This window comes from Streptosporangium sp. NPDC049046 (assembly GCF_040649155.1).
In the GTDB taxonomy this organism is placed as follows: Bacteria; Actinomycetota; Actinomycetes; order Streptosporangiales; family Streptosporangiaceae; genus Streptosporangium.
The window spans coordinates 1-113,425 of sequence record NZ_JBEZEZ010000028.1 but is presented as its reverse complement, the minus strand read 5'-3'; the positions used below and the strand labels follow the sequence as shown (position 1 = coordinate 113,425).

95 protein-coding genes, 1 tRNA gene, 3 pseudogenes and 2 riboswitches are annotated in these 113,425 nt (G+C 69.4%); of the genes and pseudogenes, 48 read left to right on the top strand and 51 right to left on the bottom strand.

All coding sequences use genetic code 11. The annotated features are described in order from the left end of the window. Positions 1–89: 89 nt before the first annotated feature. Positions 90–1,271 carry a hypothetical protein gene (locus tag AB0B96_RS32090; protein WP_362904763.1) on the bottom strand — a complete coding sequence of 394 codons (1,182 nt, stop codon included), beginning with the start codon at positions 1,269–1,271 and terminating at the stop codon, positions 90–92. A 50-nt stretch (positions 1,272–1,321) separates the two neighbouring features. Here AB0B96_RS32090 and AB0B96_RS32085 point away from each other — a divergent pair, with 50 nt between their 5' ends. The 3 genes from AB0B96_RS32085 (at position 1,322) to AB0B96_RS32075 (ending at position 2,516) form a co-directional block, all read left to right on the top strand. Further along, positions 1,322–1,483, top strand: a complete 162-nt coding sequence (locus AB0B96_RS32085) for a hypothetical protein (RefSeq protein ID WP_362904761.1) — start codon at positions 1,322–1,324, stop codon at positions 1,481–1,483. A gap of 12 nt (positions 1,484–1,495) precedes the next feature. Next, entirely contained in the window at positions 1,496–2,002 is a 507-nt protein-coding gene (locus AB0B96_RS32080) for an ABC transporter ATP-binding protein (protein WP_362904759.1), read from the top strand. Positions 2,003–2,312: 310 nt separating this feature from the next. Continuing rightward, the gene (locus tag AB0B96_RS32075) at positions 2,313–2,516 is read left to right on the top strand and encodes a heavy-metal-associated domain-containing protein (RefSeq protein WP_362904757.1); all 204 of its coding nucleotides are present in this window, start codon (positions 2,313–2,315) and stop codon (positions 2,514–2,516) included. A gap of 467 nt (positions 2,517–2,983) precedes the next feature. Here the strand turns inward: AB0B96_RS32075 and AB0B96_RS32070 are convergent, their stop codons facing one another. Continuing rightward, positions 2,984–4,111, bottom strand: coding sequence for an acyl-CoA dehydrogenase family protein (locus AB0B96_RS32070; protein WP_362904755.1), 1,128 nt, complete (start codon positions 4,109–4,111; stop codon positions 2,984–2,986). 219 nt (positions 4,112–4,330) lie between these two features. Here AB0B96_RS32070 and AB0B96_RS32065 point away from each other — a divergent pair, with 219 nt between their 5' ends. From AB0B96_RS32065 to AB0B96_RS32050, 4 genes are all read left to right on the top strand, one after another. Beyond that, on the top strand, positions 4,331–6,124 hold the full coding sequence (locus AB0B96_RS32065) for a CoA transferase (RefSeq protein ID WP_362904752.1): 1,794 nt from the start codon (positions 4,331–4,333) through the stop codon (positions 6,122–6,124). After that, positions 6,121–7,734: a class I adenylate-forming enzyme family protein gene (locus AB0B96_RS32060; RefSeq protein WP_362904751.1), complete on the top strand. Its 1,614-nt coding sequence runs from the start codon at positions 6,121–6,123 to the stop codon at positions 7,732–7,734. The genes AB0B96_RS32065 and AB0B96_RS32060 overlap by 4 nt, the downstream gene beginning before the upstream one ends. A gap of 545 nt (positions 7,735–8,279) precedes the next feature. After that, entirely contained in the window at positions 8,280–9,197 is a 918-nt protein-coding gene (locus AB0B96_RS32055; RefSeq protein ID WP_362904748.1) for a hypothetical protein, read from the top strand. Continuing rightward, positions 9,197–9,781 carry a hypothetical protein gene (locus AB0B96_RS32050; RefSeq protein ID WP_362904746.1) on the top strand — a complete coding sequence of 195 codons (585 nt, stop codon included), beginning with the start codon at positions 9,197–9,199 and terminating at the stop codon, positions 9,779–9,781. Before AB0B96_RS32055 ends, AB0B96_RS32050 begins: the two co-directional genes overlap by 1 nt. Positions 9,782–9,850: 69 nt before the next feature. On the opposite strand, the gene AB0B96_RS32045 is transcribed toward AB0B96_RS32050, so the two are convergent. Beyond that, complete coding sequence (locus AB0B96_RS32045; RefSeq protein ID WP_362904744.1) at positions 9,851–10,450, bottom strand: sigma-70 family RNA polymerase sigma factor; 600 nt, start codon at positions 10,448–10,450, stop codon at positions 9,851–9,853. A gap of 272 nt (positions 10,451–10,722) precedes the next feature. On the opposite strand from AB0B96_RS32045, the gene AB0B96_RS32040 reads away from it, so the two are divergent. Both AB0B96_RS32040 and AB0B96_RS32035 read left to right on the top strand, forming a co-directional pair. Continuing rightward, a complete protein-coding gene (locus tag AB0B96_RS32040) occupies positions 10,723–11,913 on the top strand; it encodes an MFS transporter (protein ID WP_362904742.1) in 1,191 nt (396 codons plus the stop codon). 59 nt (positions 11,914–11,972) lie between these two features. Next, on the top strand, positions 11,973–12,935 hold the full coding sequence (locus tag AB0B96_RS32035) for a hypothetical protein (protein WP_362904740.1): 963 nt from the start codon (positions 11,973–11,975) through the stop codon (positions 12,933–12,935). Here AB0B96_RS32035 and AB0B96_RS32030 read toward each other — a convergent pair. The 7 genes from AB0B96_RS32030 to AB0B96_RS32000 all read right to left on the bottom strand — a co-directional run bounded on the left by AB0B96_RS32030 (position 12,916) and on the right by AB0B96_RS32000 (position 18,837). After that, on the bottom strand, positions 12,916–14,493 hold the full coding sequence (locus AB0B96_RS32030; RefSeq protein ID WP_362904738.1) for an FAD-dependent monooxygenase: 1,578 nt from the start codon (positions 14,491–14,493) through the stop codon (positions 12,916–12,918). The genes AB0B96_RS32035 and AB0B96_RS32030 overlap by 20 nt on opposite strands. 63 nt (positions 14,494–14,556) lie before the next feature. Continuing rightward, positions 14,557–15,351 carry a zinc ABC transporter substrate-binding protein gene (locus AB0B96_RS32025; RefSeq protein ID WP_362904736.1) on the bottom strand — a complete coding sequence of 265 codons (795 nt, stop codon included), beginning with the start codon at positions 15,349–15,351 and terminating at the stop codon, positions 14,557–14,559. Continuing rightward, positions 15,348–16,163 carry a metal ABC transporter permease gene (locus tag AB0B96_RS32020; RefSeq protein ID WP_362904734.1) on the bottom strand — a complete coding sequence of 272 codons (816 nt, stop codon included), beginning with the start codon at positions 16,161–16,163 and terminating at the stop codon, positions 15,348–15,350. Before AB0B96_RS32020 ends, AB0B96_RS32025 begins: the two co-directional genes overlap by 4 nt. Continuing rightward, positions 16,160–16,765 (bottom strand): ATP-binding cassette domain-containing protein, encoded by a 606-nt coding sequence (locus AB0B96_RS32015; protein WP_362904732.1) that lies wholly within the window; start codon positions 16,763–16,765, stop codon positions 16,160–16,162. The genes AB0B96_RS32020 and AB0B96_RS32015 overlap by 4 nt, the downstream gene beginning before the upstream one ends. A gap of 187 nt (positions 16,766–16,952) precedes the next feature. Next, positions 16,953–17,516: an MFS transporter gene (locus AB0B96_RS32010; protein WP_362904730.1), complete on the bottom strand. Its 564-nt coding sequence runs from the start codon at positions 17,514–17,516 to the stop codon at positions 16,953–16,955. A 10-nt stretch (positions 17,517–17,526) separates the two neighbouring features. Further along, entirely contained in the window at positions 17,527–18,147 is a 621-nt protein-coding gene (locus AB0B96_RS32005) for a copper resistance protein CopC (RefSeq protein WP_362904728.1), read from the bottom strand. 132 nt (positions 18,148–18,279) lie between these two features. Further along, positions 18,280–18,837, bottom strand: coding sequence for a hypothetical protein (locus AB0B96_RS32000; protein ID WP_362904726.1), 558 nt, complete (start codon positions 18,835–18,837; stop codon positions 18,280–18,282). Positions 18,838–19,085: 248 nt separating this feature from the next. Beyond that, positions 19,086–19,267, top strand: a riboswitch (cobalamin riboswitch). Positions 19,268–19,433: 166 nt separating this feature from the next. On the opposite strand from AB0B96_RS32000, the gene AB0B96_RS31995 reads away from it, so the two are divergent. The 12 genes from AB0B96_RS31995 (at position 19,434) to AB0B96_RS31940 (ending at position 32,412) form a co-directional block, all read left to right on the top strand. Continuing rightward, positions 19,434–20,645, top strand: coding sequence for an ABC transporter substrate-binding protein (locus tag AB0B96_RS31995; RefSeq protein WP_362904724.1), 1,212 nt, complete (start codon positions 19,434–19,436; stop codon positions 20,643–20,645). Further along, positions 20,642–21,721 (top strand): iron ABC transporter permease, encoded by a 1,080-nt coding sequence (locus AB0B96_RS31990; protein WP_362904722.1) that lies wholly within the window; start codon positions 20,642–20,644, stop codon positions 21,719–21,721. The genes AB0B96_RS31995 and AB0B96_RS31990 overlap by 4 nt, the downstream gene beginning before the upstream one ends. Positions 21,722–21,723: 2 nt before the next feature. Next, complete coding sequence (locus AB0B96_RS31985; RefSeq protein WP_362904720.1) at positions 21,724–23,523, top strand: ATP-binding cassette domain-containing protein; 1,800 nt, start codon at positions 21,724–21,726, stop codon at positions 23,521–23,523. After that, positions 23,520–24,068 carry a hypothetical protein gene (locus AB0B96_RS31980; RefSeq protein ID WP_362904718.1) on the top strand — a complete coding sequence of 183 codons (549 nt, stop codon included), beginning with the start codon at positions 23,520–23,522 and terminating at the stop codon, positions 24,066–24,068. Before AB0B96_RS31985 ends, AB0B96_RS31980 begins: the two co-directional genes overlap by 4 nt. A 130-nt stretch (positions 24,069–24,198) precedes the next feature. Further along, the gene (locus AB0B96_RS31975) at positions 24,199–24,582 is read left to right on the top strand and encodes a (2Fe-2S) ferredoxin domain-containing protein (RefSeq protein ID WP_362904716.1); all 384 of its coding nucleotides are present in this window, start codon (positions 24,199–24,201) and stop codon (positions 24,580–24,582) included. A gap of 108 nt (positions 24,583–24,690) precedes the next feature. Further along, positions 24,691–24,887, top strand: a riboswitch (cobalamin riboswitch). Between the two features lie 130 nt (positions 24,888–25,017). Continuing rightward, positions 25,018–26,013: an ABC transporter substrate-binding protein gene (locus tag AB0B96_RS31970; protein WP_362904714.1), complete on the top strand. Its 996-nt coding sequence runs from the start codon at positions 25,018–25,020 to the stop codon at positions 26,011–26,013. Positions 26,014–26,024: 11 nt separating this feature from the next. After that, entirely contained in the window at positions 26,025–27,086 is a 1,062-nt protein-coding gene (locus AB0B96_RS31965; RefSeq protein WP_362904712.1) for an iron ABC transporter permease, read from the top strand. Beyond that, positions 27,083–27,865 carry an ABC transporter ATP-binding protein gene (locus AB0B96_RS31960; protein ID WP_362904710.1) on the top strand — a complete coding sequence of 261 codons (783 nt, stop codon included), beginning with the start codon at positions 27,083–27,085 and terminating at the stop codon, positions 27,863–27,865. Before AB0B96_RS31965 ends, AB0B96_RS31960 begins: the two co-directional genes overlap by 4 nt. Before the next feature lie 76 nt (positions 27,866–27,941). Beyond that, positions 27,942–28,613, top strand: a complete 672-nt coding sequence (locus AB0B96_RS31955) for a (2Fe-2S)-binding protein (RefSeq protein WP_362904708.1) — start codon at positions 27,942–27,944, stop codon at positions 28,611–28,613. Positions 28,614–28,869: 256 nt separating this feature from the next. Continuing rightward, the gene (locus AB0B96_RS31950; protein ID WP_362904706.1) at positions 28,870–30,069 is read left to right on the top strand and encodes a YcaO-like family protein; all 1,200 of its coding nucleotides are present in this window, start codon (positions 28,870–28,872) and stop codon (positions 30,067–30,069) included. A 31-nt stretch (positions 30,070–30,100) separates the two neighbouring features. After that, positions 30,101–31,114, top strand: a complete 1,014-nt coding sequence (locus AB0B96_RS31945) for an LLM class flavin-dependent oxidoreductase (RefSeq protein WP_362904703.1) — start codon at positions 30,101–30,103, stop codon at positions 31,112–31,114. 5 nt (positions 31,115–31,119) lie between these two features. Continuing rightward, complete coding sequence (locus AB0B96_RS31940; RefSeq protein ID WP_362904701.1) at positions 31,120–32,412, top strand: MATE family efflux transporter; 1,293 nt, start codon at positions 31,120–31,122, stop codon at positions 32,410–32,412. A 29-nt stretch (positions 32,413–32,441) separates the two neighbouring features. Here the strand turns inward: AB0B96_RS31940 and AB0B96_RS31935 are convergent, their stop codons facing one another. The 4 genes from AB0B96_RS31935 to AB0B96_RS31920 all read right to left on the bottom strand — a co-directional run bounded on the left by AB0B96_RS31935 (position 32,442) and on the right by AB0B96_RS31920 (position 35,263). Beyond that, a complete protein-coding gene (locus tag AB0B96_RS31935) occupies positions 32,442–33,191 on the bottom strand; it encodes a helical backbone metal receptor (protein WP_362904699.1) in 750 nt (249 codons plus the stop codon). 132 nt (positions 33,192–33,323) lie between these two features. Further along, the gene (locus AB0B96_RS31930) at positions 33,324–33,746 is read right to left on the bottom strand and encodes a rhodanese-like domain-containing protein (protein ID WP_362904697.1); all 423 of its coding nucleotides are present in this window, start codon (positions 33,744–33,746) and stop codon (positions 33,324–33,326) included. Positions 33,747–33,775: 29 nt separating this feature from the next. Continuing rightward, a tRNA-OTHER gene (locus AB0B96_RS31925) sits at positions 33,776–33,867 on the bottom strand. Between the two features lie 160 nt (positions 33,868–34,027). Further along, on the bottom strand, positions 34,028–35,263 hold the full coding sequence (locus AB0B96_RS31920; protein ID WP_362904695.1) for a hypothetical protein: 1,236 nt from the start codon (positions 35,261–35,263) through the stop codon (positions 34,028–34,030). A gap of 128 nt (positions 35,264–35,391) precedes the next feature. Here AB0B96_RS31920 and AB0B96_RS31915 point away from each other — a divergent pair, with 128 nt between their 5' ends. After that, positions 35,392–35,901: a hypothetical protein gene (locus AB0B96_RS31915; RefSeq protein ID WP_362904693.1), complete on the top strand. Its 510-nt coding sequence runs from the start codon at positions 35,392–35,394 to the stop codon at positions 35,899–35,901. Positions 35,902–35,978: 77 nt separating this feature from the next. Here AB0B96_RS31915 and AB0B96_RS31910 read toward each other — a convergent pair whose 3' ends face one another. The 3 genes from AB0B96_RS31910 to AB0B96_RS31900 all read right to left on the bottom strand — a co-directional run bounded on the left by AB0B96_RS31910 (position 35,979) and on the right by AB0B96_RS31900 (position 37,676). Next, positions 35,979–36,422, bottom strand: coding sequence for a GNAT family N-acetyltransferase (locus AB0B96_RS31910; RefSeq protein WP_362904691.1), 444 nt, complete (start codon positions 36,420–36,422; stop codon positions 35,979–35,981). A gap of 118 nt (positions 36,423–36,540) precedes the next feature. After that, positions 36,541–37,143: a superoxide dismutase gene (locus tag AB0B96_RS31905; RefSeq protein WP_362904689.1), complete on the bottom strand. Its 603-nt coding sequence runs from the start codon at positions 37,141–37,143 to the stop codon at positions 36,541–36,543. Between the two features lie 95 nt (positions 37,144–37,238). After that, the gene (locus AB0B96_RS31900; protein ID WP_362904687.1) at positions 37,239–37,676 is read right to left on the bottom strand and encodes a Fur family transcriptional regulator; all 438 of its coding nucleotides are present in this window, start codon (positions 37,674–37,676) and stop codon (positions 37,239–37,241) included. A 456-nt stretch (positions 37,677–38,132) separates the two neighbouring features. Here AB0B96_RS31900 and AB0B96_RS31895 point away from each other — a divergent pair, with 456 nt between their 5' ends. The 5 genes from AB0B96_RS31895 (at position 38,133) to AB0B96_RS31875 (ending at position 44,080) form a co-directional block, all read left to right on the top strand. Further along, the gene (locus AB0B96_RS31895) at positions 38,133–39,233 is read left to right on the top strand and encodes an ABC transporter substrate-binding protein (RefSeq protein ID WP_362904685.1); all 1,101 of its coding nucleotides are present in this window, start codon (positions 38,133–38,135) and stop codon (positions 39,231–39,233) included. Positions 39,234–39,447: 214 nt separating this feature from the next. Beyond that, a complete protein-coding gene (locus tag AB0B96_RS31890) occupies positions 39,448–39,672 on the top strand; it encodes a hypothetical protein (protein ID WP_362904683.1) in 225 nt (74 codons plus the stop codon). Continuing rightward, entirely contained in the window at positions 39,669–41,387 is a 1,719-nt protein-coding gene (locus AB0B96_RS31885; protein ID WP_362904681.1) for an ABC transporter ATP-binding protein, read from the top strand. Before AB0B96_RS31890 ends, AB0B96_RS31885 begins: the two co-directional genes overlap by 4 nt. Next, positions 41,384–43,168 (top strand): thiol reductant ABC exporter subunit CydC, encoded by a 1,785-nt coding sequence (gene cydC, locus AB0B96_RS31880; protein ID WP_362904678.1) that lies wholly within the window; start codon positions 41,384–41,386, stop codon positions 43,166–43,168. Before AB0B96_RS31885 ends, cydC begins: the two co-directional genes overlap by 4 nt. Positions 43,169–43,381: 213 nt before the next feature. Then, positions 43,382–44,080 carry a DJ-1/PfpI family protein gene (locus tag AB0B96_RS31875; protein ID WP_362904675.1) on the top strand — a complete coding sequence of 233 codons (699 nt, stop codon included), beginning with the start codon at positions 43,382–43,384 and terminating at the stop codon, positions 44,078–44,080. A gap of 287 nt (positions 44,081–44,367) precedes the next feature. Here AB0B96_RS31875 and AB0B96_RS31870 read toward each other — a convergent pair whose 3' ends face one another. The 7 genes and pseudogenes from AB0B96_RS31870 to AB0B96_RS31840 all read right to left on the bottom strand — a co-directional run bounded on the left by AB0B96_RS31870 (position 44,368) and on the right by AB0B96_RS31840 (position 50,779). Then, positions 44,368–45,138, bottom strand: coding sequence for an enoyl-CoA hydratase-related protein (locus AB0B96_RS31870; protein ID WP_362904673.1), 771 nt, complete (start codon positions 45,136–45,138; stop codon positions 44,368–44,370). A 172-nt stretch (positions 45,139–45,310) separates the two neighbouring features. Continuing rightward, positions 45,311–45,607, bottom strand: a pseudogene (locus AB0B96_RS31865) (peptide deformylase); the annotation flags it as partial. After that, positions 45,604–45,918 (bottom strand): annotated as a pseudogene (locus AB0B96_RS31860) (tRNA (adenosine(37)-N6)-threonylcarbamoyltransferase complex transferase subunit TsaD); the annotation flags it as partial. The pseudogenes AB0B96_RS31865 and AB0B96_RS31860, both read right to left, overlap by 4 nt. Positions 45,919–46,677: 759 nt before the next feature. Beyond that, positions 46,678–48,036: a hypothetical protein gene (locus AB0B96_RS31855; RefSeq protein ID WP_362904671.1), complete on the bottom strand. Its 1,359-nt coding sequence runs from the start codon at positions 48,034–48,036 to the stop codon at positions 46,678–46,680. A gap of 209 nt (positions 48,037–48,245) precedes the next feature. Then, positions 48,246–48,584: a hypothetical protein gene (locus AB0B96_RS31850; RefSeq protein ID WP_362904669.1), complete on the bottom strand. Its 339-nt coding sequence runs from the start codon at positions 48,582–48,584 to the stop codon at positions 48,246–48,248. 70 nt (positions 48,585–48,654) lie between these two features. Further along, positions 48,655–49,827 (bottom strand): nucleotidyltransferase, encoded by a 1,173-nt coding sequence (locus tag AB0B96_RS31845; protein WP_362904667.1) that lies wholly within the window; start codon positions 49,825–49,827, stop codon positions 48,655–48,657. A 1-nt stretch (position 49,828) separates the two neighbouring features. Next, a complete protein-coding gene (locus AB0B96_RS31840) occupies positions 49,829–50,779 on the bottom strand; it encodes a CBASS cGAMP-activated phospholipase (RefSeq protein WP_362904665.1) in 951 nt (316 codons plus the stop codon). A gap of 204 nt (positions 50,780–50,983) precedes the next feature. Between AB0B96_RS31840 and AB0B96_RS31835 the strand changes: the two genes are divergently transcribed. Beyond that, positions 50,984–52,009, top strand: coding sequence for an ImmA/IrrE family metallo-endopeptidase (locus AB0B96_RS31835; RefSeq protein ID WP_362904663.1), 1,026 nt, complete (start codon positions 50,984–50,986; stop codon positions 52,007–52,009). 94 nt (positions 52,010–52,103) lie between these two features. On the opposite strand, the gene AB0B96_RS31830 is transcribed toward AB0B96_RS31835, so the two are convergent. Both AB0B96_RS31830 and AB0B96_RS31825 read right to left on the bottom strand, forming a co-directional pair. Further along, a complete protein-coding gene (locus AB0B96_RS31830) occupies positions 52,104–55,691 on the bottom strand; it encodes an AAA family ATPase (RefSeq protein WP_362904661.1) in 3,588 nt (1,195 codons plus the stop codon). Beyond that, positions 55,688–56,920 (bottom strand): DNA repair exonuclease, encoded by a 1,233-nt coding sequence (locus tag AB0B96_RS31825; RefSeq protein WP_362904659.1) that lies wholly within the window; start codon positions 56,918–56,920, stop codon positions 55,688–55,690. The genes AB0B96_RS31830 and AB0B96_RS31825 overlap by 4 nt, the downstream gene beginning before the upstream one ends. A gap of 383 nt (positions 56,921–57,303) precedes the next feature. Between AB0B96_RS31825 and AB0B96_RS31820 the strand changes: the two genes are divergently transcribed. From AB0B96_RS31820 to AB0B96_RS31810, 3 genes are read left to right on the top strand one after another with little or no spacing between them, the layout of a single operon-like run. After that, positions 57,304–59,532, top strand: coding sequence for a TerB N-terminal domain-containing protein (locus AB0B96_RS31820; protein WP_362904657.1), 2,229 nt, complete (start codon positions 57,304–57,306; stop codon positions 59,530–59,532). Next, positions 59,529–60,878 (top strand): ATP-binding protein, encoded by a 1,350-nt coding sequence (locus tag AB0B96_RS31815; protein WP_362904655.1) that lies wholly within the window; start codon positions 59,529–59,531, stop codon positions 60,876–60,878. Before AB0B96_RS31820 ends, AB0B96_RS31815 begins: the two co-directional genes overlap by 4 nt. Continuing rightward, positions 60,850–63,876, top strand: coding sequence for a DEAD/DEAH box helicase (locus AB0B96_RS31810; protein ID WP_362904653.1), 3,027 nt, complete (start codon positions 60,850–60,852; stop codon positions 63,874–63,876). The genes AB0B96_RS31815 and AB0B96_RS31810 overlap by 29 nt, the downstream gene beginning before the upstream one ends. Before the next feature lie 486 nt (positions 63,877–64,362). On the opposite strand, the gene AB0B96_RS31805 is transcribed toward AB0B96_RS31810, so the two are convergent. The 4 genes from AB0B96_RS31805 to AB0B96_RS31790 all read right to left on the bottom strand — a co-directional run bounded on the left by AB0B96_RS31805 (position 64,363) and on the right by AB0B96_RS31790 (position 68,821). After that, positions 64,363–64,824, bottom strand: coding sequence for a DUF6262 family protein (locus tag AB0B96_RS31805; RefSeq protein WP_362904764.1), 462 nt, complete (start codon positions 64,822–64,824; stop codon positions 64,363–64,365). A gap of 226 nt (positions 64,825–65,050) precedes the next feature. Then, positions 65,051–67,204, bottom strand: a complete 2,154-nt coding sequence (locus tag AB0B96_RS31800) for a tyrosine-type recombinase/integrase (RefSeq protein WP_362904651.1) — start codon at positions 67,202–67,204, stop codon at positions 65,051–65,053. After that, positions 67,194–68,387 carry a tyrosine-type recombinase/integrase gene (locus AB0B96_RS31795; protein ID WP_362904649.1) on the bottom strand — a complete coding sequence of 398 codons (1,194 nt, stop codon included), beginning with the start codon at positions 68,385–68,387 and terminating at the stop codon, positions 67,194–67,196. The genes AB0B96_RS31800 and AB0B96_RS31795 overlap by 11 nt, the downstream gene beginning before the upstream one ends. An 80-nt stretch (positions 68,388–68,467) precedes the next feature. Continuing rightward, the gene (locus AB0B96_RS31790; RefSeq protein ID WP_362904647.1) at positions 68,468–68,821 is read right to left on the bottom strand and encodes a hypothetical protein; all 354 of its coding nucleotides are present in this window, start codon (positions 68,819–68,821) and stop codon (positions 68,468–68,470) included. A 759-nt stretch (positions 68,822–69,580) separates the two neighbouring features. On the opposite strand from AB0B96_RS31790, the gene AB0B96_RS31785 reads away from it, so the two are divergent. After that, positions 69,581–70,012 carry an HIT family protein gene (locus AB0B96_RS31785; RefSeq protein WP_362904645.1) on the top strand — a complete coding sequence of 144 codons (432 nt, stop codon included), beginning with the start codon at positions 69,581–69,583 and terminating at the stop codon, positions 70,010–70,012. 26 nt (positions 70,013–70,038) lie between these two features. Here the strand turns inward: AB0B96_RS31785 and AB0B96_RS31780 are convergent, their stop codons facing one another. Further along, complete coding sequence (locus AB0B96_RS31780; RefSeq protein WP_362904643.1) at positions 70,039–70,314, bottom strand: isoamylase early set domain-containing protein; 276 nt, start codon at positions 70,312–70,314, stop codon at positions 70,039–70,041. Positions 70,315–70,924: 610 nt separating this feature from the next. Between AB0B96_RS31780 and AB0B96_RS31775 the strand changes: the two genes are divergently transcribed. Then, positions 70,925–71,983 carry a tyrosine-type recombinase/integrase gene (locus tag AB0B96_RS31775; protein WP_362904641.1) on the top strand — a complete coding sequence of 353 codons (1,059 nt, stop codon included), beginning with the start codon at positions 70,925–70,927 and terminating at the stop codon, positions 71,981–71,983. A gap of 105 nt (positions 71,984–72,088) precedes the next feature. On the opposite strand, the pseudogene tnpA reads toward AB0B96_RS31775, so the two are convergent. Further along, positions 72,089–72,324 (bottom strand): annotated as a pseudogene (tnpA, locus tag AB0B96_RS31770) (IS200/IS605 family transposase); the annotation flags it as partial. A 58-nt stretch (positions 72,325–72,382) separates the two neighbouring features. Between tnpA and AB0B96_RS31765 the strand changes: the two are divergent. Beyond that, the gene (locus tag AB0B96_RS31765) at positions 72,383–73,546 is read left to right on the top strand and encodes a transposase (protein ID WP_362904639.1); all 1,164 of its coding nucleotides are present in this window, start codon (positions 72,383–72,385) and stop codon (positions 73,544–73,546) included. 220 nt (positions 73,547–73,766) lie between these two features. Here AB0B96_RS31765 and AB0B96_RS31760 read toward each other — a convergent pair whose 3' ends face one another. Together AB0B96_RS31760 and AB0B96_RS31755 are read right to left on the bottom strand one after the other, a co-directional pair. After that, a complete protein-coding gene (locus tag AB0B96_RS31760) occupies positions 73,767–74,072 on the bottom strand; it encodes a TetR family transcriptional regulator (protein WP_362904637.1) in 306 nt (101 codons plus the stop codon). 99 nt (positions 74,073–74,171) lie between these two features. Then, the gene (locus AB0B96_RS31755) at positions 74,172–76,058 is read right to left on the bottom strand and encodes an ABC transporter ATP-binding protein (protein WP_362904635.1); all 1,887 of its coding nucleotides are present in this window, start codon (positions 76,056–76,058) and stop codon (positions 74,172–74,174) included. 308 nt (positions 76,059–76,366) lie between these two features. Here AB0B96_RS31755 and AB0B96_RS31750 point away from each other — a divergent pair, with 308 nt between their 5' ends. Beyond that, positions 76,367–76,672 carry a DUF3817 domain-containing protein gene (locus tag AB0B96_RS31750; protein WP_362904633.1) on the top strand — a complete coding sequence of 102 codons (306 nt, stop codon included), beginning with the start codon at positions 76,367–76,369 and terminating at the stop codon, positions 76,670–76,672. Between the two features lie 30 nt (positions 76,673–76,702). Here AB0B96_RS31750 and AB0B96_RS31745 read toward each other — a convergent pair whose 3' ends face one another. From AB0B96_RS31745 to AB0B96_RS31730, 4 genes are all read right to left on the bottom strand, one after another. Next, positions 76,703–77,722 carry a DUF4037 domain-containing protein gene (locus AB0B96_RS31745; protein WP_362904631.1) on the bottom strand — a complete coding sequence of 340 codons (1,020 nt, stop codon included), beginning with the start codon at positions 77,720–77,722 and terminating at the stop codon, positions 76,703–76,705. 128 nt (positions 77,723–77,850) lie between these two features. Beyond that, positions 77,851–78,597: a GNAT family N-acetyltransferase gene (locus AB0B96_RS31740; RefSeq protein WP_362904628.1), complete on the bottom strand. Its 747-nt coding sequence runs from the start codon at positions 78,595–78,597 to the stop codon at positions 77,851–77,853. A gap of 5 nt (positions 78,598–78,602) precedes the next feature. Then, positions 78,603–80,033 carry an adenylosuccinate lyase gene (gene purB, locus AB0B96_RS31735; RefSeq protein WP_350949732.1) on the bottom strand — a complete coding sequence of 477 codons (1,431 nt, stop codon included), beginning with the start codon at positions 80,031–80,033 and terminating at the stop codon, positions 78,603–78,605. A 136-nt stretch (positions 80,034–80,169) separates the two neighbouring features. Beyond that, entirely contained in the window at positions 80,170–83,406 is a 3,237-nt protein-coding gene (locus tag AB0B96_RS31730) for an efflux RND transporter permease subunit (protein WP_362904625.1), read from the bottom strand. Positions 83,407–83,524: 118 nt separating this feature from the next. Here AB0B96_RS31730 and AB0B96_RS31725 point away from each other — a divergent pair, with 118 nt between their 5' ends. The 6 genes from AB0B96_RS31725 (at position 83,525) to AB0B96_RS31700 (ending at position 89,944) form a co-directional block, all read left to right on the top strand. Next, positions 83,525–83,977, top strand: coding sequence for a MarR family transcriptional regulator (locus AB0B96_RS31725; RefSeq protein WP_362904623.1), 453 nt, complete (start codon positions 83,525–83,527; stop codon positions 83,975–83,977). A gap of 64 nt (positions 83,978–84,041) precedes the next feature. Next, positions 84,042–84,815, top strand: coding sequence for an SDR family oxidoreductase (locus AB0B96_RS31720; protein ID WP_362904621.1), 774 nt, complete (start codon positions 84,042–84,044; stop codon positions 84,813–84,815). Positions 84,816–84,893: 78 nt separating this feature from the next. Continuing rightward, complete coding sequence (locus AB0B96_RS31715; RefSeq protein ID WP_362904619.1) at positions 84,894–86,060, top strand: MFS transporter; 1,167 nt, start codon at positions 84,894–84,896, stop codon at positions 86,058–86,060. A 317-nt stretch (positions 86,061–86,377) separates the two neighbouring features. Further along, positions 86,378–88,048 carry an ABC-F family ATP-binding cassette domain-containing protein gene (locus AB0B96_RS31710; RefSeq protein ID WP_362904617.1) on the top strand — a complete coding sequence of 557 codons (1,671 nt, stop codon included), beginning with the start codon at positions 86,378–86,380 and terminating at the stop codon, positions 88,046–88,048. 142 nt (positions 88,049–88,190) lie between these two features. Continuing rightward, positions 88,191–89,204: a nitronate monooxygenase gene (locus AB0B96_RS31705; RefSeq protein ID WP_362904615.1), complete on the top strand. Its 1,014-nt coding sequence runs from the start codon at positions 88,191–88,193 to the stop codon at positions 89,202–89,204. A 332-nt stretch (positions 89,205–89,536) separates the two neighbouring features. Continuing rightward, the gene (locus AB0B96_RS31700; protein ID WP_362904613.1) at positions 89,537–89,944 is read left to right on the top strand and encodes an ATP-binding protein; all 408 of its coding nucleotides are present in this window, start codon (positions 89,537–89,539) and stop codon (positions 89,942–89,944) included. Positions 89,945–90,119: 175 nt separating this feature from the next. On the opposite strand, the gene AB0B96_RS31695 is transcribed toward AB0B96_RS31700, so the two are convergent. Both AB0B96_RS31695 and AB0B96_RS31690 read right to left on the bottom strand, forming a co-directional pair. After that, a complete protein-coding gene (locus AB0B96_RS31695; protein WP_362904611.1) occupies positions 90,120–90,938 on the bottom strand; it encodes a hypothetical protein in 819 nt (272 codons plus the stop codon). A gap of 15 nt (positions 90,939–90,953) precedes the next feature. Beyond that, positions 90,954–91,514 (bottom strand): hypothetical protein, encoded by a 561-nt coding sequence (locus tag AB0B96_RS31690; RefSeq protein WP_350949907.1) that lies wholly within the window; start codon positions 91,512–91,514, stop codon positions 90,954–90,956. Between the two features lie 471 nt (positions 91,515–91,985). Here AB0B96_RS31690 and AB0B96_RS31685 point away from each other — a divergent pair, with 471 nt between their 5' ends. Beyond that, positions 91,986–92,987, top strand: coding sequence for an FAD-dependent monooxygenase (locus AB0B96_RS31685; protein WP_362904609.1), 1,002 nt, complete (start codon positions 91,986–91,988; stop codon positions 92,985–92,987). 125 nt (positions 92,988–93,112) lie between these two features. Here the strand turns inward: AB0B96_RS31685 and AB0B96_RS31680 are convergent, their stop codons facing one another. The 4 genes from AB0B96_RS31680 to AB0B96_RS31665 all read right to left on the bottom strand — a co-directional run bounded on the left by AB0B96_RS31680 (position 93,113) and on the right by AB0B96_RS31665 (position 96,235). Continuing rightward, positions 93,113–93,562 carry an SRPBCC family protein gene (locus AB0B96_RS31680; RefSeq protein WP_362904607.1) on the bottom strand — a complete coding sequence of 150 codons (450 nt, stop codon included), beginning with the start codon at positions 93,560–93,562 and terminating at the stop codon, positions 93,113–93,115. Beyond that, positions 93,559–94,119 carry a MarR family transcriptional regulator gene (locus AB0B96_RS31675; protein WP_362904605.1) on the bottom strand — a complete coding sequence of 187 codons (561 nt, stop codon included), beginning with the start codon at positions 94,117–94,119 and terminating at the stop codon, positions 93,559–93,561. Before AB0B96_RS31675 ends, AB0B96_RS31680 begins: the two co-directional genes overlap by 4 nt. A gap of 248 nt (positions 94,120–94,367) precedes the next feature. Then, entirely contained in the window at positions 94,368–95,045 is a 678-nt protein-coding gene (locus tag AB0B96_RS31670) for a response regulator transcription factor (RefSeq protein WP_362904603.1), read from the bottom strand. After that, on the bottom strand, positions 95,042–96,235 hold the full coding sequence (locus AB0B96_RS31665; RefSeq protein WP_362904601.1) for a HAMP domain-containing sensor histidine kinase: 1,194 nt from the start codon (positions 96,233–96,235) through the stop codon (positions 95,042–95,044). Before AB0B96_RS31665 ends, AB0B96_RS31670 begins: the two co-directional genes overlap by 4 nt. Before the next feature lie 87 nt (positions 96,236–96,322). On the opposite strand from AB0B96_RS31665, the gene AB0B96_RS31660 reads away from it, so the two are divergent. From AB0B96_RS31660 to AB0B96_RS31650, 3 genes are read left to right on the top strand one after another with little or no spacing between them, the layout of a single operon-like run. Continuing rightward, the gene (locus AB0B96_RS31660) at positions 96,323–97,240 is read left to right on the top strand and encodes an ATP-binding cassette domain-containing protein (protein ID WP_362904599.1); all 918 of its coding nucleotides are present in this window, start codon (positions 96,323–96,325) and stop codon (positions 97,238–97,240) included. Beyond that, positions 97,237–98,793: a hypothetical protein gene (locus tag AB0B96_RS31655; RefSeq protein ID WP_362904597.1), complete on the top strand. Its 1,557-nt coding sequence runs from the start codon at positions 97,237–97,239 to the stop codon at positions 98,791–98,793. Before AB0B96_RS31660 ends, AB0B96_RS31655 begins: the two co-directional genes overlap by 4 nt. A 43-nt stretch (positions 98,794–98,836) precedes the next feature. Next, a complete protein-coding gene (locus AB0B96_RS31650) occupies positions 98,837–99,601 on the top strand; it encodes an ABC transporter permease (protein ID WP_362904596.1) in 765 nt (254 codons plus the stop codon). 54 nt (positions 99,602–99,655) lie between these two features. Here AB0B96_RS31650 and AB0B96_RS31645 read toward each other — a convergent pair whose 3' ends face one another. The 3 genes from AB0B96_RS31645 to AB0B96_RS31635 all read right to left on the bottom strand — a co-directional run bounded on the left by AB0B96_RS31645 (position 99,656) and on the right by AB0B96_RS31635 (position 102,775). Beyond that, the gene (locus tag AB0B96_RS31645) at positions 99,656–100,675 is read right to left on the bottom strand and encodes an LLM class flavin-dependent oxidoreductase (protein WP_362904594.1); all 1,020 of its coding nucleotides are present in this window, start codon (positions 100,673–100,675) and stop codon (positions 99,656–99,658) included. Between the two features lie 82 nt (positions 100,676–100,757). After that, positions 100,758–101,513: an alpha/beta hydrolase gene (locus AB0B96_RS31640; protein ID WP_362904592.1), complete on the bottom strand. Its 756-nt coding sequence runs from the start codon at positions 101,511–101,513 to the stop codon at positions 100,758–100,760. Positions 101,514–101,791: 278 nt separating this feature from the next. Continuing rightward, the gene (locus tag AB0B96_RS31635) at positions 101,792–102,775 is read right to left on the bottom strand and encodes a YafY family protein (RefSeq protein ID WP_362904590.1); all 984 of its coding nucleotides are present in this window, start codon (positions 102,773–102,775) and stop codon (positions 101,792–101,794) included. A 57-nt stretch (positions 102,776–102,832) separates the two neighbouring features. Between AB0B96_RS31635 and AB0B96_RS31630 the strand changes: the two genes are divergently transcribed. Both AB0B96_RS31630 and AB0B96_RS31625 read left to right on the top strand, forming a co-directional pair. After that, the gene (locus AB0B96_RS31630) at positions 102,833–103,591 is read left to right on the top strand and encodes a DeoR/GlpR family DNA-binding transcription regulator (protein WP_350949898.1); all 759 of its coding nucleotides are present in this window, start codon (positions 102,833–102,835) and stop codon (positions 103,589–103,591) included. Positions 103,592–103,818: 227 nt separating this feature from the next. Beyond that, the gene (locus AB0B96_RS31625; protein WP_362904588.1) at positions 103,819–104,997 is read left to right on the top strand and encodes an MFS transporter; all 1,179 of its coding nucleotides are present in this window, start codon (positions 103,819–103,821) and stop codon (positions 104,995–104,997) included. Positions 104,998–105,024: 27 nt separating this feature from the next. On the opposite strand, the gene AB0B96_RS31620 is transcribed toward AB0B96_RS31625, so the two are convergent. Then, a complete protein-coding gene (locus AB0B96_RS31620) occupies positions 105,025–108,615 on the bottom strand; it encodes an AAA family ATPase (RefSeq protein WP_362904586.1) in 3,591 nt (1,196 codons plus the stop codon). Between the two features lie 138 nt (positions 108,616–108,753). Here AB0B96_RS31620 and AB0B96_RS31615 point away from each other — a divergent pair, with 138 nt between their 5' ends. After that, positions 108,754–109,776 (top strand): GTPase, encoded by a 1,023-nt coding sequence (locus AB0B96_RS31615; protein ID WP_362904584.1) that lies wholly within the window; start codon positions 108,754–108,756, stop codon positions 109,774–109,776. A 39-nt stretch (positions 109,777–109,815) separates the two neighbouring features. Here the strand turns inward: AB0B96_RS31615 and AB0B96_RS31610 are convergent, their stop codons facing one another. From AB0B96_RS31610 to AB0B96_RS31600, 3 genes are read right to left on the bottom strand one after another with little or no spacing between them, the layout of a single operon-like run. After that, complete coding sequence (locus tag AB0B96_RS31610) at positions 109,816–111,381, bottom strand: glycoside hydrolase family 13 protein (protein WP_362904582.1); 1,566 nt, start codon at positions 111,379–111,381, stop codon at positions 109,816–109,818. A gap of 40 nt (positions 111,382–111,421) precedes the next feature. Next, positions 111,422–112,402, bottom strand: coding sequence for a carbohydrate ABC transporter permease (locus AB0B96_RS31605; protein ID WP_362904580.1), 981 nt, complete (start codon positions 112,400–112,402; stop codon positions 111,422–111,424). Between the two features lie 14 nt (positions 112,403–112,416). Further along, positions 112,417–113,274: a sugar ABC transporter permease gene (locus AB0B96_RS31600; RefSeq protein ID WP_362904578.1), complete on the bottom strand. Its 858-nt coding sequence runs from the start codon at positions 113,272–113,274 to the stop codon at positions 112,417–112,419. Positions 113,275–113,425 lie beyond the last annotated feature (151 nt).

Sequence of the window (113,425 nt, the reverse complement as noted above, 5' to 3'; positions counted from 1 at the left end):
GCATCGCGATCCATCCCGGTTCATGTCAGCGGGCGCCGCTTTGAAGGCATCGAATCACAACCGCCCTTATTGATCTTGGTGAGATCACCTCACTGCCGGGCGGCGATCAAACGATTGGTGAGTTCCACCGTGGCCAGGTACCACCAGAAAATCCAGTCCAAGAACGCGGCGTCATAGTCGCCTCGCTGGTCGGCTCTGCGGTGACGCAGGGCATAGCGGTTGGCGATCTCGAACAGCGCGCCTTCGTCTGGTTTGCCGATGTCGTCGCGGATCAACTGACGACGCTCCTCAAGGATTCCGGCCAGCGCGATGATCGCCGAACGCTTGTTTTCGGGCGAGGTGGAGCGGCTACGGAAAAGAGCGATCGCGTGCTCGACCTGGTCCTTGGTATTGGGCGTTGAGGCGTGCAAGACCTGCTGGATGAGATGGCTGCGGGCATCATCGGTGACCGCCACCAACCGCCCGAGGTCTTCCCCTTCGGCGGCGAGCTTGTACTCAATGCCAGCCGAGTGCAGCATGTGGTTGATCTTCCATCGATATAAGGTCTGTCCAGGGACGGCGTGGAACTCCGAGTAGTGCCAGCCGCACTCGTTCCATGAGTGAAATCGGCGTTGACGGGGACGGCTGACCAGGTCATGGAATACCTCTACGAGTCCGTAAAAGGTGTCGTCGTCCCACGCGGTGGGGGTCAGTGGCCACAGTCCGGCGATGCCAAGACGACGATCGATGACCTCCGCAGGGTCTGGGAGTTCTCGATGATCGTCGACGCACTCCTCACCGAACGCCTCCACCAGATAGCCGTTGTCCTCGAACTCGGTGACGGTCCGGGCGAACTCGCGGCGTACATCCCTGAGACCACTGTGTAAGGAAGGGAAGGTGTCGGTGCGGCGCTGCGGCCAGTACGCTCGGGGAGCGGTCGCGTGCCGCAGTTCGCTGGCTCGATCGATCAGCTCGGTGAACCATTCCCGCTGGGGATCACCGTTTGCCGCCTGTGGTGACGCCGACGCCCACGGGTCCGCCGGAGGCCAGGGATCTGCTTGTCCAAAGCCCTTCAGGTTCGCGACATCCTCGAAGTCGGCCACCGCTGTTGTCCCTGACAGCGCCTCGGTCAGTAGCCAGATGACGCGATCGCTCCACATTCCCCCGCTGGAGCGCGCTACCCGCTGTCCCTCGGTGACGAACAATGCCGTGGGCCAAAGGAGTTCGTAGGAGTCCAAGTCCACCATCACAGCGTTCATCCTGGCGCATCGGCCCACCAAAGACTTCAGCATTTACCAAGCGGGGCATTGTTGCGATGGCATGACGACGGCAGTTCCCCGATGTGCATGCCAACCAATGCTGGGACGACTCGATCTGGCCCCTCATGCGGGGAGACGTCATCGTCGATGGCGAGGACCTGTGGCGGCTCACCTCGCGTCGCGCCGCTCAGCTGATCGCCGCGCTTCGCCCGGAGACCTACTTCGATTTCGATGTCACGGTCTGAGAGATAGCCGCGGTGGGACGCATCCAGCACAAGCGTCCCTCTGCTCTGGACACCGCCGAGGACACCGCCATCGTCGCCGACGCCCTCACCCATGCCAGGGTCGTTCATCTCACCGACCGCCGCTACACCGCTCCTTCCGGCGGTGAGAAACAGCATGTACTGCTCGCCCGTGCCCTCGCCCAGCAATCCTCGATCCTGGTGCTCGACGAACCCACCAACCACCTCGACGTCCGCCACCAGTTCGAACTGTTCGACCTGATCACCTCGACCGGTGTCATCGTCGTCGCCGCCCTGCACGACCTCAACCTAGCCGCCACCTACTGCGACCACCTCTACGTTCTCGCCGGGGAACGCATCGTCGCGTGGCCCCCCGCACGACTTCTCACCCCGTCCCTCGGTCAGGGAGGTGTTCGACGTCGACGCCCATGTCACCAGCGTCCCCGGGGCCGAACGCGCCCATCTCATTCTCCGCCCCCCGGGGCGGCATCGGCTCGTGAGGCACAGCGGCGGAGCCGTTAATCGGCCGCTCCGTTCGTGACGCGGCGGGGTACGCGTCGGCGATGGTCTCGTTTACCGAGCCCGTCGGATCACCTCCACAGCTCGCGGGAACTTTTCCGGGTTCGTGTCCGACTCAGGAGGTGGGAGGGACGGGTGGCGACGAGCATGCGGTCCCTCTGCGGTTTCGAGCTTGGTGCCGTCATCGCGGAGCGGGAAGAGGATCGAACCTGGCCGCCTGATTGGCCGTACCTCACGGTGGTGCCCGTTCGACGGGTTATGGATATGTGCCTGAATGTCGATATCGTCATACTTCCGATCGATTGAGAGAATCGTGGACACGAACACGTACGTGGTGCGGGGCATGAACTGTGAGAACTGTGTCGCCTCGCTGACCAAGAAGGCGCACGACGTGCCGGGAGTGACCAGGGTCGCGATCGATCTGCCCACAGGCAGAATGGACGTGACCTGGAGGGGGGTCGCCGACGACCCCGCGATGCGCGGGGTCGTCGAACAGGCCGGATTCCAGGTCGCCTGACGCCGACCCACGGCATCCCACCGACTACAGGGACATCGGTGACAGCGGCACACTTCGTGACGACGGAACTCTCCATCGGCTGCATGACCTGCGCGGGGCCAGCGCGGGCCGGACCGAGTGCAAGCTGAACAGGCTCGACGGGGTCGAGCGTGGCGGTCAACTACTCTCGCCGGCTTCGATTCGACCGATCTGGTGGCCGAGGTGGTGCGCGCCGGATCCACCACCGAGGTGGCTAGGCCGGTCGACGAGTGTTGAGCGCTGTGACCGCTGAAGGAGCGGCTGTAATCTCCGCGGTCCCGGGGTCGGGGTGATTGCCCTGGCCACAGATCCTGTGGACACCGGGCCCGGGGCTCGCCGGCCTTCACTGTGCCGATCGTTTTCTACGGCGGCTGCCCCTTCCACCGGGTCGCGCCTCCGCGCATGTTTGATGATGAGGCACACCACACGGCGGTGCCTGTCTGGTGAACTCAGCTGAGAACCCTGCGGGCCACCGTGGTGATGTGCAGTTCGTCGGGGCCGTCGAGGAGGCGGGCCATCCGGCCGGTGCGAAACAGTGCGGGCAGCGGGGTGTCGGGGCCCAGTCCGGCCGCGCCGTGGACCTGGATGGCCGCGTCGGTGACCTGTTGCAGCGTTCGGGCGGCGGCCACCTTTGCCAGGCCGGTCTCGACCCTGGCGTCCAGTTCCGCCTCCACCAGGGCCACGGCTTCGAACACCAGCGGGCGGGTGGTCCTGATCGCGAGCAGGGCGTCGAAGACGAGCGCCTGGACGAGTTGCAGGTCGGCGAGCCGTCCCGAGGCCGTCGGCCGTGAGCGGGCTCGCTCGCGCATGAGGGTGAAGGCGCGTTCGGCCTGGCCGAGCCAGCGCAGGCAGCGCAGCAGGCGGCCAAGCCTCACCCGTTCGGCGACCACGTGCAGCCCCCGCCCGGCCTCCCCGAGGAGGTGGCCGGGCGGGACGGTGACCGCGTCCAGGGCGATCTCCCACTGGCCGCCCACGCCGAGGACCGGCAGCTCGCGGACCACGCGGAAGCCGGGCGCGCGGGTGGGGACGAGCAGCAGGGACAGGCCGGTCGTGGAGGGTGGGGTGCCGCAGGTGCGGGCGAGTACGGCGGCCAGGTCCGCGTCGCCCGCGCCGGTGACGAACCACTTTCGTCCATGGACCGTCCAGGAGCCGTCGGACTCCTGGACGGCCCGGGTGGTGGTGAGGCCGGGTTCCGAGCCGGGCGCCTCCGGTTCGGTCATCGCGTTGCACATGGTCAGCCGCCCGCTCGCCACCCGGGGCAGGTAGAGGTCTCGTATGGCGGGGTCGGCGTGTTTGACCAGGGTCGTCACGTCCAGCAGCGCCGTGGACCCGAGCACGCCCGGACCATGATCGCTCGCGCCTTCGGCCTCGGCCACGTGCGCGTACTCCGTCAGCGACAGGCCCGCGCCGCCCAGCTCCGCCGGCAGAGGCAGTCCCCAGAGCCCTTCGGCGCGCGCTCGGTGCCTGAGCCGGGCGAGGAGTTCGCGCGCGGGCGCGCCGCCCGCGTCCAGTTCCGCCTCGTGCGGCATGACCTGCTCGCGGACGAATCCGGCCACCCGCTTACGCAGTGCAAGCACCTGCGGTGGGCAGGGGGGTGCGCCCCAAGTCTCCCCGTCGGATAGTCCGGTATCGGTCGTGATGGCGGCCTGCTGTGACATTCCAACTCCAGACATGTCGGGAACTGATTGAAAATTTCATCCGACTTCCTGCTGTGGAACAGGTCGCGTAGACGCGCGGCGGAGTTCCCGTTCGCGGTCAGGCACGACTCGCGGTCACCGCCGCGGGAGAGGAGAGCCATGGCACACCCCGTCACCGTCACGGCGGCGCACCCGCTCGACGGCCTCGGCCTGCGGGCGGTGGGGCCACCCGCCCTCACCGCCGTCGCCGCCCGGCACCTGGTCCTGCTGGGCGCCGCCGACCTCGGATCGGCCGCGTCGGAAGGCCCCGGGATCGTGTCACTCAGTGGTACGGACGGGCGCCCGCTCAGCGCCGAGATCGTCTGGGCCGCTCTCGCCCCGCGGGAGGAGGTGAGCGACGAGGCCACCGCGCAGGCCGCGACCGGGGTCGCCCACGTGCACGGCCGCCGCGACGGCGAGCCGCGTGGCCTGGCCGCGGACTACCTGACGACCGCGTGCTCGGTACTGGCCGTCCAGGGACTCCTGGCCGCCCTGGTCGGGCGGGCCCGCGGTTGTGCGGTCGAGACCGTGCGGACCGGGGTGGACCTGGCCGGGCTGCTCGCCGTCGGCCAGTATCTGGCGGCCGCCACGGCCGGGGACGAGGAGGCGGTGCCGTTCTCGCCCGGCGGGCCGCCCTTCACCACGGCCGATGGTGTGTGTTTCGAGGTCGAGACCCTCGACCCGGCCGCGTGGGTGACGTTCTGGCGAGCCTTGGGGGTGGCCGAGCGTCTCGCCGGATCGGCGTGGAAGTCCTTCCAGTTCCGCTACGCCACCGCCTGCTGTCCACTTCCCGAGGAGTTGCACGCGCAGGCTCGCGCGGCGACCTGGGAGGGCGTGCGGCACGCCGCGACGGAGTCGGGCGCCTCGGTGTGCGCGCTGCGCTCCCTCACCGACCGTCTGGCCGAACCCCGCCCGGCGGCGCCCTGGCGGCTGTCGCCGCTTGTTCCGATGTGCGGACCGCCCGCGCGGGGCACGGAGGCCGAGACCGCCCGCCCCCTGGCCGGGCTCACGGTCCTGGAGGCCGGGCGGCGGATCCAGGCGCCGCTGACCGCCCACCTGCTGGGCCTGCTGGGCGCGGACGTGGTACGGATCGAGCCGCCTGGCGGGGATCCGCTGCGCGGCATGCCGCCCATGTGCGGTGATCTGTCGGCCCGGTGGCTGGCGCTCAACCGGGGCAAACGCGCGGTGGAGATCGACATCAAGTCGGCCGCCGGCCGGGCCGGGCTGCGCGACCTGGTCGCGGACGCGGACGTCTTTGTGCACAACTGGGCGCCGGGCACGGCCGAGCGCCTCGGCCTGGACGACCGCGACCTGTCGGCGGTCAACCCCGCCCTGGTCTACGTCTACACCAGCGGCTGGGCCGGGCGGTTGGCCGACGTGCCGCTGGGAACCGACTTCATGGTTCAGGCCCGCACCGGTGTGGGCGAGGCCGTGCGGCCCGCCGGTGAGCCGGCCGCGCCGTCGCTGATGACCCTGCTGGACGTTCTCGGCGGCCTGCTCGGTGCCGAGGCGGTGCTCGCCGGACTCCTGCTGCGCGAGCGCGACGGCCGCGCCGTGCGGGTGGACTCCTCGCTGCTGGGCGCGGCCGAGCTGCTCACCGGGCCCGCGCTGCGCCGGGCCGCCGACGGTGGGAGGGCCCGCGCTCCGGAGGGTTTCCGCCGTCCCCTGCGGACGACGGACGGTTGGGTGAGCGTCGCCGACGACTCCACCGGACAGGTGGGCGCGACCTCTCTCAACGAGATCACCGCGATGACCTCGGCCGAGGCCCTGGCCTCGCTTCGGCGCCGGGGGCTGCGGGCCACCGCCGTGACGACCTCGCTGGAGGCCCTGCCCGCCGACCCGCGTTTCGCAGCCGCCCTCGCCCGTGACGAGCACGGGGCCCTGGCCGTACCCGCTCCCTGGAGGTTCGCATGACCCTGCACCTGGACGACCTGGTACCCACCACCTTGAGGCGCCGGTGGGCCGCCGAGGGCACCTGCCCGGACCTCGACCTGTACGTCCTGTTTCGCACCCGCCGCCTGGCCGCCCCGGACCGAATCGCGGTGATCGACACGGCGGGCGAGCTCAGCTACGCCGAACTGGACCGCCTGGCCCGGGCGGCCGCGGCAGGGCTGCGCGGGCTCGGCGTCTGCGAGGGCGACGTCGTCGGCGTCCAGCTGCCCAACGGCCGGGACGCGGTCGTGGCGGACCTGGCCGTGGCGGCACTCGGCGCGGTGGCACTGCCGTTCCCCGCAGGTCGGGGGGTGGCCGAAGCGACCTCCCTGCTGAGCCGCTCCGGCGCACGGGCCGTCATCGCCGCCATCGACCACCGGGGCGCCGCCCATGCCCGCGACCTGGTGGCCGCGGCCGGCGATCTGCCGGGCCTGCGGGCGGTGATCGCCGCCGGTCCGCAGGAACCTCCGCCGGGCAGCGTCGCCTGGAGTGAGGTGCTGTCGGCCGACGGCGGCGCCTTCGTCCCGGCCAGGCCTGACCCCGACAGTGCGGCCCGCATCCTGGTCTCCTCCGGGTCGGAGTCGGAACCCAAGATGGTCGCCTACTCCCACAACGCGCTCGCCGGTGGGCGGGGCAACTTCATGGCCACCCTCATCCCCGACGAAAGCACGCCACGCTGCCTGTTCCTGGTCCCGCTCGCCTCGGCCTTCGGTAGCAACGGCACCGCCGTCACCTTGGCCCGGCACGGCGGCTGCCTGGTGCTCCTCGACCATTTCTCCCCCCGGTCCGCGCTGGCCGCGATCCGTGAGCATCGGCCCACCCACGTGCTGGCCGTACCGACCATGATCCGCATGATGCTCGACCACCCGGACTTCGGGACGACCCCACCCCTGACCGCATTGGTACTGGGCGGCGCGGAGCTGGACGCGGCCACGGCCACTGAGGCTGGTGAGGCCTTCGGCTGCCCGGTGATCAACCTGTACGGCTCCGCCGACGGGGTGAACTGCCACAGCGGGTTCCGCCCGGTCCCGATGAACGATCCCGGCCCCGGCGTGGTGGTGGGCCTGCCGGACCCTCGGGTGGCGGAGATCCGCATCGCCGCCGCGCCGGACGGAGAGCAGTTCGGCGAGATCATCGCACGGGGCCCGATGACCCCGATGTGCTACGTCGGCGCACCGGAGCTGAACCAGCGCTACCGCACCGCCGAAGGCTGGGTCCGCACCGGTGACCTGGGTCTGATCGACGCCGACGGGCGGCTGCGCTTGATCGGCAGGCTCAAGCAGGTCGTCATCCGCGGCGGTGCGAACATCAGCCTGGCCGAGGTGGAGCACGCGCTGGCGACCCATCCCGAGGTGCGCGAGGTGGTGTGCCTGGGAGTGTCCGACCAGGTGATGGGGGAGCGGCTGGCGGCCTGCGTGGTGCCGCGCCCCGGCCACGTTCCTGACCTCGCCGGCCTCACCTCCCACCTGCTTCAGCAGGGACTCGATCGGGGCAAGCACCCCGAACACCTGCTGGTGGTGGAGGAACTGCCGCTGACCCCGGCGGGCAAGCCCGACCGGAACGCGCTACGCGATCTACTGCTTCGCGGGTAGCACGGATCAGTGCGATCTTCCCAGGCCGGTGGCAACTCCGGCCCGGTGAGAAACCCCGCAAAACCCAGTCAGCAATTCAGCGCTCAGGGTCGCCTTACCCCTGAGACGCAACTACGCTGGATGCTCGTGGTCATATCAACGGCAGCCGATGGCGGCTCGCTCTCGCTGTACTCCCTGCTGTCCGAACCGGCAGTTGCGCGACCCGATGAGGATCCGCCTGACACTCTGAACACCAAGGCAATCGAAACTGTCGACGAAGATCGCTCGTTCGCTCTGTTTTACGTGCCGGGACTACCTGCGAACTGATCCTTGATGGCGTAGCCTTACGCGATGGTTACGGAAGATTCCGGCGAAGCCTGGCCGACTCCCGAACGGCGCCGAGGGTTATATCGGCGACTTGGCCAGGCCTCGCCATCAGCGATGAGTGAACCACCACCTGACACGATAATCACCGAAGCGATCGAAACTGTCGACAACGACCGAGCGGTCGGTGCGTTTCCGGGCACCGGCCTTCCTATGCCGTGAGCCAATCATCCGCCTCGATCGTGATCGGCGACCTGGATGACCCGCATGCCATGGCGGTCCTCGATCAGATTAAATCTTCGCCTCCGCCGTATGTTATGAACGCTGCCACGTTGGCAGATAGCGTTTATTGCATGCAGGACGCCCGGCTGACTCTTACCGGCAATGATGCGAATATCGAGCTGGCTTCGGACCGAGGCATCCGCGGATGGATCCGTCGGCTGGCTCCCGCCGACTGGAACCGAGGGGTAGCGGTCGAGTCTCTCGAGGCCGCAGAGAAGACGGCCTGGCTGACACTTCTCACAGCTGCGCTACGCACCTGTGGCGTCGAATGGCTTACGGACATCGATGCACTCATCACCTCAGAAAACAAACTCGTTCAATATGCTGCGGCCATGCGGATCGGGGTTCGCACTCCACCCACTGTTGTCACTAACGATCCCGTAGCGGTGCGGGATGCAGTGGGTTTCGATCTCGTTCTCAAGCCGCTTGGTCCGGGGCATTTTTTCGACGGCGATCAGCCCTTCACGGTGTTCGCAACCGCCGTAAACGCCGACTCTCCCGAGTTGCAGGCGCTCGCGGCGGCACCCTTTTTGATTCAGGAACGGATCGCGGCCCGTTCTCACCTACGTGTTGTGACGGTCTGCGGCGATGCTTGGGGGGCTGAGCTTGACGCATCAGGTCAGCCGATGGACTGGCGCGCCGCCCCGATTGCGCATCGATCGTTCACTCCTGTTGATCTACCAGAGGAGGTTGCAGGCGGAGCCCTTTCCATTGCGGCCGAACTGAGCTTGGGCTACACCAGCCAGGATTGGGTGATCGGCGATGACGGCGCCTACTTGTTGGACGTTAACCCGGCGGGCCAATGGCTTTTCCTTCCCTCTAGCGTCGCAGATCCGGTCACATCGGCTATCGCCTCCTGGCTGGGGCGGAATTCATAGTGGCAGAAAAAGATGCGCTGCCATCTGAAGTCACGGTTTATCTTCGGCATCTATCCGGGCTATGGCCTGGTCGCAAGGTGCCCGTTTTCGCTCTTCACCGTGTTGAACCCGGTGAAATGCGCGATTGGGACTCGGTAGAGTTAACTCTTCTCGTCGAAGAAGGGCGCCGACAGCTCGATCGGCAGTTGAGTGACCTGGAGCAGATTCGCGGACGCGCCCAATTTCTGTTTCCGACCGCTCTCGCGCTTCTCCTGGTCGTCCTTGCTAGCGTTCAAACCATAACTGCGGCTCCGACTCCATGGTCGTTTGTCGTCTGGTGCGTAAGCATCACCAGCACGATGCTTGGGCTTTTGGGGTCAGCTGCCGTCACCGTGGTTCGCAAAGAGATCGGTACTATCGACAGCACACGGCTTTCGAGACAGTCGCCACCGATTCTCCCGATTCTCGCGCTTTCCTATGCGCGTACGGTACGCATTGGAGAAAACACCGTCGCCACACACATCACTGTGTTCCGAGACGCGGTACTGCTTGTTCTTTTAGGTGTGATCACCCAAGGATTCGCATGGCTCCTCGCCGTTTTCTAATATGCCTCGCTGCTGTGCAGGGTGCGCCTCCCGGACCGGGGTGACTCCGGCCCGGGAAAGGGTCTTCGATCAGGCGGCCCGGTCGGCGGCTTGCAGCGATTCGATGAGCTGGGTGCGGGCTCGCGCGACCCGGGAGCGCACCGTGCCGATCGGACAGCCGATCAACAAGGCGGCTTCGGCGTAGGGCAGGCCGACGATCTGGGTGAGCACGAAGGCCTCACGCCGCTCGCGGGGCACCTTGGCCAGCAGGTCCGCCAGGACCACTCCGTCCTCACGCCCCGGTAGCCCACGGGGCTGACATCGTTCGGCGGCGGCCTGCCAGTCGGCGAGATCGGCGATCTTTGGACGGCAGGACGCCGATCGGAACCGGTCGACGACGACTCTCCGGGCGATGGACAAAAGCCAGGTCCGGGCCGACGAGCGGCCGGCGAAGCAGGGCAGACTCCGCAGGACGCGCACGAACGTCTCCTGGGTCAGGTCCTCCGCCGACGGGGTCCCGGCCAGGTAGGCGATGAATCTGCTTACATCGGTGTAGACCGCACGGGTGAAGGCCTCGACGTCCGCGGGCGCTCCTCCGCGCGCGGCCAGTGCGAGCACCGTCAGCTGCTCGTCAGAGCATGCGGGGGTGTCATGGTCGGGGGCGCGGTGGTCGCGCGTGACAGAACTCATGATGGTCGTTCCTTGGGTCGCGGTGCAGAACGGATACACGGTCCGGAGATGGGTGGCCCCTGACGGGCTGGTGGAGGAGACAGGGGCACAGGGGCGGGGCGGCCACTGGGGCCGGGCAGGTGGGCCACGAGGGCGTGGTGCGCGAGGTGGCCGGACGGCTTCTCGTGCGGGTCGCGTCATCGCGCCCGCTCTCGTGGGAACCTCGGCGGGCCCGCGAGCGACTGTCTGGAGCGCGGTCGTCACCAGGACTCCGCCAGGGGAAGGAGGCCGCGATGCGGCTGGAACGACCGGCAGGCCCCGCTCCCGGCATGGCCGGGGAACGGTGGGTGACCGTTCTGCTCACCGCGGCCATGGGTGTGTCGATGCTTCAGCTCTTCCTGATCGGTGCGCTCGGCCCGCGCCTGGTCGGGGAGGCGGGTATCTCCCGTGCGGCGATCGGCCTGACCACGACCGCCGGGTTCGGGGTCGCCGCGCTGTTGTCGCTCACCGCCGGTCGCTGGGTGGACCGGCTGGGCGCCCGTCGCAGCCTGGTCGCCCTGCTGCTGCTGGCCGCGGTGGCGCTGGCCCTGATCGGCGCCGCCTCGAACACGTTCGTCCTGCTGGCGGCGGTGGCCCTGGGCGGGCTGCCGCAGGCGCTGGCCAACCCCGCGACCAACAAGATCATTTTGGCTGTGGTCGAACCGGCCAGGCGCGGCGCGGTCACCGGCTGGAAGCAGTCCGGGGTGCAGCTCGGCGCCTTCGCGGCGGGACTGCCGCTGGCGGCGCTCGCCGCCTGGACGGGATGGCGTGGTTCGGTGTGGACGGCCGCCGCGCTCGCCGCCCTCGTCGCCTACTGGGCCCTTCGCGCGCTGCCGCCCGACCCCGGCCTCGCGCAGGCGCCGCCTCCTTTGGACATGCCGCGCGCCCGCGTCGGCCAGCTGGCGCTGTTCTCCTTCCTGCTGGGGTGCGGGATCGCCGCGGTGAACACCTACCTCGCGCTGTTCGGGGTGGAGCGGCTGGGATTGGGGCCGGTCGTGGCGGCATGGTTGATCGCCGCGCTGGGCGTCACCGGGGTGGCGGGCCGGGTCGGCTGGTCGCGGCGGGCCGGCCGTCTGGGCCGGCCCGAAGTGCTTTTGGCCCCCCTCGCGGCGGGAGCGTGCGGGGCCGCCCTGCTGCTCGTGGCGGCCTCGTCGGTTCCCTTTCTGGTCTGGGCCGGGGCGGCGGCCGTCGGCGCCTTCGCCGTCGCGGGCAACGCGGTCACGATGGTCGCGGTGATCAAGCGTGCCGACCCTCGTAGTGCCGGTCGTGCCTCCGGGCTCGTCTCGGCGGGTTTCTTCACCGGCTTCGCCGCCGGGCCGCCACTGTTCGCGATCCTCGTCGAGCTCATGGGGTACGGGCCGGGCTGGGTGCTGGTGGCCGCCGAGTTCGCCGCCGCTGCCGCCGTCGCGGCACCACTGCGGTTCCGGGCCGGAGCGCGCCGATGATCTGGGCGCAGAAAGCGCTGGTGGAGCTTTTGGTTCGGGCAGGGACAACCGAAACCGAAGTGGCCGGGCGATGGCCGCTACACGCAGACCCCGGCTCCGGCCGTTGGACGACCACCGCCCGCGGGTCATGGACCGGTGGTTTCTGGGCGGGCCTGCTCTGGCTGCGGGCGATCATGAGCGGTGATCTCGCCGACCGAGCCGCCGCGACCGGCCGCACCGCGCTGCTCGGCCCCTGGATCGAGGCCGACACCGCGACCCGGGGTCTGATCTTCTGGTACGGCACCGCGTTCGGCGTGGCGGGTGGGGACGCCGCGGCGGCGGCGCTTCGCGACCGCGCGGCCCGCGCCTGCCTGAACGCCTACGACCCCGGGCTCGGGCTGGTGCCCTGGGGGGAGGCGTTCGGCGGTCCCCGCGAGGTGGCTCGGGTCGACGGGCTGCCCGGCCTCCTGCAACTCCTGCGCCTGTCGGGGCCCGCCGGGATCACGGCCGCCCGTACCCAGCTCGATCTGCAGCTCGGGCTGACGACGGGTGAGCGGGAACTGCGCCCGGCCTGGCGGGCACTGCCGGACGGCGCCTGGGCGCACCATTCCGATCCGGCGCCCGGCTGGAGTCGTACGGTGGCGTGGCTGTCGCTGGCGGTCGCCGACGCAGGTGACGAGGGTGAGCGGCAAAGGCTGCTGGGCCATTCCCAGGTGACGGCCCGCTTCGCGGCAGCCTCGCCCGCCATCCCCCTGGCATGTCCCGGCGGGCCGCCGGACACCTCGGCCGCCGCGATCGAGGCCGTCGCCGCTCTCAAGCTGGCCGCGCGGGCCTCTGGGGACGAGGCGGCCCGGCTGCGGGATCGGGCCGCCGCCGTGCTCCGCGAACTGGTCACAGAGCACCTGCACGACGGCCGCCTCCTGAACGGGTGCTACGACGTCGGCCATGGGGTGGCCACTCGCCACGAACTGGTATGGGGCGATTTCTTCCTGGCCGTGGGGCTGGCGATCCTCACCGGAGTGATCAGCCCCTTCGCCTGCTGAGCGTCGTGGTAAGCGCCTGGGCGACGGCCTGCTCCGGATGATCCGGCAGCCGGGGACACCGCCAGGCGACGTGGTCGTCAGGACGTATGAGGACGGCCCCGTCGGTCTCGATGCCGTAGGCAGCGGCGATATCTGTGTCTCCCGCGTGCACCAGCAGCGGCACACCCTCCGGCGCCGACTCTCGCCAGGCTGCTCCGTCCGGTCCGGTGAGCAGGGTGAAGCCGGTGCCGACGAGGTCAAGCGTGGAGATCTCGTGCCCGTCATGGCGCATCCACAGGTGGGGAGCGCGATGTCCTGGGCGGGCTGAGGGCTGGTAGGCGGAGACCGGATCCGGTAGGTCGGGTGACGGTGTGCCGTCGGAGACCACCGCCGCGCCGGGGCCGTCGTAGGCATAGCCCAAGACGAGCCCGTCACTGGGGCGCGAGCGGGGCAGGGGCCCGTCCACGCCCGGAATGACGGCGGTGGATTCCAGCGTCGCGAGCAGGCTGCGACGGCTCTGGGTGACGGTGTCGGCCCCGACGGGGCGCCGCTCGGCCTCATAGGAGTCGAGCAGCTCGGGCCCCGCCCAGCCCTGCAGGACGGCGGCGAGTTTCCAGACAAGGTTGTCGGCGTCCTGGATGCCGCAGTTCATCCCGAATCCGCCGTAGGGAGTCATGGCATGTGCCGCGTCTCCGGCCAGGAACACCCGGCCTGCCCGGTAACGGTCGGCCAGCAACGCGGCGGCGGTCCACTCCTGGGTCGCGATCACGTCGATGTCGAGATCCGGTACGGCCGCCGCCGCGCGGATCAGATCGGCGCAGTCGCGGGGGGTCAGGTCGTCGACCGCGCGGCGCGCGGGGTCGTGGACGAGGTTGAACAGCCACCGGCGCCGGTTGTCCACCGTCATGAACGTGCCGGTCAGTGCGGGATTGGCGATGGTGTAGATCAGGCTGAGCCGGTCGGCGAGGTGTGGGCGCAGGTCGGCTTCGAACAGGATGTTGAGATTGCGGCTGAGGGCGGCTTCGCCCGACATGGCGATGCCGAGCTCACGCCGTACGAAACTGTCGGCGCCGTCTGCGGCGACGACATAGGTGGTACGGATCGTCGAGGTCTGTCCGTCGGTGTCGCGCAGCCGCGCGGTCATCCCCTGCTCGTCCTGTTCCAACGCGATCAGTTCCTGGCCGAAGTGCACCCAGCCGGGGCCGAGCGACTCGGCGTGCTCGCGCAGCAGCGGCTCCAGCACGTCTTGGGAGCAGACCGCGGTGAAGGCAGGGCTGAAGGCCGCCCGCGCCGGGTCGGGCAGGTTGCTGTTACGGATGTGGTCGGCGCAGGTCAGGGAGGTGCCGAAGAAGAAGTGCAGGCTCTCCTCGCGGGGAACTCCGGCGGCCAGCACGGCCTCCTCCAGGCCGTAGCGGCGCAGCACCTCCATGGTGCGGATGCTGAGCGCCCGCCCCTTAGGGAAGGCCGAGGTGGCCGCATGCCGTTCGACGAGCAGCGAGGGCACCCCGAACCCGGACAGCGCGATCGACGCGCACAGGCCGACCGGTCCTCCGCCGACGATGAGCACGGGAACGTCCACGTGCCTCCTTCCAGAAAAAAAGGGGGGCGGGGCGGCTCGTACGGAACCGCCCCGCACAATCGGTCAGCCCAGGGCCTCGGTCAGCGCGTCGGCGCCTGCCCGGTACACGGCGAGCAGATCCAGCCCCTGGTCGGGGAAGTTGTTGATGACCACACGCTTGGCCTCGACACCCGCGAGGGCGTCCCCACCGGGCATGGCGGAGTTGTCGAGCACCAGCCGGGGCTTCTTGGCGGCCAGCTCGGAGATCTGGCCGGCGGTGGGCGGCTGCGGGCCGAACACCCCGGCGGGCTGAGCGCCGGCCAGATCGGAGGCCCAGGCCACGAACGCCTGCGAGACGATCACCGGCGCGGTGCCCTTGGTGGCGGTGGTGACCTTCTCCCTCAACGCGGTGTACTCGGTGTCGAAGGCCGCGGTCCACGCCTCGGCAGCCTGGGCGGTGCCGAACTCACCGCCCAGGCGCCGCACCTCGGCCTTGACCTTGTCGGGGGCGTTGTCCAGGGAGACCTCGATCAGCTTGGCCTTGGACCCGGCGGCCTCCTTGAGCTTGCCGGCGAAACCCTCGAAGGCGGCGTACAGCACCACGTCGGCCTCGGCCACTTTCGCCAGATCCGACGGCTTGGGGTCGTAGTCGGCGGCGTGGTGCACGCCGGGTGGGACGATCACCGTGATGTCGGTCGCGCCCGCGGCCTTGGCGAACCCCGCCTCCCAGGTGGAGGCGGCGACCACCTTCAAACCGCCTCCCGTGGATGAAGTGGGAGAAGCGGAGGGGGAAGCCTCCTCGGTGCTCCCGCAGGCGGCCATGGCCAGCGCGGCGACAGCGGCCAAGGCAGCGAGACGGAATCGGCGCAAGATGATCATTTCGTGAGGATCCTTTCCGGAATCGAGTAGAGAAGGACGGTGCAGACCCCGCCGACCAGCACCAGCACCGGACCGGGCGGGAAGTCGAAGAGCAGGGCGAGGAAGAAGCCGCCCAGGTTGAAGACCAGCCCGAAGGCGACCGACCAGCCGACCATGGCCGACAGTGACCGGCCGACCCGGCGCGCGGCCAGGGCGGGCAGCAGGGTGAGCGCGTCGACCAGCAACGCCCCGGTCAGCCGGATGGCCGAGGCGATCGCCACCGCGATCACCACCAGCAGGACGAGCGTGAGCCGCTCCACGGCCACGCCCGAGCAGATGGCCAGCTCACGGTCGTGCAGCAGCAGGGCCAGGTCCTTCCTGCGCAGCCCGTACAGCACCGGGACGAGCGCGGCCAGGACGGCGAGCGCGGCCACGTCCCCGGGGCGGGTGGCCAGGATCGACCCCCACAGCAGCTCGAACGCCCCGTTGGCGTTCACCCCGGAGATCGACAACACCAGCAGCGCCGCCGCGATGGCCAGCGTCATCAGCAGGCCCATCGCCCCCGACAACCCCGCGCTGCTGCGGGCCAGCGGCGTGAGCGCACCACCGGTCAGCCCGCACAGCACCAGCGCGCACAGCAGCGGATCCAGCCCGGTCAGCAGGCCGATCGCGATGCCCAGCAGCGCCACGTGCATCATCGCGAAACGGACCGGCATGATGTCCAGCCCCACGATGAACACCCCGACGATCGGCAGCGCCACCGAACCGAGCAGCAGCGCCACCAGGGCCAGCCGGACCGAGGGAATCTCCAGCAGCGTCCAGATCGAGTTCACCGGACCTCCCGCAGCCGCCCGGCGGCCATCTCAGCCACCCGCCCGCACGCCTGGGCGACCACCCGGTCATGGGTGACCACCACCACGCTCACCGCCAGCCCGGCCAGCACGCCGGCGACCTGCTCCTGACCGGCGAAGTCCAGCGCCGCGGTCGGCTCGTCGGCCAGCACCAGCCCCGCCCCGGCCGCGACCTGTCCCAGCGCCCGCGCCAGATAGGCGCGCTGCAACTGGCCACCCGACAGGGTGGCCAGCGGGCGTTCCAGCAGTGCGCCCACTCCCAGGTCTTCGGCCGCGGCGAACGCCCGCTCGGCGTGTCCGCCGCTGGCCAGTAGCTCGCGCACCAGCAGCGGAAAGCGGCCAGCCGCTTGGCGCTGCGGGATCCAGGCGACCTCGGAGCGGCGGCGGGCCCAGTCGGCCGGCGTGCGCGCCCGCCGTCCCGAGACCTCGATCACCCCGGAGACCTCGCGATGCAGTCCAAGAAGCGCGCGCAGCAGCGTGCTCTTGCCCGAGCCGTTGGTGCCGGTGATGGCCAGATGCTCGCCAGGGGCGAGCGCCAGGTCGACGGCGTCCACCGCGAGGAGCCGGCCGTGCCGACAGCTCACGGCGGACAGGCGTAGACCGGCGGCGGACGCCGGGGAACCGGACAAGGGGACGGGGACGGGGACGGGCATGGGCGTACTCCGGTTGGGGGGAGGGGCACGGCGGCAGCAGGGCGGACCGGGTCCGCCCGGGAGGGCATCGTGAAGAGACGGGACCGCCTGTGGGGGCAGCCCGTGAAGAGGGAGCGGTTCAGCCGCGGATCGGCAGTGGCGGGGCCCGCCCGCTGAGCGCGTACCGCAATAGCGCGGACCGCAGGAGCGGCGGTGCGAGGGAAGTCGTACGCCATAGGCGGGCAGGCGCGGCCGTCTGGCTACACCGGACCCTCAGCAACCGGAACAGCCGGACGGCGAGGCGGCGCAGCACCGCCCAGAGCGCGGCCTCGCCGCGCGCCAGCCACAAAGCGGCCAGCGCTCCCGCCCAGCCGTGCGCCACCACCATGCCCAGCCCGGGGACCAGCCCGGAACCGGAATGCGCGTGCCCGCCGACCTCGGCCAGCGGCGCGATGAGGTGAACCGTGGAAAAAAGCAGGTGCAACGCCACCTGCGTGCCTGCCAGTAACGGCCAGATCACGCCCAGGCCGCGTTCACCGCCGGTCGCGGGCAGCGCCACCAGGAACGCCAGCGCCAAGGCGCACGCCGCCGCCGGTGCGGAGACGACGCCCCCGCCGGACACGTGGGCGAGCACACCGAGCCCCAGGCACACCACGGCGAAGGCCGCGGCGCGGGCGAGACGTAACGTCAGGTGCGCGGGCATGGCCGGCGGATCACTCCGCGCCGCCGGAACGGCCTCGGCGAGAGGCCTGCAACCAGATGCCCGCGCCGATGGCCACGATCGCGGCGAGTGCGACCCAGATCCAGCCCGGCAGGCTCCCGGCGTTCTCCTGCTCGCCGGTGGCGGAAGCGGGGCCAGGCGAAACGGGCTGCGCGACCACCGGTGCGGACGCTGAAGCCGTCGGCTCCGGCACCGGTGTGGTCGCGACGGTCGGCGCGGCCTTCGCGGACGGTGTCGCCGGGGCGGTCACGATGAAGGGAGTCTCCCCCTCGATCGGGTGACCGTCGGAGGAGACCACCCGCCAAGCGATCACATAGTCACCCGGGTCCAGAGGCGCCGAAACGTCGGAGGTGACCGTGTCACCTGCGACCTTCGCTTTGCCGATGTCGATGATCGTGTCGCTCGCCGTGCGCAGCGCGACCGCTGGGAAGCGGACCTGAGAGCTGAACTCCAGCCTGATCCGTTCGACGGCGGAGACCTTGGCATCCTTGGCGGGAGAGCTGCTCTTGAGACGGTCGTGGGCGAGCGCGGCGGGTGCGCCGAGCAGGACGAATATGGCGCAACACAGGGCGGTGACAACGGTCGTGCGGACGGATCGTGGCAGGGACGCCATCGTGGACTCCAGAAGGGACCTCCGGCCGTGCCCTTGGCACAGACCGGCGAAACGGAAGGAACGCCTCCAGCGAAAAAGGAGGGCGTCTGGTCACGGGGGCACGCCGCCCTCCGGACCCTTCCTCCAGGTCCTTCAGCCGGCGTGTCGCGGCGCGGGTGGGCCGCGCCGCCGCAGCACCGGCAGGATTTCCCAGCCGCCGTACGGCCGGACATCGGCGGCCGGAACGGCCCGCCACACCGGCGACGCCACCTCGGCGGGGACGGCGAACAACAGCCGGATCAGCGGCCTCGGCCCGCCGTACAGGCGGATCATCAGCCACAGGGCGCTCTCGCCTCTGTGCAGCCACCAGCCGGTGCCCAACGCCACCGCGAGATGGATCATCGTCATGCCCAGGCCGGAATGGCCGTGCTCGGCGGAGGACATCGCCTGCGGCGCGGGCGCGGCGCGATTGAACAGCTCATGCAGCAGGATCTGCGCGCCGATGGTCGCGCCGAGCACGACCTCCACACCGCGCTCGCGCCCGTTGAGCGCGTACGCCACGCAGAAGGCGATCAGTGCGCCCAGAACGGCCACGTGCGGCGGGATCAGGCCGCCCCCGGCCAGCGCGTGGCCGCCCGCGGAGACCACAAGGCACATCGTCGCGAAGACGACGGCTCGTGGCACGCGCAGCGCCGACACCGTAGGGGTCACAAAGGACATCCTGTCAGCCGGGTGGCTCGCCGAGAAGACCGGGACAGCGGATCATGCCTCAGGCCGTCGCGGCCGGGTGCGTGAATCTCATACCCGGACATACGTGGGAACGGCTCCCGCCGTTCACCCGAAACGCGGGACGGTCATGCGAAGAGCGCCTCGTTTCCCATGGCGGCCGTGCGTGCGGTCCCGGACGCCGTTGCAACGATCACTGAACGAACCGGTCGGGGGCTTGTCGTTAATGGTGGTTGTGCGAACATGGTCGGCGTAGGCGACGGCGGAACGAGGAAGCCGGTGTGAATCCGGTGCGGTCCCGCCACTGTGATCGGCGAGTGAATCCCGAACAGGCCACTGCCCGCGTGCGGGTGGGAAGGCCGGGAGGAGCATCGACCCGAGAGCCAGGAGACTCACGCTGTCGCCTCCTCACGAAATGGGGCGGATCTCCCCAAGAGAGGACGGTGGCCGTCATGCGGTTCTCCCGCTATAGGGCCCTTCAGCCTGCCCGTCGTGCAGGACTCTCCTGGTGATCCGGCCTCTCGCCCGTCGCGGCAGCCGTCGAGGAACGGTGGCCGCGGCCAGTTTCCAGGAGACCACCTATGGGCATCCCCCGCCCGATCACCGGCGTGCTGCTCGCCATCCTGCTCACCGCCACCGCCTGCGGCGCCCCCGCGCCGCAGGGCTCACCGAGCGCTTCGGCGGCACCGCCTTCGGCCGAGGGCCGTTGCGTCACGAGCTTCGACGCCGCTGAGGACTACTTCCCGGTCAAGCAGAAGGTGGAGCACGCGACGAACTTCACGCTGACCTACGCCAAGAACTATCAGGTCCTCACCGTCAAGCAGCCCGCCCCCGGCGCCAAACCGGAGACCTACGTGCTGGTGCGGTGCGGCACCCCTGCTCCCGCGCTCACCGGCGAACTGGCCGCGGCGGTCACCGTCGAGACCCCGATCGAGCGGCTGTTCTCCGCTTCGACCACCCACCTGCCGTTCATCACCGACCTGGGCGTGCTGGAGCGGCTCACCGGTGTTTCGTCGGCCGGGTACATCGCCTCCCCCCAGGTACTGGCCCAGGTGAAGGCCGGGAAGATCACCGAGTACGCCAAAGGTCAGGAAGTCGACACCGAGAAGGTGATCGCCGCCAAGCCGGACGTGCTGATGAGCGGCGGCACCGAGGACAAGGCCTACGGCCCGTTGCGCCAGGCCGGGATCACGGTGGTGGCCAACGCGGAATGGCTGGAGTCCACCGCGCTGGGCCGCGCCGAGTGGATCAAGGTGATGGCCGCGCTGACCGGTACCGAGGCCAAGGCCGGTGAGGTGTTCGGCAAGGTCGAGACCGACTACACCGCCCTGGCCGCCAAGGCCAAGGCCGCCGCACCGGTCACCGTGCTGCCGGGCCAGATGTACGAGGGGCAGTGGTCGGTGCCCAACGGCGGCAGCTACGTCGCGGGGCTGATCAAGGACGCGGGCGGCACCTACCCGTGGGCGGACACGCCGGGCCCCGGCAGCACCACCCTGGACCTGGAGGCTGTGCTGTCCAAGGCCAAGGACGCCGAGGTGTGGCTGGCCGCCGTGAACGAGTGGAAGAGCCTGGCCGATGTGGAGAAGGCCGACCCGCGCTACGCCAAGTTCGGCGCGTTCGAGTCCGGAAGCCTCTGGTCGGCGAACAGGACGCTCGGCCCCGGGGGCGGCAACGACTTCTACGAGCGCGGCGTCGGCCACCCGGACCTGATCCTGGCCGACCTGGTAGCGATCTTGCATCCCGACCTCGCGCCGGGGCACGCCTTCACCTTCTACCAGCAGCTGGCCAAGTGACGGCTCTGGCCCTCGCGGGTGTTCCGGCGGCGGCCCGGCGCCGCCGGAGCGTCGTTCTGGCCGTCATCGGGGTCGCGGTGCCGCTGGCGTTCGCGCTGGCGGTCCTGCTCGGCTCGACCTCGATCCCGCTGAACCAGGCACTGCTCGCCTTGGTGCGTGACACCGGCGCGGACCCGGGGGTTCAGGAGATCATCTGGACGGTACGGTTGCCGCGCGCCATCACCGCGGCCCTGGCCGGAGCGGCCCTGTCGGTCTCGGGAGTACAGCTGCAGACTCTGTTTCGCAACCCGCTGGCCGAGCCGTACATCCTGGGGGTGAGCTCGGGGGCGAGCCTGGGCGTGGCGCTGGTGATCATCGGGTGGGGCGGCGCGGCCGGCGCGTTCACCGCGGGCATCGCGGGCCTGGGCCGCGCGGGCGTGGTGGTGGCCGCCTCGGCAGGTGCGGCCACGGTGCTGGGGCTGGTGCTGGTGCTGTCGCGGCGGGTCAGGTCGGTGGTGACGTTGCTGATCATCGGCGTGATGGTGGGGTCGGCCGCCACCTCGCTCATCACGCTGCTGCTGGTCTACACCGACCCGCAGCGGGCCCAGCAGTTCATCATGTGGGGTCTGGGCAGCTTCGCCGGGACCACCTGGGGAGATCTCGGGGTGTTCGTGCCGGTCTGCGTGGCCGCGCTGGCGGGTGCGCTGGCCGGGGTCAAAGCGCTCAACGCGCTGCTGCTGGGCGAGAACTACGCGCGCACTATGGGTGTGCGGGTCCGGGTGGTGCGCACGCTCACCCTGTTGACCTCCTCGGTGCTGGCCGGGGCGGTGACCGCCTACTGCGGGCCGATCGCCTTCCTCGGTCTGGCGGTGCCGCACGTGGCCAGGCTGCTGCTGGGCACCGCCGACCATCGGGTGCTAATGCCCGCGGTCGTCCTGCTGGGGGCCGCCGTGGCGCTGGCGTGCTGTGTGGCCACCCAGGCGCCGGGCAGTGGGGTCGTGCTGCCGTTGAACGCGGTGACCACCATCGTGGGCGCGCCCGTGGTGATCGCCGTACTGCTGCGCAGCCGCGCGGCCCGCACTGGACTGGCGGTGTGAGCATGAGCCTGGAACTACGCGGACTGCACGCCGGATACCCCGCCAGGCGGGGGCAACCGGAGCGTCGCGTGCTCGACGACCTGGACGCCGAAGCCCTGTCGGGTGAGCTGACCGTGCTGATCGGCCCGAACGGCACCGGCAAATCCACGCTGCTGCGCACCATGGCCGCACTCCAGTCCGCGCTGGGCGGCCAGGTGCTCCTCGGCGGCGTCGACGTCGACACCCTGCCCGCCGCCGACCTGGCCAGGAGCCTGGCCGTCGTGCTCACCGAACGCGACCTGCCGCCGCTGCTGAGCGCCCGCGAGCTGGCCGGGCTGGGCCGCCACCCGCACACCGGATTCACCGGACGCCTCTGGCCCGGCGACCACGAGATCGTCACCTGGGCGCTGACCGCCGTGAACGCGGGCCATCTGGCCGACCGGGCGGTGACCGAGCTGTCCGACGGCGAGCGCCAGCGGGTCCTCGTCGCCCGCGCTTTGGCCCAGGAACCGGCGGCGATCTTGTTGGACGAGCCGACCGCCTTTCTCGACGTCACCTCCCGGGTGGCGCTCATGGGCCTGCTGCGCCGTCTGGCTCGCGAGAAGAACCTGGTCATCGTGGTCTCCACGCACGATCTGGAGCTGGCGCTGCGGGTCGCCGACCGGATGTGGCTGATCGACCCGGCGGGCCGCCTGCACACCGGCACCCCGGAGGAGCTGACCTCGCGGGAGGTGATCGGCGCCGCCTTCGACGGCGGTGAACTGGCCTTCGACGCGACCTCCGGCATGTTCGTGCTCCAGAGCGGGGCCAGCGGTACCGTCCGCGTCCTCGCCGAAGGTCTGCACGCCGCCCTGCTGGAGCGGGCGCTGGCCAGGGAGGACTGGCGTACGGCCGGCGCCGGGCCCGCCGAGCTGGCGGTGGAGTGGACGGGCGACGGCTACCAGGCGGCCTACGACGGCACCATCCACCGGTTCGCCACCTTGCCCGACCTGGCCGCCTGGACGCGTACGGCGCGCTCCGGGCTCGCCGTCGCCCGGCCCGGGCTGCTGCCCGCCGCACCGCCGATGGTGTCGGTGGCGGTCGCCGACGTCTCCACGATCAGCGGTTACTTCGAAGTCGGGATCGGCCCGATCGACACCGAAGCGGGCTGGCGACCGCTCACCGACCTGCTGGCCGACCTCGAATCCCTGCGGCGGCGGATCACCGACGTCGCCGAACGCTTAGGGACCGACGAGACCCGAGTGGCGGCCTCCATCCTGTTCCAGGGGTTGGCCGCCCGGCTGTGGTCACCGGTCATCGGCGCGGCGGTGGCCCACGACCTGCTCCTGGACCTGGGCCCTTCCCGCCTCCACTGGCGGGAGGCGCCCAGCGGGCCGCTGCCGCTGCGCGCCGAGCGCCCGAACGGCTGGCAGGTCCTCGCCCCCGCCAGGGTCGCCGGAGCGCTGCACCACACCGTGGTGACCGAGCTGCTGGAGCCGCTGGCGCAGGCCGTAGGGGAGATCGTGAAGATCGCCCCCGGGCTGCTGTGGGGCAACGCCGCCTCCGCCCTGGCCGGAACCATCCGGACCATCGCCCGACAGCGCCCCGAACTCGCCGCGCGAACCATCGTGCTCGGCCGCGAACTGCTCGCCCTGGGAGTGCTTCAGGGCGGCGGCGACCTGGTCGAACCCGCTCCCGGACAGCCGTTCTTCGTTCGGCGCAGTTGCTGCCTGTACTACCGCCTGCCTAACGGCGGCAAATGCGGCGACTGCGCCCTCATCGACCCCGACACGCGCCGCGAGCAGTGGGCGCTGACCCTGCGACAGGCCGGAGGACCCGCATGAGCCACACCGTCGTCGAGGAACACGGCACCGGCACCCTGCACGTGTGGGCGCTGCCCACCGACGAGCGCACCTTGCTGTCGCTGGTCACCGACATCTTCGAGCACCACTGGGAGCACATCTGGTTCGGGGTCATCGTCCAGGGCGCGGCCTGGGAGGTCGCCGCCCCCAACGCGCCCGAACGCATCAGCCTGTACGACGGATATGTCACCGTCGACTTCGGCCGCTGGCACTTTCACCTGTGCATCGGCGAGCACACCGCCAGCGGCCCCGAACTCGGGCGGATCCGCCGCTGCGCCCGCGCCGAGCTCTACCGCTCGATCAGCGCCGACGGCCACCCCGTCTCCTGGGGGATGCGGATGTTCAACGGCCAGGGCGACCAGCTGATGACCGTGCTGCTGCCCAACCCGTTCCTCACCGACCGCCAGCAGATCCTCGACCCGCCCGACTACGACCGGCTGATCGCCTGGGACGAGCTTCGAGCCGCCTATCTCGGAATCGGCCCCGATCCATTGGACCGCGCCGGAAAGGGCTTCAAGCACGGATAAGAGGGGGGCTCCGCCGCCGTGTGGCGTCGTGTGCTGGAAGCGTGACGGTGCGGGAGAGCTACCGGGTGCCCGGAGTCAGCACGTATGGCGGTCGCGTATCGCGCCGCCAGCCCGCCTGAGGAAGGAACGCATGAAAAGGATCACCGTGTGCCGGGACTGCTGCTGCGGGAGCGTGCGGAAGGTACCCGCCCTCGACCACGACGAGCAGATCCGCCGGTTGGCCGAGGTCGCCGACGTCCGCGTGACCGAGTGCCTTGACGTGTGCGACCAGGCCAATGTTCTCATCGTGCAGCCGACCCCGGAGGGGCGGGCGGCCGGTGGCCGTCCGGTGTGGCTCGCCCTCGTCAACGACGAGGATGCCACGGCCGATGTCGCCGAGTGGGTTCGCGCTGGTGGTCCCGGCCTGGTTCCGTTGCCGCCGATCCTTGAGCTGTACCGTTTCACCCCGCCGCGCCGCTTGCCGCCCCGCGAGGTCGACCCTCCGATGACGAACACCTCAACCGCGCGCCGGTGACATCGGTCCGGCGAAAAGACCAGCGTGTGGTGCTGAAGCCACTCCGCGCCAGGATTGCCGAGCCTTTGTCTCCACCCGCACTTCCCAGGACAAGGGTGCCCTGCTTGTGCGCATCGACCCGCTTCGTGTGATGATGATGCCGAAGGCGAGCGCGGACTGAGGAAGCCGGTGTGAATCCGGCGCGGTCCCGCCACTGTGATCGGCGAGCGAATCCCCACCATGCCACTGCCCCTCTCCGGGGTGGGAAGGCGGGGACGAGCCTCGACCCGAGAGCCAGGAGACTCACGCGGTCGCCTCCTCGATGAACTGGGGCGGATTTCCCCGGAGAGGAGTGGGCTCTCGTGCCCGTCGAGCCGGTGGCCGCGCCGAGAAGCCCTGAAGTGTTCCCTCTTTCAGATCCGCCCCGTTGCGCAGATTCCGTGAGAGGAACACGTCATGACGGGCAGACGCCCCATTCCCCTGCTGCTCGCCCTCCTGGTGTCCGGAGTGCTGGCCGCCTGCGGCGGCATCCCGGCTGAGAATGTCCCGGCCGCCGCTCCGGCGGCCTCCGCGCCTGCGGGCTTCCCGGTCACCCTTGACAACTGCGGGGTGAAGAGCACGTACGAGCAGCCGCCGCGGCGGGCGATATCCATGAACCAGCACGCCACTGAGGTGATGCTGGCGCTCGGCCTGGAGAGGTCGATGATCGGCACCGCCTACCTCGACGACAAGGTGCTGCCGGAGTATCAGGCGGCCTACGACGCCATCAAGGTCGTCTCGAAGGAGTACCCGGCGTATGAGGCCCTGCTGGCCGAGGAGCCCGACTTCGTCTACGGCGGCTTCGGCAGCACCTTCGACGAGAAGGAGGGCCGCAGCCGGGACGCCCTGCACAAGGCCGGCATCAAGACATACCTGAATATCGAGGGGTGCGCCGAAGGTGCGGTGTCCCTGGACCTGATGAACACCGAGATCCGCAATGTCGCGAAGATCTTCGGCGTCTCCGACCGGGCCGAACCGTTGATCACCACACTGCGGGCGACCCTCGACGGTGTGAAGGCCAAGCTCGGCGACACCGCCCCGGTCAAGCTGTTCGTCTACGACAGTGGCGACAAGACCGCCTTCACCGCCGGCGGCAAGGGCGTCGGCAACGAGATCATCAAGCTGGCCGGGGCACAGAACGTGTTCGCCGACGTCGACAAGATGTGGGGCGACGTCTCATTCGAGCAGGTCGCCGAGCGCGCGCCCGACTGGATCGTCATCTACGACTACGGCGACCAGCCGGTGGCCGACAAGGAGAGGTTCTTGCTGGCCAACCCGGCGCTGAGGGACGTACCGGCCATCAGGAACAAGCGGTTCGCGGTGCTGCCTTTGTCGTCGGTGGTCCTCGGCGTACGGGCGCCCGGAGCCGTCGAGGCGCTGGCCCGCCAGTTGCACGCCGACCGCTTCAAGTGAGACCAGTTCAAGTGAGCGAACCGGTCGCAGGCGCCGTGCCGTTGGCGCAGCGCCCGGGGGTGCCGTATCCGATCGTGCTCGGCCTGCTCGTGCTCCTGGTCGGTGGGGCGCTCACCGCGGCCGTCGCGGCCGGGTCGGTGGCCCTGCCCGCAGGGCAGGTGTGGGGCATCCTGCTCCACAACCTGCATCCCGCCCTGGCCGAACCGGCCTGGACACCGGTGCGGGAGACCATCGTGATGGACGTACGGCTGCCGCGGGTCGTCCTGGCGGGGGTGATCGGCGCGGGCCTGTCGGTCTGCGGCATGGCCCTCCAAGCGCTGGTGCGCAACCCGCTGGCCGACCCGATGCTGCTGGGAGTCTCTTCTGGCGCGAGTGTCGGGGCGGTCACTGTGGTGGTGTTCGGCTTGAGCGTGTTCGGCGCGTTCAGCCTGCCGATCGCGGCCTTCCTCGGCGCGCTGGCCGCGCTGGTGGCGGTCTACTTCCTGGCCCGCTCGGGCGGGCGTATGACGACGGTGCGGCTGGTGCTGGCCGGGGTGGCCATGGCCGAGGTGCTCTCGGCCGTGGCCGGCTTCCTGATCGTGACCTCCAACGACCCGCACAAGACGCAGGCGGCGGTGCGCTGGATGCTGGGCGGCCTGGCCGGCACCACCTGGACGGTGGTGTGGATCCCGGCGATAGCCGTCCTGGCCGGGACCCTCGCGCTAGTCGGGGTGTCGCGGCCGCTGAACCTGCTGCTGGCAGGGGAGGAGGCCGCGGCCTCGCTCGGGCTGGATGTGCACCGTTTCCGGGCGGCGCTGTTCGTGCTGGTCGCCATGATGATCGGCACGATCGTCGCGGTCAGCGGGGCCATCGGCTTCGTAGGGCTGATCATGCCGCATGTCGTCCGGCTGCTGATCGGCGCCGATCACCGCCGGGCGCTCCCGGCCACCGCGCTGCTGGGCGCGGCCTTCCTCATCGTGGCCGACCTGGCCGCCCGCACCCTGATCGCGCCGGAGGAGATCCCGGTGGGCATCATCACCGCGCTGGTCGGCGGGCCGTTCTTCCTGTGGTTGATGCGGAGGCGCTCCAAGTGACACTGACCGTGGAGAACGTGTCGGTCCGCGTCGGCGACCGCGACCTGGTCCGCCAGGTCTCGTTCGAGGTCGCCGAGGGGGAGATGCTCGGCTTGGCCGGCCCGAACGGGGCGGGTAAGTCGACGCTGCTGCGCACCCTCTATCGGGCGCGTAGGCCGACCGGCGGCCGGGTGCTGCTGGACGGTGAGGACGTGTGGCGCATGCCCGCGGGGCGGCTGGCCCGTCAGCTGGCCGCGGTCCTGCAGGAGAGCGGCGGCGACTTCGAGCTGTCGGTGTACGACGTCGTCGCCATGGGCCGCACCCCGCACAAACGGGCCTTCGACGGCGACAACGTGGCCGACAAGGCGATCATCGCCGACGCGCTGGGGCGGCTGGATGTGGCCGATCTGGCGCACGCGCCCTTCGACCGGCTCTCGGGCGGGGAGAAGCAGCGGGTGCTGATCGCGCGGGCGCTGGCCCAGCGGCCGACCACGATGGTGCTGGACGAGCCGACCAACCACCTGGACCTGCGCCACCAGTTGGACGCGCTGAACCTGGTACGCGGCCTCGGCGTCACCGCGGTGGTCGCCCTGCACGACCTCAACATGGCCGCCGCCTTCTGCGACCGCGTCTGCGTCATGGACGCCGGTCGCGTCGTCGCTCTCGGCACCCCCGCCGACGTGCTGACCCCCGCCCTGCTCGCCGAGGTCTACCGGGTGGACGCCGAGGTGGCGATCCACTCGGTGACAGGGGTGCCGCAGGTGAGTCTCCGAACCGCAGGGAGCCGCGCCACGAAATAAAACCTTTTTGCGCAAAAGCCGGATCCGCCATCCGGCTTGTTAGCCGTGCGATTTTAAAGAACGGAGCTTCGGCACAATGGAATCGGCATCGACTGAATCGATTCTGACGGCCCTCGAAGAGGTCGCCGGGTTCGGCTCGTTCTTTTCTCTGCGCATCGGCGGCGACGCGGCCGGGTGGCACGACGTGAAATGCGACTACGAACGCGGTTTCACCGACCTGGTGGAGGCGACGGCCACCAGGTACGGCACCCGTGAGCTGCGCATCGGCGCCTCGATCGCCCAGCTCGGCCACGCCGCGCGGCTCTGGTCTCCACTCCTGGCCACCGTGCTCACCCACGCGGTGGTGCCCGACCTGACCCGTCTGGACCGCGCCGACGAGGGCCCGGATCTCCGCCTGCCTACTCCTACGGGATGGCATTACGAATCACCGGCCCAACTCTATGACCTGGTGATTCGCCGCCACCTGGAACCGCTGGCGGCCGGCCTGCGGGTTAAGGTCGCCCCCGGCCTGCTGTACGGCAACGCCGCCTCCGCCCTGGCCGAGGCAGGTCGCGCGATAGCCGCCATGCGCCCGGACCTGGCCGGACCCGCCACCGGCCTGGTCACCGACCTGCTGGCCCGCGGCCATCTGGCGGGAAAGGGAGCGCTCATCTCCCCTGAGCTGGCTTTCCGGCGCACCACGTGCTGCCTTTATTACCGGGTGCCCGGCGGTTCCAAATGCGATGACTGCTCATTGGCGAAGAAATGAATTCTTGAATTCACCGCGACCGTATGCCTATGGTGTTGCGTGTAGTTCGCACCTGCAAATCACCTGCAGAAGGAGGAGGCGCATGGCACACCACGGATTCGCCGAGCCCGAGGGCCCGCAGGACTGCCTGAAGTCCCACACTCCGGCGGTGGACTCGCCGTTCGAGTGGCGCCAGGACGACGACGAGTAGATCGCCCCGAGCCGGGGCCCCTCACCGGGCCCCGGCCTCTCCCCGGCCCCTTCAGGAGGAGCGTTCGTGATCGCACAGGTCCGCCGCGACGCGCCCGGCGACCCCGTCGTGCCCAGCCTGGTCTCCTACTCCGCCTTCCCCATCGAGGGCACGGAGGTGACCGGCGGTGCGGCCCTCGGCGACGAGGAGGCGGCGCGGGCGGCCGCGATCGGAGAGGCGATCGAACGCCACTGCGCCAACCAGGTGCCCGCCGGGCTGCGCCGGGCCGCCTACCACGACCTGACCGAACCCGCCGCCGACCCACGCGCGTTCGCCCTCTACTCGCAGGGCCAGTACCGGGCGCGCGGGTTCCCGTTCGTCGCGATGACCCCCGATCTGGAGATCGCCTGGGCGCCCGCCACCGACCTGGTCTCCGGCGAGCGGGTCCTGGTGCCCGCCTCGCTGGTGTACGTGAACTACTTCACCGGCCCCCGCCGCGCCGAGCCGCTCACCAACTACCCCGTCCTCGCCGGGACCGCCGCCGGCACGACCCCGGAGCAGGCCCGGCAGGCGGCGCTGCGCGAGGTCCTCGAACGCGACGCCGTGACCACGTGGTGGGCCAGCACCACGGCGGCCTCACCACTGCCCAGGCCCGCGGGCGGCCCGCTGGTCACGGCGCTGGCCCAGGCCGAGGAGGCGGGGTTGACGGTGTCCCTGTTGCGGGTGCCCTCGACGTTCGACGCGACCGTGGCGGCGGTGTTCGTCGAGGACCGCGCGCACCGGGTCGTGGGGTTCGGCAGCGCCTGCCGGGCAGATGAGCAACAGGCCGCGGCCAAGGCGTTCACCGAGGCCGTCGGCACCTACGAGACCGGCCGCGTCCTGCTGCGCCGCGACATCGGTCGGCGCCCCTACCTGCGGCGGCGCGCCGACCGGCGCTACCTCGACGCCTTGGCGCGCGGCTGGCGCGACGTCAACGACGTCCGCCTGCACGTCCAGGTCTACCTCGACGAACGCCTCCAGGGCGAGGTGCTGGACCGGCTGCGCCTCCCCGGCGGCCCACCGCTGCCGCCGGAGACCACCGGGCCGCTGCGCTCGCTCACCGAGCGGGGTTTTCGCGCCTACGCCGTCGACCTGACCACCCCGGACGCCGGGGACGCCGGGTTGCACGTGGCCCGGGTGCTGGCGCCCGGCCTGTACTGCGACGCCCCGGCGGCCTTCCCGTTCCTCGGCGGGACCCGGCTGCCCGCCTCACCTGACCTTGTACGGCAACCCCTGCCGTTCGCCTGACCTCTCGCCTGACCCCGAAGAAGGAGAACGCATGCGGCTCGGACTGGCCATGGGCTACGGCGGCGAACCCATGCACGAGGTGCTCCCGGTGATCAAACGCGCCGAGAGCATCGGCGTCGACTCGGTGTGGAGCGTCGAGGAGTACGGCCCCGACGCCGTCAGCGTGCTCGGATACCTCGCCGCCGTGACCGACCGCATCGAGCTGGGCACCGCGATCATGCAGATCCCGGCCCGCACCCCCGCCGCCACCGCGATGACCCTCGACGTGCTGTCCGGCGGCCGTTTCCAGCTCGGGCTGGGCCTGTCGGTGCCGTGGATCGTGGAGGGCTGGCACGGCCTGCCGTACGAGCGCCCGCTGCGCCGCACTCGCGAGTACGTCGAGATCGTGCGCCGGGCCATCGCCCGCGAGGATCGGGTGCACTACGAGGGCGAGCTGTACACGCTGCCTTACACCGGACCCGGCTCGACCGGCCGGGCCCGCGCGATCCGCTCGGAGATGACGCCGCTGCGGCCCCGCATCCCCGTCTACCTGGCCGCCATCGGCCCCGGCAACCTCGCGCTCACCGGCGAACTGGCCGACGGCTGGCTGTCGGGCATGTACGCCCCCGAACACGAGAGCGCCATCCTGGCCCCGCTCGACGAAGGGCTGACGCGCGCAGGAAGGCAACCCGAAGACGTGCGGATCTGCCCCATCCTCTACGTCGCCCACGCCCCCACGATCGCTGAGGGCCGCGAAAAGCTGCGCCCCCTGTACGCCCATCTCATCGGCGCCTCCTCCCCGGGCGTGCGCAACACCTACGCCGACGTGGTCGTCCAGATGGGCTACGAGGGCCCCGCCCGCGACATCCGCAAGCACTTCACCGACGGCGACCGGGCCGCCGCCGTCAAAGCCGTCCCCGACCGGCTGCTGGACGAGGTGGCCCTGATCGGCCCCATCGAGGCGATGACCGAACGGCTGGCCGTGTGGCGCGCCTCCAGGGTGGACACCGTCATCCTGCTCGACCGCGACACCGCCTTGCTGGAAGCGGCGCGGGCCGTCTTGTGAGACGCGTGTGGGCGCTGACCGTGCCCCTGCTCGTGGCCGGGCTCACCCAGATCATCGTCAACATCGTCGACACGATCATGCTGGCCCGCCACTCCACCACGGCTCTGGGCGCCTTCGCGCTGGCCGCCCCCGTCTACCTGATCGCCCTGGTCGTCGTGCGCGGCTGGGCGACCGCCGTACAGATCAAGGTCGCCCAGGCCCACGGCGCGGGTGACGCGGGCGCGGTGGTCCAGGTGGTGCGGGTGGGCCTGGCCACCTCGGCCCTGGCGGGCCTCGCCATCGGGGCCGTGCTGTACGCCGTCGCCGAGCCGGTGCTCGCCCTGCTGGGCGCGCCGGCCGAGCTGATCGGCCCCGGCGGCGCCTACCTGCGAATCCTGGCCTTCGCGGTGCCGTTCGCCGCCGCGTCGTTCACCCTGCAGAGCGCCTGCTCGGGCGTCGGGGTGACCCGCGCCGCCATGTACAACGCCCTGGTGGTCAACGCGGTGAACCTGCCGTTGGGCCTGCTGCTGATCTTCAACGCCGGGCTCGGCATCGAGGGCGCCGCCTTCGCGACCCTGGCCGCCACGGCGGCCGGGACCGCCGTCCTGCTCGGATACGCCCGCGCCAGGCTGCCCCAGGTCCCCGGCGACGGCCGGCCCGTGGTCCGGACGCTGTGGACCCTCGGCTGGCCGGAGATGAGCGCGATGGGCGTCGGCTACCTCAACGAGGCGCTGATCGTGGGCTTCGCGGCACGGATGGGCACCCCGGAGCTGGCCGCCTACCGGATCACCGACAACCTGCTGCTCGTCGTCTTCACCGTGATGGCATCGGTGTCCTCGGCCATCGCCATCCTCGTCGGGCACGAGGCGGGTGCCGGGCACCGGGCCGCCGCCGAACGGTGGCGCAGCGTCGGAATCCGGTTGCTGCTGATCGTGTACGCGGTCCCGTCCGCGCTGGTCCTGCTCGGCGGAACGGCCCTGCTGGGGTTGTTCACCGCCTCCGCCGAGGTCGTCACGCTGGCCTGGCAGGTGGTGCCCCTGGCACTGTTCAGCATGGCGCCGATGGTGTGGGCGATGGCCTACGGCAGCTTCCTGCGCGCTTACGGCGACACCCGGTCGGTGATGGTCGCGAACGTCGCCGGCGACTACCTGCTGCTGATCCCGCTGAGCTGGCTCCTCGGGCTGATCTTCGGCTTCGGCCTGCTGGGCATCTACGCGGCATGGACCGCCTTCGCCGTCATGCTTGCCCTGCTGCTGCGGATCCGCGCCCGCCGCACGGCATCGCCGGCCGCTCAAGGATCCGCGGAAGTGGCGGGGTGAGCCGGTCCACAAACCAGCACGGGTGGGCATCATCCCAGGGCGGCTCGAAGAACGTCGGGCGCCTCGGCCAGGGAGGGGCCGTACCAGGTCAGGTGCCGACCGCTGACCAGCGCGGCGGGCGTTTCGGGGAAGAAGCCGGTGCCGTTCTCGGCAGTGAACCGGTAGGGCTCGTCGGGAAGGACGACGAGGTCGGCGCCCGCCGCCAGCAGGTCCGGCAGGGCCACCTTCGGATAGCGCTCGGGGTGGCCGGCGTAGAGGTTGCGGACGCCGAGCCTGAGCAGGAGGTCACCGGCGAAGGTGTCGCGTCCCAGGACCATCCAGGGTTTGCGCCAGATGGGGATCACAGCTCTCCGTACCTCCGTGACCGGCGGGGCGGACCACGCCCGTTGCGCGGCGGCGAGCCAGGGTGGCTCGGGCAGGCCGCAGGCCAGCGTGAGTGCCCGGCGCAGGGAGGTGAAGGACTCCTCCAGGGTGCGGATCCTCGTCACCCACACCGGTATCCCGGCCGCGCGCAGCGTCTCCAGGTCGGCCAGGCGGTTCTCCTCCTCGTTGGCCAGCACCAGGTCCGGCTCAAGGGCGATGATCGCGGCCAGGTCGGGGTTCTTGGTGCCGCCGATCCGCCGCACCGCCAGCCCCGCCGGGTGGGTGCACCAGCCGGTCGCGCCGACCAGCAGGTGCGGGGCGGTCTCGGCGAGCGACTCGGGGAGCGAGGGCACGAGCGAGACCACGCGGCGTACGGCACCGTGCGGCGTGCAGGGGGTACCCAGGTCGTCAAGCATCGTCGACGTCACCTCCGTCGCGGCCGGTCACGGCGTCCACGTCAGCTCGACCGAGTGGGCGGTACACCGCAAGCCGGCTGATGTCACCTGGGCCGCCGATCACGACCACCTCACCGGACAGGTCGCCCCTGCTCAGATCTCCGCTCCTTCGCCGGGACCTCTGGGGCGGGTCGGGCGAGACCGGCGAGTGAACGGCAGTCCCGCCGCCGTCCACGCCTGAAACCCCCCGATCACATCCGTGGCATGCGGCAAGCCGACCGCTCTGAGGGACAGAGCCGCCAGGCTCGATGAGTACCCTTCCTCGCACAGGACGATCCACCGGATGTCCGTGTGCACCGCCTCGGGTATCCGTGACGAAGAATTCGGGTCCAGCCGCCACTCCAGGTGGTTGCGCTCGATGACGATGGCTCCCGGCACCTCGCCGACGCGGCGCTGGAAAGCGGGCCGGGTGTCCACGAGGAACGTGTCCTGCTCCTGTGCCGCCGTCCATGCCTCGGCCGGATGCAGTCGCCGCAGCCCGGCCCAGGCCGCGGCCAGCACGTTGTCGATGCCCATGGCGCTCCTGCCCGGTCGCGGCTGCTCGGCGGAGGCGGACGGGAATCGAACCCCCGCGCCGAGATACGCGGCGCCACCGGTTTCGAAGACTGGGAGGGCCACCAGGCACCTGAACGCCTCCATCCGGCATCCTAACGATCAATGACTCCCATATGGAGTTCTGTCGTTTTCGGGAAGGTCGGCATGTCGAGCCGCTCCAGCAGTGAGACGACCACCCGGCGGTAGGTGACATGCTCAAGGCTCGTCGACGTCATCGTGGGAGGACGCCCAGCGGGTTGCTTTCAGGAACCGGGCCCCAGCAGCCCGCTCAACGGCGGCCGGTCACTTCCGGTGGAGGTCCAGTGAGGGCCGTCCGGGGTGTCCGCGACCAGCACCCCGCCACGCAGCAGTGCCGCGCGCAGCGCGTCCGCGAGGTCGTAGCGTCCCTGGCGGCGCAACTCACCGCGCAACGCGAGTACAGACTCGACCAGGGAGGCGACCAGATCCCCCGGATACGGGGAGTTTGGGCGGGCGCCCAGCTTCGTGATCAGCAGTCGCATGCTCTCTCGGGCGTGCTCGACACCACCCTCGTCCTCCTCCGTGTCGGCGCCCCAGCGGGCGACCTCGCTCTCCAGATCGAGCACGGCCCGGACCGCGTCGGCGGTGTCGTGCCCGGTCAGCGCGGAGGCGAAGCGCTCCTCGCACGAGCGGGTCGTCTCCGCCAGGCTGACCTGGCGGGACGCCGGTGAGAGGACCGGCGGCGAAGCACCGTTCCCCGTCGTCTCGCCGCGGGCCAGGTGGCGGATCTCCTCCAGGTTCGTGCTCGTCCCCGCAGGCAGGACGGCCTGGGAGCCGGGCCGACGGATCGTCACGCGGCCCCGGCCGGCGACCCGAGCCTCCTCGGTGTTCAGGTCGACGACCAGCGCGGTGTGCTCGTCGATCCCCAGGACGGCGGCGCCCGGCGGCAGTTCGGCCTCCATCCGGGTCAGCCGTCGCTCGCCCAGATAGCAGTAGCGGGTGTCGTGGGTGCCGCCCTCGGTGTTGTCGTAGTGCGGGATGAGTGCCACCGTGAGGCCGAGAACGCCCAGCAGGTCCAGGCCGGGCCGCCAATGGGGAGCGGCGCCCACCTTGTAGATCTCGTACACCGGCACCGTCGCCACACCCGCCGTGCAGGCCGCGGCCGAGGCCAGCACCGTCGCCCCCTCCCGTGCCCGGAGGCGGGCACGCAGGTCGCCGGCGACGTGCGTCGTCGTCCACCGCTCAAGGGCGAAGGTGGGGCTGCCGGGGCCGGAGAACACCCAGTCGGCGCCCGCGACCTCGTCGCTCACTTCCACCTCCAGCCTCACACTGCGCGCGAAGTACCCCCGGGCCCGGGCGGAGATGCCCGCAGCGTTCTCCTGGAACGCGTACGGAGTGTCGAGCAACACCGCTCGCGCCCCGCCACCCAGCCTGCGGACCACCGAGCGATGAACCTCGACCATCGTCGGGCTCGTCTCACCCGACCCCATGAGCACCAGCACCCCAGGCCGTCCCGGCATCGAAATCCGCCTCTCCGTCGTCCTGCGCCAAGCCACGCACAGGAACGCCCCGGCGGCAATAGCATCTCTGCGACAAAGGCGTTGTTGCATAACCAGCGCAACAGTGCGGCCAGACGACGGGACACCCTGTGAACGAGCAGCTCAGCCACCTCGTACCGGTATCGGTCGAGATCCTGTTGCTGCGGGCCAACCCGGTGGGCACCTGGCACTACCGGCGCGTGGTGACGTCGCTGAACAGGGGGGAAAGCCCGGACGAGGCGGTCCGCCGCGCCAGTGGGGTCACCGCCGAGGCGACGTCCACCGTGGTGCACTCCACCAGCTGGCGCTACCAGCCCGAGGGCCAGGTCATTCTCACGTATGCCGTATGTCCTGATCCTGCCGCCGATCTGCCGGCGATCGCGCTGACGGACTTCCAGCTCGCCAGGGGGAGCGCGCCCTCGGCGCCTTCCCCCGAACTCCTGAAGGTCGAGAACGTGGTCGCCCACGCCCTGCGGCACCTGACCTTCCTCGTGCTGACCGACCCGGTCGTGGGCGAGGCCCTCACCCGCGACCCAGCCCTGGCCGCCGGCTTCGACGCCCTCCGGCGCGACGCCGTACCGCTTGACGTCGCCGGAGGACTACGACCCGCCGAACGGTGAGGACGCTCGCGTGAGCGCGAGTCCGCTCGCGGAACGGAATGGCCGCTGGAGAGATGCGCCCGCATACCGGGAACCGGTCAACGGGAGTCCCGGCGTGACATGATCAACCGCTCGCCGCCCGCCAGGGCGACCGCTCGCCACCCCCGGGCGCGGTAGAGGCCCAGGGCCGCGGCGGCACGAGTGTGAGTGGTCAGCCAGCGCGTTCCGGGCGCGGCGCGGGTGAGTACGGCGTCATGGAGTGCGGCTCCGAGCCCCAGCCCGTGCCGCTGCGGCAGGACGGCCAGCTCCTTGAGCGTGAAATCCGGGCCCGGCTTGTCGTGGCAGGTGAGTCTGGCCAGATGCGAGCAGCGCACGCCGTAGGCGAAGCCGTACAGCTCCTCACCGCCGAAGGCCAGGGCGAGCACGAATCCAGGGCGCCTGCTGTCGGCGAGCAGTCGCGCGGCCACACCTCTTGCGGCGGGGTACGGCTCGCGCCAGGGCGGCCGGGTGAAGACCTCCTCGCCCACATCGGCCACGGCCACGAGAAACCGGGTGGCAGCGTGGGGGACGACTATCTGGATGTGCGGGGGTGCGGCGCCCGACCGCCCGGTTGGACCATTCACCAAGGAAGGACGGACGGTGGGCGCCGCGGTCATGGGGTCAGGCGCCCTTGGCCGCGTCGAAGCGGGCGATGACGTCGTTCCAGTTGATCAGCGACCACAGCTTCTCGACGTAGTCGGGGCGCACGTTGCGGTACTGCAGGTAGTAGGCGTGCTCCCAGGCGTCGAAGACCAGCAGCGGGGTGGTGTTCATGCCGACATTGCCGTGATGGTCGTAGACCTGCTCCACCACCAGGCGCCGGCTCAGCGGTTCCCAGGCCAAGATGCCCCAGCCCGATCCCTGCACCGTCGCGGTGGCGGTGGTGAGCTGCTTCTGGAAGGCCTCGAAGGAGCCGAAGTGCTCGGTGATCGCCTCGCCGAGGGCTCCGTCGGGGCGGTCGCCGCCGTCGGGGGAGAGGTTCTGCCAGAAGATCGAGTGCAGCACGTGGCCGGACAGGTTGAAGGCGAAGGTCTTCTCCAGCCCGACCAGCCCGCCGAACTCGCTCTTGTCGCGCGCCTCGGCCAGCTTCTCCAGGGTGTCGTTCGCGCCCTTGACGTAGGCGGCGTGGTGCTTGGCGTGGTGCAGCTCCAGGATCTCCCCGGTGATCGCGGGCTCCAGTGCCGCGTAGTCGTAAGGCATATCCGGAAGGGTGTAGTCACCCATGGGCATCTCCTCTGTGAACCTCTAGTGCATGTATCTCGCAATAACAATAATCATGCAACTAGCCGAGAGGGTGCGCGGCATGCCACCGCGAACCCTCAGCCGGTCCGGCACCGCAGGCAGCGGCCGCGCAACACCTGGCCCGAGGGGGTGATCTCGAATCCGGTTCGCGCCAGCAGGCTCGCCGCCGTCTGCGCCAGGTCCTCGACGGCCATATCGGCCAGGACCCCGCAGCGCTCGCACAGGAGGTGGTGGTGCGGGGCCGCGGCGATGCCGAAATGCGCCTGCCCGGTGTGCTCCACGCTGTGCAGGAGGCCGTGTTCGGTCATCGTCGTCACGTTGCGGTAGACGGTGGAGACGCTGATCGTCGGCTGGGCCGCCGTCACCAGATGATGCAGTCCGGAGGCACTGAGGTGGGCGGAGGCCTCCACCAGGATGGACAGGATCATCATGCGGGGGACGGTCCGGCGCAGCCCCTTGCCGCGCAGGACCTCCTCGAACCCGGCGACCGTGTGCTTCACGTCGACGTCTTCCACCTCGGTGCCCTTCACCTCGATCGCGCTCTTACGGTGAACATGATCAAAGCGCCGCCGTCCGCTGGCGGAGGCGCACTACCCGGCCGCCACGCCGGTATCCGCCGACAAGGCTTGGGGGATACCTCGATGTGGGCCGCCTTCCTCGGGCTCCGGGGCGGCCTGTAGTTCGTACGCCCGCGTTCGCTGTCACCTTGACCGTCTCGCGATGATGTTGCAAGTAGCCTGCTGTTGCAACTTCTGTGCAGCTAGGTGGGCCGGTGAGCGATGCGTTCGTTCGCGGCCCTCCCTCGGCGGTGACGCCTGAGCGGATCCGCCGCGCCTGTGAACTGCCGGCCCGGCCGCGCCATTTCCTTGATCGTCGCTTAATGCCACTTGCTCGCAATTGCAACTTATGTGCAGAATGTGGTGTTTTAGTGCACAGCGATGTTTGACCTCGAACCTCCGGAGACTCACCACATGAGCCGCCCGCCCCGCATCACCCCGACCATCTGGCGGCGACACGCCACCGAAGGCGGTACCCCGATCATGAGAAGGCTGCTCGTCGTGGCAGTCGCTCTGACGCTGACCGCCTGCTCACCGGCTCCCGCCACCCAGCAGGCCGGCCAGGAGACCGGTCAGGCGGCCCAGCAGGCGGCGGCGCCGCAGGCCGGTTTCCCGGTCACGGTGGAGAACTGCGGGCGCGAGCTCACCTTCGACAAGCCACCCGCCAAGGTGGTCACCGGCTACCACCCCTCCCTGGAGACCCTGCTCGCGCTCGGTCTGGGCGATCAGGTCGCCGGGCGCACGAACTTCTCCGAGAGCCCGTTCCTGCCGGGGCAGCAGGAGCAGTACGCCAAGATCCCGGAAATCTCCGACACGATCATGCTGCCGCAAAAAGAGGTCATGCTCTCCCAGGGCGCGGACTTCGTCCTGGACAACGCGATGGCCGGCTTCGACGCCGCCGGCGGCTACGCCACCGTGCAGGAGCTGGAGGCGGCCGGATCCCCGGTGTACATCCTGGGCGGCTGGTGCAGCCCCGAGGAGGTGCTTGAGTTCACCATCGACGACACCTACGCCGACCTGCGCAACCTCGGCGCCATCTTCGGTGTCCCCGACCGCGCCGACGCGCTGATCGCCGAACTTCAGAGCGGGCTTGCCGACGTCACCAAGCGCGTCGCCGACCGCAGCCCGGTCAAGGTGCTGGCCACCGACGGCGGCAAGGGCCCGGTCAACGCCTACGGCGGCTCGGGCATCACCCACCAGATGATCACCGCCGCCGGCGGCACGAACGTGCTGGCCGACGTCAAGGGCGACTACACCGAGGTCAGCGCCGAGAAGGTCAGCGCCGCCCAGCCCGAGGCCGTCCTGATCAGCGACTATTCCACCCTGCGCGGCGAGGACATGCCAAGCTCACCGGCCAAGGCCGCCGAGGCCTTCGCCATCGCCAAGAACAGCCCCGCGGCCAAGGAGCAGCGCTACCTCGCACTCCCCGTGGCGGCCCAGCACCCCGGCTACCGCAACATCCTGGCCATCGCCGACATCGCCCGCTTCCTGCACCCCGACGCCTTCACCCCGTGACCGGCACGACCCGCCAAAACCCGGCACAAACCCGGCTCAAGCCGAAGAGGCATCGCGCGAACGGGTTCCTCCTGCTCATCGCCGCGCTCGCCGTCGCCGTCGTCGTCTCGACCTGGCTGGCGGTGAGCATCGGCGCGGTGCACGTCGCGCTGCCCCAAGCCTGGGGCATCGTCACCGACCGTCTCCCCTCGACATCCGCCACCAGCTGGAGATCTTGCATCTGGTGCGCGAGCTGGGCATCGCCACCCTCGCCGTGCTGCACGACCTCAACCAGGCCGCCGCCTTCTGCGACCGCCTCTACGTGATGAACGCCGGCCGCATCGTGACCGGCGGGCCGCCCGATCAGGTCCTCACCCCGGACCTGATCCGTCAGGTGTACGGCGTGCGCGCCGTCCACCGCACCCAGCTCGTCTTCGAACGACTCAAGGAGGAGCAGTGATTCCCCGACTGCTGGCCCTGTCTCCATCCATCCGGTGGCGCCTGATAGGGCTCGTGCTGGTGCTGCTGTCCGTCACGGCCACCTACGTCGGCCAGGGCGTGCTCGTCGCACAAGCCCTGGCCCGCATCTTCGCCGGGCACGGCGCGAGCTCGATCACCTGGCTCGTCGCGGGAGTCGTCGCCCTGCAACTCCTGCGCAGCGTCGCGCTGACCGTACGCGAGCCTCTCGCGCTGCGGGTCTCGGGTGCCGTCAAGGCCGAGCTGCGCCGCCGCCTGACCGCCAAGCTGTTGCGGCTCGGCCCCGCCCACGCCCAGCGCGGACGCACCGGCTCCGCGCAGAGCACCCTCGTGGACGGCATCGAGACCGCTGATGCCTACATAGGCAGGTTCCTGCCTCAGGTGACCGCCTCCGTCCTCGGCGCGGTCGCGGTGACCGCGTACCTGTTCACCCTGGATCCGCTGGTCGGCGCCGTCGTCCTGGCCTGCGCGCTGCTCATGCCGGTGTTGCCGCTGGTGTCGGACCGGGTGCTGCGAGACCGCAACGCGGCCTGGTTCCGCGGCTACAAGGGCCTGTACGCCGAGAACCTGGACGCGCTGCAGGGCATGGCCACGCTCAAGGCGTTCAACGCCAGTGGCCGCCGCGGCGCCGAGCTGGCCCGCCTCGCCGAGCGGTTCTGCCGCGACTCGATCCGGCTCATGGCCGTCGTCATCGGCTACGTCGGCGGGGTGGCGTTCATCGTCGGTCTGGGCACCGCCGTGGCGCTGGGCACCGGCGCGCTGCGGCTGGCCGCAGGCGAGCTGACCGTCACCGAACTGCTGCTCATCCTGCTGCTCACCGCCGAGAGTTTTCGCCCCCTGAAGGAACTGGAGGCGGCCTACCACTCCAGCTACAACGCCGTCCCCTCCCTCAGGGCCGTCTTCGAGATCCTCGACACCCCCGAACCCGCCCAGGGCACCACCCTGCTCGGCCTGACCGGACCCCCCTCACTGACCTTCGACGAGGTCCTGTTCGGCTACCCCGGCCGGGAACGTCCCGCCCTCGACCGCTTCACCCTCGACATCGCACCCGGTGAACGCGTCGCCCTCGTTGGCCGCTCGGGGGCGGGCAAGACCACCGTCGCCTCCCTGCTGCTGCGCTTCTTCGACCCCGACGCCGGGTGCGTGAGCGTCAACGGCGTCGACGTCCGCGACCTGCCCCTGGAGCGGGTGCGCGCCCTGGTCGCCGTGGTCTCCCAGGACACCTACCTCTTCCACGGCACCGTCCGCCGCAACCTCGCCCTGGCCCGCCCCGAGGCCACCGACGACCGGCTCGAAGCCGCCGCCCGCGCCGCCCAGGCCCACGACTTCATCACCGCCCTGCCTGATGGCTACGACACCGTCGTGGGCGAGCGCGGCCTGAAGTTGTCCGGCGGTGAGCGCCAGCGCATCGCCATCGCCCGCGCCCTGCTCAAGGACGCCCCCATTCTCGTCCTGGACGAGGCCACCTCCGCCGTGGACGCCGCCAACGAGGCCGCTATCCAGCACGCGCTGGACACCCTGTCCGGCGGCCGGACCACCTTGATGATCGCCCACCGGCTGTCCACCGTCCAGGGCGCCGACCGCGTCATCGTCATGGCCGAGGGCCGCATCCAGGAGGCCGGGCCACCTGGCGAGCTCCTGGCCGGCCAGGGTGCCTACGCCCGCCTGGTCGCCGCGCAGAACGGAGCCACCCGATGAGCACCACGGCCACCACCACCGCCACTGCCACCGCCGTCGCGCCCGGCCGTCCCGGCGGCTCCCGCTTCCGGCCCCTGCTGGCGCTGCTCGGCCCGCACCGGCCCCTGTTGCTGATCGCGACGGTCAGCGGCATCGCCCACCACCTGGTCGTCCTGGCCTCGGCCGGCGTCGGCGCGTGGGTCGTCAGTCGCGCCATCACCGGAGCCACACCCGGCGACCTGCGCGGTGGCCTGATCGCCTTGGGCCTCCTGCTGCCCTTCCTGGCCCTCACCCCGTGGCTGGAGTCCTATCTCGCGCACGTGGCCGCCTTCCGCGTGCTGGCCGACGTCCGCGGCCGCGTCTACGCCGCCTTCGAACGCCTGGCTCCCGGCTATCTCCTGCAGCGCCGCTCCGGCGATCTCGGCTCCGCCGCCATCTCCGACGTCGAGCAACTGGAGCTGTGGTTCGCCCACACCCTCAGCCCGCTGATCAGCGCCGTCACCGTCCCTGTCGCCGCCCTCAGCGCGCTGGCGGTCTTCCACCCTGCCCTCGCCGTGGCCCTCGCCCCGGCCCTGATCCTGCTCGCCCTGCTGCCCGCCTGGCTGCGCAAACGGGCCGCCGCCCAGGGCGTGAGGCTGCGCGCCGAACTCGGCGAGCTCAACGCCGAAGCCGTCGACACCCTCCAGGGCCTGCGCGAACTGCTCACCTCCGGTGCCGGGGCCCGCCAGCTCGACCGCCTCGGTGAACAGGACCAGCGCCTCCTGGAGGCCAAACTCGCCCACGGCCGCCGTTCCGGCCTCGAACACGCCGCCACCAACGCCGCCACCACGCTCGGCATGCTCGCCGTGCTCGTCACCGCCGCCCTGCTGACCTCGGCGGGCAGCCTGCAACCGGCGCTGTTCCCCGTCGCCGTCGTCCTGGCCGCCACGACCTTCGCCCCGGTCATCGCCGTCACCGACGTGGCCCGCGACCTCAACCTCGTCATCGCCGCCGCCGACCGCATCATGACCATCCTGAACACCCCCACCCCGGTCACCGACCGCGTCACCACCCCACCTACCGCCCCCGTCGAGCCGCATGTGCGTTTCGAGGCGGCCCGTTTCCGCTACGGCCCCGACCTGCCCGAGGCGCTCGCCGACGTCTCCTTCGCCATCGCCCCCGGCGAGACCGTCGCCCTGGTCGGGCATTCGGGAGCGGGCAAGTCCACCTGCGCCAGCCTGCTGATGCGCATGTGGGACGTCACCGCCGGCCAGATCACCGTCGGCGGCCACGACGTCCGCGACTTCCCCCAGGAGGACCTGCGCCGCCTGATCACCCTCGTCCCCCAGGACGTCTACCTGTTCAACATCTCGCTGCGCGACAACATCCGCCTCGGCCGCCCCGAGGCCACCGACGAGGAGGTGGAGGCCGCCGCCCGCGCCGCCCACGCCCACGAGTTCATCACCGGCCTGCCCGACGGTTACGACACCCTGCCGGGCGAGCTCGGCGCCCGCCTGTCCGGCGGCCAGCGCCAGCGCGTCGCCATCGCCCGCGCCCTGCTCAAGGACGCCCCCATCCTGATCATGGACGAGGCAGTCTCCAACCTCGACGCCGAAAGCGAGCAGGAGGTCGCCGCCGCCATGACCGCCGCCCGCCGCGACCGCACCACCCTGGTCATCGCCCACCGCCTGTCCACCATCCGCACCGCCGACCGCGTCGTCGTCCTGGAAGACGGCCAGGTCGCCGAAGCCGGCACCCACGCCGAACTCCTCGCCGGCCGCGGCACCTACACGCGGCTCCTCGCCACCCAGCTCACCGACTGATCACATCAAGCATCGCCAGGCGCCGGGGACAGCGCGGCAGGGGAGTCCCTGGTGATCCGCAGCAGACCGCGGCGCCGGCGGCGGCCTGGCGCGTCACGGCGCCCAGGACGCCGCGGATCCGGGCGCCTCATCACGCGTTGATCGATGCTCCTGGGAACTTTCGCTCTCCCGCCTCCGACTATTCCCATGAGTCGGCTCTTGGAGGGAGCTTCGATGGAACGACGGGCGGTATTGACGGGCGGCGCGGTCGCCGGCATGGGAATGCTGATCGGCGAGCAGGCGGCCGCGGCCACGCCGCGCGGCCAGAAGGGGCCTTTGCGGGTACGCATCGTCATGTTCGACGGTGTGGAGGAGCAGGACTTCATCGCGCCACAAGAAGTGTTCTCACTGGCCGGCTGGTACAGCGAAAGGGAGATCGACACCGGCTACATGGTGCTCGGCGAGCCTCGCGTCATCACCGCCGCCTTCGGTACGCGCGTGACGGTCGACCGCGGCTGGCGGCCCGAACAGGCCGACCTGATCATCGTGCCCGGTGGCGGTCGCCCCGGCGAGCCCGGCATCTGGGCGGAGATCAACAACGGGGCGCTCCCGAGAGCGCTCGCCGCGGCCCGCCGCCCGAGGCTCACCATCTCCTCGCTCTGCACCGGCGCGATCATCCTCGCCGCGGCCGGCCTGGTCACCGGCCGTCCCTGCACCACCCATACGGTCGCGAAGAAAGAGCTGGCCTCGCGTGGCGGCGTCGTCAAGAACGCCCGCGTCGTCGACGACGGCGACCTGGTCACCGCGGCCGGCATCACCTCCGGCCTGGACCTGGCGCTGTATCTGATCAAGCGCGAGCTGAACGCGGACGTGGCCGTCAAGGTCGAAGAAGCCCTCGAATACCAGGCCCGCGGCACGATCTGGACCCGATGAGGCAACCGGCCTTACGGCCTGCCCGCTCGCGCTCCAGTCCTGGTTACGTCGAGGGCGGCCCGCAAGGCGGTGCTGGAAGAGTTCACAAAGGGGCCTGCCTCCATCGGTCAGGTGGCGGCCGGGCAGCGGTGACAGCATCCGGGCGAGACCTGACCGGCCGGGTTCGGGAACGGACGGCGAAACCCGCGGCCAATGTCTCGTGAGAGCCCCGCGTCGTGGCAAGCGAACGGCATCTCACGTGAAGGCCCTTCACCGGCCAAGGCTCAGCCCGGCTGAGGTCCGGCTCGTCAGTCGTTCCATTCCGGACGGCGTTTGGCCAGGAACGCGGCCATGCCCTCTCGCGCCGCGGCCGACTGTGAGGACTCGGCCATCACTTCGGTGGCGAGCCGGTAGGCGTCCGCCTGGGACAGGGGCAGCTGCCGGTTCAGGGTGCGCTTGCCGAGGGCCTTGGAGGCGCGGCTGCCGCGGGTGGCGCGGCCGAGCAGGTCGTCGACGGCGGCGTTGAGGTCGGCGGCGGGCACCACCCGGTTGACCAGTCCCCAGTCGAGAGCCTGGGCGGCGGTGATGGTGTCACCGGTGTAGGCCAGCTCCGCGGCGCGTTTGCGGCCGATGTTGCGGGCGATGGCGACCATCGGGGTGTGGCAGAACCAGCCGCCCTTTCCGCCGGGCGCCGCGAAACCGGCCGAGTCGGCGGCGACGGCGAGATCGCAGGTGGCGACCAGCTGGCAGCCGGCCGCGGTGGCCAGGCCGTGGACGCGGGCGATCACCGGCTGCGGCACCGACTCGATCAGTTCCATGAGCTGGAGACAGGACTCCAGGAGGGTGCGCACCGCGTCCAGGTCGGCTTCGGCGACGTCGGCGAAGTCATGGCCGGCGCTGAAGACCGGACCTGCCCCGGCCAGGATGATCCCTGAGGCGTCGCTGTCACCGGCGGACGCGAAGGCGGTGGTCAGATCACGCAGGTGGGCCAGCGAAAGGGCGTTGCGCCGCTCCGGGCGGTTCATCGTGATCGTCACGAAGTCGGCGTCCCGGCCGACCAGTACATGATCAAACTTCATGGGTGGGCTCCTGATGGTTGCGCGGGCCGCGTGACCGGCATCGGCCACGACCGGAGTGTTCCTCTCTCGCGGATCACCATTGCGAGGCCGGACGGCATCGACCTCTCCGCGGCACCACTCAACCACCGACTCGTGGAGATCCCGGCGTAAGAGCTCGGCCCTGTGGCGGCCGGCAGCCCTCCTCGCCCTCGTCGAGGTTGCGGTCCTTCGGCGCGGGAAGTTCCAGGCGCGGGTTGACGATCACACCCTTGCGCCACACGTCCTCGGCGTCCGGGCAGTCGTAGACGAAGACGCGCAGGTCCACGCCGATCTGGTTGGCGGCCAGGCCCACGCCCTTGGCCTCGCACATGCTCGCGAACATGTCGTCGACCAGGTGGGCGAGATCGTCGTCGAAGTGCTCGACCGGGCGGCATGGGGTGTGCAGCACGTCGGTGCCGACGAGGGTGATGGGAGGTGCCGTACCGGTCATGCACAAACCGCCTTGGTCAGTGGGCAGGAGGGATTCGCGGACAGGTCAAGGGTGGCAGGCGGGTGGCCGGCCTGCACCAGCAGGTCGCCGACCGCCGCGATCATCAGGCCGTTGTCGGTGCACAGGGCGGGCGGCGGGACGCGCAGGGTGAGACCGGCGGCGGCGCAACGTCCGGCGGCCACCTCGCGCAGCCGGGCGTTGGCGGCCACGGCCTCCTGGAAGGAGGCGGCGACGTCCGGCACCGACAGGCGGGGGTCGTGTTCGACCTGGCGGGCGACGGCGCTCTTGAGGCCGGAGAAGGAGAAGTCGAAGCCCTGGCTGGAGGCGGCCTTCGCGGGGTCCTTACCCGGCGGGGTGTGGGGTGGATCGTCTAGGGTGGCCACGAGAGCAACAGTGGCGAAGGAGGCGCGGGTTATCAGCCGTGCTGGAGCGCCGAAACGGTTCCAGCGGGTCGTGCTGGAGTATCTTGGCCGTGGCTGAGAAGCATGCCCACCCGTAAGAGGCCCCCACCGGATAGGCAAAGCGGCTCAAACGCGCCGAATCCGTTGACATCGTCCTGCGGCCGGTTCTTCGCGGACCCCGCCGGACATCTTCACGCTCGTGCCCTCGATCGCCTCCACAACCCGACGCGGCCCGTCACCGTCAACGTGATCGAGAGCACGCGCAGGTCTTTCGGCTCACGCTTGCTCGGCCCGGGTGGCCACGCTGCGAATCCGAGGTGGAGGCGGGCCTTGTGCTCGACGCTCACCTGGCCGCCCTTCCTTGTCGCCAGACCGTTGACCAGGACCCGGCACACCGACCAGTTCCTCCGGCGGCCTTTCTGGCCGGTGACCACGCGGGTCGTGCCCTTCGACGCGTGTCCTGACCGGAGCCGGGCCGCAGTGGGAAAGGATGCGGCGAGATCACGGACTGTGGTCCCCTCGGGGCCGACCCATCTCGTCCTCGGCTGTGGCAGTGAGCTCGCCGTGTTTGTCCAGGTAGGGCGAGACTTTCACGGCGAACTCAGCTACAAGACGAAGTTCAGCGCGCAGGTCTTGGAGGCGCGATAATTATAGGTCGATACCCGCTGGTCAGGATTGCATTTCGGCTTCGAGTTCCGTGTAGCGGTACATGCTCGACTCTGGCTCCCGCGCGCGGACATCCTTGAGGAAGGTCGTCCATGCCTCCTGATCGGTCGCGCGCAAGTGCGCGGTCGCGCGATAGAACTCCACCGCCAGGTTGAGCATCCCGCCTGCGGTGCGGCAGTCAACATCGGCCGCCCAAGCGGCCAATGCCTCCTGCAGGAGCTCAACGGACATCAAAGGTCCGTAGGGGACCACAGCCGTGCGAGTGATTTCTTCCGCTCCCCGCCATCCGGGCGCCTGCGCCAACAGGTCCGAGACGTAGGAGGCGAAGTAAGGGGCGAGATGACGGGCCATCACCTGGGCGCGATTCCTGACGGGCAGGGCGGCGAAGGTGGACTCCAGCCGGGGTAGTACAGCACGCGCCTGGGCCACACGCACCATCGACAACGCCTCGGCGCTTTCCGGCGTCAAGACCTCCCAAGAGTCGGTAGGGACCAGGCCAGCGATCAGCTCGTCAAGTCGAGCTGTGAACGGCGCGTCCAACAGGTCCCAGAAGGCGTCCAGCTCGGCCAAGCGAGCGGCGGCGCGTAACTGCTGCTGCCCCTCGGCCTTACCCAGCCGGTCCAGCGACTTCTTCAGTGCGTCCGCTACCATAGCCGAGTCACTGGTGCTGAAGGCACGCAGGCACACCGCCATGCGATCGGCCAGCAGAACAGGGGAACTATCGGGCGGCCCTGAAAGTTCGGTCAGGGCGTGTTTGGCCGCCAGGTCGACGATCCTACGTCGGGCAGTGGGCCGGACCCGAGCGAAGAAGGTCGCCAGCAGGTAGGCCGGATTGGCCGAAAATAGTGGCTCGGTCACGTGGTCCATAAAATCGTCGATGACCTTGCGACCTTGGGTGGGTGGGTGGATAAGCAGGGAGTCCAAAGCGATCGCCATGTGCGCGCGGGCGCTTTCCGGCAGCGGCTGGTAGGTCTCGCCCAAGCGGCGCAGGGACGGATGCACGCACAGGTGTCGGTCCTGGCGGAGCCGCTCGAACTCGCGGGCGGCGATGGTGTCGATGAGCTCCAGCTTGACTGCGGTATCCAGAATGCTGCGCTCGATGGCCTGCATGGCGGTGACACCGTCGGCGGCCAGACCTGCGGTCTGCGCGGTTTCCAGCTGGGTGCGAAAGTCTTTGGCGTCGCCGTCTCCTTCGTCGGCCAAGCGGACGATCTTCTCGGTCAGATCGGCCACAACGGCGATCCAGGTCTGTCCGATACCGGCCCGAAGGGCGCCGGCGTGGTAGCAGCGCAGCGCCTCCTCCATCAAAGGGCGAACGTCGGGGTTCCAGACGCGATGGATCTGTCCTTCTAGGTCGAGCACGATGTCTTCCTTCGGTGTGTCGGGGGTAGCGGCGCATTGATTAACGGCCGATTCTCCTCAGCATGGCAGGCAGCTCACGGCGTCTACCGCTGGGTTTCTTCGGTCGGAGCCTCCACTGATCGTCATGGACGAAAAGGCGCTGGAGACGAACGTAAGTGAGCCGAAGCCGTTCTTTACATCCTTGCTGAGGAGCACAGCGGAGCGATGGTTCAGGCGTCGTTCCATGTCGTTTCATCGTTGGCGACGGCGTGGGGGGCGCCGCTGCCTGCCCACCGTCCTGTGATCAGCCACAGCTCGTAGTGGAGGAGCCATTCGCACGTCCACGGCATGATCGTCCTGGCCAGGAGCATGCTGTCGTTCCATTCGCCGGGAAGGTGCAGGCACAGGTCGCCTTTGGGGTAGACATGTGGCAACGCCGTGGCGCGCGGGTGCAGTTTCAGTTCCGGATCGATGACCATCACGCGGGGGCGGCTGCGATGGCGGTAGGTCACCTCCACCGTGTAGACCCGGCAGATGGCGCTGGGCTGGAGGGTGACACTGCACGTCAAGCGCCCGTCGCGCACCTGCGCTCGAGCGTGCGGCAGGGCCGCGTGGATCGCGGCGGCCTGCCGCCCGAGGTTAACCGCGCGGCGCGGAGTGCTGGCCATAGAAGGTGTTTCCGCCCGTTCGGGGGCCGGTCGCCGTCGAAGAGGCCGACAGCAGGCCGGTTCCGCTCATCCGGTAGTCCCCGGAGTGGCGGCCGAGGTTGGCTGCGACGCGTTTGATGGAGTGGCGCATGGGCTCGCGGTCGAACGATTCGGTCAGGCGGGAGAACACCGCGAGGTGTCCCTTGCCCTCCATCCCGGCCAGGTCGTCGACGGTCCTTCTGATCTCGTCGAACCATCGGAGGAACGCGATCCGCCGCTCGTTGTATTCGTTCCATTTGTCGACGAAGTTCTCGCCGTCGTGTGCCGGGTTGGGCACCCACCAGATGCCGTCACGTTTCTCGATGAAGTGCGGCATTCCGTCGAGCACGTTGCGGATCGCGGTGAACAGGTCCGTGTCGCCTTGGTAGGCGTGGGCGGCGAGGGTGGTGATGAGGATGGACGGCGGCCGGTTGTCGAGGTCGTCCTCGAATGTGATCATGCAGTGCCACTTCAGGACCTGGACGATCCGCTGGAGCGTGTTGCGGGTCCGCCAGGCGGGGACGTTGGCGACGCTGGGGTGCCGCTTGGCCTCGATGGGCCGCGTCGGCTTCGACCGCTCCTGAAACCAGGCCGCGTACCCCTTGGGGTTACTACGCTGCCACGCCCGCAGGTTCTTGTCGGTGAGGAGGATTCCCGTGGGCGGGCGCTCTTCGTCGTCGATGGACGGCAACACGTCCAGGTGGAATCCTTCGTAGCCGAGCGTCCAGCAGCGGCGGCTGGGCTCGATGCTCAGGGGCCCGTCCTCATGCCCCTGGTCGGCTTTCCACTTGGTGTAAGAGGCCAGGTGACCGCCGACACGGTCTTTGAGGGCCTGCTGGGTGACGCTCTCCCTGGCCAGCGGAAGCCAGCACACCAGGTCGATGTCGTACTCGCCGGTGATCCGGAAGGGCCGGACGACCGTCCCCAGCAGAAAGGATCCTTGAGGGTAGATCTTCCAGCCGGTGCCGCCGTTCTCGGCCAGCCAGGTGCCGACCTCCTCGTAGTGCTCGACCGCAGTGTCGCGCAAGTCCGGTGAGATGTCGAGCACCTCGACGGCGCCGTTGATCACATCCGACAGCATTCCGGGGAGCGTGTCCAGATCTGGCGCCTGCGTCAGCGTGTCCATGTCAGTCCTCGCGGGCGGGGTAGAAGGGAGCGAATACCGGTGCACGGTGATCGCAGAAGGTCCGGTGGACGGCCGGGGAGGCGTCGCGGCTGACGTGGCCGGCCAGTCCGTAGAGGGTGTTGACGTCGACTTTGTCGAGCGCGAGGACGCCCGCGGGGACCGTCGGGTTGAGGCGGAGCACGTTGTCCTTCCCAAGGAAGTGCCGGGCCTGCTTGGCTGCGCTCTCGCTCTGCGCCCGCATGAGGACCTCGACGGCGTCGCTCGCCCATGGCAGGAGACCGCCGTGATCGAGGCGCCGGTGGCGGTTGCGGACCTCGGTCGTGGTGCCGAGGCTGAACACCCGGATCGCCTTCAACGGGACGCCGAGCGGTCCGACCGCTTCGGTCAGCGCGACCATCGTCGGGTTGTTCGCCCACACGCCGCCGTCGACGAGCCGGGCGCCGTCCAACGACATCCCCGGCAGGTAAGTCGGTGCGGCCGAGGTGGCCAGCGCGACGTTCACCGCGCTCTCGCGCCAGTCGCGCTTCAGCGTCTGCAGGTGCGGCGTCCGGAAGAGATACACATCATCCGCCCGGAGGTTGTACGAGGTAATCACCAACCTCTTGGTGCTTTCTCCGAAGGTCCGCTCGCCGAACACCTCCGTGAGGGCCTCGCGCAGCGGCCCGGCACCGTACTTGGCGCGAAGCAGGTGCCGCATGACGCGCAACTTGCTGCGATTGCGGAAGATCCGCGGTCCGTGCCCGGTGTAGAAATCGACGATCTCCTTGGGCGAGAGCCCGAGCCCGAGACCCAGGGCGATGATCCCGCCGGTCGAGGTGCCCGCGATGAGGTCGAAGTGGTCGACGATGCGGATGTCGAGGTCTTCTTCGAGGCGAGCCAGGACCGCGGCGGAGAACATCCCGCGAAACCCTCCGCCGTCCAAGGCCAGGATCTGGAAACGCTCGGTTGGCACGACGTGGCCCCCGGGTAACTGCGATGCCAAGGAGAGCACCCCCAGATGATCTCCACTATCGAGAGTACTTAATATCACAGCAAGAAGTTCCGCGTGAACTTCTACACTGAGATCGTAACGTTTTGCCCTTGGACACCCCCGGGGCGTACGGGTAGACCGGGCGATCCGACAAGATGAGGAACAAGATCAGGCAAGGGGCATCAGATGAGCACGCAGGCGTTCGACCGGACACGCCTTCGGACCGCACGCGAACTCTCCAAATGGAGTCAGGCGGAGCTAGCCAAGAAGGCGGACGTGACCCCGGCCGCGATCAGCCAGTTCGAGAGCGGCGCCGCACGGCCGAAGCCGGAGACCACCGGCCTCCTGGCCGAGCTCCTCAACGTCCCGATCGAGTTTTTCCACACACCGATGGCCGATAGTCATGAGGGCTTCTTTCGGTCGCTGCGCCGCACCTCGGTCACCGACCGGCGCCACGCCCGCGCGATCGGGCACGTCGCCCACGACCTCGTCCTCCATGCGGCCGATGCCCGTCTGTTCCCAGCCCACAACGTCCCGCTCATCCCCGCGAGCGGCCTGGACGCCGACATCACCGAGATCGAACAGATTGCGGCCCGCGTCCGGTCGTCGTGGAACCTTCCGGCCGGCCCGGTCACCGACGTGGTCGACCTCCTCGAACAGCACGGCGTGGCAGTGATCCGCCTGCCGCTGGGTAACACCGACGTCGACGCTTTCTCTCTCCCGTTCGCCGACCATCCGGTCGTCGTGCTCGGCACCGACAAGAATGACCGCGCCCGGTCACGATTCGACTGCGCGCATGAGCTCGGCCATCTGGTTCTTCATGGTGAGCAGATCTGGGGTGTCAAGGAAGTGGAGACGCAGGCGCATCAGTTCGCCGCGGCGTTCCTGATGCCAGCCGAGGACATCTACGACCAGTTGCCGAGCAGGGTCGACTGGCAGGTACTGTTCGAGCTCAAGCGCCACTGGCAGGTCTCGCTGGCCGCTCTCCTCATGCGCGCCAAGACGCTTGGCAAGATGAACGACCGCAGCTACCTCACAGCGGTCAAGACGATATCCGCCAGGGGATGGCGGCGTGTCGAACCCGTCCCACTCGGACGGCCGGAACAGCCGTCAGCACTCTTAAGCTTCCTGAACTCCACCGTTAGCGCCGACGCCCGCGCGCTCCTTCCCACCGAGATCGTCGAGAAGATCTACACGGCGTCCGCCGCGTAGATCCACTTGCGTCCGCGAGCCACTTCGATCTTTGCTGACGGCACCGATCAGTGATCTTGGTCAGTGCCGCGAGATGAGCGAGCGGGGTGGCTTTTCAGCGTCGGGTGCGATTGCAGGTCTCGCACTCCACCGGAGGCCTGCCTCTGCCCGAATAAGCCAAGGGCTGCTGGCAGGTGCGGCAGAGACGTTCGGTGCTTTGGGGAGGTGAGGCGTCGCTGCGGCCGGGTGTGAAGACCGGTAGGTAGTGGACGTGCAGCCGACCGGCGGGAAGTTCTTGCCGGGCGAGGTCGATCAAGTGGGGATGATGGGTGAACACGATCATCTGGAAGCGGTCGGCCATCTCGTTCAAAATTGCCAGGGCCGCGCGGGTGCGGTGGTCGTCGAAGGTGATGAAGATGTCGTCGACGGTGAAGGGGAGTGTGCGGTCTTCTTCGGCGTAGCGCTCCAGGGAAGCCAGGCGCAGGGCGAGATAGAGCTGGTCGGTGGTGCCTTCGCTGAGCTGGTTGACGCTCAGCAGCTCTGATCCTCGGCGGGCCAGTACCAGGGGAGCATCGTGTTCGTGGTCGAGTTCCAGGCCGGAGAACCGCCCCAAGGTCAGGCGGGTGAACAGGTCACTTGCCCGCAGCAGGATCGGATCTTGCTGCGCCTGTAGATAGTCCTCCATGCATCGCGTGACGATGGTGCGGGCGACCTGCAGGCGCAGGTATTCCTCGCTCTCCTCTATCAAGGCCGCGACGGAGATCTCCGCTTCGGCCGCTGCCCGAGCGGCTGCAGGCGATCCGTCAAGTTGTGCCAGCTCGGTTTTCTTGCTTCCGGTGAGCTCGGCTTGCTGGGTCCGTTGCCTGTCGAGGTCGGTGATGCGGTCGGTGAGTTCGGCCAGCTGGGCTTCGAGCCGACTGCCGTCGGCGTCGGCGGCCTCGCTGATGAGGGCATCGAGCTTGTCGCCTCTGGCGGGGATCGCCTGGATCACCTGTTCGAGGTTGGCGCTGAGAAGGATATGGCGTTGCCGTCGCCGCACAGCCTCGGCAAGGGCACTATGGTCGTCCACTTTCGACGCTCGTACCAGGCCGGTCAGCTCGGTCGTCAGTCGCTGGCTGGTTTGACGGAAACCCGCGACAGCGCTGAGAAGTTCGTCATGCGCGCTGCGCAGGATGGCGCGTTGTTCGAAATGCGAGCGGTTAGCCTTGGCTTCGTCGTAGAGGGCGGCGACGAGCTGATCACGCTCGGAGATGTTGTCGGGAAAGCGGCGGCCACACGCGGCGGAGGTCGTTTGCAGCAGGGTGTGGAAACGCTCGATCACGGCGGTGGCGTGTTGCGACTCTTGTTCGCTGGTGAGGGCGTCGGTCATTAAGGCCGCGACCCGGTGGAGCCGTTCCAAGTCGGCCAGCGCGTCAGCGGTGTCGTGGTCGGCGGGCAGATCGACGCGGGTAAGCCAGGTGTCCCACTCGGCCTGCCAGTCGGTCAGGTCCTGCTCGTGTTCGGAGATCTGAGTCTCGACGGCGGTGAGTTCAGCCTGCGCCAAGGCCAGACGTTCCCGCATCGTGGCGTGTTCCCCGGCGGTCTTTTCCTGCAGGCTCAGCCGGGCCGCGGCGGTCTCGCGGAGTTCGGGCAGTTCGACCAAGGCGTTATGCGTGCCCAGCAAGGTCGAGCCGTGCGGTTCACGCAAACCTTCCCGCAGCCGCTCGATGTGCTGGTGAGCCTGCCCGGTGAAGGAGGCGAGCCTGGCCTGCGCCGTGCTCAGCTCGCTGAAGGCTTCTCGGAGCTTTCTGACGTCGTCAAGGGTGGTCAGGGCTGCGGCAGGCAGGGGGAGTGGACCGGGAAAGTCCTGCCACAGGCCGCTCCATTCGGCATCCAATTTCTCGGCATATCGCCGAAGATCGGCTTGCTCTTCGTCCAATTCGCCCAGCTCGCGCTCATCGCTACCAATCTGGAGCTCCATCCGGTAGCGCTCGGCGATCCGATGGGCGTCCTTGCGCATCTGGTCGGCAAGCCGATCGGCGCGCACGATCGCCTGCTCGAAGTCCGCGCAACGCTCCGATCGACCGGCGTTGATCTCCTGCCAGAGGACATCGCGCAGGGATCGAACCTCGAGTAGGTCATCCTCGCTGGGCGGTGGGTCGTTGTTCAGCAAGGTCGCTAGGCTCAGCCGGTTGGCCGCCAGTTGCTTGTTAAGGTTTTTGGTGCGTTTGGTTAGATCGCCGCGCTCATGCTTGAGGTCGCTCAGAGCGGCGATGTGCGCCTCGATCTGGGCGCGGGTGGGAACACTGAGGGCTGTCACCTCTTGTACGGTCAAAGGTTGTAGTCGCAGGTCATGCAGGAGGTGTTCGACGCCGCTTCGGATGCGTTGTGCGTCTTCGTCGATGCCGGCTATCTGGCCGAGCAGGTCGTGGGGGATCGCGTCGAGAATCGCTCGAAGCGGCCCGCTGTCTTCGGTCGCGGGAAGTTCACTGAGCCGTTTACCGGTGTCTTCGAGAGCGCGGCGTCGCTGCTCAAACGCTTTACGGCTCTGTTTCAATGCGGTATCTGCCCTGGTGCGCTCTTCGTGGAGTTCCACGGCCCGGCTGCGCAGGGAAGCGGGCACGGTGTAGCGGGTGGTCTCGGTGAGCTGGGCGCCGGGATAGACCTGTTGAAGCAGGGCTTGAGCTTCGGTACGCAGTTTGGTCGCCGTACCAGCGAACCTGGCCAGCCGCTGGGCGGCCTCCGCCGCAGCTTTGCGATCTTGGAAGAGGTTTTCGATCGCGTTTTGGGCGCCGAGAAGGTCCTCGTCGACGATCAGCTCATCCAGCTTGAGGGCTGTTTCCTCCAGGCGTCGTCGGCTGTCGGCCAGGCTGTCGTCCGCGGCCCGCAGTTCGTGCAGGAGGGGCGCGAGGCGGTCGACCGCCTCCTGGGTGGCCAGCGGGCCTTCGGCGTTCAGCGCGTCGATCTGATCCAGGAACTCCTGGCGGCGGTGCAGGGAGGGCAGAACGTCGCTGAGCAGCTTGAGGTGGGAGTGTTCGCCTCTAGCCTGCTTCAACTCGGTGTCCAGGTCGGCGAGGGACTGTTCGGCGGTGCTGACCGCCTGGTGTCGTTCGGTGTAATCCCGCGGGGGCAGCGACGCTTCTCGCATGCGGGTCCGAGCGTTCTTGAACTCGATGAGCTTGGAGTTGATGACCGGCTTGCTGCCTTGATGCTTGTACAGGTCCTTGATCTGCCGGTCGAGCGTTCGCAGGATCTCGGTGAGGCGGTTTCCCGATCGCGTCGCGGCGAGAGCGTGTCCGAAGTCTCCTCCTCCGCCCGCCAGGTTCTGGCCGCCCTTGCGAAGTTCCGCACTGTTCAGGGCGAACACGGAGGTGAACGTGGTGTGGTCGATGCGGTGGCGAAGCACGTCCAACAGGGCCGCTTCCAGCACCGAGCCGTCATCGGCGCGCAGGGTGGGCTGCCTGGCTCTCGTCCTGGTAACTTCCACGCCGATGCCGTCGCTACCGCGCAGGAGTGCGCTGAGCCGCAGGGAGGCCCTGGCGTGGACGAAGTCGTACGGAGACTGCGCGTCGAAGCCGAACAGCAGCTGGTCGAGGGCACGCAACGCGGTCGACTTGCCTGCCTCGTTCGGTCCGGAGACCAGATGAACTCCCGGAGCCGACAGATCCAGTGTCAGCTGGGTGAAGGGACCGAAAGCGGTGAGGTCCAGCCGGTCGATTCTCATCGAGTCCTGCCTTCGGTGAGCATGGCCTCCAACAGGTCTATGGCGTCATCGCCGATCCGGCTCAGCCATTGGGGATCCTGCGGGCGGATACCGTCCTTGCCGCGCGCGTCACTCGGCAAGGAGGCGTACAGGGGAGTAGCGGTGATCAGCCTCCGCAGGATGTCCTCATCGGCCCGCAGCACGTCCGCGGTTCGCCGCAGTTCGGTGAGCAGTCCTGTCGCTCCTTCGTTTGGGGCCTCTGGCGTACGGGTCTCGATGCGTACCTTCTCCACCCACAGCTCGCCGAAGTCGTTGGCCAGAGAACGGATCTCGTTGACGAGCCGGGGGCGGTCGTGCCACAGCTGCAGATGCGCGGAGCTGTTGCCGGTGAGACTGACGCGGGCCGCTCGAAGCCGTCCGCCCGGTAGGGACGCCAGCTGCGTACGAACCAGGTCGAGGGCCGCATCGGCGTCGGTGGCGGTGGAGACGTCGATGCGCAGGTGGTGCCAGCGGGCCACGTCCAGATCATGGTGAATGGCCGATTGCACGCGCAAGTTATCGACGGTGACCAGAGTGCAGCCCTTGGGGCCGGTCTCGCGGACGCTACGTCCCTGGAGGTTTCCAGGGAAAACGATCCACGGGTCTTGCGAGACGACTTCGCGGGTGTGCACGTGTCCCAGGGCCCAGTAGTCGTAGTTCTTGGCCTGCAGGTCGCTCATCGAGCAGGGGGCGTACGGAGCGTGGCCTTCTCGTCCGGTCAGCGCGGTGTGCAGCAGACCCACGTTGAACAGGTCGCGGCACGGGTCGGGATAGGACAGGCTGAGGTTCGCGGTGATGTCGCGTTCGGCGAACCCCTGGCCGTGTACGGCCAGCCCTTTGTCCTCGTTGGGGATCGTCTCCGGCGCTCGGGAATCGAGCATGTGGACGTTCTCCGGCAGGCGCAGTTGCCTGGTCATCTGGCTTTCCGCGTCATGGTTGCCGGAGACCATGTAGACGGGGATGCCGGCGTCGCGTAGTTGTGACATCTGCCGGGTGAAGAACAGGCCGGTCTGGAAGTCAGGCCAGTCTCCGTCGTAGATGTCGCCCGCCAGCAGCACCGCGGTCACTTCTTCGGCGATGGCCAGGGCAACGAGGTTTTCCAGCGCGCGCCGGGACGCGGTGCGCAGTTCCTGGGACGGAGCGCCTTCGTAGGAGGACAGTCCGCGCAGCGGGCTGTCAATGTGAAGATCGGCGGCGTGTAGCAGCTTCACCCGGGTTCCCTCGCGTCGTGAAAACCGTTTCAGGTCTCTGATGATGACGCGCAGGAAAAGCACTGGTGGGGCTTATGGGGAAACTCGTGGCGCGTTCCAATCCATCCAGGAATCTTTTGAGGTCAAAGGCCAATATGCCCATTTTGGGCGATATGGGTTTTGGGTCTGCGGGATGACGATTAATTGGACGCCTAAAATGGAGATTTAGGTCTGTTCCTAGCGGGATGCAAGATGATAACGAGATCCCTGCCGAGTTGTGTGGGCGAATGGGGTGCGGGTTAGGGTGCAGTCCGTGGCGAAGTGATCACGCCTGGCTGCTGTTTCGCGGAACATCACGGTCAGGACCGTCACTGGTGATCGGAACACGACGACGAGGTGGGCGGATGGGATTCCTTGATCGCTTTCGCCGCAGCGCAGACCACCAGCCACCGCCGCTGCCCGTCCCTCCGCGCCGCAGTAACGTCTCCCAGCGAGCGGTCGACCGGCGCGCCTCCTTCGCCCCACCGACTCCCACCGCGCCCACGCCTCCTACTCCCCACGCCTCTTGGCTGCCGCCGGGAACGGGCATCACCCTCGCCGGCCACAACATCGTCGGCGGCCTGCTCTATGTCGGCTCCGGGCTGGCCTCCGCCTCCGGCGCCATTGTGGAACCCGCGCTGATCGACCCCCGGCTACCGGTCGACGGACGCCGACCCGACTGGAGCGGGCAAGGCCTGGACTACTGGCCCTCATACGCCACGATCCCGCCACAGTCCAGAGCCGCCTACCTCGCCTGGCTCGCCGACGGACGGCGCTACCCGCAGGTGCCCATCGGTTACGTGTTCCTCTACCTCTACGGGCTGGAACGCCGAGCCCTGCACGACCTGGCACTGGATCGCTCCACCGCCGTGTACGAGCTGCCCATCATCCACGCCGAGGTCCGGCGCCTGCTCGGCATCTACGGCGGACACGGCACTTTCCAACGCTACGCCGGGCAGTTCGAGCAGGCACTGGAGATCCTCACCCTGGCCGGAGCCCAGTTCAGCGCCGGCGCACCACCGGCTCCGGCTCGCGAAACACCACCCCCGCTGCGGTTACGCGCAGGGCTGGGCTCCTTCGCTCTCCAGGGACGACCGATCCCGGCGCAGTGGGCGTTGACCTGGATCCGCTCTCACCCCGACTACTACCCACGCACCGCCGCCACCCGCTGCGCAACCGAGTTCGACGCCCTGTTCCAGCTGCGCTACACCGCACGCCACGGCCAAGGCCTGGTCGTGCGACCCGGCCGAACGGAGATTGCCCTCGATTACCGGCCCGCCAGCGCGGGCTTTCGTGGAGTCGCCGAGCTGACGCTCGCCGGCATCCCGGAAGTGCTGACCCTGGCCGCGCCGACCCGCAAGCTGGTGGCGCTGGCCGACGAATGCACCTCGGAGCTGGAGGCCTACAGCCGCTTCATCGGCCGCGCCCCCGACGGCCACGCCAGCGTGCAGGCCCAGGCACTCCTCCCGATCGAACTGCTCGATCTGACCGCCGGTGGCGCCGGGCAGGCCGTGACCTGGGCGCGAACCCGGCTGGGAGCAGCCGAGACGGCCCTGGTCGCGGCCGAGGAGTTCACCGCCCTGATCTCCGCACCGGACACCAAGCCGGTCAAGAAAGACGTCATCGCTCTGGCCCGGCTGCTGGGCTCCGCCGGCATCGGCGTCGAACCCGACCCACGACTGGGCGGACCAACGCCATCGGCCGGCCCCATGGTGCTGTTCGCTGCCCCCGGCGGCCCCACCGCGGCGGCCTCGGACGCCTACCAGGCCGCCACCGTGCTGCTCCACCTGGCCGCGGCGGTCAGCGCCGCCGACGGGGAGACCTCCCAGGCCGAACAGCGCCACCTGAGCGAACACCTTGAGCGCGCCCTGCACTTGACCTCTGATGAGCGACGGCGCCTGCACGCCCACCTGCGCTGGCTTATCGCCACACCAGTCAAGCTCAGTGGCCTGACCCGGCGCATCGCGGGCATCGACGAGGCTCAACGCTCCTACGTCGCAGAATTCCTCACCGCGGTGGCCGCCGCCGACGGCCACATCTCCTCGGCCGAGATCAAGACCCTCACCAAGATCTACCGCCTGCTGGGCCTGGACCCCGGTCTCGCGCAAAGTGCCCTGACAGCCCCCGCCGCCCCGCCTCCGGCGTCCGCGCCGGTCATCGTCCGTCCCGGGCAGCCCGAGCAGGGATACGCCATCCCCCCGCCGCCAACCCCGTCAGCTCCACCGGCGGCGTCGTCCTCGGTGCAGCTCGACCAAGAGGTGATCGCGGCGAAACTCGCCGAGTCGGCGAGAGTCGGAGCCCTGCTGGGATCGATCTTCACCGACGAAGACCCAACACCCCCACCCCCGCCTCCGGCGGCCGACCCGGTCGCCGGGCTGGACGGCCGGCACTCCGGGCTGGTGCGCGCGCTCACCACCGCCGAGCAGATCTCGCGCGGGCAGTTCGAGCAGCTGGCCGCGCGCTGGAACCTGCTGCCCGACGGGGCACTGGACCGCATCAACGAAGCCGCCTACGAGCTGGCGGGCGAACCGCTGCTCGACGGAGACGACCCGATTCGGGTCGACCGACATCTGCTGGGAGAGATGCTGACGTGAGCTCCACCGTTATCCGTCCCCGCGAGCGCGACGCCCTGCTGCAGTCACTGCGCGCGGGCGTGGTCCCGCGCGCCGGCCAGCGCCATGTGCAGGTAGGGCGAGAACCCGAGGTGACGGCCTTGGTCAGCGACATCGACCGGATCGCCGGCGGGGGAGCGGCGGTACGGTTCGTCATCGGCGACTTCGGGGCGGGCAAGACCTTCTTCCTGCACCTGGTGCGCTCCATCGCAATGGAGAAGAAACTCGTCACCGTACACGCCGACCTCAACCCCGACCGGCGCCTGCACTCCAGTGGCGGACAGGCACGCAGCCTGTACGCTGAGCTGATGCGCAACCTCGCCACCCGGGCAAAGCCGGACGGGGGAGCGCTGACCAGCGTGGTGGAGCGGTTCGTCTCCACCGCCCTGGCCGAAGCCCAGCACAGCGGAACCGATCCCGGCCACATCATCCGGCAGCGGCTGGCCCACCTGTCGGAGATGACCGGCGGATACGACTTCGCCGAGGTCGTCGGCGCCTACTGGCGCGGCCACGACAGCGGCGACGAGCAGCTCAAATCCGCGGCCGTGCGCTGGCTACGGGCCGAATTCTCCACCAAGACCGAGGCGCGCTCCGCGCTCGGGGTGCGCACCATCATTGACGACTCCACCTTCCACGACCACCTGAAGCTGATGAGCCGATTCGTCCGGCTAGCCGGCTACGACGGCCTCCTGGTGTGCTTGGACGAGATGGTCAACCTCTACAAACTGGCCTCCACCCAGGCACGCAACGCCAACTACGAGCAGATTCTGCGCATCCTCAACGACACCCTCCAAGGCAGCGCCGCCCACCTTGGCTTCGTCTTCGGCGGCACCCCGGAATTCCTCGCCGACACCCGCCGCGGCCTCTACAGCTACGCCGCCCTGCAATCACGGCTGGCCGAGAACACCTTCGCCGCCGGCGGCCTGGTCGACTACTCCGGGCCGGTACTGCGCCTGGCCGCATTGACCCAGGAAGACCTGTACGTGCTGCTGGCCAAGCTCCGTTACGTTCATGCCGGCGGCGACCCCTCCCGCTACCTGCTCGGCGACGAGGCGCTGCCCGCCTTCATGCAGCACTGCTCGGGCCGCATCGGCGAGGCCTACTTCCGCACGCCCCGCACCACCATCAAGGCGTTCTGCGACCTGCTGGCCGTACTGGAGCAGAACCCCGGCATCGACTGGCGGCAGATCCTGCCCTCGGTCGAACTGGCCCAGGAGGCCAACCCCGACCTGGCGCCGCTCGAGGAAGACGACAGCGCCGCGACACCCGCGTGGGCTCCTCAAGGGGGAAGGACAGGCGATGACGACCTCGCCTCCTTCCGGCTCTGAGTCCTTCGAACGGCTTCACCCGGCAATCCAGCGATGGATCTGGCAGCAGGACTGGCCGGAACTGCGCCCCACCCAGGAAGCGGCCGTCGCCCCCATCCTGGCGGGCGACGGCGACGTCCTGATCGCTGCCGCGACCGCTTCCGGCAAGACTGAGGCCGCCTTCCTGCCGATCTGCTCGGCCCTGACCGACCAGCCACCGACAACCGCTGGATTCGCCGCGATCTACATCAGCCCCCTCAAAGCTCTCATCAACGACCAGTACGGCAGGCTGGACGAGCTCTGCGCCCACCTTGACCTCCCGGTCGCCCGCTGGCACGGCGACGTCGGCTCCCACCTCAAAAGCAAGCTGATCGACCAGCCCCGCGGAATCCTGCTGATCACCCCCGAATCACTGGAGGCACTGTTCGTCCTGCGCGGCTGGAAGATGGGCGACCTCACCGCCGCGCTGCGCTACATCGTCATCGACGAGCTGCACTCCTTCATCGGAACCGAGCGCGGCGCTCAACTACAGTCGCTCATGCATCGACTGGACCTGGCCGCGCGCCGACGCGTTCCTCGTATCGGCCTGTCGGCGACCCTCGGGGACATGAGCCAAGCCGCCGACTTCCTGCGCCCGGGAGCGGGAGAGCGGGTCATCTCGATCGTCTCGACCTCCGACGCCCAAGAGCTACGCCTGCAGGTACGCGGCTACGTCGAGACCGCACCCACGCTCGACCCGCGCGCCCAGGCCGCGCACGAGGCGCTGGGCGCCGACGTCAGCACCGACGACATCACCTCCGGCGACCGCCTCGCGATCGCCGACCACCTGTTCGCCACCCTGCGCGGGTCACACAACCTCATCTTCGCCAACTCCCGGGGCGCGGTGGAGGACTACACCGACCTGCTCAGCCGCCGCTGCGACACCGGGGGAGTGCCGAACGAGTTTCTGCCCCACCACGGCAATTTGTCCAAGGACATCCGCGAGCACACCGAGTCCCGCCTCAAGGACCGCAGCCGGCCGACCACCGCCGTCTGCACCTCCACCCTGGAGATGGGCATCGACATCGGCTCGGTCTCCTCCATCGCCCAAGTCGGCGCGCCCCCGAGCGTAGCCGCCCTGCGCCAGCGACTCGGCCGCTCCGGACGACGCGGCGGCCCCGCCGTCCTGCGGCTCTACATCAGCGAACCCGAACCGACCCCTGCCATCCACCCCGCCGACGAACTCCGCACCCAACTCGTCCAAGCCGTCGCGACCATCGAACTGCTCCTGCAACGCTGGTACGAACCTCCCCACGGCGCGGCTTTACACCTGTCGACGCTGGTGCAGCAGCTTCTGTCCCTCATCGCCCAGCACGGCGGCATCACCCCGGCCGACGCCTACCGCACCCTGTGCGCCCAAGGACCGTTCCGCACGATTGACGCGCCGACGTTCGCCGCCTTGCTGCGCGACCTTGGCGCCGGACGGCTCATCCGCCAGGAAAGCGACGGCCTGCTGCTGCACGCGGAAGTGGGGGAGCGGCTGGTCAACCACTACACCTTCTACGCCGCCTTCGCCGCCCCCACCGAATACCGGATCGTCACCGCGGGACGAACCCTCGGCAGCCTTCCCCTGGAGAACTCCCCGCCCGAGGGGGCGCTGCTCATCTTCGCCGGCCGCCGCTGGCGGATCCTCACCATCGACACCCACGCCAAGGTCATCGACGTCACCCGCGCCTCCGGCGGCCGCCCGCCGCGCTTCGCCGGCCCCGGCCCCGACATCCACGACCGGATCCGCACCCAGATGCGCCACATCTACGAAGACTCCGCCATCCCGCCCTACCTGGACGCGACCGGCCAGCACCTCCTGGCCGAAGGCCGCGCCACCTACCGCCGTTTCGGCCTGCACCACAGCCCGCTCCTCGGCTACGGCGCCGACAGCCTGCTGTTCCCCTTCCGGGGAGACGCCATCATGACCACGACCGCCCTGGCCCTGCATGCGCAAGGCGTCGACGTCGCCCGCTACGGTGTCGCCCTGCTGCTCTGCGCCACCCCACCTCGGGTGGCCGCGGACCTGCTGGCCGACCTGGCCGCCTCCGGCCTCCCCGACGCCGCAGACCTGGCGAGCCTGATCCCCGACAAGAGAATCGACAAGTACGACGACGTCATCGGCGAGAACCTGCTGACCCGCTCCTACGCCGCTCGCAAGCTCGACATCCCCGGCACCGAGCAGGCCATCGCCACCCTCGCCGACCAGGCCGCTCCCGCGCAGGCCGCACAGGCCCAACCTTCTGCCGTCGCGGCCGCGGCGTCCCGTCGGTACCGACTGGGATCCCTTCCCTACGCCGTCGTCGACGTCGAGACCACCTCGACCGACGCCCGCAAGGCCCGCATCGTCGAGATCGCGATCATCCGCCTGCACCCTGACGGCAGTGACGACCGCCTCTACACCACGATCGTCGACCCTGGAACGGGCCCCGGCCCCACGCACATCCACGGCCTCACCGCCGCAGACCTGGCAGGAGCCCCACGTTTCGCGGAGATCGCCGGTGACATCGCGGCCATGCTCGACGGCGCCGTGATCGTCGCCCACAACGCCCGCTACGACACCGAAGTGCTCAGCACCGAGTTCGCCCGCCTCGGAGCCGCCCCCGACGACCTGCTGTCCCTATGCACCCTGGCCCTGTCACGCCGCTTCGGCCCGCCACTGGCCTCCCACCGGCTCACCGACTGCGCCACCGCCGAGGGAATCGACCCCGGCCGGGCACACAGCGCCGAAAGCGACGCACGAACCTGCGCCCACCTGCTGCGCCTGTATCTCGAACGCGCGGCAGCTCAGGACCTGCGCTGGTTCCACCAGATCGGCACTATCGGTAACCTTCCCGTTACGCCATGGGTCTCATTGCCACCCACCGGCCGTAGTCACCCCCGCCCGATGCTGGGATCACGCCCGCGCCTCATCGGTGAGATCACCAACAGGGGGAGTGGCCCGCCATCAGATCCAGGGCGGCTTGCCGGTCGCGAGGATCTCCAATGGCACTGACCTGCCCATATTTGCCCACCAAAGCGAATATTCACCCTGACAGCACAGCGGAGAGGCCGCTCGAGCGCCGATTTCGTGGACGATGGCAGCCGCTGCCATGAGACAGTCGAAGATCGCCGAGCAGGCTAAGCGAGACGCGAGACCCAACTACATCTACGAAGCAGCCTTCACTGAGCCGCTCGAGGAGACGGCTGTAGAACTGAAGCGGACAAGGTCGGACATCAGGCAGGTCGATGTAGATCATTTGAGACGACCATGATCACAGGATGACTTAACGATCATGGTCATACGAATCTACCAAGAGTGCCTTCTATGCAAAGCGGCTTTAAGTGGCCGTCGCCACACAGATTCGGCGAGATGAACCCATAGTCACGCCGGACGCTTGAAGTAAGACGACCGGGACGAAGGGTGGCACACTTGCACTATTAACTGGATACCAGACAGAAGGTTGATTCTGTCTGGTATCCAAAGTGATCACCTAGATGCCTACTCAACCGGCGCCGGCCCGCTCCAACCGCGATACGTCAACTCCCGCCGCAGGATCAAGTTCTCGCCATGGGCCCGCTCCAAGGCCCGACGCAGTTCGCTCACCTCTTGCCGGTGAGCCCCTTTGAGTCGAGTGATCTCCGCCGTCAAGGAGAAAACCACATTGTCCGCAGCACCCCTTTGGTCGGCCTCATCGAGAACGACTGCTCGCGCTGGCATGGAGCGCTGGCGAAATTGCTCGATACGTCGCCGCAAGCCCTGGTTCCCGTACAGAAACGAATGGGAAACCCCCGCCTCTCGCTGCACAGCCTGAAACGTCACAGGCACCCCCTTCCTGACCAGACGCTTGATGGCCGCCTCGGCTGCCTGTATCTTCGCCTCAGACTTACGCCGGGCCGCCGTGCTAAGAGCGTCGATGCGTCGTTGTCGCCGCGCCTCCGCAGATTCCGACGGTGTGGCCATCATGGCGCGTTCCTGCGATGCCGAATGGCATTGATGCCGAAGACATCACAGGTCAAACAGGTATTGCCCGCATCGCATCGCAGTGATGACGGCCGCAGGCAAAAGCCGCTGGCCACGAAGATGCTCGCTAGAGCAGCATTAACTTTTGTCTTGAAATCGTGCCGGACCTCTCTGCTAAGAGCGTCGATGCGTCGCTGCTCTTCATTGGCCTCGGATGGTGCGACCCTCATAGCGCGCTCCTACGGTAGCGAATGGTGTCGATCGTGACTGGAACAGGCCCGGCAGTGGGTGAACCGGCGCCTTGAACGGCGCGCCCTGGTGCGGCGGCCATCGCGGACAAGAGCTTGACCAGCGCGTCACGTTCGGCGGTGCGTTGAATGAGCCAGACATTGTCGGCAGGCATCGGTACGCCATGGCGATCCTTAAAGGCAGCCGTAGTGCGTTCAATAAGCGCACTAGTATCGCTTAATTGCCGCTCCAAAAGCGCGGTATGGCTGTCGTCAGTGACAAAGACACCGCAGGTCAAGCAGGCATTGCCCTTGTCGCACTTCTGTAATGGCGGCAGCAAGCAAAATCCGTTGGGCAGGAAACGGTCAGCGCGGTCAAACAACTGCATGCCGTCATGGTCTTCGCGGGTAAAGGTGACCAAACTGCCGTCGGCCTTGAACCTGCGGGTGGCCACGAAGGCTTGTTCGGCGTGCTCGTCACGGCGGGCCACGTAGTGCATCGACATGGTGGGGTTGGCATGACCGGCATAACGTTGCAGGACATGGATGGGTAGGCCGAGCTCGGCCAGACGAGTCAACCGGGTGTGCCGGAAGCGATGGGTATGGCTGAGATGAACAGGCCGCCCCGTGCTGTCGCTGATCTGCGCCAGATCGCTGAAAGCAACGAGAATCTGATTATAGGAGCCTCGTGGGAAGGCTTTCGTGCCACCTGCGTTGGCTTTGCGCTTAGGAAATAAGTAGCGGGTTGGCGCCCCGAGTTGCCGGCGCACCCAGTCCTGCTGTTCATGAATGAGAGCAACGACCTCAGCATCAACGAGGATCGTGTCAGGCGCTTTCCCGATCTTGCTCTGCGCATATTGGAAACGTGCCACCTGCTCCCCCTCGGCCGCCTGCATCACTCGGTTGGTAGCGGGTGACAAGCAGCCGAACTCGCAGCTTAAAATCTCGCCAGCACGTCGGCCAGTCAGGATCTGCAGCAGCAACATTCGCATCACCTGCGGCTCGCCCTGTCCCGCCAGCATGTGTTGTCGACCGTTGACGGTTACGGTGACCATCTCGTCTTCGGCGGCGCCCAGCACCGGCAAGTAAGCGGTGATCTGAGCCAAAGCATGATCGTCGACATACTGGCTCTCCTCAAGGACCGGCGCTCTGGCAGGCTTGCGCTGAACCTGACGCGCCCATGCCGCCGGGTGTGCCGGATCGAGTCGATCCCACAGGGTAGGGCCGAGAGTCCGCAGTGCTTCCTCACGGTTGTCAATCAGGAAGGACATGAACTCGGCGATGGCTAATAGGTCGTTGTTCACCTTGATGGGATCGACGCGGTCGGTTCGTGGCCGGCGGCCATCGCGCGTGCGGTTCGCCGGGACACTGTCCCACAGGCGAAAGGCGGCGGCCAGGCTCGAGGCCTGCCTCAGGTCCCCCGCTATCACCCCAGGGTCGGGCAGCGTGCGTAACCAGTCATCGAACCGCAACAGCGCGGGCATTCGAACACTTAGCAGTGTTGACCACGAGAAGGCACCGGACTGCACAAGAGTGCCGAGTACCCATTTGGCGGCCTCACGCAGCCACGGGAGGTGGATCTGACCAGGACTGCAACTCTCGGTGCTTTGTGGCTCGCGTTCGCGCAGGGGAATACGCGGATCGCATCGAGGATGCCAGCGATCAAGTTGCCACCAGACTCCGTCGTGTAGACGAGCGGCTAAGGCAAGTTGGGCATGGCGCAGGCAAGAATGCAGGAGCTTGAGCGTTGAGGCAGCAGCGGGGGAGCCTGTCGTGGCCTGCTGGAACGTGGTGTACAGACGTCTAGAGTCCTCCTCTTTCCACAAGGCCAGGGAGATAGGCAGGTTTTCGTGCCCTTGCTGGCTTGCCCACCGCAGCATGCGCGCCATGGCGTTGATGTAGTAGCTCACTACCTGCATGCCATCCAGGTACTGCCAATGCGCCATCCAGGCCAGCTCAATGCGAAAGTGCTCCGGCAGGTCAGAGAGGTCAATCTTTTGACTTTTCGCGCTGCGCATATCCCAGTCATCGATGCCGGGTCCGATGATCGAACCGTGCCACTCCTGCGGGAGGTCGCTCTTCAGACGGGCGTAAGCCTCAAGGGAAGGACCAACCGCGTCGGCCGAGACGAGGATCAATTGCTTATTGCTCATCGGGGATCTGCCATTTCGTGGTGTAGGTCTCCCAGTTGGCGGCCGCGCGCAGCGCCTCGTCTTCGCTCACCCAGCCGTACAGATCTAACGTGGTCTGCACATGGGCGTGCCCGAGGCGCCGAGAGACCACCCAGTCCGCGGTACCGGCCAGCAGCAATGCGGTGGCATGGGTGTGCCGAAACCAGTGCGGTGTCCAGCCTGGCGCCCCGACGCCCTTCTTCTTCAGCGAGCGCACCTTGTCGCGCACGGTGCTTTCGCGCAGCGGTGCCAAGAAGGGTGGTCGATCAAGGTTGACGAACAGCATCTCCTCGGCACTGATCTCGATCCCCAACCCGGCAGCCCGAAAGGCCAGGTGTGTGAGGTAGTCGGCGAACAGCCGCTCCAGGTCGGCGCCGACATAGACACGGCGCGCCTTGAGCAGCTTGACCCGGGCATCGTTGGGGTTGTCCACGCGCGGGACAACGTCGATGTACGGAGTGCCGCCGCGGCCCATGACGAAGTCGCTGATCCGCATGCCGAGCGCCTCACCGAGCCTCATCCCGCTCTCAGCCAGCAGCGCGAACAGCATGCGGTCGCGTAGGTTACCCCGCCACTCCCCCGCGTCACCGTCGTAGACCGCGCAACCGTCCAAGATGGCCTGCACCTGAAAGGGCAGCAGCACCGGAGGTCGCTCTCGCGCTCGGGTACGCCGAATCCGCACCAGGGACGACGGCTGCGCCGGCCGCCGGGCGGCTAAGTGCGCCAGCAAACCACGGGCCGGAGTGCGGCGCGGCGTGCCCTTCAGGAGCCGCTTGGCCACCATGACATCGTGGACCAGGTGTTGCCAGCGGTAGAACGACAACACTGCGGTCAGGCGTGTGGCCAGCGTGCTCTGCGACGGTGGCTGCTCACTCCCCTCCGACAGCAGCTTCGCTTCATATACGCGGCCTTCGTGCAGCCAGGAGACGAAAGCCGAGACCGCCGGGACACCGACGTGATCCCAGCCTCCGACGTCGCCTCGTTGTTCGAGGAAGGTCCACCATTGAGCCAGCGCTGTGGCGTAGCTGCGGACAGTGTTCGGTGACCAGTGCAGACGGTGTGCCTCGATCCATTCCTCGACCGGGGCCACGGTGCGATAGGTGGCATCCACCACCGTCCAGGTACGCGAGCTGTTGGGCGGCCGCACCGGCAAGCAGTACGCCATGACATCGTTCCCCCACGTCGTTGAGAGAACGATGATAATGCGGACATAACGGACACAATAACATGCGAGGAGTCAGTGACTCATTCGTTATGAATGCTGATGAGGCTGCGGGCACCCGTGATGTCGATCCCTCCAGTGACCGAAGCGCGGTTGATCTTGACGAAGCCGCCCCTGCCACCAATGTCGACCACGGCGTCAGCCCACCGTCCAACACCTGCAGGCATCGGAACCTGATCGGGCCCCGTACGCCTGCCAGAGGAACACTCGGCGATCAGAGCACATAAATGCTTATCTCGATGCATCGCCACGATCGAGATATGGGTGCCAGTACGCAACTCATCACCCGGAAAATCACCGACAGCTGTCGGAGCGGATAGGGCGGCGACCCCATGGTTGCCCATTCCATAAATGGGATTTAGCCACCGCACAGCCACCAGCCTGAGGCTAACCAACATAATATTCGGCGAATTCTCTACACGAGAGTACCACTTCGGCAACAACAGCGGCCCAATCCAAGCCATCACGCGCCTGCCCGGTCACGGCCGCTACGCTGGCTAGCTCGCCTCGCGTTGCCATTCGGTGGCGGTTGCGGAACTGGCGAGCCAACCGACACTCTCCCGGTAAGCCAGCTCTCATCTGAGAAGAAAGCTCCAATGACCCCTTGTTCTTTCTTGTTGATTAAGAACCCCTAGATAGCAATGATGCAACGATATACAGCACCTCCTGCAAGCCCTGCTGTGTACGTTGATTCGAGCCGTCAAGCCCCCATGGATAATTCAGCTTCTGTACGGTATAGAGCCAATAGTGCAAGCATATCGCCCTTCGTCCTATTCGGCTTACTTCAAGCATCCCGTGTGACTCCGGGTGCATCTCGCTTAATCCGCACAGCGAAGATCGCCTTGTGGAGAAGTCGCTTAGCCGATTCGTGTAATCAATGACCGCCAAGCCGCCTGTGGATGCGGTTGAGCCTGGCGTCTCACTTGACCCGCCAGGTGATCACGATCTTCTCGAGTGACGTGCTCGCCGGGCGGCTTGTCGCATTCAACCTCCTTTGTCGGGCTCTTTCGTCAACTGATGGCAGCGGCTGCCGTCGTCCACGAAATCGGCGACCGGGTGACCTCTCCCCTTCATGTCGTAGGGCCACTGGTGGTAGGGGCAGGTCAGGCGGTGGTCCTTGCTTCGTCTGCGCCGTCGTGGCGGGTGCCGCCGGTTACGACTTCGAACAGGTCGTGTTCGAAGACGAGCATCACGTCGCTTTCCTGGGCCGCTATCCCACGATGGCCGACAAGGTTCTGGTGGCGCCCAAGGCCCATGTCGAACACGTGGTCCGTGATCTCGACGAGGGGGCCTATCTGCGGCTGATGGGGACGGTTCGCCGGGTCGCCCTGGCGGTCGAGGCCCTCGTGCCCTGCGAACGCACCTACCTGCTGTCGCTGGGCAGCCGGCAGGGCAACGCCCACCTGCACTGGCACATCGCTCCCCTGCCCGAGGGAACTCCTTACGAGCACCAGCAGTATCACGCGCTGATGAGCGAGAACGGGGTGATCCCCTGGTCGGTGCGGCAGGCGCTGGAGCTGGCCGATCGTCTGCGTGCGGTCCTGGCCCCGGACGGTGAGGGGGGGTGATCTTCGGAAGGTCTGCCCGGCGGGGTTCACAGGCGCATGACGCTGCTGTGGTGGTCGATGTGGTCGGCGGTGTCGTCGTCGAACCACAGGCCGCCGGTGGCGAGGTAGCGGAAGCGGTGGATTCCGGGCGGCAGGATGACCGAGACGGTACGGGTGCCGTTGCGGCGGCGGCGCATCTCGTGACGGCCGGGCTGCCAGTCGTTGAAGTCCCCGACCACGCTGACGACACCATGGGGGTGGTCGGCGGGCAGGGCGAAGGTGACGCGGGTCTTACGGCCGAACAGTTGGGTGCGTTTGAGCATGTGTGTCCTTTCCGGGGTTTTCCGCGGCTTTCCGGGGTGGGGATGAGGTCAGCTTCCCGGTTGGCGGGGTGATTCGGTAGAGGGGTGTGCAGGCCGTAACACACTGTTCACGCTGGTTTCGGGTTGTTCGCCGCCTGAGTGATTCACCGGGATCGGCCACGGGTGAACTGCTGAAGGACGCGGGGTCTCACCGGCGGGCTCCGGCCGGGGTCTGCCCCCTCATGACTCCGCGCGGGGCGGGCGAGCCGGAGGCGAGGCGGTAACGCCATTACGTCACCACAGATCAGTCGAATCCGGTAAAAACATCTTCGGGACTTCCGTGAGGCCGGGCGGCGGGGTTTTCCTCGCGAGCCCTGCGCCGGGCGTTCGTCTACCGTGGGGGAATGAACATGATCGGCGAGATGGCCGGCGGGCCGCTTTCCCGCGGCCACGGCCGGCGCCTGTCGCCGCGGCAGACGCCGGTGGCCGGTGGTGGCAGGGCGGGAAGGGGCGGGGGTTTCGGCGGACGGGGATGTGGCACTGGTGGCGGGTGAGCGGCCGTTGAGGGCGGCCAGGATACGGAAGGGGTGTCGCCGGGATCATGCGGCCTGCTGATCTGAATCGTCTCAGTGTGGGCGAGTCGGCCGATCGTTACGTGGAGCTGGTGCGGGCCAAGACCCTGACCGGCGCGTTGTCGGCGTCGACGGCGGAGGTGTACGCGCGTGATGTGGCCACTTTCGTGGATCTGGCGGGCGAGGAGACGGTCCTGGACGATCTGACCGGTGAGGACGTCGACGCCGTCCTGCTGGCCTTCGCCCGTAAACCCGACGGGCGACGGCGCTCGCGGCCCGAGGAGGCGGCGGGCACCGCCTCTCAGCCGGTCTCCTCCGCCTCGCAGTCGGCCTCCTCTCAGGCGCGGTTTCGGCGGTCGATCTCGGCGTTGTTCAAGCACGCGGTGCTGGCCGGGTGGGTGCAGGTCAATCCGATGGCGACGGCGACGGTGACGGCCAAGGAGCGCGGCGGGCTGCGGCCGCAGCGGCGGGCGCTCACCCGCGAGCAGGCGCGAGGACTGATCGGCGCGGCGCGTGAGCTGGGAGGCGGGCCGCAGGCCGAAGCACCGCAGGAGGTGCCCGCGGCCAGGGCGGGGCGGGTGCGCCGGCGTGACCAGCACACCGAACTGCGTGACGGGCTGATCGTGTTGATGCTCTCGACGCTGGGGCCGCGGGTGTCGGAGCTGGTCCGGGCCAACGTGGAGGATTTCTACACCAACGACGGGGTGCGTTACTGGCGGATCTTCGGCAAGGGCGGCAAGACGAGGGATGTGCCGCTGCCCGACGACGTCGCGCTGGTGTGGGAGGCCTATCTGCTGCACGGGCGGATGGCTTCCGCCGACAAGGCGCTGCTGCTGTCGTGGCGGGGGCGGCGGCTGGCGCGGGGCGATGTGCAGGCGGTGATCGACCGGGTGCAGCGCAGGGTGGATCCCGATCGGCGTCGTTCGGTGACCCCGCACGGGTTGCGTCACACCACGGCCACCCATCTGCTGGCCGACGCGGTGGACATGGACGCGGTGCGGCGGGTTCTGGGTCACAGTGATCTGGCGACGCTGGGGCGTTACCGCGACGAGCTGCCCGGGGAACTGGAGGTGGCGATGCGCTCGCATCCGTTGCTGCGCGGTCCCTCGTCGAACTGAGCGGCAGGCGGCCCCCTTTTTTTCAGCATTATCTAGCGAGGAGCCCCGGGCGTTCACGCCCGGGAGGAATCGCTTCCCGGTCCTGGGGTTGTGAACGTCTGGTCGTCAGGCCGGGCGTTTCTGGTTTTCGATGTACTCCTTGATGATGCTTAAGGGGGCGCCTCCGCAGTACGACGATGACCAGAAATGGCCGCCCCGCAAGTACTTGCGGACGTGAGCGAGGTACTCCTTGCGCAGCAGACGGGCCGAGACGCCCTTGAGGCTGTTCACCAGCGTCGAGAGGGCGATCTTGGGCGGGTACGCACGAGCAGGTGCACGTGCCCCTCCCCGCCGTTGAACTCCACCGATTCTGATGTCGGGGTTCGGTTTCCATCTCGGTGATATAGACCTAAGGCTAAAATGTTCGAGGTGAAGCTGGTGGTGCAGGTGAGACTCCTGCCGACGCCTGAGCAGGCGGCGGCTCTGGCAACGACCCTACGCGCTGCCAACGACGCAGCCACCTGGGTCTCCATGCTCGCCCACCACCGGCGGGTGTTTCGCAACTACGACCTGCGCAAGCACACCTACGGGCAGATCAAGGACGACTACAAGCTGGCGGCCCAAGCCGCGCAGCACGTCATCAAGAAGGTCACCGACGCCTATGCCACGCTGCACGCCAACGTCCGCCACGGCAATCTGGGCAGACCCGGCTCCGCGCGGCGCGAGCGTGTCCTGGCCGAGCCGATCGTCTTTCGCCCCGGCGCGGCCCAGCCGTTCGACGACCGCTGCCTGTCTTGGCAGATGGACGCGCGGACGGTGAGCATCTGGACCACGGGCGGGCGGATGAAGAGCGTGGCGTTCACCGCCTCGGCCGATCAGCTCACGACATTATCCGCTTACCGCAAAGGCGAATCGGATCTCCTGTACCGCGACGGCATGTGGTTTCTGATCGCCACCTGCGAGATTCCCGACCGGCCGGTCGCCACCCCGGACGGATTTTTGGGGGTGGATCTGGGGATCGCAAACCTCGCGACCACCAGTGGCGGGGTTCGCCACAGCGGCAAGGGTCTGAACGCGGTCCGTCACCGCCACCGCGAGCTGCGCCGCCGCCTGCAGGCCAAGCAGACCAAATCCGCGAAACGGTTGTTGAAGCGGCGTCGCCGGGCCGAGGCCCGGTTCGCCGCGAACACCAACCACACCATCGCCAAACGCATCGTGACCGAGGCGACACGCACCGGGCAAGGGATCGCGCTGGAAGATCTCCAGGGCATCCGCGACCGGGTACGGCTCCGTAAGCCCCAGCGGGTCACGCTGCATTCGTGGAGTTTCCACCAGCTGGGAGGCTTCATCGCCTACAAGGCGGCCCGCGAGGGCGTCGCCGTTGTTCACGTCGATCCGGCCTACACCTCGCAGGCGTGCTCCTCCTGCGGGCACGTGGACAAGAGGAACCGGCCCGGCCAGGCGACCTTCTCCTGCACGTCGTGCGGTTTCGCTGAGCACGCCGACGTCAACGCGGCCCGTAACATCGCCTCGCGCGGGGTGGCGGGCTGGGCAGTGAGTCACGCTGCCGACGACGCGGCCTAAACCGTCGAACCCATCGACGGCGAGGAGCTGCAAGCTCGGTCGTTTACGGCCGAGAAGCTGACGCCAGCAACTCCTCCACCAGCTGCCGCATGGAGCGGGCGAACCTGCCCGGGGCGGCGCGCGGGGTGAGGCGGCGCACCATGTCGGCGTCGAACATGCCCAGCAGGGTGTGGGCGGTGAAGTCCGCGTCCAGGTCGGGGCGAGCCTGGGTGATCAGCGTTTACAGGAAGGCCTGCATCAGCCCGGTGCGGCTACCGAAGCGTCGAAAGACGGTGCCCTTGCCGACCTGGGCGTGCGCAGCGATCTGGTCCAAGGAGATGTGGGCGCCATGCTGGGCCAGCGGGTGCTGATCACCGGCGCCACCGGCGCCGTGGGCCGCTACGCGGTGCAACTGGCCTTTCGCTCCGGCGCCCAAGAGGTCGCCCTCACCGCGCTCGGCGCCCATGAGGTCGTCGTCGGCCTGGCCGGCCTGCGACAGGTAAGCGAGCCGTTCGACGTGGTGCTGGAGACGGTGGGCGGTCCGCACCTGGTGGCCGCCTGGTCACTGCTCGCCCCCGGCGCCACCCTGCCAGCCGGCCGTCTTCCCTGTCGGCTCCACCTTGAAGGACGAGAGGTTCAGCCGTGCTCAGCGGGTGGCCCCGGTGGTGGTGGCCTGCCGGTCGAACTGGGTGCGATACAGCTGCGCGTAGCGGCCGCCGGCGGCCAGCAGGCCGGCGTGCGTGCCCCGCTCGACGATCCGCCCATCCTCGACCACCAAGATCAGGTCGGCGGTGCGGATCGTCGACAGCCGGTGGGCGATGACCAGCGCGGTCCGTCCGGCCAGCGCCTCGGTGAGCGCCTCGGCGACCGCGGCCTCACTGGTGGAGTCCAGGTGGGCGGTGGCCTCGTCCAGCACCACCACCCGGGGGCGGGCCAGCAGCAGCCGGGCGATGGTCAGCCGCTGGCGCTCCCCGCCCGAGAGCCGGTAGCCGCGCTCACCGACCACGGTGTCCAGCCCCTCAGGCAGCGCCGAGACCAGATCGGCCAGCCGGGCGCGCCCCAGCACCTGCCACAGCTCCTCGATCGTGGCCTCGGGGCGGGCCAGCAGCAGGTTGGCACGGATGGAGTCGTGAAACAGGTGCCCGTCCTGGGTCACCACGCCCAGCGTCTGACGGATCGAGGCCGCCGACAACTCGCGGACATCCACCCCCGACAGTCGCACCGCGCCGCTGTCGACGTCGTACAGGCGCGCCAGCAGCTGCGCGATCGTCGACTTTCCCGCCCCCGAGGAGCCCACCAGCGCCACCATCTGCCCGGCCTCGGCGCGAAAGGACACCTCCCCCAGCACCGCCGCACCGCCGCGCCCGTCCAAGACGGCGACCTCCTCCAGGGAGGCCAGCGACACCTTCTCGGCCGAAGGGTAGGCGAAGCCGACGCGGTCGAACTCCACCGTCACCGGCCCCTGCGGAACCGCCCGGGCGTCGGCCCTGTCGGTGATCAGCGGCCGCAGGTCCAAGATCTCGAAGACCCGCTCGAAGCTGACCAGGGCGCTCATCACCTCCACCCGCGCCCCGGCCAGCGCCGTCAGCGGCGCGTACAGGCGGGTCAGCAGCAACGCCAGCGCCACCAGCGCGCCCGGCTCCAGTTCACCGCGCAACGCGTAAAAGCCTCCCACCGCGTACACCAGGGCGAGTGCCAGCGCCGAGACCAGGGTGAGGGCGGTGACGAACACCGACTGCACCATCGCGGTGCGCACCCCGATGTCACGCACCCGCCGCGCCCGCGCCAGAAACTCGGCCGACTCCTGGGCGGGGCGGCCGAACAGCTTGACGAGGGTGGCGCCGGGGGCGGAGAAACGCTCGGTCATCTGGGTGCTCATCGCCGCGTTGTGGTCGGCGGCCTCGCGTTCCATCCGGGCCAGCCGGCCGCCCACCCGCCGGGCCGGCACGACGAACACCGGCAGCAGCACCAGTGCCAGCGCGGTCAGCTGCCAGGAGATGCCGACCATCACCACCAGGGTCAAGGTGAGCGTCACCAGATTGCCCGCCACACCCGACAAGGTGTCGCTGAAGGCGCGCTGGGCGCCGATGACGTCGTTGTTCAACCGGCTGACCAGCGCGCCGGTACGGGTGCGGGTGAAGAAGGCCACGGGCATACGCTGCACGTGGTCGAAGACGGCGCCGCGCAACCTCAGGATCAGCCCTTCACCGATACTCGCCGACATCCACCGCATCAGCAGGCCCAGCGCCGCCTCGGCCAGCGCGATCACCGCGATCACCGTGGCCAGCCCGACCACGACGCCCACCGCGGCGCCGCCGACGATCGCGTCGACGACCCGGCCGGCCAGCACCGGCGTGGCCACCGCCAGCACCGCCGACACCACACTCAGCAGCAGGAACCACGCCAGCAGGAAACGGTGCGGGCGGGCGAAGGCCGCGATCCGCCGCAGCGTGACCACCGACAACGGCCGCCGGTCCTGCTGGGCGTGCATCGTGGCGTACAGCGAATGCCAGGCCGCCATTTCCATGCTCATGGTGGGTCACCGTGCTTTCCGTGCTCGTCGGGTGAAGGACCGGCGCCCCCCGCCGCCGCCCGGCGGCGGGGGCGAAAAGCCCGGTGGGCGCCACCTCCACGACCCTAGAAGCTGAAGTTAACTTCAGGTCAAGGGTGCGGTGCCCCGGCCCTCCCCCGGCCCGGGCGCCGCACCTCCCCCTCCCGCACATCCGTGCCCGTGCCCCGGCGGGGCGGGCGCCACCTCGCCCCCATAGGCTGAAGGCCGTATTCCCCCGTCCGGACGCCCCGCCGTCTCGACGTCTTCCCCTTCTGAGAGGTGTACGCGCCGTGCCGACCGCACTCCGCCTGTTCCGTTACGTGGCGATCGCCGAAGCATGCTCGTGGGCCGGCCTGCTCATCGGCATGTACTTCAAGTACGTCGCCGCCACCGGAGACCTCGGCGTGAAGATCTTCGGCCCGGTGCACGGCGCCTTGTTCGTCCTGTACCTGGCCGCGGTGCTGTACGCGGCCCGCCAGGACGGCTGGAGCCGGGGTACGGTCGTCGTCGGCCTGGTGTGCTCGGTGCCGCCGCTGGCCACCTTGTGGTTCGAGCGGCGCGTGCTCGCCCGCCGCCGCGAACCGCTCACAGCCTGACCTGCGCCTTCGACCCGCGCCTTCGAGGCCTCACAGGTCCAGGACGGCGCGGGTGGCCGCCCGGCAGCGCCGCGGATCGGTCAGCAGTTCGGCGCAGTCGCCGAACTGGTCGATCGAGCCCACCGCCGGCAGCGCCCGCACACCGGCGTCGGTGATGGCCGCGCTCAGAGCGTCGGCGAACCGGTCGGCGCCGATCACCTGGAAGGGCCGCCGGTGATACGGGCGCAGGCTCCCCTCCGGTGCCGCGGCCACCCCCATCCGGTTGTGCCAGGCCGCCACCCGCCGATACACCACCCCCAGGTGCTCTTCTCGTTCACGCCAGGTGGTGGCCGCCAGCGCCGCCGACAACGCCTCCCCCAGCTCCGCCGTCCCCGGCAGACGGGCGAACGCGCTGCCCAGCCACTTGGCGTACGGCGGGTAGCGCCGCCGCATCAGCACGACCAGCCGCATCAGGTCACGCGCCAGGTCCGCGCTGACCACCGCCGATCCCAGGTCGTCGCCGACCTCCCCGCACCGCCCGGGGAAGGCCTCCTGCCGGGCCAGGCGCCTCCACTGCCCGGCCAGCACGTAGCGTTCCAGATCGGGCGGATACCAGCGCAGCGCGGCGCGCGAGCGCCCCATCACCCCCAGGCCGTCGTGGAAGACCTCCCCGCTGGTGACCTCCGCCAGCCGCTGCCAGGGAGTCGACAGCCAGTCCAGCACGCTCACCCCGCACAGCGGGTCGAATCCCAGCCGATCGGTGAACCAGGTTCGCGGATCACTCACCTGCACCCCGTGACACTCACCGCCCACGGCGGTGCGATAGCCGCCGAAGTCCGCGGGCAGGCCCTCGCCGACGGCGCGCCGCACCTCATCGGCGCGGTGCGCGGCCACGAACACCACCACCCTGGGCCCCCAGTCATGGTCGGTGGAGCGTTCGGTGTCGAACGCCAAGACCTCCGACCCGGCGCCGATCAGCGCGGCACTGTGCGGCACGTCGGCCACGAGCGGTCCCACGACCTGGGCGTAGAAAGCACGCGAAAGCTCCAGGCCAGGTATGAAACTGGACATCATTTCGTCCACTCTGCCTGCCGTGACCGCGCCCCGCACCAGGTTTTCCTCCCAGGGCGCCCGCCCCCGAGACCACACCGAAGCCGCGCGAGACCTGCTCGCGCGGCTTCTCGCCCGGGACGGAAAACTCAGGCGCCGTCAAGAGCGGCGGCCGCCAGCGGCCGCCCGCGCAACCCCAGCCGCTCGTACAGGGCGATGGCGGCATGGTTGCCGGTGTCGACCATCAACGCGACCCGCTCGTGCGCGGCCGCCAGCTCCCCCAGCACGAACCGGCACACCGCACCGCCGTGGCCGTGGCCGCGTACGGCCGGCGCGGTGGCGACCCCGGCGACGAACCCCACCTGCGCACACGACCAGGCGTCGGCGGCCACCGCCACCAGATGACCGTCCTGGCCGCGCACCCCCGCCCAGCGCCGTACCCCCGCCACGCCCGGCGCCGCCCAGGAGCCGGGAGCCGCCCGCGCCAGCAGGGCGGCGACCTGCCCCTCCTCGGCCGCCCCCAGCCACTCCGCTCCGGCTTCCGGCCGGGGCCAGGTGAGCGCGGACGCGGCCGCCTCCATCCACTCGAACACCCCCAGCGGGCGCAGCCGCGCCGATCGGGCGACCACCTGCTCCACCAGCTTTCGCTCCCCCGTCACCCGGTAGGAGGGGCCGACCTCCTCCAAGAGTCCCTCCAGCAGGGCGCCCACCGCATCGGCCTGCCCGTACACCGTGAGGCGATCACGGCGGTTGAGGTCGGGGCAGGCCACCGCCACCGCCTCCCCCAGCGCCCACGCCCGCACCCCCGGCCCCATCGCCTGCGCCCCCCACAACACCAGCGCATCCCCCGAGCAGGCCCGCGCCAGTTGCGCGACGTCACGCAGCCGCACCGGCACGCCGCTCAGAGGATCGCCCCCGGCCGGTAGGCGGCCGCCTGCGGGTAGCGCTCCACGACCCGCCCCACCTGCTGCACGACCGCCTCCACCTGCGCCGAGGCCGCCCCGGTGAAGGAGATCGGCTCGCCCAGCAACGCCTCCAGCTGCGCCCGCTCCAGCGGAAAACGCTCATCTGCTCCCAGCCGGGCGACCAGCTCGTTACCGCCGGAGCCCTCGCGCATCGCCAGCGCCGACGCCACCGCGTGTTCCTTGATCAGCTCATGGGCGCTCTCGCGGCCCATCCCGGCCCGCACCGCGGCCATCAGCATCTTCGTCGTCGCCAGGAACGGCAGGTAGCGGTCCAGCTCGGCGGCGATCACCGCGGGGAAGGCGCCGAACTCCTCCAGCACCGTCAGCATGGTCTCCACCAGCCCGTCGAACGCGAAGAACGCGTCCGGCAGCGCCACCCGGCGCACCACCGAACACGACACATCCCCCTCGTTCCACTGGTCGCCGGCCAGCTCCCCGGCCATCGACGCATACCCCCGCACCACGACCGCCAGCCCGTTGACCCGCTCACACGAGCGGGTGTTCATCTTGTGCGGCATCGCCGAGGAGCCGACCTGCCCCTCGGCGAACCCCTCGGTGACCAGCTCGTGCCCGGCCATCAGCCGGATCGTCTTGGCCAGCGAGGAGGGGGCCGCCGCCAGCTGCACCAGCGCGCTGAGCACCTCGTAGTCCAGCGACCGCGGATACACCTGCCCCACACTGGTCAGCCGGTGGGCGAACCCCAGGTGGGCGGCCACCTCCTCCTCCAGCGCCGCCAGCTTGGCCGCATCCCCGCCCAGCAGGTCCAGCATGTCCTGGGCGGTGCCGACCGGCCCCTTGACGCCGCGCAGCGGATAACGGCCGATCAGCTCCTCCAGCCGCGCGAACGCCACCAGCAACTCGTCGGCCGCCGAGGCGAACCGCTTGCCCAGCGTCGTCGACTGCGCGGCCACGTTGTGCGAACGCCCGGCCATCACCAGCTGCGAGTGCCGCGTCGCCAGACCCGCCAGCGCGGCCAGCATCGCCACGCACCGGTCCCGCACCAGCACCAGACTGTCGCGGATCTGCAACTGCTCGACGTTCTCGGTCAGATCCCGCGACGTCATGCCCTTGTGCACCTGCTCGTGGCCGGCCAGCGCGTTGAACTCCTCGATGCGGGCCTTGACGTCGTGACGGGTGACGCGCTCACGGGCGGCGATCGACTCCAGGTCGACCTGCTCGACCACCTTCTCGTAATCCCGCAACACCGCGGGGGAAACCTCCACCCCCAGCCGCGCCTGCGCGGCCAGCACGGCCAGCCACAGGCGCCGCTCGGCCACCACCTTGTACTCGGAAGACCACAGGCCGGCCAGCTGCGCGGAGGCATAACGGGCGGCAAGAACATTGGGGATACGCGGCTTGGCAGTCACGTTGGGTCAGTATATTCCGCCGCCCGCACCCACCCGGCCCCGGGCGCCGCCCTCCCCGCGGACCCGGGAAAAGGTGTGGGCCGCTCACCTCGCACGAGGTGAGCGGCCCACACCTTTGTCTACGGGTGTTTACCGGCTATCGGGCCGTCGGCGCCAGCTCGTCCTTGTCGTAGACCTTCAGCCGCGAGTGCTCACCCCTGGGCTTACGCCGCAGCCGCTCCTTGAGCCGCTCCACCGTCACATACAGGGTCGGCACCAAAACCAGCGTCAGCAGCGTCGACGACAACAGCCCGCCGATCACCACGATCGCCAGCGGCTGGGAGATGAACCCGCCGGAACCGGTCAGCCCCAGCGCCATCGGGATCAACGCGCAGATCGTCGCCACCGCGGTCATCAGGATCGGCCGCAGCCTGCGCCGGCCACCCTCGATCACCGCCTCCACGATGCCCATCCCCTGCTCACGGTACTGGTTGATCAGGTCGATCAGCACGATCGCGTTGGTCACCACGACGCCGATCAGCATCAGCATGCCGATCAGGGCGGGAACCCCCATCGGCGTACCCGTCACCAGCAGCAGGCCCACCGCGCCGGTCGCCGCGAACGGCACCGACACCAGCAGGATCAGCGGCTGCACGAAGCTCCGGAACGCCGCCACCATGATCATGAAGACGATCGCGATCGCCGCCAGCATCGCCAGCCCCAGCTGCCCGAACGCCTCGTCCTGATCAGCGCTGACCCCGCCCATGGTGAAGCTCGCCCCCGCCGGCAACGCCAGGGCATCCAGCTTCGACGTCACCTCCGTCGTCACACTGCCCAGGTCACTGGCCGTCGCCGTACCCGACACCGTCGCGCTGCGCTCACCGTCGATCCGCGTCACCTGCGTGGGACCGTCCACCACGGCCACCTCCGCCACCTGCGACAACCTCACCACCCCCGTGGCCGTCGGCAACCGCAGCGCCTCCACCGCCTTGACGTCCTCAGGAGCGTCCGCGGTCCGCAACACCACCGCACCCGCGCGGCCGTCCAGCGTCAGCTCACCCAGCGGCGCCCCCCGGAACTGCTGCGCCACCAACTGGCCGATCTGCGTCTCGCTCAACCCCCTGGCCGCCGCCTTCTCCCGGTCGACCCGCACCTCGACCCGCTCGGCACCGTCCTCCAGGTTGGAGGTCACATCCCGCAACCCGCCCAGATCCGCCATCGCCGCGCGAACCGTCTCGGTCGCGCTACGCAGCGTCTCCACATCCGGCGCCTGCACGATCACCTGCAGCTGGTCGGTCGACCCGCCGCCGGGACCGCCCTGGCCGCCGCCCACCGTGACCGTGCCGATCTCCGAGGCCTTCAGCAGCGCCAACCGCTCGCGCAACTCCTCCTCCAACGCCGCGCTGTCGGTCTCCTCGGCGACCGTCACCGAGTACGACGCCCGATCACCACCGCCACCACCGGCGCCCAGGAAACCGCCGCCACCGCCCACGTTCACCTGGTAGTCGCGCACCCCCTGCAACGACGACAAAACCTCCTCGACCTTCTTGGCCGCCGCGTCCGTCGCCGCCAGGTCGGTGCCCGCCGGCATCCGCTGGCTGATCGAGACCGTGTCCTGCCCTGAGGAGTCGATGAAGTTGGTCTCCAACCGGCCCGCCAGCCCCATCGTCGCGGCGAACACCACCACCCCCACAAGCACCGTCACCAGCCGCCGCCGCGTCGCGAACCGCAACACCGGCAGATACGCCCGCTGCAGCGGACTGCGCAACTCCTTGGCCTCGGCCTTCTCACGCACCACCCGCGCCTGCTCCGGCGACAAAACCGGCGCCTTCAAGAACCAGTACGCCAGCACCGGCACCACCGTCAACGACACCAGCAGCGACGCCAGCAACGCCACCGTCACCGTGATCGCGAACGGCGCGAACAGCTGCCCCACCATGCCGCCCACCACCGCGATCGGCAAGAACACCGCCACCGTCGTCAGCGTCGAGGCCGTCACCGCGCCGCTGACCTCGCGCACCCCGGCCAGTACCGCCTTGCGCTTGGCCTCCCCGTAGCTCAGATGACGCTTGATGTTCTCCAAGACCACGATGGAGTCATCCACCACCCGGCCCACCGCGATCGTCAGCGCCCCCAGCGTCAGCAGGTTCAGCGAATAGTCGCCCACCCACAACGCGATCAACGCGATGATCACCGACAGCGGGATCGACGCCGCCGTCACCAGCGTCGAGCGCACCGACAACAAGAAGACCAAGATGACCAAAACCGCGAACGCCAGTCCCAGCAACCCCTCGGTCGTCAGGTCCTCGATCGAACGCTCCACATACGGCGCCTGATCGAAGATCACCGTGATCTCCGAGGAGTCCCCGATCGCCCGCACCATCTCCGGGAGCTTCTCGCGCACCGCGTGCGAGATCGCCACCGCGTTGCCGTCCGGCGCCATCGTCACCGACAGGCCCAGGCTCGGCTGCCCGTTGGTCCGCGTCAGCGACGTCGCCTCGGCCGGCGTCCGCTCCACCGTCGCCACCTCACCCAGCCGCACCGGCTTGGGAGCCGCCTGCGCACGCGCCTGCCCCTGCGGGGCCTGAGCAGCCGCCCCGCCCCCCGGCGCCTGCCGGGCCTGCGGCGGCGCCTGCTGCGCCTGCGGCGCAGCCGCAGGCATCAGATACAGATCCTTCAACTCCTCCAGCGTCTCGACCCGCGCCCCCACCTGAACCGTGAGCGACACCTTGTCCTCGGTCACGCTGCCCGCCGGAACCGGCTGCCCGTTGGCCCGCAGCACATCTCCCACCGCGGCCGGCGACAACCCCAGCGCCGCCAGCTTCCCGACATCCGGAGTGATCGTCACGACCTCGTCACGGGCGCCCGTCACCGTCGCCTCGCGCACCCCCTCCACAGCCCGCAACTCCGGCACCACCAGCCGCTCAAGCCGCTCGGCCATGGCCCGCTGATCACCGCCGTCCCCCACCGCCAGCTGCATCACCGGGATGTCGTCGGTCCCGCCCGACAGGACCTGCGGATCGACCGCCTCCGGCAGCTGCGTCCTGATCCGCGAGATCGCCTGCTGCATCTGCGCGACCGCCGCGTCGATGTCGGTGCCGTACTCGAACGCCACCTGGACCTGCGCCATCCCCTCCCGGGAGGTCGAGGTCACCTCCGAGACCCCCTCCAGCCCCTGGAAACTGTTCTCGATCGGCTTGGTCACCTGCTCCTCGACGATCTCAGGAGAGGCGCCCGGATACGGGGCCGCCACGAACGCCCCCGGGAACGACAGCGAGGGCAGCAGCTGTTGTTTCAGTGAGGGGATCGCGAAAAGACCGAACGCGCTCAACACCAGCGTGATCAGTATCACGAGGCTGCGGTTGGCGAGGCTCAACCTGGCCAGGGACGTCATGGAGGCAGGCTCCTCAGGGAGGGACATCACAACAAGATTCGTCCCAGACTAACACTTCGCCTCAGGCGAATATTTAACGAAGCTTACCAATCCTGATAACCTTCTCAGGAAGCGAGAGGTGAGCGTGAACAACGACGACCGCGAACAGCTGATCAACCACATCGGCGCCGTCCAGCGCGCCCTGGGCCGGCTCCTCGCCCAGCAAGGCCCCCCGACGCCACTGTTCGACTCCAACCTCACCATGCGCCAGCTCAAAGTCATCCTCATCCTTTCGGGCCAGGACCTCGCCTCCGGCCAGGACCTCGCCACCCACCTCGGCGTCGGCCTCGGCACGGTCACCGGCATCGTCGACCGCCTCGTCGCCCGCGGCCTCGTCACCCGCCGCGAAGACCCCCACGACCGCCGCATCCGCCGCGTCGAACTCACCCCCGCCGGACGCGCCCTCACCGAACAGATCACCGACGCCGGCCTCAACGAGTTCCGCCGCCTCCTGCAACACCTCGACACCCCCACCCTGCGCGACCTCGCCACGATCATGAACAAGATCCAACACGCCGCGCTCACCCGCTGAGACCACCACTCACCAGCCGAAAAACCCTCCCACCCCAAAAGGTAGGATGATAGGTTCTGTCGCTGTGACAGAACCCACAAACACCCTCTTCTCCCTCACCGGCCGCACCGCCCTCATCACCGGCGGCAGCTCCGGCATCGGACACACCATCGCCCACGCCCTCGGCCACGCCGGCGCCAACATCGTCATCGCCGCCCGCCGCACCACCCACCTCACCCAAACCCTCACCGAACTCCACCACCACAACATCAACGCCGCCACCATCACCGCCGACCTCGCCAACCCCGACGACATCACCCACCTCTGCCACCAAGCCCCCACCTTCTTCGGCGACATCGACATCCTCGTCAACAACGCCGCCAACAACATCCGCCCCCCCATGACAGAACTCACCACCGACGACTACCACCAGACAATGGCCGTCAACATCACCGCCCCCTACCTCCTCGGCCAACACTTCGGCCCCCTCATGGCCCAACGCGGCTGGGGCCGCATCATCAACATCGGCTCCCAGCAATCCATCAGAGCCTTCGGCAACAGCGGCGCCTACGGCATCTCCAAAGCCGCCATCACCGGACTCACCCGCTCCCAAGCAGAAGCCTGGTCCCCCCACGGCGTCTGCGCCAACACCATCATCCCCGGCTTCGTCCTCACCCCCCTCACCCAAACCGTCCAAGACACCCCCGGCCTCCCCGAAGCACTCGCCGCCCGCACCCTCACCGGCCGCAACGGCCACCCCGCCGACTACGCCGGCATCGCCGTCCTCCTCGCAAGCAACGCCAGCGCCTACATCACCGGCCAAGCCATCTGCGTCGACGGCGGCTTCTCCGTCCACTGACCACCCAGCACCCCACCCCCACCAAACCCCCCATAATTGAATACGCCCCGGATCCACCACACCGGCCGGGAAACACCCATGACCACCACCCAGCACCCCACCAACGCCCGCAAAGCCCTCTCCTACTTCTTCATCCTCCTCGGCATCACCTCCGGAGCCTGGGCCGCCCGCATCCCCGCCGTCAAACACACCCTCGACCTCAGCGACGGCCAACTCAGCTACGGCCTCCTCGCCACCGCCCTCGGACTCGTCACCGGCATGCGCTTCGCCGGACACCTCACCGACCACCTCGGCAGCGCCCGCCTCATCACCCCCGCCGCCATCGCCACCGCACTGTCCGTCATCCCCCCCGGCTACGCCACCACCCTGCCCACCCTCATCGCCGCCCTATTCCTCTTCGGCCTCACCAACGCCTTCCTCGACGTCTCCATGAACGCCCACGGCGTCGAAGTCGAACGCGCCTACCACCGCCCCCTGCTGTCCTCCTTCCACGGCATGTTCAGCATCGGCGGCCTCATCGGCGCCGGCATCGGCGCCACCTTCGCCCACCTCCACCTCAGCGCCGCCACCACCCTCACCGCCGTCGGCATCCCCCTCGCCCTCATCTCCCTGTACGCCCGCCGCCACCTCCTGCCCACCCCACCACCTCCCCCAACCCCCACCCACCACCGCCACCACCGCACCCGCGCCCCATGGACCGGCTGGATCATCCTCATGGGAACCGTCGCCTTCGCAGGCCTCGTCGGAGAAGGCGCCGCCAACGACTGGACGGCCGTCTACCTCTTCCAGAACCTCGGCGCCCCCCAAGCACTCGCCGCCGCCGGATTCGCCGTCTTCTCCACCACCATGACCATCGGCCGCTTCGCCGGAGACCACCTCGCCCAACGCTTCGGACCGGTACGCCTGGTGCGCTACTCCGGCCTCACCGCCGCCCTCGGCCTCGGCACAGCACTACTCGCCGGCCAGATCCCCATCGCCTTCATCGGATTCGCCCTGTTCGGCCTCGGCCTGTCCACCATCGTTCCCCAGATCTTCTCCGCCGCGGGCAACCACGACCCCGCCCGCGCCGGCCAGGCCATCGCCCAGGTCGCCACCGTCGGCTACGCCGGCCTCCTCGCGGGCCCCGCCATCATCGGCGGCGCCGCCGAACTCATCGGCCTGCCCGCGGCCCTGGGCATCCCCGCCCTGCTCGCCGCCTTCATGGCCGCCTCCGCCGCGGCACTGCGCCCCCGTACGACATCATGACCGGCCAACGACGCGGGTTTGCCTTTGGTGGATGGGTCTTTAGTCCGCTGTGAATGATCTTGAACCTGACCCGACACCTTTACAACGTAGATTAATAGATGTTCGATGCCCACACCACAGGCAGGCGAAATCCGGATGAGCCCAGGGTGCCCGGGTTGTTAGAGTGACCGTCATGGCACGAGGTATCTGGTCGCAGAAGATCCGCTCCGCCCGCTGACGGCGGCGCCTTCTTCCTGCTGAATCCGCGCTCGCCGTCCCGGTTCCCGCCGGGCGGCCTCTTACCGCTGCCCGGCTCCACTGCGAGCTGCGGAGCACCGTTGAACCTCAACCCGACCCCCGAAACCATCTCCCTGCCCATCGAGGCAGGCGACAGCGCGCACGTCCGCGCCACGAACGTCACCGTCACCCGTGGATCCCGGCGTGTCCTGAACAACGTCTCGGTCACCGTCTCCGCCCGATCGAGAATCGCCGTCGTCGGCGAGAACGGCCGCGGCAAGACGACACTGCTGCACGTCCTCGCCGGACTGATCACGCCGGACGAAGGCACCGTGCACCGGGCCGGCACGATCGGCCTGGCCCGTCAGGAACTGTTCGCACGAGACGGTGAGACCGTCGCCACCTTGACCTCCCAGGCACTGGCCGCCTCCCTCGCGGCTCTCGGCGCGCTGCGAGAGGCGACCCTCGCCATGACCGAGGGCGATCCCAGCGCCGACGACCGCTACGCCGCCGCGCTCGACGCCGCCACCCGGCTCGACGCATGGGACGCCGAACGCCGCCTCGACGTCGCCCTCGAATCCCTCGGCGCCTGCACCGACCGCGACCGTCCCCTGGCGACGCTGTCGGTCGGGCAGCGCTACCGGGTGCGGCTGGCGTGCCTGCTCGGCGCACGGCACGACGTTCTACTGCTCGACGAGCCGACCAACCACCTTGACGCCGGCGGGCTGGACTTCCTGACCGGCAGACTGCGCGAGCACGACGGCGCCCTCGCCGTCGTCAGCCACGACCGGGCACTGCTGCGCGACGTCGCGGACCGCTTCCTCGACCTCGACCCGGCCCGCGACGGCAAACCACATCTGTACGCCGGCGGTTACGACGCCTGGCAAGACGCCCGGCGTCGCGAACGTGAGCGCTGGGAGCAGGACCACGAGCAGCAGCAGGCCGAGCACCGGCGACTGCAGGAGGCGGTCTCGAAGGCCCGTGACCGGCTCTCCACCGGCTGGCGGCCGGACAAGGGAACCGGCAAGCACCAGCGCCAGTCCCGCGCGCCGGGCGTGGTGCAGGCCCTGAACCGGCAGCAGGACGCCCTGCGGGCGCACCGCATCGACGTACCGCAGCCGCCGTCGGCCCTGCGGTGGCCGGACCTGGGCGTCCGGCAGGGCGCGCCGCAGTTGCGCGCGCACGGCGTCGCCGTCGACGGGCGGCTGACCGGCCCGGTCGACCTCACTCTCGACGGGGGCGACCGGCTGCTCGTCACCGGGCCGAACGGCGCCGGGAAGTCCACATTGCTCGCGGTGCTGGCCGGCTCGCTCCAACCCACCGACGGGCATCTCTGGACGGCGAAGGGCGCGCGAATCGCCTGGGTCACCCAGGAGACCGCCGAGCAGGCCCCCGGACTCACCGCCCTTGAGGCGCACGCCCGCCAGGTGGGGCGGCTGGTGGCCTGCGGGGCGCTGCGCGACGCCGACGCCGTACCGCTCGGGGCGCTCGGGCTTTTCGACTCCGCCGCGATGCGCGTCCCGGTCGAGCGGATGTCGCAGGGACAACAGCGGCGCCTCGGCCTGGCGCTGGCGCTGGCCGGGCGGCCCGGTCTGATCCTGCTCGACGAACCGACCAATCACCTGTCGTCGACGCTGGTCGAGGAGTTGACCGACGCGATCCGCGACACGAGCGCCGCCGTCGTCGTGGCCACACACGACCGGCAACTGCTGCGCGACCTCGCCGACTGGCCGCGCCTGGAGATAGGCGGGTCGGCACCGCGATCCGGCTGATGTGACGCTCGGTCGCATAGGCTCGCAGAACCCGATGACTCCTCGACGTGCTCGGCCGGTGAGTCCTGGCCGTTCGGCCCGTTCACCGTCGTGACGCCGGCGACGACCGGGTGCCGAAGGAGACGAGAAGAAGGCGGTGTCGATGTCCGACCCGGTGCGATGGCCGTCCAGGCTGCCGGTCATGCAGGCTCCCATGGCCGGTGGGGCCTCCACCCCCGAACTGGCCGCGGCCGTGTCCGAAGCCGGGGGCCTGGGGTTTCTCGCGGCCGGCTACAGGACGGCCGCGCAGATGCGCCAGGAGATCGAGCGGACACGCGAGCTCACCTCCCACCCGTTCGGGGTGAACGTGTTCATGCCCACGGCCGACGACGTCGACCAGGCCGAGATCGACGACTACGCGCGAGCCATCGGGAAAGAGGCACGGCGGCTGAGCACCACCTTGGGAGTCCCGGTCGGGGGCGACGACGACTTCCCCGCCAAGGTCGCCGACCTGCTGGCGGATCCGCCGGCGATGGTGGGGTTCACCTTCGGGTGCCCACAGGACGAGCTGGTCCAGGCGTTCCGCGACAGGGGTACCACCGTGGTGGTCACGGTGACGTCGGCGGCCGAGGCGCGGCTCGCCTCGGCCGCCGACATGCTGTGCGTCCAAGGTGAGGAGGCCGGCGGTCACCGCGGGTCGTTCACCAACGCGGACGCCGAGGCGATGCCCCTGGAGCGCCTGCTGTCTCAGGTGCGGAAGGTCTCACGGCTTCCCCTCATCGCGGGCGGTGCCGTCGCCACGGCCGCCGACGTCTCCCGGGTCCTGTCGGCGGGAGCGACCGCGGCCGCGGCGGGCACCGCCTTCCTGCTCTGTCCCGAGAGCGGCACCGGCGCGACCCACCGCGCGGCGCTGACCGATCCTCACTTCACCCGCACCGCCGTTACCAGGGCCTTCACCGGGCGCCCCGCACGCGGCCTGGTCAACCGGTTCATGACGGAGTACTCCGGCCGGGCCCCCGCGGCCTACCCGCAGATCCACCACCTGACGGCGCCGCTGCGCCGCGCCGCGGCGGCCGGCGGAGACGCGCAGACGCTGCACCTGTGGGCGGGCACCTCCTGGAGGCGGGCACGCGAGGCGCCCGCGGCGGAGGTCACCGCCGGCCTGGCCGCGATCTGAAAACGGCCCTCGGCCCACACCACCGGAAAAAACCAGACCCACCACAGGTCCCAGGCTCGGAAACCACCCGCGTGACAGGTCACGGACAGCCATGCGACCGGTACGCGCCGCGATACGAGAAAGACCGCCGGCTCCGGCTCCTCCCCCCGCCGAACACGGCTTCGGCAACCTCACCTGGGGAGGGAGCGCTCCCACCGCAAATGGATGATTGAGCAGGTCAGGATGGGTAGTGACCTTGCACAACTTTCACAGCGACCGTTCTGGTTCTGGCGGACACGTCGGTAGCGCCCCCGGTGAAAGCCACAGACGGCACTCACGTAAAGGGGACGGGCATGCACACCGACCAGCGTGGCCACTGGCCGATCAGCACCGACCTGATCGGCCTGCGGCGGCATCTGCACCGCTACATGAGCCAGGTCGGCCTGGCCGGAACCCGGCGCGACGACCTGCTGCTCGCGGCCAACGAGGCGGTCATCAACGTGCTGGAGCACGGCGACGCGGCCGGAAGCGTGAGCGTCTGGCACGACGAGGCGGACCTCGTCGTCGACGTCGTCGACGACGCCGGACGCCTCACTCCCGAGCAGGCCGACCGTCCCCGGCCCACCCCGGGCTCGGTGCGCGGGTTCGGGCTGTGGCTGATGGGCCGGCTTTGCGACGAGTTCAGCATCCGCCAGAGCGACGGCCGATCCCTCGTCCGGCTGCGGATGCACCTGAACGTCGTCTCCGGCGCCGCCGGATAGCCCGCCAGGGCTCTTTTGACCGGGTCGACGTCGTGAGGTGACCGGTGTCGCAGAAGAACCGCCGTGAGCGGCGACATCACGGCCGGCGGCGTAAGAGGGCCGGGCTGCGGTCATCGCCCGCCGGCCCGCGCCCTGCGACGAGACCGCGTTCCGCACGCACGGCAGGCCGCCGGGCTCAGCCGGTGAGCGAGTCCGGCTCCCGCGAGCGAGCGGCCGTGAACATCAGCGGGGTGCCGACCCCGTGCCGGGCACTCGCGTCGGCGAGAAAGGCGGCCAGCCACCCCAGCGCGTCCAACGACCACTCGGCCAGGGTGCCGCGCAGGGCGACTCGGTGACGGGCGGGACCGAGCCACAACTCGTCGATGACGGTGGGTTCCAGGATCACGTCGTCGTCCGTCACGGTGAGCGAGTCGCACAAGAAGACGTCCTGGTCGAGTTCCCGCATCCACCTGAGCATCTCGGGCGCCGCCGAGCGGATGGACGGATCCTGCCCGCCGTCCAGCGTCACCCGCACCCGTGTTCGCAGGTGCGGGTCACCGTCGGCGAACCAGCCCGCGTCCTGGAGCAGGGTCATCACCGCGCTCCCCTGCGACGAGGTGTCCGTCGGCGCTTCAAGACTCTGCACGGGCAGCAGGACCTGAAGCGCCTCCAGGCGCAAAGCGCCGATACGGGCCACGACGTCGTCCGCGCACGACAGGAACGCCTGCACCGGCAATGGCCGACCGGCCGGGACCGGCGTGGTCAACGACACCTGAAACCACGCGACGCGCGCCGGTCGCGATGATTCCGGAAGCGGATCCTGCCCGGCGTCGTTCATACCCCACAGGCCGCCGGACGCGTTCTGCGCGGCCTCGGTGAGCCATCCCATCGCGGAGGCTCTCGCGGCGAACAGACTGTAGGCGTCGGAGGAGGCGACGAGAGGATATCGCCACGGGTGCGGCACCAGCTCACCGTGCAAAGACACGAGCATGGTGCCGGCCGGTCTGATTCTCACGTCGCCTCCTCGGGGTCACCGCCTGCAGTAGATGTTCTGGCCCGGGGTGACGAGCTTGCCCGGGTCGTCGGCCAGGCCGACCAGGTCCACGTCGATGACGCTACGCCACCCGGTCAGGCTGCTGCTGTTGCAGCCCGCACGCCCGGTCGCGCGGTTGCCGGCCCCGCCGCCGGACCTCACCGTCGCGCTGCCCACCGTGCCGGCGTTTCTCCAGCTGCCGTCAGCGTAATACTGCTGCAGCTGCACGGTGACGATCGCGAGCGTGGCATTGCAGTTGCCGTTGATCCACCAGCCGTGCCCGGACGCCTCGAAGGCGGAGCTGGAGACGTGGACGTAGTCGCCCCTGGTCTCGAAGTAACACACCGCGGAAAGCGATCGGCCGTTCTCCGGGGAACTCGTGTTTCTTGAGATCGCCTCACCACCTGCGGGCGCGGGTGCCGGAACGGGAGCGGGCGCGGGCGGAGGGGCGGGCGCGGGTCGCGCCAGGGCCGCGCTCGCCGAGGTCGGTGACATCCCGAGAAGCAACGCGCCCACGATGCCGACCGTCGTGGAGATCGTACGAAAAGAGTGACGCATGACCGCACCTCCGAGCTGAGTCGAGCAGGATCGGGGCTGTCGCGCACCCCCGTCCGGCGGTTGAAAGCACGCGCGGCGCCGACCTCGATCGGCGCGCGGCAAAAATAAAAGTTTCATTGTCGTTCTATTGTGTCAAGAAAATTAAAATCATTAAGCGACGTTTCGCCGCCATATGATTTATGATTTCGCATGCGCGCCGAAATTTCGCTCTTGATTATTTTCGCGGCGATTTATCGCAAATGCCCAATAAGCCGGAAGTGGGGAATTAAATATGTGTTTTTCTGATGATGTGAGCTGGAAATCCTGAGTGTCACGCCGACGGGCGGGCGAGTTTGGCGGCCACGGCGTCGAGGACCCACTCCAGGCCCGTCGCGAAGGACGTCTCGGCGTCCACCTCCGTGCCGTCGTGTATGGCCTTGGCGAGCCCCCGACGCCCGCCCCCCGGGCGGCACGCTGGACCTGCACGAAGAGATGGGCCAGCTCGCGCTGGACAAGGCAGGACTGCTGACGCACTTCCAGGCGCTGTCTCGCCCCGAGGGACAGGCCATGCGCATCCTGGACACGGACGGGACCGTCCTGCGCGACTGGCAACCGCGTCCGGGTGACCGCGCCAATCCCGAGATCGACCGGGGGCAACTGCGTGACCTGCTGCTCGGTCCCCTCGACGTCCAATGGGGACGGGGCGTGATACAGGTGGTACCGGAAACCGGGGACGGCGTGCTGATCCGTTTCGCGGACAGGCGGCAGGAGACGTTCGATCTCGTGATCGGCGCGGACGGTGCCTGGTCCAGGGTCCGCCCGGCACTCTCGTCCGCGACACCGCACTACACCGGCGTCACCCTGGTCGAGACCTCCCTGGACGACGTCGACACCCGCCACCCCGACCTCGCCCGGCTGATCGGCGACGGTTCCGTCGCCGTGTACGGCGTGAACCGCGCCCTCGTCGCCCAGCGCAACAGCGGCGGCCACGTCAAGGTGTACGCCCAGTTCCGCGCGCCGCTGGACTGGTACACGAACCCGCAGCGGCGCACAGGCCCGGATGCGGGCCTGGACCCGGCCGACGTCGAAGCCGTGCGATCAAGCCTGCTCACCCTGTTCGACGGCTGGGCCTACCCCGTCCTCGACCTCCTCCGCCACGGCACCGCCTTCTTCCACCGCCCCCTCCACGTCCTGCCCGTGCCCCACACCTGGACCCATGTCCCCGGTGTGACGCTACTGGGCGACGCCGCCCACCTGATGCCCCCGTTGGGGGCGGGCGCGAACCTCGCGATGCTGGAGGGCGCGGAACTCGCCGAGGCCGTCGCCGCCGCCCCTGGCCCAGAGGAGCTGGACGAGGCCGTCCGCGCCTTCGAGGAACGGATGTGGACACGGGCCGACAGGTGGGCGAAATTCACGACGGCCGGTCTGGAACGCCTCGTGAGCCCGGACCCCGCCGAAGCCCTCGCCCTCTTCGACGAGGTCCAGCCCTCTTGAAGGCCAAGCGCGAGAGCACCGACGCCCGACCGGCCCGTGCGGTGTCCCTGCGGTCACCGGGGACGGTCGCGCCCCTTGGCAACCGAAACAGATGCAGTACCAGCCGACGCTACTGGACGGCTTCGTCACCGAGACCGGGCTGTCCCTCCAATCGGACAACAAGGGTCTACTGCGGCCTCGATCGCCTGTTTCATCTCCCGTGCGCCGTGCTCGATGCGAACGCGGACCTCGGCGGCTCGCGTGTGGGGCAGCACGTTGGTGGTCCAGATCAGCCGCCCCCTTTCGTCACCCTCCGGGTGGACTTCGAACGAGGCGTGGTGGTGCTCGAGCGGTGGTCTCGCGCCTTCGACAACCGAATAGGTCAAGCAGCGGGAGTCATCATCGATCGCGACAATCAACTCGCGGATGACGTGCCCATCGGGAAAGGTCAGGAACCGCTCGTCCCCATCCAACCGGGTGTCGATGACACGGCCCGGCAACAGACGTTCGTGCACGGCTCCGACGTCACGCAGCACATCCCAGATGTGCTCGGGAGACGCCTCGATGACGATCTCGTGGCGAATGGTCGCGGTCATGGCCGCTGTCCGACCTGGCGCAGATGGTCGGCGAGGCGATGCTGGTTGGCGGCCAGCCGCAGGCACAGGTCGCGCAGAACGATCAGCTCCTCAGGGGTGAACCCCTGGAACATCGCCCGCATGGCGAGCCGCGACGGCTCGCGGAACGCCTCCACCCACGCCCGTCCCGCAGATGTGATCTCGGCCAGGACCGAACGTCGATCCCCGGGGTCGGGAACCCGACGGACAAGCCCGTCGTGCTCCAATGTGTCGACCAGCCCGGTGGCGTTGCGGGGGCTGATCCCGGCCGCCCGGGCCAGCTCGCCGATACTGATGCCGCGTTCGCCGGCGTGGAGACGGATCAGCAGGTCGAGCGCGCCCGCGCTGACCCCTCGCCCCTGGGAGCCGTGGGCGCGCATGCGCTCGACGGCATGGTTGGCGGTCCGGACGGCGGCACCCGCCTCGAAGGTGAGCAGGTCTCCGTCGTCGGCGGCGAACCGGGCCATCGCGACCCTGACCCGAGGATCATAGAGAAAGCCCTCGGGGTCACTCTCATAAACATTTACGTCCTTCATCATGAAGGACAACAATATTACGTGCTTCCATACTTTGTCAGTCTATCCCTGACGGCCCCCAGGAAAAATCGGAGAGGCACACGAAGAAGCAGGGATCGAAGCATGCACGATCGCCACCCTGCCTCCCCGCCCCCCAATGCCCCCACGCCCGGGTCCACCCGCCCGGCCCGCTCTCGGAAAGAGACAGAGCCTCCGGACCGGATACCAGACGAGCCGAGCGACACATCACCGCGATCGAACCGTGTCGGCCCCTAACGGAGACGGGGATCGTGGGCCGTGATCCGGTACCCCACCCCGGGAGTCGTGGTGATGGCCGAGGGCTCGCCGAGCTTACGGCGCAGGCGGCCGATGGTGACCGTGACGGTGTTGGTCAGGGGGTTGGCGTGCTCGTCCCACACCTGTTCGAGCAGGTCCTCGGCACTGAGGAACGCCGGAGCGGCGTGGAGAAGGGCTTCGAGCAGGGCGAACTCCTTGACCGACAGGTCCAGGTGACGGCCGTCGCGGGTGGCGGTACGGCGCAGCGGGTCGAGCTCGATGCCGGCCGCGCGCAGCGTGCGAGGCCGGGCGGTGGGCCGGCGGCGGGCCAGGGAGCGGATGCGCAACACCAGCTCGGGGAAGTGGAAGGGCTTGGCCAGGTAGTCGTCGGCCCCCAGGGTCAGGCCGGTGACCCGGTCGGCGGGCGAGCCGGCGGCGGTCAGCATCAGGACCATGACACGCTCGTCGCGCTCGGCGATCATCCGGCAGAGGGCGTCGCCGTGGATGCCCGGCAGGTCGCGGTCGAGGACGACCACGTCGTAGGCGTTGAGGTCGAGCTTGGCGGCGGCCTCCAGGCCGTCGTGGGCCACGTCCACGGCCATGCCCTGATCGCTCAGGCCTTCGACGAGCACGGCGGCGAGAGCGCGGGCGTCTTCGACCACGAGCACTCTCACGCCGCAACCTCCGCCGGCACGGCCACCAGGGGCAGCGAGATGGCGACGCGGAGGCCGCCTTCCGGCCGGGCCCGCAGGTCGAGGGTGCCGCCGTGCGCGGCGACGATGGCCGCGACGATCGAAAGGCCGAGCCCGGAGCCGCTGCCGGAGTGGGTACGGTCGGTGCCAAGACGCTGGAAGGGCTCCACCAGTCGGTCGACCTGCTCCTGGTCGAAGACGCGTCCGCCGGTCTCGACGACGAGCCGGGCCTTGGTGTCGTCGGTGTCGTCGGTGGTGGTGAGGCGGATCCAGCCCTCTTCGCGGTTGTGGGTGATGGCGTTGTCGACGACGTTGTCGATCATTCGGGTGAGGAGCGTACTGTTCCCCCGCGTCCACGCGCCGTCGTCGACACAGCCCGCCGAGTCGACGACGAGGCGATGGGCGCTGATGTCGGCGGCCCGGGCGTGCAGGGCGGCGCTCGCCAGTTCGCGCAGCGACAGCCTCGTGCGGTCGGCCAGGGCACCGCGCTGGGCGCGGGCGAGCGTGAGGAAACCTTCCAGCAGCCGATCGACCTGATCGAGTTCGGTGCGCAGCCGGCCGGCCAGCGCCACCGTCTGCACCGGTACGGGCTCCGGCTTGGCCAGGGCCACGTCCAAGGACGCGCGCATGGTGGCCAGCGGAGTGCGGAGCTCGTGGGAGGCGTTGGCGACGAACCGGCGTTGCGCGGCGAACGAGCCCTCCAGCCGTTCCAGCAGCTCGTCGACGGTGTCGGCGAGATCTTTGACCTCGTCGGCCGGACCTCGCAGGGCCAGCCGCTCGTGCAGGTTGTCGGCCGAGATCCGCCGGGTGGACGCGGTGATCATCCGCAGTGGGCGCAGCACCCTGCCCGCGACGATCCGGCCCAGGACGACCGACACCACGGCCATGACCCCGAGTGCCAGCGCCGAACCGATCAGGAGCCGGCGTGACTGATCCGCATGGACGTCGGAAAGCCGGGCCTGGAGCCAGGCGATGCGATCCATGGCGGCGGCGAGCGTGACCGGCTCGACCGGCGAGGCCCCAGGGGGCGCGACCTGGCTGACCTTCGTCTCTCCGAGCCCCACCAGGTTGTTGATGGCCAGCAGCCCGACCGCGGACAGCAGGAACATGGCACCGTACAGAACGGTGAAGCGCAATCGTACGGTGCGTGCAGGTCGTCGCCACTTTCGCATGGCATCCAGGATGCCGTGCCTGACCTAACAGCGGTGTGACAGCGCCCGTTCGACCCGTGTTAGGGCCGAGTCCGTACAACCGATCGCATGCGAGCGAACATCGAAGTCAGCGGGCTGCGTAAACGATTCGGCCCGACCCTGGCACTGGACGGCATGTCGTTCACCGTCCTGCCCGGTCAGGTCACCGGGTTCGTCGGCCCCAACGGGGCGGGCAAGTCCACCACGATGCGGGTGATCCTCGGCCTGGACACGGCCGACGAGGGCCACGCGCTGATCGGCGGACGGCCCTACACCGGCCTGCCCGACCCGCTCACCCACGTCGGCGCGCTGCTCGACGCCGACGCGCTTCAACCGAGCCGCACGGCACGCGACCACCTGCTGTGGCTGGCCCACTCCCAGGGCCTGGACGGCAGGCGGGTCGACGAGGTGCTCCACCAGGTCGGGATGCGGACCGCCGCCCGGCGCAAGGCGGGCGGCTTCTCGCTGGGCATGCGCCAGCGACTCGGTATCGCGGCCGCGCTGCTCGGGGACCCGCCGGTGCTCATGCTGGACGAGCCGGTCAACGGCCTGGATCCCGAGGGCATCGTGTGGATGCGCGGCTTGCTGCGGTCGCTGGCCCGCGAGGGACGCACCGTACTGGTGTCCACCCATCTGATGAGCGAACTGGAGGACACCGCCGACCATCTCGTGGTGGTGGGCAAGGGCCGCGTCATCGCCGACACCAGCGTGGCCGATCTCATCACGACCGCCTCCCGCGGCCGGGTCACCCTGCGTACCGCCGCGCACTCGGAGGCCCTGTCCGCGCTGGGTCACGCCGGCGCCACGACGGCCGTGACCGACCGCGACACGATCGTCGTCTCAGGGCTGCCGCCGCAGCACATCGTCGCGGTACTCAACGCCAACGAGGTGCCGTTCTCCGAGGTGGCGACGCACCGAGTGACGCTGGAACAGGCCTACATGGACCTCACAGCCGACGCGGTCGAATACCGGGGAGCGGCACGATGAGCACTCCCCCCTCACGCTCCGCCGGGCGCGAGGACTTCCGGCGGCTGCTGCGCGCCGAGTGGACCAAGTTCAGGACGGTACGCGGCTGGGTGGTCACCATGAGCCTGGCCGCGCTGGTCACCGTGCTCATCGGGCTGCTGTCGGCCTCCGGCAGCCACACCTCCTGCAGCTCCGGCCCGGTCGAGGTAGCCTGCCCGCCGCCGCTGACAGGTCCGGGCGGCGAAGCGGTGGACGACAAGTTCTACTTCGTGCACCGGCCGCTGTCCGGAGACGGCGGCATCACCGTCCGCCTCACCTCCATGACCGGGCAGATCCGTAAACCCGATGTCACACCGGGGCGGCGTAACGTGGTTCCCGGCCTCGTGCCGTGGGCGAAGGCCGGAATCATGATCAAGGAGAGCGTCAGACAGGGCTCCGCCTACGCGGCGGTGATGATGACCGGCGAGCACGGGGTCCGGATGCAGCACGACTTCACTCACGACGTGGCCGGCCGGCCGGGTGGCGTCTCCCGGCAATCGCCACGCTGGCTCCGGCTGACCCGCTCCGGCGACACCCTCACCGGATACGAATCCACCGACGGTACGAACTGGACCCAGACCGGCATCGCAACCCTGGCCGGGCTGCCACAGACCGTCCAGATCGGCATGTTCGCCACATCGCCTGGAGATCTGACCGTCACACAGGGGGATCTCGGCGGGTCCGTCGCAGCGGTCCGCTTCACCGAGGCCACCGGCGAGTTCGACCAGGTCAAGCTTCAGGGCAACGTCTCCGGCACATGGCGCGACGACGACATCGGCGTCACCATCGCGCCCGACGGGACGAAGCACCACCCGGGCCGCGCCGGCCGGTCCGGCGGCACCTTCTCCGTAACCGGTGTCGGTGACATCGCACCGGCCATCGAGGGCTTGGCCTCCGAACACCCTCTCAGCGGCGCGCTGATCGGCCTGATCCTCGTGATCGCGGTGGCGGTCATGTTCGTCACCGCCGAATACCGGCACGGCCTCATCCGGACGACCCTGCTGGCCTGCCCGCGCCGCGACCGGATGCTGGCGGCCAAGGCACTGGTACTTGGCTCGACCACCTTCGCCGCCGCCCTGCCCGCCACCACGATCGCGTTCACGGTCGGCGGGCGGATTCTGCGCGACAACGGCAACGCCGTCCTCCCGGTGTCCCCGCTCACCCAGGTGCGCGTCATCGTCGGCATGGCGGCGTTGTTCGCGCTGGCCGCCGTGCTCTCTCTCGCCCTCGGCGCGCTGCTGCGGCGCGGCGTCGCGGCGGTCGTCACCGCCATCACGGTGATCGTGGTCCCGCACGTCCTCGCGGTCACCTCGGTCCTGCCCGACAGCGCCGCGCAGTGGCTGCTGCGCGTCACCCCGGCGGCCGGCTTCGCCGCGCAGCAGAGCATCCCGCAGTACGCGCATGTGCTCGGCCACTACGCGCCCATCGCCGGGTTCTACCCGCTGCCGCCGTGGGCCGGTCTGACCGTGCTGGCCGGCTATACAGCGCTCGCTTTCGGCCTGGCCGTCCTCCGGCTCAGCCGGAGGGACGCATGAGACGTCCTCATCTGCACCCTGCCTGGCGACGCGGGAGGAGTGCATGAGCAGGCATCTGCATGCGGAGTGGACGAAACTTCGCACCCTGCCCGATACCGGCCGACTGCTGCTCGCGATCGTGGTGCTGACCGTCGCCGTCGGCGTCGCGGCCTCCGCCGTCGTGTCGTGTTCCCCGGCTGCCTGCGGCCACGACCCCGCCAAGGTCATCTTTTTCGGGGTCCAGGTGAGCCAGGCCGTCGTCGCCGTCCTGGCCGTCCTGGCGATCACCGGCGAATACGACACCGGCATGATCCGCCTCACCCTGGCCGCCATGCCGCGCCGGACCGGCGTCCTGGCCGCCAAGGCGATCACCCTCGCCGGCGTGACCCTGATCACCGGGAGCGTCGCCGTGCTCGCCTCCGCGCTGTCCGTACCGCGCATCCTGCTCGGCAACGGCTTTCCCGCCGAAACGCTCGTCCTCACCAGCGCTCCCATGCTGCGCGCCGCCGCCGGGTCGGTCCTCTATCTGACGCTGATCGCCCTGTTCGGCCTGGGGGTCGCCACCATCGTCCGAGACTCCGCCACCGCCGTCGGGGTCGTACTCGGCCTGCTCTACCTCTTCCCCGCCCTCATCCTCATGGTCGCCGACGCCGGCTGGCAGCGGCTTCTCTGGCAGATCTCCCCGATGAACGCCGGGCTCGCCGTGCAGGCCACCACCGACCTCGCCACGCTCCCCCTCGGTCCATGGACCGGTCTGAGCGTACCGGCGGCCTGGGCGGCCGCCGCGCTCCTGGGTGGGGGGTTGTCTTTCTGGATGCGTGATGTGTGACCAACCGGCCATCTTTACGATGTAGATCAAATTGACCAAGCGGCCCGTGGGCCCTCAGCCGTGGAGCCGCGGCAGTACTTCGGCGCCCAACCGGCGGATGTTCTCCAGGGTGCGGGCGTGCTCGCCCGCACCCTCGACCATGAGGATCAGGTGCTCGAGCCCGGTCACCTCGCGGGTGCGCCTGATCGTCTCCACACAGTGGCCGGCGTCACCCACCGGATGGACATCGGTGAGGAAGTCGACGTACTCCCCCACGTCTCGCCCGGGCCGCCTGCGACCGTCCACCGGCACGTACCCCTTCAGGCCAGGCTCCAGCCAGCGGGGCATCGCGCTCCTCAGCTCGCGTACGGCCGCCGCCGTCGAGTCGGCGACGTATCCGACGACGGCGGCCACGTGCCGGACCGCGTCCGCGCCCGGTGAGGGCGACGCGACGGCTCCCTGCGCGGGCGGGAGCGCCGCCTCGTAGCCGGCGAGCATCGCGGCCTTGCCCGCGTCGTCCATGTGCATGCCGAGCAGCATCGGCAGTCCCCGCGTGGCCGCGAGCAGCGCCGTCTGCGGCGAGGTGCACGCCACGACGGGCCGCAGCGACGCCGCCGGTACCATCGCGACCTCACGGAAACGGAAGAACTCCCCCGCGGCCGACACCGTACGCTCCCCCAGTGCCCGGCACAGCAGGTCGAGCGACTCGGCGAAGCCGCGTTCGAATCTCGCCAGGCCGGTGCCGAAGACCTCAAGGTCCACCCATGGCCCGCCTCTGCCGACCCCCAGCGCGAAACGCCCGTCCGACAGGTGGTGCAACATCGCCGCCTGCTCGGCCAGCGCCACCGGGTGCTGCGTGGACAGCACGCTCACGGCCGTCCCCACCCCGATCGTCCGCGTGCCGCCGAGCGCCACCGCCGCCAGCGTGGCCGCCGACGGGCACACCCCGTACGACATGAAGTGGTGCTCGGCGATCCAGGCGTCGTCGAACCCCGCCTCCTCCGCCACCGCGATCGCCTCCACGCAGTCGCGCAGCACCTGTCCCTGCGGCCTGCCGGGGAAACCCGCCGCGACCAGGAAGATTCCGATCCGCATCCTGCCCATCGAACACCTCCGGCGTGGATCTCCTACGTGCGGTCCCGGGCCGCCTCGCCGGGCATGGTCGGCTCCGGCGCTCTCAGCCCGCGGGCCGGGTGAGGTGCCGGAGGATCAGGGAGGTGATCTCCCCGGGGCGCTCCATACTCGGCAGGTGCCCGGCCCACTCCAGGTGCACCGTCGTCACCGAGGCCAGTCTGTCGGCCAGGTGGCGGGCCGTCATCTGGAAGTAGGGCAGGTCGTGGGCGCCGCCGACCACCAGGGTGGGCATGGTCACCCGGTCCAGGTCGATCTCCCCCTCCAGCTGCGAAGGCTCGGGGTCGGCGGCGAGCTGGACCTCGAAGGCGTGGCGCTGCATGGCCATCTGCCCGGTGCGGGCCCGCCCGTCCGCCTCGGGGCCGAGCCAGGTGCGGGCGTTGAGCTCCACCGCGGCCTCGACCTCACCCGCCTCCAGCAGCCGGTCCTCCTCCTCGCCGAACACGACGAGGTCGGGGGTGGGTGGCAGCCCGCACCCCGGGTTGAGCAGCACCAGCCGGGAGACCAGGGCGGGATGTGCGGTGGCCACCTCCAGCGCGACCTGGCCGCCGTAGGAGGCCCCGACCAGCGCGGCCCTCTCCACCGCGAGGACGGCGAGGAGATCGGCCACGTCGCCGGGATCGGAGTAGGGGGTCTCGGAGGCGTACGGTGTGCGGCCGTAACCCCGCAGATCTGGCCGGATCACTCGGAAGCGGGCGGTCAGCGCCTCCCACTGCGGGTCCCACATCCGTGAGTCGGCGGCGCTGGAGTGCAGCAGCACCACGGCCTCGCCCGCTCCCGCCTCGTCGTAGGCGAGCGTCATCGGGCCTCAGGAGAACGAGGGTCGTGCGAGGTGAGCAAGAGCATTCGGCCATCGTCGCGGCTGTTTCCGCTCTCCGCAATCGGTTAACCGCAGGGGTACGGTCCCTGAAGCAGGCGAGCCGGGCGGGGGCAGGAGCAAGCCGGAGGAGCCGGACCGGCCGAGGACGAAAGCGGGCCGGACGGCCCGAGGTCCACGAGCGGACCGAAGGACGAGGGCGGGCCGGCTCCGCGAGTGCGCGGTCGACGCGAGTCCGGTGCGAGGAGCGGGCGGGGCCGCCCTCAGCCGGGATCCGTGCCGTACAGCGCGGCGAGGTCGGCTACGGTGGCGGCCATCCGCTCGCGCAGCTCGGGTGGCTCCAGGACCTCGATGTCGGCGCCCAGGCTCAGCAGCTGCCAGTGGGCTTGCTTGGCGGACTGGATCGGCAGGCGCAGCACGACCCAGCCGTGCTCGTCGGGCGGGTCCGCCTTGGCCAGCGCGGCCTCGGCGACCTCCGCGCCCACCGTGTGGCGCAGCATCCTCTCGTTGCCCGGCGCCATCCGCACCACGGCCTCACCGGTGTGCATCCGCTCGCGGAAGCCGGCGGTGTAGTCGCGCCAGAAGGCGGGCAGGTCGAAGTCGGCGGGACGCTCGAAGTGCCCCTGGGCGAGCTCGGCGCTCAGGATCCGCGACACCCGGTAGGTGCGTGGTCCTCCCTCACCGGCGCTCGCCACCATGTACCACGCCCCGCCCTTGAGGACCAGGCCGTACGGGTGGGCCAGGCGCTCGACGTCGCGAGGCCCCCAACGGCGGTAGGTCATCCGCAGCGGCCGCTGCTCCCACACCGCTTCGGCCACCTCCCCAAGGAAGGGGGCCGAGTCGGCGTCGCCGTACCAGCCGGGAACGTCCAGGTGGAAGCGCCGGCGCATCCGGGAGGCGAGCGAGCGCGGCTCGGGAGGAAGCGCGGCGAGCATCTTCAGCTCGGCGTTGGCCGCGACCTCGGCCAACCCCAGGTCGGCGGCCGGTCCCGGCAGTCCGGCCAGGAACAGGGAGGAGGCCTCCTCGGCGGTCAGCCCGTTGAGACGGGTGCGATAGCCGTCCAGCAGGCGGTATCCGCCGACGGGGCCGCGGTCGGCGTAGACCGGCACCCCGGCCGCCGACAGCGCCTCCACGTCCCGGTAGACCGTGCGGACGGAGACCTCCAGCTCCTCGGCCAGCTCGGTGGCCGTCATCCGACCGCGGCTCTGCAGGAGTAGCAGCAGTGAGAGCAGACGACTCGCGCGCATGGCGGCCATTGTCCCGCACGTTTGCCAATCTCACACAGCCTATGTTCAAATGAACACGTGGAGAGTAACAATCGCATTCGCGCGATCATGTCGGCACTGCGCGCCAGCGACGTCGTCTCGGTCGCGGAGCTGGCTGTCGAGCACGCCGTCTCTGAGATGACCATCCGCCGCGACCTCGACGAGCTCGCCCAGCAAGGCGTGGTCAGGCGGGTGAGGGGTGGCGCGGTGAGCCTGCTGCTGCGCGGCGAGGAGCCGCCCTTCGGGGTGCGCGAGCGCGAGGCGGTGGAGGCCAAGCGACGGATCGCCGCCGAGGTCGCGGCCCTGCTCGCCGACGGGGAGGCCGTGCTGCTCGACAGCGGCACCACCTCCCTGGAGATCGCGCGCGTGATCCGCGACCGCCGTCTCACGGTCCTGCCGCTCTGCCTGCAGTCGGCCACCGAGCTCAGCTCGGCCTCCCGGATCCGCCTGGTGCTCCCCGGAGGTGAGGTCCGCCCGGGCGAGCTGAGCTTCACCGGCCCGCTGACGGAGAGCGCCATCCGGTCCCTGCGCTTCGACACCGCGGTCATCGGCTGCTGCGGCCTGTCCGCCGAGCACGGCCTCACCGCCCACGACCTGTCCGACGTCGCCGTCAAGCAGGCGGCGATCGCCTCGGCCCGGCGCGTGATCGCGGCAACCGACTCCGGCAAGTTCACCCGCACCGCGTTCGGCGCCGTCTGCCCGCTGGACCGCCTCGACATGGTCATCACCGACACCGCGCTGCCCCCCGCCGAGCACGACGCCATGATCGCCGCAGGCGTCGCCGTCCGCACGGTCTGACCCACACGACCTGAATCACACGCCTGATCCGCATCACCTGCGCCGCCGCCCCTGTCCCCCTCGATCCGCATCACCTGGTCCGCACCGTCCGAACCATGCCGTCCGCCCCACGTCGCCCGACCCCGGCGACCGGCCGGAACCGGAATCCTCGCTCGGCGAACCCGCCGGAGACGCAACGGCCCACCCGCCCTCCTCCGATCCGCACCGTCCGACTGGAGCCCTCCCCCATGCACGTCACCACCTTCGACCGGGCCGCGCTGCTACGCGGCCGGGTCGCGGTCTATCTGCTCTTCCTGCTCTCGGGCATGTCCATCGGCACCTGGACGGCGCGCATCCCGTCGATCAAACAGGGGCTGGGGCTGAGCGAGGGCGAGCTCAGCCTCGGGCTGCTCGGCATCGCCGCCGGGGCGATCGCCGGCATGCAGGTGGTCGGCCGCCTGGTCGACCGCCACGGCAGCGTCAAGGTGATGCTGCCGATGGCCTTCGCGCAGGCCCTCGTGCTGATCCTGCCCGCCTTCATGCCGAACCTCGTCGGCCTCGCCCTCGCGCTGTTCGCCTTCGGCGCGGTGCACGGCACGCTGGATGTGGCGATGAACGCCAACGCCGTCGAGGTCGAGCAGGCCACGGGCCGTCCGATCATGTCGTCCTTCCACGCCGTGTTCAGCATCGGCGGCTTCCTCGGCGCCGCCGCGGGAGGGCTGCTCGCCCAGGCCGCGTTCAGCCCCGGGCAGACGTTCACCGCGGCCGCCGTCGTGATCGTCGCGCTCGCGCTCTGGGCCACCCGCTGGGCGCTGTCCCTGACCGCGCACACCGCCCCCACCGGGACGGGGGCGGCGGCCGGCGGCGGAAACGGAGGCGGTGGGGTGCTGCTGCTGGGCGTCCTCGCCTTCTGCTGCATGATCGGCGAAGGGGCCGCGGCCGACTGGAGTTCGGTCTATCTGCGCGAGAGCCTCAACAGTTCCGACGGGTTCGCCGCGGTCGCCTACGCCGCCTTCTCGATCATGATGACCGCGGGCCGTCTCGCCGGCGACAGGCTGGCAGCCCTGCTGGGACCGGTGAACCTGGTGCGCGCGTGCGGGGCGTTGGCCGCCTCCGGGCTCGGCTTCGGCCTGCTCGCCGGAAACCAGATCGCCGCGGTGATCGGTTTCGGCTGCTTCGGGGCCGGCCTGTCCTGCATCGTCCCGCAGGTCTTCTCCGCGGCCGGTAGACGTGACCCGGCCCGCGCGGGAAAGGCGCTGGCCAGGGTGGCGAGCCTGGGGTACGTGGGATTTCTCAGCGGGCCCGTGCTGATCGGCGGTGCCGCCGAGCTGGTCGGCCTGCCTCGCGCGCTCGCCATTCCCGCTCTGCTCGCTCTTTTCGTCGCACTGGCCGCGAGAGCGCTCAGGACCCCGGCCTTTACAAAGTAGATCAAAAAAGCGCACCCCGCCGGACGGTCAAAGAAGTGACAGTGCCCGGGCGGCGACCCCGGCCATGCCCAGGCGTTCGGCCAGGCGCAGCGCACGGCGCAGCAGATGGGCGGCCTCCCCGCCGGGATCCCTCGCCTCCTCCCCCACCGAAGCCGCTGCCAGGGCCCCTGACGAGTCCGCTACGAAGCCTTCCGCTGCGTCCCCGCGGGCCTCCCGAGAAGAATCCGCGCCGTCTCGCACCAGCAGAGCCCTGGCGCGGTCGAGGTGAAGGTGCGCGATCAGCGGGGAAGCGGCGTCGGCGAGCAGCAGCGCCTCGTCGAAACAGCGCAACGCCTCCTTCGCGTCCCCCTCGGCCAGCGCGAGCAACCCGAGATAGCGCTCGGCCGGCCCCAGCAGGATCGCCGGCCATCCGGCGAGCGCGATCTGCCCTCGGTGGGCCGACAGACGCCCTCGCACCAGAGCGGCGCACCGCGACAGTTCGGGGTCGCCGTGCCCCGCCTCGATGAGAAGCGCGCACGACTCGGCCAGCAGGGCGAGCGTCGGGACCGACCACCCCTCGGGCGGCAGCGCGCCGAGATCGGAGGTCTCGCGGAAGAACGCCCTCAGCCGGTCCCTCGCGTCCTCGTGCCCGCCGAGCTCGCAGAGCGCCAGGATGAGCGCCGCGCGCCAGATCGGGAAGTACTCGTACTCGACCGCCTGCCTGGCGAGCCCGGAGTCGAAGATCTCCCCCAGCCGTCCCTGCTCGCGCAGCAGCCAGTAGTGCTGCGCGAGCAGGGTCTGCCGCAGCGTGTCGGCGAAGACCGTCTCGCCCTCGCTCTCCTCGTCCAGTCGACGCCACTCGGCCAGGACCCGCTCCTCGGCCCGGCCGAACTCCCCCTGCCAGACGTCCATCAGCGTGTCCAGGGTGTTCTGCAGCCAGGTGCCGAAGACCCGGTGGTTGCGCGCGACGTGCCTGCGGTGACCGGCCACGGTGGCGGCGGCCTCTCTCAGACGGCCCAGCCGGAGCCGGTCGACCGTGAGGGCGACCATGGCCTCGCTGCGAAAGTGCGCCGACGCCGCCTCGATGCTCGCCTCCCTGAGCCGTTCGGCGATGCCCAGCAGCTCTTTCGGCGGCGCGAAATCGTACAGGCCCCATCTGCACTCGTTGAGCACCTCGCAGCGGATGAGCGGCCCGGCCCCCGACCTCTCCAGCTCGCCCAACGTCGCGCGGGCCAGCTCCACTCCGGGCCGCAGGCCCTCGTATGTGGGGTCGAGGCTGTCGCTGACCGCCATGGTCAGCTTGTGGGCGAGGTGCGCCTGCAGTTGCAGCCGTAGCGCGACCGCCTCCTCACCGATGTCGTCGCGCAGCGCCTCCAGGCTGCTGCCCAGCACGTGCAGCAGTTGCCGGTCGGCCTGTCCGGGGGCCGACCAGCGGCGCGCCAGCCTGATGGCCGCCACCGCCGCGAGCCTCGGCAGTTTCTCGCCGTCGCGATGGGCCCGCAGGTACAGGCGCTCGGCCTCCTCCAGGTCACCGGCGTCGGTGCGCGCGTCCCCCAGCGTGATCAGCAGGCCGACCCGGATCTCGGCGTCGCACCGCATTCCCAGCCCGGCCAGTGCCCAGGTGATCGCCCCCTCGGTGGCGAAGCCGCGTTGCTGTGCCCGCGCGGCGCCGAGGCAGGCCGCGGCGACGCGTTCCTCCGGCAGCCCGCTTCCCGAGGAGCGGGCGTGTTCCGCGACGCGTACCGGCAGCGCCGGGTCGATCCAGCCGTCGCCGCTCATCCGCGCCGCCCGCTCGTCCAGGATCTCGAACGCCCGCCGGTGCAGTTCCATCGCGAGTGCCGGGTGGTGCCTCAGCTCCCGCAGCAGGCTCTCCCTGATCGTGTCGTGGCCGAAGCGCAGCCCCTGGTGGTCGATGAGCGTTCCGGCCGTCACGGCCACCGCGCGCCTGCGGTTCGCCTCATCGGTGTCGATCTCCAGCATCTCCGCGACGAGATCGGGGTCGATCTCCCTGCCCAGGGCGGTGACGGCCGCCGCGGCGAACCAGCGGAACATCGGGCTGGAGGCGGTGTCGTGCCCGGGGAGGTCGCGGGGCAGGTCACCGGCCTCGGTGATCCGGCACAGCTCCAGCGGCAGCCCTTTGGTGCCGTCCATCGCCCTGCCGGTCTCCGCGCGGGTCGGTTCGCGGCCCCAGGTCGCGCCCAGCCATTCCGCCACCTCCTCGATCCCCAGCCGTGACAGCGTCAGCACGTCCATCCGCCCTCGCCAGCGCGACGGCTCCGAACGGTCGGTGAGCACGAAGCCGACGGGAGTCTCGCCGAGCCTCCCGAGCTTCCCGAGGGCCTCTCGCACCTTGTGCAGCAGGTCCTCGGCGTCGGAACGGAGCAGGTGGGCGTCATCGAAGACGACGAGCAGGCCGGCGCCGCAGGTCAGGCGCAGCAGGGCGACCAGCAGGTCGACCAGCCGCCGCGGGTCGCGTTCGTGGCCGGGTCCGCCGAGCGAGACGAACAGGCCCGCCGACATCAGTCCCTCCAGCGTCTCGCGCTCCTCGGGGCCGATCGGGACGGCCGGGCCGGCCAGGTCGCGCCGCAGATCCTCCCACAGGGTCCCGACCAGTACCCGCCACGGCTGGAGGTCGCCGAGTTCCTGGCACGGGACGGTCACCATGCGCACCTTCGGTGGCAGCAGCACGGCCAGCTCCTCCACGAGCCTGGTCTTGCCGACTCCGGGTACGCCGCAGACGGCCAGGGCCACCGGCTCGCCGCGTCCGAGCCGTCCGGCCAGGGTGGACAGCAGCAGGATCTCGTCCCTGCGGCCGATCAGGACCCGCGGGGCGCCGTGACCGTAGGCGCGGGCGGCGGGGGGTGACGGCGGGTGGCCGAGGCCGTGACCGCGCAGGGCCAGCAGGTCCTGCGCCCGGCTCACCGCGTCGTCCCCGGGGGAGATCGCGCGGCGCCGCTCGATCATCTCCCTCGCGACGACCGCTCCTTCGTCGCGCAGCGCGATGAGGAAGCGCAGCAGCCACAGCGGGCCGCTGTCCTGCTGCCCGTCGGCGAGGACCTCGCCGGTGAGGAATTCCGCGTCGCCCAGCAGGTCGAGCCGGATGGCGACGCGGGCGATGAGCCTGATCAGCTCACGGCGCCGCTCCCTCAGCCCGGCGTGGTAGCTCTCGCAGACCCTGGGCGGGATCCACGCGCCCGCCAGCGACGCGAACGGGTCGCCGGACCACTGCCCGAGCGCCTCTCTCAGCGTCCGCAGGGACGCGGCGAGGTCGCCCTGTTCCAGCAGTGTCCGTCCGTCGCGCAGGTAGGCCTCGAAGCGCCGGGTGTCGACGGTGGCGGCGAGGCGTCCTGGCGCGTCCTCGACCAGCTCGTAGACGTGTGAGCGCCTGGCCCCGGGGATGTCCAGCCCACTGCCGCGCAGCAGTGCGCGCAGCCGCGAGACGGGCGGTGCCACCTCCACGTGCCGGTCCGCGGCCGGTTCGGACAGCCCGGAGGCCAGGGCGGCCGGGGAGATCGGGCCGCGGGCGGAGACCAGCATGGCCAGCGTCTTCGCCAGCTGCGGGTTGATCTCCTGCGGCACTCCGTCGATCACGATGTCCACGGTGCCGAACAGCCTGATCTCGAAGCTCGCCACATCCACCGCCCAAAAGGATCGATTCGTGTTTTTCCGGCGACGGCTCCGGCTGCAAGGTCATCGCAAGGTTGTTCGCCGCATCGTGGAGATGAGCGCGGAAACCGGCTCGAAGCGCTCGACAACGATGTCACAGGAGACGCCCTCATGGCCAAGATCGAGGACTTTTCCGTCGGCCCGCTGGACGACGGCCAGCTGAAAAAGGCCAGAGAGAATATTCGGCGCGAGAGAAGTGCAGGATCAGATAAACCACTAAGTGTGGCAATAATGGGACAAACAGGAGTAGGTAAGACGTCTCTCCTGAACAGCCTTTTCGGTACCGATCTCGCCGTCGGCCACGTCCGGCCGGTCACCCGGAGACCGGAACCCGTCTCGGTGGCCGGCACCTCACGTCACATGCTGACCTTCTGGGACATGCCAGGCATCGGGGAGTCCGACGCCGCCGACGAGACCCACCTGGCCATGTATCTGGAGAGACTGATCCACTGCGACGTCGCCATCTGGGCCTGCCACGCCGACAGCCCTTCCACCGCCTATGACGAGCAGTGCCTGCGCAGGCTGCTCGACACCGTCGCGATCGAGACACGACGGCTCATCATGAGCAAGCTCACCTTCGTCCTCACCAAGGCTGACGTGCTCGCCCCTCCCCCGTGGATCTTCGACATGCGCGGGGACCGGGGCACCTTCGGCCCCGGCGGGGCGCTGCTGCGTCGCCTGGAGGAGAAGGCCGCCTACTACGAGAGCGTCTTTCTCGAACCCCGCGCCGACCTGCTCCTGGCGAGCACCTACGGCACCGGGGAGTTCACCGTCTCCGATGAGAGGCTCGGCTTCGACCGCCGGGGGGTTCACTACCGCGGTTATTTCTCCCAGCAGGTGTGCGACACCTACTCGGAGCGCTATCCGGCGCACCGGGAGGTCTTCTCCCGGCTGCGCGACAACCATCGGGTGCTGCCCTGTTCGGCGCTGTTCAGGTTCAACCTCACAAGGCTGATGACCGGCGTCGTGAACAGGCTCGGTCCCAGCGCCGTCTTCCGCTTCCGGCGCCTTCTCCAGGAGGTGGAGGAACTCACCGAGGTGCCGGTGTCCACGGCGCGCACGTACGGCAATCTGATGATCTGGGACGGTGAACGCGGCACCAAGGCGTTCGACCTCGCCGAGATCCCCCTCTGAGCGGAAGAGGAGGATCCCGGCGGCGGCCGGAGCGGAGGGTCAGGCCGTACGGAGCCAGACGGCGGTGTCGGAAGGAAGAAGGTTCTCCTCCAGCGGGCCGCTGGCGAGCAGGACCGACTCGTGGGCGGGCAGGGTCACCGGCTCCGCGCCGAGGTTGACCACGCAGACCAATCCCGACTCCCGGCGGAAGGCCAGCACCCCGTCCCGCGCCTCCAGCCAGGTCAGCGTGCCGTCGCCGAGCAACTCGCGGCGCAGGTGCAGCCCGGCGCGGTAGAGGGTGAACATGGACGTGGGGTTGGCGGCCTGGGCCTCGGCCGTCAACGCCTTCCACTCCAGCGGCTGCGGCAGCCACGCCTGCCCGGCGCCGAACCCGAACGGCGGCTCGTCCCCCGACCACGGCAGCGGCACCCGGCAGCCGTCGCGGCCCGGGTCGGTGCGGCCAGAACGCACCCAGATCGGGTCCTGGCGCAGTTCGCCGGGGATGTCCTCGACCTCCGGCAGTCCCAGCTCCTCACCCTGGTAGACGTAGAGCCCGCCGGGGAGCGCCATCGCCAGCAACGCCGCCGCCCGGGCCCTGCGCTCACCCAGCACCGGGTCGGCGGGCATGCCGTGCTTGCGGTCGGCGTGGCTGAAGGAGGTGTCGGCCCTGCCGTACCTGGTCACCGGACGGGTCACGTCGTGGTTGGACAGCACCCAGGTGGGGGGCGCTCCCAGCGGGACGTGCGTGGCCAGGGTGAGGTCGATCGACCCGCGCAGCGCGGCCGCGTCCCAGGCGCACGCCAGGAAGTCGAAGTTGAACGCGGTGTGCATCTCGTCCGGGCGCAGATACCGGGCGAACCGCTCCTGGTCGGGCAGCCACACCTCGCCGATCAGGATCCGGTCGTCGTACTCCTCGGCCACCCGGCGCCAGCCGCGGTAGATCTCGTGGACCCCGTCGAGGTCGGTGTAGGCCTCCTCGCCGCCCAGGCTGTCCATGTCCTTGACCAGCAGGGCGGCCGAGTCGATCCTGATGCCGTCCACGCCCCGGTCGAACCAGAACCGCAGCACGTCGTGGAACTCCTCGACGACCTCCGGGTTGTCCCAGTTGAAGTCGGGCTGTTCCGGCGCGAACAGGTGCAGGTACCACTCGCCGTCGGCGATCCGGGTCCACGCCGGCCCACCGAAGATCGACTGCCAGTCGTTGGGCGGCGACTCGCCGCTCTCGCCCCGTCCCCGGCGGAAGTGGAAGCGTTCGCGCTCGGGTGAGCCCGGTCCGGCCTCCAGCGCCCGCAGGAACCACCGCTGCCGGTCGGATCCGTGGTTGGGCACGATGTCGGTGATCGTCTTGATCCCCAGGGCATGCGCTTCGGCGATGAACTGCTCCGCCTCGGCGAGTGTGCCGAACAACGGCTCGATGTCACGGTAGTCGGCCACGTCGTACCCACCGTCGGCCATCGGCGACGGGTACCAGGGGTTGAGCCAGATCGCGCCGACGCCCAGGTCGGCGAGGTACGGCAGGCGCGCGCGCAGTCCCGCGAGGTCGCCGACGCCGTCGCCGTTGCCGTCGGCGAAGCTCCGGAGGTAGACCTGGTAGATCGCGGCTCCCCGCCACCACGTTTCGGACATGCTGGAACAACTCCTTAGTAAGCGTAGGTGGGTGACGAGGTCAGCCCTTGAGGCTGCCGGCGGTGAGACCGGCCATGATGCTGCGCTGGAAGACAAAAAAGACGATCATCGTCGGGATGCTCGCGATCACCAGCGAGGCGATCAGCACGTTCTGCGGCATCTGCGCCGAAAGGGAGGCGATGCCCACGCTGATCGTCATCTTCTCCCCGTCCGGCAGCACCAGCAGGGGCCAGACGAAATCCTTCCAGACGTTCACCACCGAGAGGATGGACACCACGCCGAGGATCGGCCGGGAGACGGGGAGCACGATCGACCACAGGATGCGCACCGGAGAGGCGCCGTCGATCTGCGCGGCCTCCAGTAGTTCCCTGGGGATCGAGTCGAAGAAACGCTTGAGCAGGAAGACGAAGAACCCGTTGGCCGCGGCGGGAAGCCAGATCACCCAGGGGGTGTTCAGCAGGTCCCAGCCGAAGATCGGCATGTCCTTCACCGTCAGGTAGGCGGGCAGCAGGATGACCATCGGCGGGATCATGAGCGTGGCGAGCATCATGCCCAGGACCACGTTGCCCAGCACCGGCCGCAGCTTCGACAGCGCGTAGGCGGCCGAGACGTCGACGGCGAGCGTGAACAGCCAGGCGCCGCCGGCGTAGACGACGGTGTTGGTGAGGAACAGCCCCAGGTCCAGCTGGTCCCACGCCTCGGCGTACACCCCGAGGTCGAAGGAGGTCGGGAAGAAGCTCGGCGGGATCTGGGCGAGTTCCTCCGGGGTCTTGAGCGCGCCGGTGACCATCCAGTAGAGCGGGAAGACGAACACGGCGGTGAACAGGAGCACCACCGCGGTCAGCACGACGCGGTAGATCAGCCGCCCGTGCGGGGTGGTGAGGGTGTGCGGGGAGACCAGGCTGCGCACCTCCCGCGCCGCCTCCCTGGGCCTGCGCGGCCGCCCGCCCCTCTTTCCCCCGCCGGGTTCCTGCGACCGGACGGGAGCCGGGCGAGCAGGTTGCACGGTGAGGTTCGACATCGGCGCTTGCCTCCTTAGCTCTGGTTGTCCCGCGACAGGCGCAGGTAGAAGGCGGAGAACACCATCAGCACGACCATGAGCATCAGCCCGAGCGCGCCTCCGGCGCCGAAGTCACCGAAGTTGAAGGCGTACTGGTACATGAGGTAGGCGACGGTGAGCGTCGCGTTCTCCGGGCCGCCGCCGGTGAGCAGGTACGGCTCGATGAAGACCTGCATGGTCGCCACGATCTGCAGCAGCAGCATCACCAGCAGGATGAGCCTGGTCTGCGGGATCGTCACATGCCAGACCCGCCGGATGAGCCCCGCGCCGTCCAGCTCCGCGGCCTCGTACAGCTCGCCGGGGATGCTCTGCAGCGCGGCGAGGTAGATCAGCGTGCCGGTTCCCAGGTTCATCCAGGTGGAGACGACGACGAGGGAGACGAGCGCGGTGTCGGTGGAGTCGAGCCAGCTCAGGGCCGGCAGGTGTGCCAGGTCCAGGATCTGGTTGAACAGGCCCGCTCCCGGGTCGTAGAACCACTTGAACAACAGCACCCCGACGGCGGGCGGCAGCATCACCGGCAGGTAGACGACGAACCTCAGGTAGGCCCGCGCGTGACGCAGCTCGTTCAACACGATCGCCGCCACGAACGGGACGAGGTAGCCGAACACGAGCGCCAGGCCGGTGAAGGCGAGGGTGTTGAGCCACGCCTGGGCGAACGCCGAGTCCTCCGTCACGGTACGGAAGTTCTCCAGGCCGACCCAGGTGGGCTCGTCGACGAAGTTCGTCTGCTGGAAGCTGAGCAGGACCTCCCTCACCATGGGGTACCAGGAGAAGAAGGCGAAACAGATCAGCGCCGCGCACAGGAACCCGTATGCGGTCAGGTTGCGCCGCACTCCTTGCCGCAAGGCTCCCGGCTTCCGCCTTCGTGGACCTTTCACGGTCATTGTGGTCATCGGTTGACTCCCGATATCGACATGAGTGCCGGGGTGGGGGCGCCAAGGCGCGCGACCCCCGCCACAACCGGGGCGCACGCCAAAGGCGACA

Coding starts and splice junctions, on each gene's coding strand:
- AB0B96_RS31780 (WP_362904643.1), bottom strand. CDS start 70,314: ATGCTCAAACGCACCCAACTGTTCGGCCGTAAGACCCGCGTCACCTTC.
- AB0B96_RS31665 (WP_362904601.1), bottom strand. CDS start 96,235: ATGCGAAAGTGGCGACGACCTGCACGCACCGTACGATTGCGCTTCACC.
- AB0B96_RS31800 (WP_362904651.1), bottom strand. CDS start 67,204: ATGAGCAATAAGCAATTGATCCTCGTCTCGGCCGACGCGGTTGGTCCT.
- AB0B96_RS31605 (WP_362904580.1), bottom strand. CDS start 112,402: ATGTCGAACCTCACCGTGCAACCTGCTCGCCCGGCTCCCGTCCGGTCG.
- AB0B96_RS31975 (WP_362904716.1), top strand. CDS start 24,199: ATGAAAAGGATCACCGTGTGCCGGGACTGCTGCTGCGGGAGCGTGCGG.
- AB0B96_RS32025 (WP_362904736.1), bottom strand. CDS start 15,351: ATGATCATCTTGCGCCGATTCCGTCTCGCTGCCTTGGCCGCTGTCGCC.
- AB0B96_RS32010 (WP_362904730.1), bottom strand. CDS start 17,516: ATGCCCGCGCACCTGACGTTACGTCTCGCCCGCGCCGCGGCCTTCGCC.
- AB0B96_RS31930 (WP_362904697.1), bottom strand. CDS start 33,746: ATGGGCATCGACAACGTGCTGGCCGCGGCCTGGGCCGGGCTGCGGCGA.
- AB0B96_RS31660 (WP_362904599.1), top strand. CDS start 96,323: ATGCGAGCGAACATCGAAGTCAGCGGGCTGCGTAAACGATTCGGCCCG.
- AB0B96_RS31685 (WP_362904609.1), top strand. CDS start 91,986: ATGGGCCAGCTCGCGCTGGACAAGGCAGGACTGCTGACGCACTTCCAG.
- AB0B96_RS32065 (WP_362904752.1), top strand. CDS start 4,331: ATGGCACACCCCGTCACCGTCACGGCGGCGCACCCGCTCGACGGCCTC.
- AB0B96_RS31655 (WP_362904597.1), top strand. CDS start 97,237: ATGAGCACTCCCCCCTCACGCTCCGCCGGGCGCGAGGACTTCCGGCGG.
- AB0B96_RS31920 (WP_362904695.1), bottom strand. CDS start 35,263: ATGCCGGGACGGCCTGGGGTGCTGGTGCTCATGGGGTCGGGTGAGACG.
- AB0B96_RS31995 (WP_362904724.1), top strand. CDS start 19,434: ATGGGCATCCCCCGCCCGATCACCGGCGTGCTGCTCGCCATCCTGCTC.
- AB0B96_RS31870 (WP_362904673.1), bottom strand. CDS start 45,138: ATGAAGTTTGATCATGTACTGGTCGGCCGGGACGCCGACTTCGTGACG.
- AB0B96_RS31845 (WP_362904667.1), bottom strand. CDS start 49,827: ATGGACACGCTGACGCAGGCGCCAGATCTGGACACGCTCCCCGGAATG.
- AB0B96_RS31680 (WP_362904607.1), bottom strand. CDS start 93,562: ATGACCGCGACCATTCGCCACGAGATCGTCATCGAGGCGTCTCCCGAG.
- AB0B96_RS32040 (WP_362904742.1), top strand. CDS start 10,723: ATGCGGCTGGAACGACCGGCAGGCCCCGCTCCCGGCATGGCCGGGGAA.
- AB0B96_RS31730 (WP_362904625.1), bottom strand. CDS start 83,406: ATGACGTCCCTGGCCAGGTTGAGCCTCGCCAACCGCAGCCTCGTGATA.
- AB0B96_RS31625 (WP_362904588.1), top strand. CDS start 103,819: ATGCACGTCACCACCTTCGACCGGGCCGCGCTGCTACGCGGCCGGGTC.
- AB0B96_RS31615 (WP_362904584.1), top strand. CDS start 108,754: ATGGCCAAGATCGAGGACTTTTCCGTCGGCCCGCTGGACGACGGCCAG.
- AB0B96_RS31705 (WP_362904615.1), top strand. CDS start 88,191: ATGTCCGACCCGGTGCGATGGCCGTCCAGGCTGCCGGTCATGCAGGCT.
- AB0B96_RS31795 (WP_362904649.1), bottom strand. CDS start 68,387: ATGGCGTACTGCTTGCCGGTGCGGCCGCCCAACAGCTCGCGTACCTGG.
- AB0B96_RS31650 (WP_362904596.1), top strand. CDS start 98,837: ATGAGCAGGCATCTGCATGCGGAGTGGACGAAACTTCGCACCCTGCCC.
- AB0B96_RS32090 (WP_362904763.1), bottom strand. CDS start 1,271: ATGCTGAAGTCTTTGGTGGGCCGATGCGCCAGGATGAACGCTGTGATG.
- AB0B96_RS31765 (WP_362904639.1), top strand. CDS start 72,383: ATGTTCGAGGTGAAGCTGGTGGTGCAGGTGAGACTCCTGCCGACGCCT.
- cydC (WP_362904678.1), top strand. CDS start 41,384: ATGAGCACCACGGCCACCACCACCGCCACTGCCACCGCCGTCGCGCCC.
- AB0B96_RS31610 (WP_362904582.1), bottom strand. CDS start 111,381: ATGTCCGAAACGTGGTGGCGGGGAGCCGCGATCTACCAGGTCTACCTC.
- AB0B96_RS31835 (WP_362904663.1), top strand. CDS start 50,984: ATGAGCACGCAGGCGTTCGACCGGACACGCCTTCGGACCGCACGCGAA.
- AB0B96_RS31970 (WP_362904714.1), top strand. CDS start 25,018: ATGACGGGCAGACGCCCCATTCCCCTGCTGCTCGCCCTCCTGGTGTCC.
- AB0B96_RS31875 (WP_362904675.1), top strand. CDS start 43,382: ATGGAACGACGGGCGGTATTGACGGGCGGCGCGGTCGCCGGCATGGGA.
- AB0B96_RS31645 (WP_362904594.1), bottom strand. CDS start 100,675: ATGCGGATCGGAATCTTCCTGGTCGCGGCGGGTTTCCCCGGCAGGCCG.
- AB0B96_RS31755 (WP_362904635.1), bottom strand. CDS start 76,058: ATGAGCATGGAAATGGCGGCCTGGCATTCGCTGTACGCCACGATGCAC.
- AB0B96_RS31635 (WP_362904590.1), bottom strand. CDS start 102,775: ATGCGCGCGAGTCGTCTGCTCTCACTGCTGCTACTCCTGCAGAGCCGC.
- AB0B96_RS31745 (WP_362904631.1), bottom strand. CDS start 77,722: ATGTCCAGTTTCATACCTGGCCTGGAGCTTTCGCGTGCTTTCTACGCC.
- AB0B96_RS32060 (WP_362904751.1), top strand. CDS start 6,121: ATGACCCTGCACCTGGACGACCTGGTACCCACCACCTTGAGGCGCCGG.
- AB0B96_RS31945 (WP_362904703.1), top strand. CDS start 30,101: ATGCGGCTCGGACTGGCCATGGGCTACGGCGGCGAACCCATGCACGAG.
- AB0B96_RS31715 (WP_362904619.1), top strand. CDS start 84,894: ATGACCACCACCCAGCACCCCACCAACGCCCGCAAAGCCCTCTCCTAC.
- AB0B96_RS31700 (WP_362904613.1), top strand. CDS start 89,537: ATGCACACCGACCAGCGTGGCCACTGGCCGATCAGCACCGACCTGATC.
- AB0B96_RS32045 (WP_362904744.1), bottom strand. CDS start 10,450: ATGAGTTCTGTCACGCGCGACCACCGCGCCCCCGACCATGACACCCCC.
- AB0B96_RS31675 (WP_362904605.1), bottom strand. CDS start 94,119: ATGATGAAGGACGTAAATGTTTATGAGAGTGACCCCGAGGGCTTTCTC.
- AB0B96_RS31895 (WP_362904685.1), top strand. CDS start 38,133: ATGAGCCGCCCGCCCCGCATCACCCCGACCATCTGGCGGCGACACGCC.
- AB0B96_RS31905 (WP_362904689.1), bottom strand. CDS start 37,143: ATGGGTGACTACACCCTTCCGGATATGCCTTACGACTACGCGGCACTG.
- AB0B96_RS31955 (WP_362904708.1), top strand. CDS start 27,942: ATGGAATCGGCATCGACTGAATCGATTCTGACGGCCCTCGAAGAGGTC.
- AB0B96_RS31820 (WP_362904657.1), top strand. CDS start 57,304: ATGGGATTCCTTGATCGCTTTCGCCGCAGCGCAGACCACCAGCCACCG.
- AB0B96_RS31805 (WP_362904764.1), bottom strand. CDS start 64,824: ATGGCCACACCGTCGGAATCTGCGGAGGCGCGGCGACAACGACGCATC.
- AB0B96_RS31985 (WP_362904720.1), top strand. CDS start 21,724: ATGAGCCTGGAACTACGCGGACTGCACGCCGGATACCCCGCCAGGCGG.
- AB0B96_RS31810 (WP_362904653.1), top strand. CDS start 60,850: ATGACGACCTCGCCTCCTTCCGGCTCTGAGTCCTTCGAACGGCTTCAC.
- AB0B96_RS31640 (WP_362904592.1), bottom strand. CDS start 101,513: ATGACGCTCGCCTACGACGAGGCGGGAGCGGGCGAGGCCGTGGTGCTG.
- AB0B96_RS32005 (WP_362904728.1), bottom strand. CDS start 18,147: ATGGCGTCCCTGCCACGATCCGTCCGCACGACCGTTGTCACCGCCCTG.
- AB0B96_RS31690 (WP_350949907.1), bottom strand. CDS start 91,514: ATGCGTCACTCTTTTCGTACGATCTCCACGACGGTCGGCATCGTGGGC.
- AB0B96_RS31830 (WP_362904661.1), bottom strand. CDS start 55,691: ATGAGAATCGACCGGCTGGACCTCACCGCTTTCGGTCCCTTCACCCAG.
- AB0B96_RS31935 (WP_362904699.1), bottom strand. CDS start 33,191: ATGCTTGACGACCTGGGTACCCCCTGCACGCCGCACGGTGCCGTACGC.
- AB0B96_RS31980 (WP_362904718.1), top strand. CDS start 23,520: ATGAGCCACACCGTCGTCGAGGAACACGGCACCGGCACCCTGCACGTG.